At 30.5% G+C, this 115,343-nt stretch carries 97 protein-coding genes, 4 tRNA genes, 3 rRNA genes and 1 pseudogene (1 of these 105 only partly in view); 67 read left to right on the top strand and 38 right to left on the bottom strand.

What is annotated here, in order from left to right; translation table 11 throughout:
• Nucleotides 1–165: 165 nt before the first annotated feature.
• Nucleotides 166–1,620, bottom strand: a complete 1,455-nt coding sequence (gene dnaA, locus bhYOR_RS02165) for a chromosomal replication initiator protein DnaA (protein WP_025399762.1) — start codon at nt 1,618–1,620, stop codon at nt 166–168.
• Nucleotides 1,621–1,868: 248 nt separating this feature from the next.
• On the opposite strand from dnaA, the gene gyrB reads away from it, so the two are divergent.
• The 3 genes from gyrB (at nt 1,869) to bhYOR_RS02150 (ending at nt 7,134) form a co-directional block, all read left to right on the top strand.
• Entirely contained in the window at nt 1,869–3,773 is a 1,905-nt protein-coding gene (gyrB, locus tag bhYOR_RS02160) for a DNA topoisomerase (ATP-hydrolyzing) subunit B (protein WP_025399761.1), read from the top strand.
• An 11-nt stretch (nt 3,774–3,784) separates the two neighbouring features.
• On the top strand, nt 3,785–6,217 hold the full coding sequence (gene gyrA / locus bhYOR_RS02155) for a DNA topoisomerase (ATP-hydrolyzing) subunit A (RefSeq protein ID WP_025399760.1): 2,433 nt from the start codon (nt 3,785–3,787) through the stop codon (nt 6,215–6,217).
• Between the two features lie 134 nt (nt 6,218–6,351).
• A complete protein-coding gene (locus tag bhYOR_RS02150; protein ID WP_025399759.1) occupies nt 6,352–7,134 on the top strand; it encodes a ParB/RepB/Spo0J family partition protein in 783 nt (260 codons plus the stop codon).
• Here bhYOR_RS02150 and bhYOR_RS02145 read toward each other — a convergent pair.
• The 3 genes from bhYOR_RS02145 to bhYOR_RS02135 form a co-directional block, all read right to left on the bottom strand.
• A complete protein-coding gene (locus tag bhYOR_RS02145; RefSeq protein WP_025399758.1) occupies nt 7,127–7,831 on the bottom strand; it encodes a hypothetical protein in 705 nt (234 codons plus the stop codon). The two genes, bhYOR_RS02150 and bhYOR_RS02145, sit on opposite strands and share 8 nt — an antisense overlap.
• 2 nt (nt 7,832–7,833) lie before the next feature.
• Nucleotides 7,834–8,586: a ParA family protein gene (locus bhYOR_RS02140; RefSeq protein WP_025399757.1), complete on the bottom strand. Its 753-nt coding sequence runs from the start codon at nt 8,584–8,586 to the stop codon at nt 7,834–7,836.
• A gap of 162 nt (nt 8,587–8,748) precedes the next feature.
• A complete protein-coding gene (locus tag bhYOR_RS02135; protein ID WP_247088171.1) occupies nt 8,749–9,327 on the bottom strand; it encodes a YigZ family protein in 579 nt (192 codons plus the stop codon).
• A gap of 112 nt (nt 9,328–9,439) precedes the next feature.
• Here bhYOR_RS02135 and bhYOR_RS02130 point away from each other — a divergent pair, with 112 nt between their 5' ends.
• The gene (locus tag bhYOR_RS02130; protein WP_012422194.1) at nt 9,440–9,829 is read left to right on the top strand and encodes a DUF1893 domain-containing protein; all 390 of its coding nucleotides are present in this window, start codon (nt 9,440–9,442) and stop codon (nt 9,827–9,829) included.
• A gap of 8 nt (nt 9,830–9,837) precedes the next feature.
• On the opposite strand, the gene bhYOR_RS02125 is transcribed toward bhYOR_RS02130, so the two are convergent.
• On the bottom strand, nt 9,838–10,158 hold the full coding sequence (locus bhYOR_RS02125) for a hypothetical protein (RefSeq protein WP_025399755.1): 321 nt from the start codon (nt 10,156–10,158) through the stop codon (nt 9,838–9,840).
• 267 nt (nt 10,159–10,425) lie between these two features.
• Here bhYOR_RS02125 and rsmI point away from each other — a divergent pair, with 267 nt between their 5' ends.
• The 5 genes from rsmI to bhYOR_RS02100 all read left to right on the top strand — a co-directional run bounded on the left by rsmI (nt 10,426) and on the right by bhYOR_RS02100 (nt 14,699).
• A complete protein-coding gene (rsmI, locus tag bhYOR_RS02120) occupies nt 10,426–11,100 on the top strand; it encodes a 16S rRNA (cytidine(1402)-2'-O)-methyltransferase (RefSeq protein ID WP_025399754.1) in 675 nt (224 codons plus the stop codon).
• Between the two features lie 160 nt (nt 11,101–11,260).
• A complete protein-coding gene (locus bhYOR_RS02115; RefSeq protein WP_025399753.1) occupies nt 11,261–11,452 on the top strand; it encodes a hypothetical protein in 192 nt (63 codons plus the stop codon).
• Between the two features lie 6 nt (nt 11,453–11,458).
• Nucleotides 11,459–12,859 carry a DNA repair protein RadA gene (gene radA / locus bhYOR_RS02110; RefSeq protein WP_025399752.1) on the top strand — a complete coding sequence of 467 codons (1,401 nt, stop codon included), beginning with the start codon at nt 11,459–11,461 and terminating at the stop codon, nt 12,857–12,859.
• Between the two features lie 150 nt (nt 12,860–13,009).
• Nucleotides 13,010–14,546: ribosomal RNA gene (locus bhYOR_RS02105) — 16S ribosomal RNA — on the top strand.
• 78 nt (nt 14,547–14,624) lie between these two features.
• Nucleotides 14,625–14,699, top strand: a tRNA-Ala gene (locus bhYOR_RS02100).
• Nucleotides 14,700–15,236: 537 nt separating this feature from the next.
• On the opposite strand, the gene bhYOR_RS02095 is transcribed toward bhYOR_RS02100, so the two are convergent.
• Nucleotides 15,237–15,310 (bottom strand) — tRNA-Ile (locus bhYOR_RS02095).
• A 180-nt stretch (nt 15,311–15,490) separates the two neighbouring features.
• On the opposite strand from bhYOR_RS02095, the gene bhYOR_RS02090 reads away from it, so the two are divergent.
• Nucleotides 15,491–16,045, top strand: coding sequence for a DNA-3-methyladenine glycosylase (locus bhYOR_RS02090; protein WP_025399751.1), 555 nt, complete (start codon nt 15,491–15,493; stop codon nt 16,043–16,045).
• A 6-nt stretch (nt 16,046–16,051) separates the two neighbouring features.
• Here the strand turns inward: bhYOR_RS02090 and bhYOR_RS02085 are convergent, their stop codons facing one another.
• From bhYOR_RS02085 to hpt, 3 genes are read right to left on the bottom strand one after another with little or no spacing between them, the layout of a single operon-like run.
• A complete protein-coding gene (locus bhYOR_RS02085; RefSeq protein WP_025434042.1) occupies nt 16,052–17,446 on the bottom strand; it encodes an adenylosuccinate lyase in 1,395 nt (464 codons plus the stop codon).
• Nucleotides 17,431–18,714 (bottom strand): adenylosuccinate synthase, encoded by a 1,284-nt coding sequence (locus bhYOR_RS02080; protein WP_025399749.1) that lies wholly within the window; start codon nt 18,712–18,714, stop codon nt 17,431–17,433. Before bhYOR_RS02080 ends, bhYOR_RS02085 begins: the two co-directional genes overlap by 16 nt.
• Nucleotides 18,715–18,723: 9 nt before the next feature.
• Entirely contained in the window at nt 18,724–19,248 is a 525-nt protein-coding gene (hpt, locus tag bhYOR_RS02075) for a hypoxanthine phosphoribosyltransferase (RefSeq protein WP_025399748.1), read from the bottom strand.
• Nucleotides 19,249–19,381: 133 nt separating this feature from the next.
• Between hpt and bhYOR_RS02070 the strand changes: the two genes are divergently transcribed.
• The 5 genes from bhYOR_RS02070 (at nt 19,382) to bhYOR_RS02050 (ending at nt 29,020) form a co-directional block, all read left to right on the top strand.
• The gene (locus bhYOR_RS02070; protein ID WP_025434041.1) at nt 19,382–20,224 is read left to right on the top strand and encodes a Cof-type HAD-IIB family hydrolase; all 843 of its coding nucleotides are present in this window, start codon (nt 19,382–19,384) and stop codon (nt 20,222–20,224) included.
• Nucleotides 20,225–20,513: 289 nt separating this feature from the next.
• Nucleotides 20,514–23,449, top strand: a 23S ribosomal RNA gene (locus bhYOR_RS02065).
• Between the two features lie 23 nt (nt 23,450–23,472).
• A 5S ribosomal RNA gene (rrf, locus tag bhYOR_RS02060) occupies nt 23,473–23,583 on the top strand.
• Between the two features lie 56 nt (nt 23,584–23,639).
• Nucleotides 23,640–28,091 (top strand): response regulator, encoded by a 4,452-nt coding sequence (locus bhYOR_RS02055; protein ID WP_038452354.1) that lies wholly within the window; start codon nt 23,640–23,642, stop codon nt 28,089–28,091.
• Nucleotides 28,091–29,020 (top strand): GGDEF domain-containing response regulator, encoded by a 930-nt coding sequence (locus bhYOR_RS02050; RefSeq protein ID WP_025399745.1) that lies wholly within the window; start codon nt 28,091–28,093, stop codon nt 29,018–29,020. The genes bhYOR_RS02055 and bhYOR_RS02050 overlap by 1 nt, the downstream gene beginning before the upstream one ends.
• A gap of 2 nt (nt 29,021–29,022) precedes the next feature.
• Here bhYOR_RS02050 and bhYOR_RS02045 read toward each other — a convergent pair whose 3' ends face one another.
• From bhYOR_RS02045 to bhYOR_RS02025, 5 genes are all read right to left on the bottom strand, one after another.
• A complete protein-coding gene (locus tag bhYOR_RS02045) occupies nt 29,023–30,072 on the bottom strand; it encodes a hypothetical protein (RefSeq protein WP_071190273.1) in 1,050 nt (349 codons plus the stop codon).
• A gap of 64 nt (nt 30,073–30,136) precedes the next feature.
• Complete coding sequence (locus bhYOR_RS02040) at nt 30,137–30,769, bottom strand: adenylate kinase (protein WP_025434038.1); 633 nt, start codon at nt 30,767–30,769, stop codon at nt 30,137–30,139.
• A gap of 39 nt (nt 30,770–30,808) precedes the next feature.
• Nucleotides 30,809–32,017, bottom strand: coding sequence for a TraB/GumN family protein (locus tag bhYOR_RS02035; RefSeq protein WP_025434037.1), 1,209 nt, complete (start codon nt 32,015–32,017; stop codon nt 30,809–30,811).
• A 23-nt stretch (nt 32,018–32,040) separates the two neighbouring features.
• Entirely contained in the window at nt 32,041–33,198 is a 1,158-nt protein-coding gene (cheB, locus tag bhYOR_RS02030; RefSeq protein WP_025434036.1) for a chemotaxis protein CheB, read from the bottom strand.
• 35 nt (nt 33,199–33,233) lie between these two features.
• The gene (locus bhYOR_RS02025) at nt 33,234–34,094 is read right to left on the bottom strand and encodes a CheR family methyltransferase (protein ID WP_025399740.1); all 861 of its coding nucleotides are present in this window, start codon (nt 34,092–34,094) and stop codon (nt 33,234–33,236) included.
• 145 nt (nt 34,095–34,239) lie between these two features.
• Here bhYOR_RS02025 and bhYOR_RS02020 point away from each other — a divergent pair, with 145 nt between their 5' ends.
• Both bhYOR_RS02020 and bhYOR_RS02015 read left to right on the top strand, forming a co-directional pair.
• Nucleotides 34,240–35,259: a peptidylprolyl isomerase gene (locus bhYOR_RS02020; protein WP_025399739.1), complete on the top strand. Its 1,020-nt coding sequence runs from the start codon at nt 34,240–34,242 to the stop codon at nt 35,257–35,259.
• The gene (locus bhYOR_RS02015; RefSeq protein WP_025399738.1) at nt 35,259–35,855 is read left to right on the top strand and encodes a diacylglycerol/polyprenol kinase family protein; all 597 of its coding nucleotides are present in this window, start codon (nt 35,259–35,261) and stop codon (nt 35,853–35,855) included. The genes bhYOR_RS02020 and bhYOR_RS02015 overlap by 1 nt, the downstream gene beginning before the upstream one ends.
• A gap of 3 nt (nt 35,856–35,858) precedes the next feature.
• Here the strand turns inward: bhYOR_RS02015 and bhYOR_RS08295 are convergent, their stop codons facing one another.
• From bhYOR_RS08295 to bhYOR_RS02005, 3 genes are read right to left on the bottom strand one after another with little or no spacing between them, the layout of a single operon-like run.
• A complete protein-coding gene (locus tag bhYOR_RS08295) occupies nt 35,859–36,623 on the bottom strand; it encodes a hypothetical protein (protein WP_086936077.1) in 765 nt (254 codons plus the stop codon).
• Complete coding sequence (locus bhYOR_RS02010; protein WP_025399737.1) at nt 36,620–37,501, bottom strand: DNA/RNA non-specific endonuclease; 882 nt, start codon at nt 37,499–37,501, stop codon at nt 36,620–36,622. Before bhYOR_RS02010 ends, bhYOR_RS08295 begins: the two co-directional genes overlap by 4 nt.
• Nucleotides 37,498–38,133: a hypothetical protein gene (locus bhYOR_RS02005; RefSeq protein WP_025399736.1), complete on the bottom strand. Its 636-nt coding sequence runs from the start codon at nt 38,131–38,133 to the stop codon at nt 37,498–37,500. The genes bhYOR_RS02010 and bhYOR_RS02005 overlap by 4 nt, the downstream gene beginning before the upstream one ends.
• Nucleotides 38,134–38,244: 111 nt before the next feature.
• Here bhYOR_RS02005 and bhYOR_RS02000 point away from each other — a divergent pair, with 111 nt between their 5' ends.
• Together bhYOR_RS02000 and manA are read left to right on the top strand one after the other, a co-directional pair.
• Nucleotides 38,245–40,113, top strand: a complete 1,869-nt coding sequence (locus tag bhYOR_RS02000) for a fructose-specific PTS transporter subunit EIIC (protein WP_025399735.1) — start codon at nt 38,245–38,247, stop codon at nt 40,111–40,113.
• Entirely contained in the window at nt 40,110–41,225 is a 1,116-nt protein-coding gene (gene manA / locus bhYOR_RS01995) for a mannose-6-phosphate isomerase, class I (RefSeq protein WP_025399734.1), read from the top strand. The genes bhYOR_RS02000 and manA overlap by 4 nt, the downstream gene beginning before the upstream one ends.
• 38 nt (nt 41,226–41,263) lie before the next feature.
• On the opposite strand, the gene bhYOR_RS08350 is transcribed toward manA, so the two are convergent.
• Nucleotides 41,264–42,025: a DUF3996 domain-containing protein gene (locus bhYOR_RS08350; protein ID WP_025434035.1), complete on the bottom strand. Its 762-nt coding sequence runs from the start codon at nt 42,023–42,025 to the stop codon at nt 41,264–41,266.
• Between the two features lie 10 nt (nt 42,026–42,035).
• Nucleotides 42,036–42,635 (bottom strand): DUF3996 domain-containing protein, encoded by a 600-nt coding sequence (locus bhYOR_RS01985; protein WP_025399732.1) that lies wholly within the window; start codon nt 42,633–42,635, stop codon nt 42,036–42,038.
• 799 nt (nt 42,636–43,434) lie between these two features.
• On the opposite strand from bhYOR_RS01985, the gene proS reads away from it, so the two are divergent.
• Entirely contained in the window at nt 43,435–44,901 is a 1,467-nt protein-coding gene (proS, locus tag bhYOR_RS01980) for a proline--tRNA ligase (protein ID WP_025434034.1), read from the top strand.
• Between the two features lie 23 nt (nt 44,902–44,924).
• Here proS and bhYOR_RS01975 read toward each other — a convergent pair whose 3' ends face one another.
• Entirely contained in the window at nt 44,925–46,115 is a 1,191-nt protein-coding gene (locus bhYOR_RS01975) for a cation:dicarboxylate symporter family transporter (RefSeq protein WP_025434033.1), read from the bottom strand.
• A gap of 138 nt (nt 46,116–46,253) precedes the next feature.
• Here bhYOR_RS01975 and bhYOR_RS01970 point away from each other — a divergent pair, with 138 nt between their 5' ends.
• A complete protein-coding gene (locus bhYOR_RS01970) occupies nt 46,254–47,780 on the top strand; it encodes a hypothetical protein (protein ID WP_025434032.1) in 1,527 nt (508 codons plus the stop codon).
• Nucleotides 47,781–47,785: 5 nt separating this feature from the next.
• On the opposite strand, the gene bhYOR_RS01965 is transcribed toward bhYOR_RS01970, so the two are convergent.
• Together bhYOR_RS01965 and bhYOR_RS01960 are read right to left on the bottom strand one after the other, a co-directional pair.
• Nucleotides 47,786–48,442 carry an ankyrin repeat domain-containing protein gene (locus bhYOR_RS01965; RefSeq protein ID WP_025434031.1) on the bottom strand — a complete coding sequence of 219 codons (657 nt, stop codon included), beginning with the start codon at nt 48,440–48,442 and terminating at the stop codon, nt 47,786–47,788.
• 12 nt (nt 48,443–48,454) lie between these two features.
• Entirely contained in the window at nt 48,455–49,762 is a 1,308-nt protein-coding gene (locus tag bhYOR_RS01960) for an SH3 domain-containing protein (protein ID WP_241763726.1), read from the bottom strand.
• Between the two features lie 75 nt (nt 49,763–49,837).
• On the opposite strand from bhYOR_RS01960, the gene bhYOR_RS01955 reads away from it, so the two are divergent.
• From bhYOR_RS01955 to bhYOR_RS01850, 22 genes are all read left to right on the top strand, one after another.
• Nucleotides 49,838–50,860, top strand: a complete 1,023-nt coding sequence (locus bhYOR_RS01955) for a tetratricopeptide repeat protein (RefSeq protein WP_038446283.1) — start codon at nt 49,838–49,840, stop codon at nt 50,858–50,860.
• 11 nt (nt 50,861–50,871) lie between these two features.
• On the top strand, nt 50,872–51,723 hold the full coding sequence (locus tag bhYOR_RS01950; RefSeq protein ID WP_025399724.1) for a hypothetical protein: 852 nt from the start codon (nt 50,872–50,874) through the stop codon (nt 51,721–51,723).
• Nucleotides 51,724–51,808: 85 nt separating this feature from the next.
• Nucleotides 51,809–51,881 (top strand) — tRNA-Thr (locus tag bhYOR_RS01945).
• A gap of 19 nt (nt 51,882–51,900) precedes the next feature.
• Nucleotides 51,901–52,080 (top strand): 50S ribosomal protein L33, encoded by a 180-nt coding sequence (gene rpmG, locus bhYOR_RS01940; protein ID WP_011772345.1) that lies wholly within the window; start codon nt 51,901–51,903, stop codon nt 52,078–52,080.
• A gap of 10 nt (nt 52,081–52,090) precedes the next feature.
• Nucleotides 52,091–52,162: transfer RNA gene (locus tag bhYOR_RS01935), tRNA-Trp, on the top strand.
• A gap of 30 nt (nt 52,163–52,192) precedes the next feature.
• A complete protein-coding gene (gene secE / locus bhYOR_RS01930; protein ID WP_025399723.1) occupies nt 52,193–52,363 on the top strand; it encodes a preprotein translocase subunit SecE in 171 nt (56 codons plus the stop codon).
• Nucleotides 52,364–52,372: 9 nt separating this feature from the next.
• On the top strand, nt 52,373–52,927 hold the full coding sequence (gene nusG / locus bhYOR_RS01925) for a transcription termination/antitermination protein NusG (RefSeq protein ID WP_025399722.1): 555 nt from the start codon (nt 52,373–52,375) through the stop codon (nt 52,925–52,927).
• A gap of 53 nt (nt 52,928–52,980) precedes the next feature.
• Complete coding sequence (rplK, locus tag bhYOR_RS01920) at nt 52,981–53,415, top strand: 50S ribosomal protein L11 (RefSeq protein ID WP_025399721.1); 435 nt, start codon at nt 52,981–52,983, stop codon at nt 53,413–53,415.
• A complete protein-coding gene (gene rplA, locus bhYOR_RS01915) occupies nt 53,415–54,089 on the top strand; it encodes a 50S ribosomal protein L1 (protein ID WP_012422158.1) in 675 nt (224 codons plus the stop codon). Before rplK ends, rplA begins: the two co-directional genes overlap by 1 nt.
• Nucleotides 54,090–54,099: 10 nt before the next feature.
• Nucleotides 54,100–54,594: a 50S ribosomal protein L10 gene (gene rplJ / locus bhYOR_RS01910; RefSeq protein WP_025399720.1), complete on the top strand. Its 495-nt coding sequence runs from the start codon at nt 54,100–54,102 to the stop codon at nt 54,592–54,594.
• 66 nt (nt 54,595–54,660) lie between these two features.
• Entirely contained in the window at nt 54,661–55,032 is a 372-nt protein-coding gene (gene rplL, locus bhYOR_RS01905; protein ID WP_025399719.1) for a 50S ribosomal protein L7/L12, read from the top strand.
• An 85-nt stretch (nt 55,033–55,117) separates the two neighbouring features.
• Nucleotides 55,118–58,585: a DNA-directed RNA polymerase subunit beta gene (gene rpoB, locus bhYOR_RS01900; RefSeq protein WP_025399718.1), complete on the top strand. Its 3,468-nt coding sequence runs from the start codon at nt 55,118–55,120 to the stop codon at nt 58,583–58,585.
• Nucleotides 58,586–58,599: 14 nt separating this feature from the next.
• Nucleotides 58,600–62,733, top strand: coding sequence for a DNA-directed RNA polymerase subunit beta' (gene rpoC / locus bhYOR_RS01895; RefSeq protein WP_025399717.1), 4,134 nt, complete (start codon nt 58,600–58,602; stop codon nt 62,731–62,733).
• Nucleotides 62,734–62,795: 62 nt separating this feature from the next.
• Complete coding sequence (gene rpsL, locus bhYOR_RS01890) at nt 62,796–63,170, top strand: 30S ribosomal protein S12 (RefSeq protein WP_011772336.1); 375 nt, start codon at nt 62,796–62,798, stop codon at nt 63,168–63,170.
• Nucleotides 63,171–63,184: 14 nt separating this feature from the next.
• Nucleotides 63,185–63,658, top strand: coding sequence for a 30S ribosomal protein S7 (rpsG, locus tag bhYOR_RS01885; protein WP_025399716.1), 474 nt, complete (start codon nt 63,185–63,187; stop codon nt 63,656–63,658).
• A gap of 83 nt (nt 63,659–63,741) precedes the next feature.
• Nucleotides 63,742–64,761: a BMP family lipoprotein gene (locus tag bhYOR_RS01880; protein ID WP_025399715.1), complete on the top strand. Its 1,020-nt coding sequence runs from the start codon at nt 63,742–63,744 to the stop codon at nt 64,759–64,761.
• A 23-nt stretch (nt 64,762–64,784) separates the two neighbouring features.
• Nucleotides 64,785–65,819 carry a BMP family lipoprotein gene (locus bhYOR_RS01875; protein ID WP_025399714.1) on the top strand — a complete coding sequence of 345 codons (1,035 nt, stop codon included), beginning with the start codon at nt 64,785–64,787 and terminating at the stop codon, nt 65,817–65,819.
• 166 nt (nt 65,820–65,985) lie between these two features.
• Nucleotides 65,986–67,056, top strand: a complete 1,071-nt coding sequence (locus bhYOR_RS01870) for a BMP family ABC transporter substrate-binding protein (RefSeq protein WP_025399713.1) — start codon at nt 65,986–65,988, stop codon at nt 67,054–67,056.
• Between the two features lie 34 nt (nt 67,057–67,090).
• The gene (locus tag bhYOR_RS01865; RefSeq protein ID WP_025399712.1) at nt 67,091–68,101 is read left to right on the top strand and encodes a BMP family ABC transporter substrate-binding protein; all 1,011 of its coding nucleotides are present in this window, start codon (nt 67,091–67,093) and stop codon (nt 68,099–68,101) included.
• 280 nt (nt 68,102–68,381) lie between these two features.
• Nucleotides 68,382–69,806, top strand: a complete 1,425-nt coding sequence (locus bhYOR_RS01860; protein WP_025399711.1) for an MGH1-like glycoside hydrolase domain-containing protein — start codon at nt 68,382–68,384, stop codon at nt 69,804–69,806.
• Nucleotides 69,807–69,860: 54 nt separating this feature from the next.
• Nucleotides 69,861–71,222 carry a magnesium transporter gene (gene mgtE / locus bhYOR_RS01855; protein WP_025399710.1) on the top strand — a complete coding sequence of 454 codons (1,362 nt, stop codon included), beginning with the start codon at nt 69,861–69,863 and terminating at the stop codon, nt 71,220–71,222.
• A gap of 60 nt (nt 71,223–71,282) precedes the next feature.
• Entirely contained in the window at nt 71,283–71,702 is a 420-nt protein-coding gene (locus bhYOR_RS01850; protein ID WP_025399709.1) for an HIT family protein, read from the top strand.
• A gap of 158 nt (nt 71,703–71,860) precedes the next feature.
• Here the strand turns inward: bhYOR_RS01850 and bhYOR_RS01845 are convergent, their stop codons facing one another.
• Genes bhYOR_RS01845 through bhYOR_RS01830 form a run of 4 tightly spaced genes read right to left on the bottom strand, consistent with a single transcriptional unit; the run spans nt 71,861 to nt 75,386 of the window.
• Nucleotides 71,861–72,334, bottom strand: coding sequence for an S-ribosylhomocysteine lyase (locus bhYOR_RS01845; protein ID WP_025399708.1), 474 nt, complete (start codon nt 72,332–72,334; stop codon nt 71,861–71,863).
• Nucleotides 72,331–73,500 carry a methionine adenosyltransferase gene (gene metK / locus bhYOR_RS01840; protein ID WP_025399707.1) on the bottom strand — a complete coding sequence of 390 codons (1,170 nt, stop codon included), beginning with the start codon at nt 73,498–73,500 and terminating at the stop codon, nt 72,331–72,333. The genes bhYOR_RS01845 and metK overlap by 4 nt, the downstream gene beginning before the upstream one ends.
• A gap of 20 nt (nt 73,501–73,520) precedes the next feature.
• A complete protein-coding gene (locus tag bhYOR_RS01835; RefSeq protein ID WP_025399706.1) occupies nt 73,521–74,234 on the bottom strand; it encodes a 5'-methylthioadenosine/adenosylhomocysteine nucleosidase in 714 nt (237 codons plus the stop codon).
• 12 nt (nt 74,235–74,246) lie between these two features.
• Nucleotides 74,247–75,386: an HD-GYP domain-containing protein gene (locus tag bhYOR_RS01830; RefSeq protein WP_025399705.1), complete on the bottom strand. Its 1,140-nt coding sequence runs from the start codon at nt 75,384–75,386 to the stop codon at nt 74,247–74,249.
• Between the two features lie 130 nt (nt 75,387–75,516).
• Between bhYOR_RS01830 and bhYOR_RS01825 the strand changes: the two genes are divergently transcribed.
• From bhYOR_RS01825 to bhYOR_RS01800, 6 genes are read left to right on the top strand one after another with little or no spacing between them, the layout of a single operon-like run.
• Nucleotides 75,517–76,296, top strand: a complete 780-nt coding sequence (locus tag bhYOR_RS01825) for a hypothetical protein (protein WP_025434029.1) — start codon at nt 75,517–75,519, stop codon at nt 76,294–76,296.
• Nucleotides 76,265–77,785 (top strand): glutamate--tRNA ligase, encoded by a 1,521-nt coding sequence (gene gltX, locus bhYOR_RS01820; protein WP_086936075.1) that lies wholly within the window; start codon nt 76,265–76,267, stop codon nt 77,783–77,785. The genes bhYOR_RS01825 and gltX overlap by 32 nt, the downstream gene beginning before the upstream one ends.
• 22 nt (nt 77,786–77,807) lie before the next feature.
• Nucleotides 77,808–79,145 carry a glycine--tRNA ligase gene (locus tag bhYOR_RS01815; protein WP_025399702.1) on the top strand — a complete coding sequence of 446 codons (1,338 nt, stop codon included), beginning with the start codon at nt 77,808–77,810 and terminating at the stop codon, nt 79,143–79,145.
• Nucleotides 79,142–80,362: a tyrosine--tRNA ligase gene (gene tyrS / locus bhYOR_RS01810; protein ID WP_025399701.1), complete on the top strand. Its 1,221-nt coding sequence runs from the start codon at nt 79,142–79,144 to the stop codon at nt 80,360–80,362. The genes bhYOR_RS01815 and tyrS overlap by 4 nt, the downstream gene beginning before the upstream one ends.
• Nucleotides 80,363–80,372: 10 nt before the next feature.
• Nucleotides 80,373–82,658, top strand: a complete 2,286-nt coding sequence (locus tag bhYOR_RS01805) for an AAA family ATPase (protein ID WP_025399700.1) — start codon at nt 80,373–80,375, stop codon at nt 82,656–82,658.
• Between the two features lie 26 nt (nt 82,659–82,684).
• Entirely contained in the window at nt 82,685–83,737 is a 1,053-nt protein-coding gene (locus tag bhYOR_RS01800; RefSeq protein WP_025434028.1) for an NAD(P)H-dependent glycerol-3-phosphate dehydrogenase, read from the top strand.
• A gap of 18 nt (nt 83,738–83,755) precedes the next feature.
• Here the strand turns inward: bhYOR_RS01800 and bhYOR_RS01795 are convergent, their stop codons facing one another.
• The 6 genes from bhYOR_RS01795 to bhYOR_RS01770 form a co-directional block, all read right to left on the bottom strand.
• Nucleotides 83,756–84,019: a PTS transporter subunit EIIB gene (locus bhYOR_RS01795; RefSeq protein ID WP_086936074.1), complete on the bottom strand. Its 264-nt coding sequence runs from the start codon at nt 84,017–84,019 to the stop codon at nt 83,756–83,758.
• Between the two features lie 5 nt (nt 84,020–84,024).
• Nucleotides 84,025–85,401, bottom strand: coding sequence for an aminopeptidase (locus tag bhYOR_RS01790; RefSeq protein ID WP_025399697.1), 1,377 nt, complete (start codon nt 85,399–85,401; stop codon nt 84,025–84,027).
• Nucleotides 85,402–85,562: 161 nt separating this feature from the next.
• Nucleotides 85,563–87,554: an EAL domain-containing protein gene (locus bhYOR_RS01785; protein WP_025399696.1), complete on the bottom strand. Its 1,992-nt coding sequence runs from the start codon at nt 87,552–87,554 to the stop codon at nt 85,563–85,565.
• Nucleotides 87,555–87,605: 51 nt separating this feature from the next.
• The gene (gene lgt / locus bhYOR_RS01780) at nt 87,606–88,565 is read right to left on the bottom strand and encodes a prolipoprotein diacylglyceryl transferase (protein WP_025399695.1); all 960 of its coding nucleotides are present in this window, start codon (nt 88,563–88,565) and stop codon (nt 87,606–87,608) included.
• A 10-nt stretch (nt 88,566–88,575) separates the two neighbouring features.
• The gene (locus tag bhYOR_RS01775) at nt 88,576–89,709 is read right to left on the bottom strand and encodes a MinD/ParA family protein (RefSeq protein ID WP_025434027.1); all 1,134 of its coding nucleotides are present in this window, start codon (nt 89,707–89,709) and stop codon (nt 88,576–88,578) included.
• 4 nt (nt 89,710–89,713) lie between these two features.
• Entirely contained in the window at nt 89,714–90,145 is a 432-nt protein-coding gene (locus bhYOR_RS01770; protein ID WP_080684270.1) for a hypothetical protein, read from the bottom strand.
• A 60-nt stretch (nt 90,146–90,205) separates the two neighbouring features.
• On the opposite strand from bhYOR_RS01770, the gene bhYOR_RS01765 reads away from it, so the two are divergent.
• From bhYOR_RS01765 to bhYOR_RS01740, 6 genes are read left to right on the top strand one after another with little or no spacing between them, the layout of a single operon-like run.
• On the top strand, nt 90,206–91,636 hold the full coding sequence (locus tag bhYOR_RS01765; protein ID WP_025399692.1) for a S41 family peptidase: 1,431 nt from the start codon (nt 90,206–90,208) through the stop codon (nt 91,634–91,636).
• A gap of 3 nt (nt 91,637–91,639) precedes the next feature.
• Nucleotides 91,640–92,368 (top strand): 16S rRNA (uracil(1498)-N(3))-methyltransferase, encoded by a 729-nt coding sequence (locus bhYOR_RS01760; protein ID WP_025434026.1) that lies wholly within the window; start codon nt 91,640–91,642, stop codon nt 92,366–92,368.
• Nucleotides 92,361–92,954, top strand: coding sequence for a hypothetical protein (locus tag bhYOR_RS01755; RefSeq protein ID WP_025434025.1), 594 nt, complete (start codon nt 92,361–92,363; stop codon nt 92,952–92,954). Before bhYOR_RS01760 ends, bhYOR_RS01755 begins: the two co-directional genes overlap by 8 nt.
• Before the next feature lie 46 nt (nt 92,955–93,000).
• Nucleotides 93,001–93,486, top strand: coding sequence for a CarD family transcriptional regulator (locus tag bhYOR_RS01750; RefSeq protein WP_025399689.1), 486 nt, complete (start codon nt 93,001–93,003; stop codon nt 93,484–93,486).
• 27 nt (nt 93,487–93,513) lie between these two features.
• A complete protein-coding gene (locus bhYOR_RS01745) occupies nt 93,514–94,455 on the top strand; it encodes a hypothetical protein (RefSeq protein WP_025399688.1) in 942 nt (313 codons plus the stop codon).
• Nucleotides 94,456–94,470: 15 nt separating this feature from the next.
• Nucleotides 94,471–96,264, top strand: a complete 1,794-nt coding sequence (locus tag bhYOR_RS01740; protein ID WP_247088168.1) for a hypothetical protein — start codon at nt 94,471–94,473, stop codon at nt 96,262–96,264.
• A 3-nt stretch (nt 96,265–96,267) separates the two neighbouring features.
• On the opposite strand, the gene bhYOR_RS01735 is transcribed toward bhYOR_RS01740, so the two are convergent.
• Entirely contained in the window at nt 96,268–97,383 is a 1,116-nt protein-coding gene (locus bhYOR_RS01735) for a hypothetical protein (protein ID WP_025399686.1), read from the bottom strand.
• Nucleotides 97,384–97,507: 124 nt separating this feature from the next.
• On the opposite strand from bhYOR_RS01735, the gene bhYOR_RS01730 reads away from it, so the two are divergent.
• Together bhYOR_RS01730 and rpmB are read left to right on the top strand one after the other, a co-directional pair.
• Nucleotides 97,508–99,067 carry a DUF5312 family protein gene (locus bhYOR_RS01730; protein WP_025434024.1) on the top strand — a complete coding sequence of 520 codons (1,560 nt, stop codon included), beginning with the start codon at nt 97,508–97,510 and terminating at the stop codon, nt 99,065–99,067.
• A gap of 10 nt (nt 99,068–99,077) precedes the next feature.
• A complete protein-coding gene (gene rpmB / locus bhYOR_RS01725; RefSeq protein WP_025434023.1) occupies nt 99,078–99,356 on the top strand; it encodes a 50S ribosomal protein L28 in 279 nt (92 codons plus the stop codon).
• Nucleotides 99,357–99,376: 20 nt separating this feature from the next.
• On the opposite strand, the gene amrB is transcribed toward rpmB, so the two are convergent.
• From amrB to bhYOR_RS01710, 3 genes are all read right to left on the bottom strand, one after another.
• Entirely contained in the window at nt 99,377–100,129 is a 753-nt protein-coding gene (gene amrB, locus bhYOR_RS01720) for an AmmeMemoRadiSam system protein B (protein WP_038452336.1), read from the bottom strand.
• Nucleotides 100,130–100,134: 5 nt separating this feature from the next.
• Nucleotides 100,135–101,568 carry a pyruvate kinase gene (gene pyk / locus bhYOR_RS01715; RefSeq protein ID WP_025399682.1) on the bottom strand — a complete coding sequence of 478 codons (1,434 nt, stop codon included), beginning with the start codon at nt 101,566–101,568 and terminating at the stop codon, nt 100,135–100,137.
• A 102-nt stretch (nt 101,569–101,670) separates the two neighbouring features.
• Nucleotides 101,671–103,086 (bottom strand): NFACT RNA binding domain-containing protein, encoded by a 1,416-nt coding sequence (locus bhYOR_RS01710; RefSeq protein ID WP_025399681.1) that lies wholly within the window; start codon nt 103,084–103,086, stop codon nt 101,671–101,673.
• A gap of 162 nt (nt 103,087–103,248) precedes the next feature.
• Between bhYOR_RS01710 and bhYOR_RS01705 the strand changes: the two genes are divergently transcribed.
• From bhYOR_RS01705 to rpsI, 9 genes and pseudogenes are all read left to right on the top strand, one after another.
• Nucleotides 103,249–103,908 (top strand): LolA family protein, encoded by a 660-nt coding sequence (locus tag bhYOR_RS01705; RefSeq protein ID WP_038446181.1) that lies wholly within the window; start codon nt 103,249–103,251, stop codon nt 103,906–103,908.
• An 11-nt stretch (nt 103,909–103,919) separates the two neighbouring features.
• On the top strand, nt 103,920–105,119 hold the full coding sequence (locus bhYOR_RS01700) for a helix-turn-helix domain-containing protein (protein ID WP_025399679.1): 1,200 nt from the start codon (nt 103,920–103,922) through the stop codon (nt 105,117–105,119).
• The gene (locus bhYOR_RS01695; RefSeq protein WP_025434021.1) at nt 105,119–107,212 is read left to right on the top strand and encodes an ATP-dependent helicase; all 2,094 of its coding nucleotides are present in this window, start codon (nt 105,119–105,121) and stop codon (nt 107,210–107,212) included. Before bhYOR_RS01700 ends, bhYOR_RS01695 begins: the two co-directional genes overlap by 1 nt.
• 9 nt (nt 107,213–107,221) lie before the next feature.
• The gene (gatC, locus tag bhYOR_RS01690; protein ID WP_025399677.1) at nt 107,222–107,497 is read left to right on the top strand and encodes an Asp-tRNA(Asn)/Glu-tRNA(Gln) amidotransferase subunit GatC; all 276 of its coding nucleotides are present in this window, start codon (nt 107,222–107,224) and stop codon (nt 107,495–107,497) included.
• Nucleotides 107,498–107,512: 15 nt separating this feature from the next.
• Nucleotides 107,513–108,957: pseudogene (gene gatA / locus bhYOR_RS01685) on the top strand (Asp-tRNA(Asn)/Glu-tRNA(Gln) amidotransferase subunit GatA).
• Nucleotides 108,947–110,404, top strand: coding sequence for an Asp-tRNA(Asn)/Glu-tRNA(Gln) amidotransferase subunit GatB (gene gatB, locus bhYOR_RS01680; protein WP_025434020.1), 1,458 nt, complete (start codon nt 108,947–108,949; stop codon nt 110,402–110,404). The pseudogene gatA and the gene gatB overlap by 11 nt, the downstream one beginning before the upstream one ends.
• Nucleotides 110,397–111,182, top strand: a complete 786-nt coding sequence (locus bhYOR_RS01675; protein WP_025434019.1) for a hypothetical protein — start codon at nt 110,397–110,399, stop codon at nt 111,180–111,182. Before gatB ends, bhYOR_RS01675 begins: the two co-directional genes overlap by 8 nt.
• 79 nt (nt 111,183–111,261) lie before the next feature.
• Nucleotides 111,262–111,711, top strand: coding sequence for a 50S ribosomal protein L13 (gene rplM, locus bhYOR_RS01670; protein WP_025399673.1), 450 nt, complete (start codon nt 111,262–111,264; stop codon nt 111,709–111,711).
• Between the two features lie 10 nt (nt 111,712–111,721).
• Entirely contained in the window at nt 111,722–112,132 is a 411-nt protein-coding gene (gene rpsI / locus bhYOR_RS01665; RefSeq protein WP_025434018.1) for a 30S ribosomal protein S9, read from the top strand.
• 63 nt (nt 112,133–112,195) lie between these two features.
• On the opposite strand, the gene eno is transcribed toward rpsI, so the two are convergent.
• Nucleotides 112,196–113,497: a phosphopyruvate hydratase gene (eno, locus tag bhYOR_RS01660; RefSeq protein ID WP_025399672.1), complete on the bottom strand. Its 1,302-nt coding sequence runs from the start codon at nt 113,495–113,497 to the stop codon at nt 112,196–112,198.
• Between the two features lie 119 nt (nt 113,498–113,616).
• Between eno and bhYOR_RS01655 the strand changes: the two genes are divergently transcribed.
• Nucleotides 113,617–114,372, top strand: a complete 756-nt coding sequence (locus tag bhYOR_RS01655; RefSeq protein ID WP_038446178.1) for a hypothetical protein — start codon at nt 113,617–113,619, stop codon at nt 114,370–114,372.
• A 165-nt stretch (nt 114,373–114,537) separates the two neighbouring features.
• Here the strand turns inward: bhYOR_RS01655 and bhYOR_RS01650 are convergent, their stop codons facing one another.
• Nucleotides 114,538–115,343: the 3' portion of an ABC transporter ATP-binding protein gene (locus tag bhYOR_RS01650; RefSeq protein ID WP_025399670.1), read on the bottom strand. Its footprint extends 184 nt past the window's final position; only the last 806 of its 990 coding nucleotides appear in the window; its start codon lies off the right edge, out of view — the gene reads right to left on this strand; it ends in the stop codon at nt 114,538–114,540.

Raw genomic sequence — 115,343 nt, 5'->3', positions numbered from 1 at the left:
GTTTTTTTCTTATATTTATATAGTTGTATTAGTAGAGGGCTGTCTAATTGTCTAATTCTATATATCTCCTTATCCTGTAAGGAATAATATATGTCTAATTGTTTGCGTTTTTTGACGAATTATTTGTTTGATTTGTTCAAAAGTATTTTGAATTTTATGAATTTTTTAGTTTTTGTTTATTTTGTTCATAAGTTCTATGATTAAATTGTTAATTTCTAGGTCATTGTTTCGCTCTTTATCTATCTTATTTATTGAATAAAGCACCGTTGAATGGGTTTTTCCCCCAATGATTTTCCCTATTTCAATTGTTGAAAGCTCTGTAAAATTCCTCAAAAGATAAGCATAAATATGTCTTGCTTTTGTGATTTCAGGTTTTTTGCTGTTGCCTTCAATGTCCTTATTTGTAAGTTTTAATTCCCTTAAGATAACTTTTTTTATGCTTTCAATGTTTATTTTATTATGTATATTTGTGTTATCGTTCTCATAAACTATTATCTCTTTAATTATTTTGTCTACTGTGCTAGTGTCAATTTCTATATCTTCAAGGTCTATGTGAGCTTTTAATTTGGTTACAGCAGCTTCAAGGTCTCTTATGTTTGTTGTAACTTTCTTAGCAACTAAGTTGAGAATGCTTTTTGGAACTTTAATCCCATCTTCTTCTGCTTTTTTTTCTATAATTGCTACTCTTAATTCAAAGTTTGGTTTTGATATGTCGACATTTAATCCTCTTGTAAATCTGCTTTTAAGTCTATCTGTAAAATTTATGAGTTCTGAGGGTTGTCTATCGCATGTAAATACCATTTGTTTATTATCTTCATAAAGAGCATTGAAAGTGTGAAAAAGCTCTTCTTGTATGCCTTCTTTTTTCTGTAAATCATGAATATCATCTAGTAGTAGCATATCTAGATATCTGTATTTCTTCTTAAATCTTTTTGTTTCATTTGTTTTTATGCTTTCTACAAATTCATTTAAAAAATTTTCAGCAGTTACGTAAAGTATTTTAAATTCTTTATGTATTTCTTCTGTTTTATTACCTATACTTTGAAGTAAATGTGTTTTGCCAAGACCAACCCCACCATAAATTAGGCATGGATTATATTTTTTACCAGGATTTTTTGCTATTGATAAGCTTGCATTATATGCAAGCTTATTATTTGGGCCTGTAATGAAGTTTTCAAATGTGTATTTCTTTTTAAGAAAAGGATTTCTATATTTCATGTGAATTTCTTCTTTCGTAGTGTATTGTTTTGTACTCTCTATTATATTTTTGGTGTGAATTTTAAAGGCCGTTCTTTTTTCCGGCGAATCTTGTTGCATAGAAATGTCTTTTAATGAGATATTTTTTGATTCCATGTTATGAGTCTTAGATTCATTTGGTGGATTTATAAATTCAACATTAATTGTATTATGGCCTTTTTCAATGAGAATTTCTTTTATTCTTTTTGAAAATCTTTTTTCTACTTGATTTTTATGAAAAGAATTTGGAGCAGATATTTTTATACTCTCATCAGTTGCATCTATGAAATATAAATTTTCAAACCATATGTAAAATTCTTCCTCAGAAAGCTCTTTTCTTATTGCTGCTAAAATTAAGCTCCATATGTTTTTTCCCTCTTGCATATATTATCCTCGTTGATTTTGGCTTTTTATTATTATATCTTTTTTGATTATTAGTATATATGTATGTATAAGTATATAGTATAATAATGAACTGGAACATTATCTTAGCTATTTATGGATCTTGAAATTTTATTAGTTTTAAGTCAAGTTGAATATATCTTATAATTTGTGCTATTTAATGGATATTATATTGTTTTTAATGTAAAATTTGCTTATATCTATATTATGATTAATTGTGTGGAAGGTTTATGAGTTATGTTGCTAGTAATATTCAAGTGCTAAAGGGCCTTGAAGCTGTTAGGAAAAGGCCTGGTATGTATATTGGATCCGTTTCAATTAATGGATTGCATCACTTGGTTTATGAAGTGGTTGACAATAGCATTGACGAGGCTTTGGCAGGGTTTTGTGATAAAATAGAGGTTGTTATAAATTCAGATAATTCTATAACGGTCAATGATAATGGTAGAGGTATTCCTATAGATATTCATGAAGAGGAAGGAATTAGTGCGCTTGAACTTGTTTTAACTAAGCTACATTCTGGAGGAAAATTTAATAAAGGTACTTATAAGGTTTCTGGTGGACTTCATGGAGTTGGGATTTCGGTTGTTAATGCTTTATCATCTTTTTTGGCAGTTATTGTTAGTAGGGATGGAAAGCTTTTTAAACAGACTTATTCAAGGGGTATTCCAACATCTGAGGTTGATATTATTGGGGTAAGTTCTGCTAGGGGTACTAAAGTTACTTTTTTAGCTGATACTGAGATTTTTGAAACTTTAGAATATGATTTTGAAACTTTATCAAAGAGACTTAGGGAGCTTGCATTTTTAAATGATAAGATACGAATTTCAATTGAAGATAAGAGATCGGGAAAAGAGAAATTTTTGGAATTTTATTTTGAGGGTGGAATAAAAGCTTTTGTAGATTATATAACAAATAATAGCAAAAATATTCAAAATGAGCCTTATTTTATTGAAGGCTCTTGTGATGATGTTATTGTTAGTGTTGGGCTTAAGTGGACTGAAGGATATTCTGATCATATTTTATCATTTGTAAATAATATTAATACTAGAGAGGGCGGAACTCATGTTGCTGGTTTTAAGAGTGGGTTTTTAAAGGCAATGAGTGAAGCTTTTAGAGATTCAAAAATAAGCAAGAAAGATGTTCCAAGTCTTACATTAGATGATTTTAAAGAAGGTTTAACAGCGGTAATTTCTATTAAGATTCCAGAACCTCAATTTGAAGGTCAAACTAAAGGAAAATTGGGAAATTCTTATGTAAAAAAAATCGTTGAAACTATTGTGCATGATGGGCTTTTGAGAGTTGTTGATGATAATCTTTTAGAAGTAGATACTATTCTTAATAAGGCAATAAGAGCTGCTCGTGCTCGTGAAGCTGCAAGAAAAGCAAGGGAGTCTGAGAGGAAAAAAAGTGCATTTGAAAGCTTGGCATTGCCTGGCAAATTGGCAGATTGTGCGTCTAAAAACCCGGCTGAGAGGGAGATTTATATTGTAGAGGGTGATTCTGCAGGAGGAAGTGCTAAAATGGGAAGAGATAGGTTTTCTCAAGCCATCTTGCCATTGTGGGGCAAAATGCTTAATGTTGAAAAGACACGGGAAGATAAGGTTATTACAAATGACAAGCTTATTCCAATAATTGCATCTCTTGGTGCTGGTGTTGGGAAGACTTTTTATATTGAAAAACTTCGTTATCATAAGATTATTATTATGGCTGATGCTGATGTTGATGGATCTCATATTCGAACATTACTTCTTACTTTTTTCTTTCGTTACATGAGAGAGTTAATTGAGAATGGACATGTATACATAGCTATGCCACCTCTTTATAAAGTTAAATATGAAAATAGGGAGCATTATTTTTATGATGATTTGGAAAAGGAAGCTTTTTTAGGATCAATTGAGACTGGCAAGAGAGATAAAGTTAGTCTTCAAAGGTATAAGGGTCTTGGAGAAATGAATCCTACACAACTTTGGGAAACTACTATGAATCCTGCTACTAGGAAGATGAAATTAATAAAAATAAATGATGCTATACAGGCTGAGAAAATTTTTGTTACTCTTATGGGAGATGATGTTGAACCTAGAAGAGAATTTATTGAGCATAATGCGCTTGATGTAGTAAATCTGGATGTATGATTGGAGCATGAATGGTAACTGAAGAAAATAAAGAGAAAATATTAAACATAAAAATAGAGGATGAGGTTAAGACTTCATATCTAAATTATGCGATGTCTGTTATTGTTTCAAGAGCCCTTCCTGATGTGAGAGATGGTCTTAAACCCGTGCACAGAAGAATCCTTTATTCAATGCATGAAATGGGACTTAGGTCTGATAAGGCATTTAAGAAGGCTGGACGAATCGTTGGAGATGTTCTTGGTAAATATCATCCCCATGGTGATCAGTCGATTTATGAAGCACTTGTAAGGCTTGCACAGGATTTTTCTTTAAGATACCCTATAGTAATCGGACAGGGAAATTTTGGTTCTATTGATGGCGACCCTCCTGCTGCTATGAGATATACTGAAGCTCGAATGGCAAAAATAGCTGAAGAGCTTGTTAGAGATATAGATAAGCAAACAGTTGATTTTAGAGCCAATTATGATGATTCTTTGTTTGAGCCTGAAGTTTTACCAGCTGCTTTTCCATTTCTCTTAGTCAATGGTTCTAGTGGAATTGCTGTTGGAATGGCAACGAATATGGCCCCACATAATTTGAAGGAAATTTGTGATGCCATAATTTATATGTTAGATCATGATAGTGTTTCTGTTTATGATTTAATTGAGATAGTTAAAGGTCCAGATTTCCCTACTTGTGCTGAAATTATTTATAACGAAAGTTTAATTAAGGCTTATACGACTGGGAAGGGTAGTGTTGTTATTCGAGCTCGGTATCATATTGAAGAAAAGTTTGAAGATCATATTGCTATTATAATTACACAAATACCTTATGCTGTTAATAAATCTTCTTTGCTTATGAAAATTGCATTCTTAATAAAAGAAGAAAAGCTGGAAGGTGTATCTGATATAAGGGATGAGTCGGACCGTGAAGGTATTAGAATTGTCCTTGAAATTAAAAAAGGCTTTGACCCTCATGTTGTTATGAATTTGCTTTATGAATATACTGAACTGAGGAAAAATTTTAGCATAAATAACTTGGCTCTTGTTAATGGAATTCCAAAACAATTAAATTTAAAAGAACTTATATCTGCTTTTATTGAGCATAGAAAGGAGATTGTTAGAAGGCGGGTAGAGTTTGACTTAAAAAAGGCAAGAGAAAAGGCCCATGTTCTTGAAGGATTAAATATTGCCTTAAGAAATATTGATAGAGTGATAGAAATAATAAAATTTGCTAGGCTTGTAAAGGATGCTAAGGAATGTATTATTAAAGAATTTAATTTATCAGAAATTCAAGCTAATTCTATACTGGATATGAAGTTACAGAAATTGACATCTATTGAAATAGAGAAACTTGAAGAAGAGTTTAAAGTTTTCTTGGCTTTAATAAAAGATTATGAAGATATTTTGATCAGTCCAGAAAGGATTATTAATATTGTAAGGGAAGAGATTATTAATTTAAGTTTAAAATTTGGCGATGAGCGCCGAACAAAAATAATTTATGATGAGGAGGTTTTAAAAACTAGTATGTCAGATTTAATGCAGAGGGAAAATGTTATTGTTATTCTTACAAAGCAAGGTTTCATTAAAAGAATCTTACAAGATGAGTATAAACTTCAAGGTATAGGTGGTAAGGGCCTTGGTTCTTTTGACTTACAAGATAGAGATCAAGTTAATATTGCTTTATGTGTAAATACTCATGACTTTTTATTTATGATTTCAAATGAAGGGAAGCTTTATGTAATTAATGCTTATGGAATTAAGGATTCTTCTAGAACTTCAAAGGGACAAAATATTCGTGAGCTTATTAATTTGGGAGAAACAGAAGAAATATTGGCTATTAAAAATTGTAATGAGTTATCTGTGGATAATTACTTATTAATAACAACTGCAAACGGAAAAATAGCTCGTATTGAAACGGAAGGCTTTAAAACAGTTAAAGCAAGAGGCGTTATTGTTATTAAACTTGATGATAATGATTTTGTTACAAGTGCTGAAGTTGTTTCTAAGAATGAAAAAATTATTTGTATTTCTAAAAAAGGTAATGCTTTTGCATTTAATTCAGATAATATTAGACTTACACATAGAGGGACTCAAGGTGTGTCTGGTATGAAAGTAAGAGAGGGTGATGTGTTGATTAAGGCATTAGCAGTAAGACAAGGATCCCATCTTTTAGTTGTTTCTGAGAATGGATATGGAAAGAGATTAGAAATATCTAAAGTGACTGAGCTTAAAAGAGGAGCTACTGGTTATACTTGCTATAAGAAATCCGATGAGAAGGCAGGTGAAGTTGTTGATGCTATTACAATTGCACAGGATGATGAAATATTACTTGTAAGTAGGGGTGCAAAAGTTTTACGAACATTGGTTGATAAAATATCTGAACAGGGTAAAGATGCTAGAGGAATGCAGGTATTATCTCTTGATGAGGATAAGTTGATATCAGTTTCAAAATTTATTAAATAATAAATTAGTGTTAATTATATTGTTGGAATGTTCCACGTGGAACATTCTTTTTTTTTGGGGTTATTTCTTTAGTTAAAATTGACATAGAACAACTTTATAAAATCTTGTATTATTACAAGGAGGGTTTTGATAAAATGAACGAGACTTTTAAAATGGTAGATATCAATCTTTTAGATGTGGATAAATCGCAGCCTAGAAAGTCTATTAATCTTGCTGAGCTTGAAGAATTAAGTATCTCTATAAAAGAGAATGGAATATTGCAACCTATTGTTGTTTTTCATGATAATGGTAGATATCACATAGTAATAGGTGAGCGAAGATTTAGAGCCGCTAAACTAGCTGGTATGAATCAAATTCCTGTTATAGAGATAGATACTACTAGAGAAAATAAAGATTATATGTCTTTAATTGAAAATATTCAGAGAGAAAATTTAACCCCTGTTGAAGAAGCATATGCTTATAAAAATCTTATGGATAAGCATTCTTTGACTCAAAAAGCTTTATCTGAGAAGATCGGTAAAAATAGGTCTCACGTTGCTAATTTAGTTCGAATTTTAGAGCTTGAGCAAGAAATATTAAATTCCTTACATAAAAAGGAAATATCATTAGGTCATGCTAAAGTTTTATTGTCATTAAAGGATAATCAGGATAGATATGGACTTTATCTTTTAATTATTAAAAAGAAGTTGTCCGTTAGGGATGCAGAAAATTATGTTAAAAATTTTTATAAACCTATTAATGATAAATCAGAAATCTTAAGAGATCCTTTTTTAAATAGTGTTAAAGAATTTTTAATAAGTAGAATACAAACTAAAATAAGCATTAAGGGAAGTAAAGAAAAAGGAAAGATCGAGATAAGTTATTTCACATCTTCTGATTTAAAAAGAATTATTTCTATCTTTGAGAGTATTAAGTAATTTTTTTTATGTGATTTATTTTTTGTCGTATTTCTTTTAAAATAATCAAAAGTTCTGTCTTATTTTTTATCTTGTCTAAGTTAATGTTTTTAATATTTTCTAATTCTTGCAAGAGTAGTTCTATTAGTTTGATAGTCTCTTCTCTTTTAAGTTGTGTTTTATTAAAGTTTGTTTTAAGATTTTTTTTGTTGCAAGCATTTTTTTGATAACGCGATCTAAATTCTTTTAAAGATTTTATTTTTCCATTAAGGACTTCCATTTTTAAATGAATGGGACAGGATTTTTTAGAAATTTCATATGAGAGCGATAGCGGTAAGTTTTTTATTATGAGTTGCTTATCGGAATTTTCGACAAGCAACTCATATCTTGATATTAATGAGTAAACTTTATCCTTTTTAAATCCCATACTAGTAAACCATTTGTAAAAAAGACCGTCATGTTGGTTGCTTCCACGTAGTTTTTCTTGTGCTTCTTTTAATATTCTTCCAATTTCTGTGTATGCGTTGTTGAATATGTTAAGAATTTCATATTGCTTTATTTTTAAAAAATCAGCTATTTCTTTATCCAGTTTTTCATATTTAAAACTTTTGTTTTGGATAACAATTAATTCTTGTTTTGTCAAAGTATTGTCGTCTGTTTCATTTTTTTTTAACTTTTGACCCATTAAGGCCATTAGAGTGTCTAGATTATCTGACATTTTTATCCTTTAATTTTTGCCATTATTTCTTTTGTAAGCTCTAAAAAGTCCTTTGCTGCATTACTTTCTTTGTTGTACATGTGTACTGGTATGTTTTTTTCTTGAGATTTAGAAATACTTATATTTTTTCTTATTCTGGTATTTAGAAATTTGTCTTTGAATACTTTTTTTAGATAATCAATATATTTTTCTTTGCTTTTATTTCTGATATCATATTTATTTATAAATACACCAGCGATCTCTAGAGCTTTATTTATCCGCTTGACGACAGTTATTGTGTCTAATAATTGATTGATTCCTTCAAATGCAAAAAATTCTGTTTCTATTGGTATTAGAAGATATTTGCTTGCAACAAGTGCATTTATTGTAAGTATTGATAGGGTGGGAGGGCAATCAAGGATGATGAAATCATACCCATCTTGTTTATATTGCTCTAAAGCGTTTTTTAAAAAATTTTCCCTTGCAATTTCATGTATTAATTCTTTCTCAAGTAGTGCTAATTTGAGACTTGAAGGGATTATATCTAAGTTAAAATTTTTAATAGGTTTAATTTTTTGCTTTTTATAGATAAGTTCATAACTTGAATTTGTATCTTCTTTTTTTGAAATGTTAACACCACTACTGGTATTTCCTTGAGAGTCAATGTCTATTAGGAGAGCTTTTTTATTAAGTAATGTGATTGAATAGGCAATATTTATAGCACTAGTTGTTTTGCCAACGCCGCCCTTTTGGTTAATAATGGATATTATTTTCATAAAAGCCTTCCCTTGTTGTGCATATTGCTAATATTCTATTGTAGAACATAAATAAAAAAATGATAATAATATATGTAAATTATTTTTTAAGTGGCTAGCTAATATATGTACATAGACATTCAATTAGATCAAATGTCTGTATGCATATGGAATTTAATTTAATTAGATTAGGGAGTTTTCTTGTAAAAATGCCGTGATATTTTTTTTGTTTTTTGTATTAAATTTTATTGTAGTATTTATTTTATCTAGGAAATTAGCGTCTATAATTTTAATCCCCATCTTATTTTTTATTCGTATGAGTAAATTATATTGGTTGTAGTTTAAATTAAGGCATAATGTTTCCATTTCTTCTTTTTCTATTAGATTTGATTTATTAATTACTTCTTGTGCTGCTTTGGAATATGCTTTAGTTAACCCTTGTTTGCCAAGCAGAGTTCCTCCAAAATAACGTACTGTAATAATTAGGGTATCTGTTAAATTTTTGTTTAATATGGCCTCTAGCGTAGGTTTTCCAGCTGTTGAGCGTGGTTCTTTGTCATCGTTCATTCCATTGATAAATGAATTTGAATTGCCAATTCTAAATCCGTAGACAACATGAGTTGCATTTTTAAATTTTAATTTATATTCTTTTAATATTTTACTTATTTCTTCTTTTCCCTCTACATGGAAAATGTATGATAAGAAAATTGATTTTTTTACTTCAATTTTTGAATAAGTATTTTCTTTAGGAATTAGTGTCATTCAATTTAATAATATATCATTTTTTTATGTTGAAGTATTTTTAATTTATGTATATCATTAATAATGATTGTTTTTTTAAATTCTGAGTGCAAGTGTTTAAGAGGGGTTGGAAATGATATCAGGATTAAATCCTACATTAAGATTGTTTAAGGAACATAGAATACTTTACTCTAATATGGAAAGAGGTTTAAAACCCCTTTTAGAGGTTGATAATTTTATTAATAAATACATTCAAAATAAAGAAGGTTTGGAAATTTATGATAAGGTTGTAGGCAAAGCTGCTGCTGTTATCATTTACAATATTGGGCTTCAAAATGTTCAGGCAGGCGTTATTTCACAGCCAGCAAAGGACTTTTTGGAAAGTAGAGGGATAAGAGTGAGTTTTAAAAGATTGGTAGAGAAGATAAATGATAAAACTGAGAATTTGATTGAGAGTTTAGAAAATCCAGGTGAGGTTTATAAGTACATGATTAAGAGAGGGATTATTGTAAGTAATTATTAAATTTGGATTTATTTGTTTTTTGCTTTGGAATATACAGAAAGGATTAGTCCTATGTTATATGTTAATATTGCTAGGCTTCCCCAGCTTAAGTAGAAATTGTCTTTTTCATGATCAAAAAACCATATTCCGGAATAAATTCCCAAAAAGCCTCCAACTGCCGAGGTAAGCATCATTAGATTTGGATCGATTGTATGTTTAATAATTTGGCTTTTACCGTTTTGGGTAGTTTGTCTTTCAGAAAATTTACTGTCAATGAAAACCATAACAAGCCCAGTAAGTGTGATGCATAAAAAATAGATTGTAAATATTTTTTTAATGAGCTTAAACATAAAACTTTACCACCTTTTAGTTTTCAGTTGTTAAAATTAAATAACAATATAAATATAACATAAAAATAAATATTTTCTTATATGGATATATAAAAACTAAGTATTTTTATTATAAGTATAAAATTCTTCAAGGATAATTAATTTATGTGAAATTTTTTCTTGTGAATTAAATTCACGAGAATTGGATTGTTAAATAAATATTATTTTTATGCGATAGTAAGTTTAATGTAGTTTAGGTGAGCTGTATTAAACTTTTAAGGAGATTATGTGTTATACATTGTGGGAACACCCATAGGCAATTTAGGTGATATTACATATCGTGCAATTGATATTTTAAAGTCAGTTGATGTTATATTTGCTGAGGATACAAGAGTTACTAAGAGGCTTTTATTTCATTATGGTATCGTTAAGAAATTAATTTCTTGTAATGCGGTAATAGAGCCTAAAAGAATTGGTTTGTTGTTAGAATACTTATCTAGTGGGAAAAACGTAGCTTTTGTTAGTGATGCTGGCACGCCTTGTCTTAGTGATCCTGGTGGTTTACTTGTTGATGCGGCATTTAAAAATGGATATAAAGTTTGCCCTATTCCAGGCATTAGTTCTTTTAATGCGGTTATTAGTGTGAGTCCTTTTAAAGATAAAGTTATAGTCTTTGAAGGGTTTTTGCCAAACAAAGGAATTAAAAGGATAAAAAGAATTGAGGAACTTTATAATAGAGGCGATGCATTTATTCTTCTTGAATCCAGTCATAGGATTTTGAAGTTATTATCTGAAATTTCTTTAGTCAATTTAGATGCTAATGTCCTAGTTGGTCGTGAGATGACTAAATTATATGAGGAATATAAAATTGGTAAGCCTTTAGAATTGAAAAAATATTTTGAGGAGAATAACAAAAATAAAGGAGAATTTACGGTTTTAGTTAGCAGGAAAGCTAAAAGTTAAAATTGTTTTAAAAATTAAAGATATATTGATTGTTTGCAAATTATGTTAGTTGAAACAGCTTGTAAGAGAGGTTTTGCTTTTACAAAAAATTTTAAGCATAGATCTTTTAAAGACAAACAAAGGTTTGATTTGTATAATTAATGTATGCTGATGCTATGCGTTGTGCAAATTTAATGAGCTTGAAGAAGGTGTTTTGACCTTTAATGAATTTAGACTTGAGAATTTTAGCTTGAATTTTGGAATGATAATGAAAATTTTAAAGATTTTTTTGGCTATTAAAGGTACAAGTTGTATGGTAAGTGTGAAAGATAGTTTTATCACTTGTCCAAATGAAAAAAAGTTTACCTATTGAGGTTTTATGGCAAAAAAGAAAGATAAGGAAATTTATAAATGTTTAAATTGTGGATATAAATCTTTAAAATGGCTAGGGAAGTGTCCTGAGTGTTTTAGTTGGGAAAGTTTAGAGCATTATGTTGAACCTAAATCTGGTTATGGGACAAACTTAAGTAAGTCAAAAAGTGAGATTTTTTCTTTAAAAGATTTTAAGCAAGTTGATAATGTTAGGTATTTAACAGGCATTGAAGAGTTTGATAGAGTTCTTGGTGCTGGGATTGTAATTGGTAGTGCAATTTTGATATCAGGAGAGCCTGGCATTGGAAAATCAACTTTTTTACTTCAGATTTCTAGTATTCTCTCACTTGATGGCAAGAATGTGCTTTATCTTGCGGGTGAGGAATCAATTCCACAAATTAAGTTGAGAGCAAATAGGCTTAAAATTTCTTCTGATATATTGATAACTAATGAGGTAGATGTTGATGCTTTAATAGAAATGCTTGCAAATATTGAGCTTGACTTTATAGTTGTTGATTCTATTCAAACTTTGAATTCAAGAGAAGTGCAAGGTAGTCTTGGCGGGGTTGCTCAGTTAAAACATTGTGTTTACAAGCTTGTAGAGTGGGCAAAGGGAAAGAATATAACTTTATGTTTAGTGGGACATGTTACAAAGGATGGTATTTTAGCGGGACCAAAAATAATAGAGCATATGGTAGATTCTGTTTTTTATTTTGAAGAGGCAAAAAAATCTTTGCGTATGCTTAGAGCTACTAAGAATAGGTTTGGTACTGTTAATGAGATAGGTATTTTTGAAATGACGAGTTTGGGACTTGTTGAGATTAAAGATCCATCTTCTATCTTTTTGGAGAGGAAAGAAGAGATATCCTCAGGTATTGCTATTGGAATTATTAATGAGGGGAGTAGAGTCTTATTTGTTGAGATACAGGCTTTAATTACAAGGACAGGCATGAATATTTCTAGAATTTTTTCAGAGAAAATAGATTCTAAAAAAATATCAAGAATTTTAGCTGTTATTAGTAAGTATTTAAATCTTAATTTTAATAATGATGATATCTATGTTAATGTTTCTGGGGGGCTTAGGATTGATGATGTAGAGATTGAACTTGCCGTTTTAGTTGCATTATTTTCTGCTAAGACTAATGTTATTATCAGTCAAGAGTTAATCTTTACAGGTGAGATTTCTCTCTCAGGAGAAATTAAAGTATCCTCTAATATTGAGAGTAAGGTTATTGCAGCTTTGAAAGCTGGATTTAAAAGTGTCTTTGGTGCTAATTTAAGAGGCAATCATTATAATGGATATGAGGGTATAGGCAGTGTTTTAGGTGTTGTTAGGCGATTAGTGCAAGATAGCAGAATAAAAGATCATGAAAACAATCTGTTAAAAAATAGTAATATAAAAAAATAAATGTTTAAGTATTGACAAAGCTTAACGTATGTTATAAAGTAGTAAGAGTTGATATTGAGAATTGGAAGAGAAGAGAAGGGAAGAGTTAAGTAAGGTTTAATAAGCCAAATAAAATGAATAACCTGTTAATTTTAAAAGAAGAAAATAAAAATAACGAAGAGTTTGATCCTGGCTTAGAACTAACGCTGGCAGTGCGTCTTAAGCATGCAAGTCAGACGGAATGTAGCAATACATTCAGTGGCGAACGGGTGAGTAACGCGTGGATAATCTACCTATGAGATGGGGATAACTATTAGAAATAGTAGCTAATACCGAATAAGGTCAATTAAGATGTTAATTGATGAAAGGAAGCCTTTAAAGCTTCGCTTGTAGATGAGTCTGCGTCTTATTAGCTAGTTGGTGGGGTAAAGGCCTACCAAGGCTGTGATAAGTAACCGGCCTGAGAGGGTGAACGGTCACACTGGAACTGAGATACGGTCCAGACTCCTACGGGAGGCAGCAGCTAAGAATCTTCCGCAATGGGCGAAAGCCTGACGGAGCGACACTGCGTGAACGAAGAAGGTCGAAAGATTGTAAAGTTCTTTTATAAATGAGGAATAAGCTTTGTAGGAAATGACAAAGTGATGACGTTAATTTATGAATAAGCCCCGGCTAATTACGTGCCAGCAGCCGCGGTAATACGTAAGGGGCGAGCGTTGTTCGGGATTATTGGGCGTAAAGGGTGAGTAGGCGGATATGCAAGTCTATGCGTAAAATACCACAGCTCAACTGTGGGAATATGCTGGAAACTGCATGACTAGAGTCTGATAGGGGAAGTTAGAATTCCTGGTGTAAGGGTGGAATCTGTTGATATCAGGAAGAATACCAGAGGCGAAGGCGAACTTCTGGGTCAAGACTGACGCTGAGTCACGAAAGCGTAGGGAGCAAACAGGATTAGATACCCTGGTAGTCTACGCTGTAAACGATGCACACTTGGTGTTAATCGAAAGGTTAGTACCGAAGCTAACGTGTTAAGTGTGCCGCCTGGGGAGTATGCTCGCAAGAGTGAAACTCAAAGGAATTGACGGGGGCCCGCACAAGCGGTGGAGCATGTGGTTTAATTCGATGATACGCGAGGAACCTTACCAGGGCTTGACATATACAGGATGTAGTTAGAGATAACTATTCCCCGTTTGGGGTCTGTATACAGGTGCTGCATGGTTGTCGTCAGCTCGTGCTGTGAGGTGTTGGGTTAAGTCCCGCAACGAGCGCAACCCTTATTGTCTGTTACCAGCATGTAAAGATGGGGACTCAGACGAGACTGCCGGTGATAAGCCGGAGGAAGGTGAGGATGACGTCAAATCATCATGGCCCTTATGTCCTGGGCTACACACGTGCTACAATGGCCTGTACAAAGCGACGCGAAACAGTGATGTGAAGCAAAACGCATAAAGCAGGTCTCAGTCCAGATTGAAGTCTGAAACTCGACTTCATGAAGTTGGAATCGCTAGTAATCGTATATCAGAATGATACGGTGAATACGTTCTCGGGCCTTGTACACACCGCCCGTCACACCACCCGAGTTGAGGATACCCGAAGCTATTATTCTAACCCGCAAGGGAGGAAGGTATCTAAGGTATGTTTAGTGAGGGGGGTGAAGTCGTAACAAGGTAGCCGTACTGGAAAGTGTGGCTGGATCACCTCCTTTCTAAGAGAAAGAAATGATTTAATTATTTAAGGTAAAGCATTATTTTAACTCTTCCTTTGTCTTTTCAAAGATTTTTTTGGGGGTTTAGCTCAGTTGGTTTAGAGCATCGGCTTTGCAAGCCGGGGGTCAAGGGTTCGAGTCCCTTAACCTCCATTTGTTTATTGCAAAAATGAATGGAGGTTGTATCTTTTAAATATCAGCCTGTGATTTATCAATTAAAATTGTCTTTAATGATTAAAAATAATCTAATTAAAATTTAGATGTCCAAATAAAACATTTCTTTTTTAAAATTTTTGCTTAAGTTTAAGAATTTATTAGGTCAATAGATTGCATCTATAGGATAGATAATAAAAAATAACGATATGTTATTCATGTTATTTTTAAGTTATCTTATTTAGATTAATTTAAGTTTTTGTAGTTTGTAGGAAATAATATTACTTCATGTAAAGTTTAATATGGTTGATGTTTGTGTTTATCTTGAGTGAATCAATATAATATATGAATATAATACATGGTTTAATATTTAAGCTTGTGGTTTTAATTATTATATTACCCATTCTTTGTGGTTTAGTGATAAATTTTTATTGCAGATGTGAAGCTTGACTAAAACTTAAGAACAAACTTTCAAAAATACGTTTTGAACTATTTTACCTAGCTCATTAGATCTTTAAAAGGATTTGAGTGTAAAATTGGGACCAGGAGGAGTTGAACCTCCGACCTCAGGTTTATCAGACCTGCGCTCTAACCACCTGAGCTATGATCCCTAAAATATTCTTACCCTTTAAGATTCTATTTAACTTTATTGCGTTTGTCAATATACGCTTTATTTTTCCATGATAATTGTCTGTTATTTTTAATTGTTATTTAACACTTGTGCCAATTGCAATAAGTTTTGAAACAATAAGTTTTGAATTTGATTTTTGTTTTAGTTTAGAATTGTACTAATGAATAGAGAGTTTTTTATGCAGGATGCTATTGTTGTGGCTGAGTCTTTGCTTGGGCACTTGCTGATTAGAAAAATAGATGGCAAAGAAATTATTTCAAGAATTGTCGAGACGGAAGCTTATATGGGTGTAGTAGATAAAGCCTGCCATGCTTATGGGGGAAGAAGAACAAATCGTACCATTGCCATGTATAATATTGGGGGATATGTTTATGTTTATATGATTTATGGTATGTATTACATGTTAAACGTTGTGGCATCTAATGAACATAATCCCCATGCTGTTTTAATAAGAGCTATTGAGCCTATTTCTCCAAAAGTTGATGGATTGTTAACTAATGGGCCTGGTAAGCTTACTAAGTTTTTAAATATAGATTTAAAGTTTAATAATAGAGATCTTCTTAATAATTGTGAACTTTTCTTAAGAAAAGATTTATCTTTTGATTTTGAAGTGGCATGCTCAAAGAGAATAAATGTTGATTATGCAGGTGAGGAGTATGCGAATAAGCTTTGGCGATTTTACATAAGGGATAATAGATTTGTTTCTAAATATTAGTATTCCTTATTTATTTTCAAGAATAGGATCAATTATTTCTTTAATGAAATCTTCAACTTGGTATGAGGCAAAACCTATATTTTCATTTGGATTTAAGATTTCATCTATGTCTTTAGATGTTAATCTAAAACTTTTATCGTTAAGGATTAGTTTAATTAAGCCGTTCTCAGTTGCCCCTGAATAAAGATTTTCTCTTACTTGCATTGAATAAATTCTTATCTTTTCATGTAATATTTGTCTATCTCCACCGTTTTTTGTTGCTTTCATTAATATGTCTTCTGTTAATATAAATGGTATTTCTGTTTTAACATGGTTTTCAATTATTTTTTTGTTTACCCTGATATTGTTAAATATTTTATCTAGTAATATCAGGGTAGCATCAGTAGCTAAGAATGCCTGAGGAATGTTTAGTCTTTTGCAAGCTGAATCATCTAGAGTTCTCTCAAGCCATTGAGTTGCAGCTATAAATCCGCCACTTGATTGTAAGCTCATTGTAAACTTAGCAAGGGAAGCTACTCTTTCACTGTAAATAGGGTTTTTTTTGTAAGGCATTGCTGATGAACCTATTTGGTGCTCTGCAAAATGTTCTTCAAGTTCTTTAAGATGTTGCATGAACCTGATATCATTAGTAATCTTATGTGCACTTTGAGCTAAATTGCTTAAAAAATTTAATATTGATGAATCAAATTTGCGATCATAAGTTTGGCTAGTCATTTTATAAACTTTGTCAAACCCCATTTTTTTTGCAAGATTGATGTCTAAGGCTTTTGCCTTTTCAAAGTTAGATGCAAACAGTTCTTTAAAGCTATTTTGATTTCCAATAGTTCCCTTTACTCCTCTAAAGCACATGTTAGACATAATGAACTTAAGTTCTTGGAAGTCAAAAATTAAACTTTGAAGCCATAAGCTACTTCTTTTTCCAAGAGTTGTTAATTGTGCTTTTTGTAGATGTGTGTATGCAAGTGTTGCCAAATCTTTATGTTTTATTGAAAATTCTCTTAAAGTTTTGATAAGTTTTATCAGTTGACTTTCAAGAAGTAATAGAGCCTCTTTGATTTGGATTAAGTCTGTGTTATCCATTAAATATGCACTTGTAACACCAAGGTGTAGAATTTTTCTAGCATCATCACCAGCTAAGTCGGCATAAGCATAAAGATGTGCCATGACTTCATGTTTAAATTTTGCCTCATATTTTTCTACAAGTTCGAAATCAATATCTTTAATGTGTTTGGATAAATTATTGAGTTGATTATTGCTAATATCTATTCCCAATTCTTTTTGCACTAAAGCTAAGTTGTACCATAGCTTTCTCCATGTGGTGTACTTAAATTTCGGTGAAAAAATGTAAAGCATTTCTTTACTTGCATATCTTGATTTTAAAGGGTTTATATATTGATCCATTCTTTATCCCTAAAAATAGTTTTTTCTCTCTCTGCTCCAAGAGATAGAATTGAAATTTGAACCCCCACTTCTCTTTCTATAAATTCAATGTATTCTCTAGCTTCAATAGGCAAATCGTCATAATAGCTAATGTTTCTAATATCTTGTTTAAATCCCTTAAAGACTTTGTATATAGGTTTAGCTTTTTCAAGTATTTCACAAGAAGCAGGTATATAGTCGTATATTTTTCCTTGAAATTCATAAGCTGTGCAAATCTTAAGTTCTTCAATGTCATTTAGTATGTCTAGTTTAGTTAAGGCTAAATGGTTTAGTTCGTTAAGATTTATCGATTTTTTTATTGTTAAGAGATCAAGCCAACCAATTCTTCTAGGTCTTTTTGTTGTTGAGCCATATTCCTGCCCTTTTTCCCTAATCTTATCCCCAATAGGTTCTAGAATTTCAGTTACAAAAGGTCCTGAACCAACTCTTGATGAGAATGCTTTTATTACACCAATCTTTTGCTTGATTTTTGAGATGGGAATACCACATCCTGTTGCTGCTGTAATTAATGTATTGCTTGATGTTACAAATGGAAATGTTCCATGTTCAATATCAAGCATTGTACCTTGAGCACCTTCTATTAAGATAGTTTTTCCTGAATTTATGGCATGATTTAATATTTCTTCTGTATTAGTGATAGCAGATTGGAGTATTGCTATATATTCTTTGTATTTACTTAAAATATCATCGTAATTGAAAGGTTTATCGTTATATATTTTTTCTATAATTTCATTTTTTTCATCTAAATTTATTTTTAGTTTTCTTTCAAAAGTTTCCATATTAAGTAAATCAGTAGCTCTTATGCCTGTTCTGTTGATTTTGTCAGCATAACAAGGTCCAATTCCTTGTTTTGTAGTTCCGATTTTGCAAATACCCTTTTTTTGTTCACTAAGCTCGTCGAGTTTAATGTGATAAGGCATTATTATATGTGCTTTATCACTTATGAATATTTCTGTCTTTATATTATTGTGCTTTAGTGTTTCAAGTTCTTTAATTAAAATTAATGGATCAATTACTATGCCAGGGCCAAGTATGCATTTTGCTCCTTGCAAAACACCTGATGGTAGTAGATTAAAAATGAATTTTTTATTATTAACGACGATTGTATGCCCAGCGTTATTTCCTCCGTTGAATCTTACAACATAATCTGCCTTTGATGAGAGAAAATCTATAATTTTTCCCTTACCTTCATCACCCCATTGAGTTCCAATAACTGCATAAATTGACATTCATCTCTCCTATTTGTTTATTTTTGCTACATCCTTTAAAGTTCTGTGTTTTTCATTAAAATCAATACCATATCCGACTATGAAATCATTTTCAATTTCAAAGCCTGCATAGTCTATTTTTAATTCTATCAGTCTTCTGGATGGTTTATTAAAAAGAGTACAAATCTTAATTTCTTTAGGATTCTTGGTTTTTAAGTAAGTGATTATTTTATCATATGTAAGTCCAGTATCTATGATGTCATCAAAGATTATTACGTAACTATCTTTTATATCAATATCAATATCTTTCTTGATTAGTACGTTTAGTGAGGAATGAGTTTTATTTTTATAACTTGATGCTTGCAGAAAATCGATTTTTACGTTTAATCCAATCTCTCTTGTAATATCTGCAAAAAACATAAAAGAGCCTTTAAGAAGTGATATAAAAACCACATTATTTTTATCTTTATAATAGTTTCTAATCTTTTGGGCTAGTTCTTTAATCTTGCTTTTTATTTTTTCTTCTGTGAATAAAGTTGAAATTTCATTATCCATTCATCGCTACATTTAACTCTTTATTTCCACCCTTTAATATCATTATTATATTTTTTTTATTGATTTAATTCAAGTCAGGATTACAAGTCATAAATTTAATGTGATATCATTTATTTAAAAAGAGGGTGTTATAATGAATGCCAATTATAAAAAATATAAGATGTTGGTTTTTGATCTTGATGGAACTTTGCTTAATCATAATCATGAAATTACGCCATTAACTCTTAAAGTTCTTTTAAAATTAAAGAATGATTTTCATATAATTATTGCTACTGGTAGGAGATTTGCTGAGATTACGGATATTCTAGTGCAGCTTAAAGAGGTGCAAATTGATGAGAGTTATATTGTAACGGCTAATGGAGCTGAGGTATTTTTTAAAAATAATCTGATTTTAAGATATAAGATTGATTATGATGTAGTAAAAGAAATTCTTAAGGTCAAGAGAGGAGATATTGATATTAATCTTTATACTTTTAATAATTGGTATTCTGATAGAGAGATTAGAAGTCCAATTATGAATTATTTTATTGAAAATTTAGGAATCAAACCTATTATTACTGATTTATCTGAGCTTGATATAGATTCTTGTTCTAAAATAGTTTATTATGCTCGAGATCTCTTTAAGCTTGAAGAGTTTGCAAATAAAATCAGAGAAAAAAATTTTAAAGACATAAGTGTATTTTATTCTGCTAATGATCTTTTGGAAATTACACATATTGATGCTAGTAAATATAATGCTATTAAAAGTATTGCTTTATTTGAATGTATTGCTATTGATGCTATTTTGGCATTTGGAGATAATGGCAATGATTATGAGATGTTAAAGAATGTTGGGAAGGGCATTGTTATGAAAAATGCAAATGAGTTTGTTAGGAATAATTTACCAAACAACGAGGTTACAAAATTCAATAATAATGAAAATGGGGTTGCAAAGTTTTTAATTGAGTTTTTCAATCTTGATATTGATGTTAAGTAATCTTTGCCGTATGTTTTATCTAAATCATTTAGGTTATAAATATTTGATTTACTGTATTTAAGATAAATATTTGACTTATACTTTCATAAATTATGTGTTTTTATGTTATTTTGTATAATAAATTGTAGAAGAATTTTTGTGGCATCAATTAGTTTTTGTGTATTTTAATATTTAAAAAAATTATTTTAATAAAAATTATGATAATGGTATTGACATAGCAAAATTAAAAGTATATATTATTTTATGTTGTATAAACGATTGGCAAATTAGAGATGGAAGATAAAAATATGGTCAAAGTAATAAAGAGTCTATGGTGAATGCCTAGGAGCTTTAAGGCGAAGAAGGTCGTGGTAAGCTGCGAAAAGCTTGGGGGAGAAGCAAACATTTTATGATCCCAAGATTACCGAATGGAGTAATCCAATTAGCTAAATGCTAATTATTTACTACTTATGTAGTAAAGGCTATACCAGGGGAAGTGAACCATCTAAGTACCCTGAGGAAAAGAAATCAAAGAGATTCCCTAAGTAGTGGCGAGCGAAAGGGGAGTAGCCTAAACTTTAAATGTGTCAAGCTGCAGAGCGTTGCATTTAGAGGGTTGTAGGACGCTTGAAGCTTAGTCTGTAATAAGCTGAGAAGTTACAAAATATTTATATAGAAGAATAACTTGGAAAAGTTAGCCAGAGAAGGTGATAGCCCTGTAATTTAAATGTAAATATCTTCTTAAAGATGTTCCTAAGTAGGACGGGACACGAGAAACCCTGTCTGAAGCTGGGGAGACCACTCTCCAAGGCTAAATACTATAAAGCTACCGATAGTGAAGAGTACCGTGAGGGAAAGGTGAAAAGAACCCCGGGAGGGGAGTGAAATAGAACTGAAACCGTAGACTTACAAGCAGTCAAAGCCATGATTTATTCATGGTGATGGCGTGCCTTTTGCATAATGAACCTGCGAGTTATCATGTCTAGCAAGGTTAAGGCATAGTAGTGCTGGAGCCTGAGCGAAAGCGAGTCTTAAACGGGCGATTTAGTTAGATGTGGTAGACCAGAAACCGAGTGATCTATTTATGGCCAGGCTGAAGCTTGGGTAAAACCAAGTGGAGGGCCGAACCCTAGTCTGTTTAAAAAGGCAGGGATGAGCTGTGAATAGGAGTGAAAGGCTAAACAAACTCGGAGATAGCTGGTTCTCCTCGAAATGGATTTAAGTTCAGCCTTATTTTAGTGCAATAGAGGTAGAGCACTAATTGAGCTAGGGCCTGTCAAAGGGTACCAAACTCAGTTAAACTCCGAATGCTATTGCATGATGAATAGGAGTGAGACTATGGGCGATAATGTCCATGGTCGAGAGGGAAACAACCCAGACCAACAGCTAAGGTCTCAAAAATGTGTTAAGTGGAAAAGGAGGTTTAGGTACGTAAACAGCCAGGAGGTTGGCTTAGAAGCAGCCATACCTTTAAAGAGTGCGTAATAGCTCACTGGTCGAGTACTTAAGCGCCGACAATGTAACGGGGCTAAACACATTACCGAAGCTTTGGATTCTAATTTCGGTTAGAATGGTAGAGGAGCGTTCTGTAAGCCTGAGAAGTTAAACTGAGAAGTTTGATGGAGGTATCAGAAGTGAGAATGCAGGTATGAGTAACGAAAAAATGGGTGAGATCCCCATTCGCCGAAAACCTAAGGTTTCCTGGGTGAAGGTCGTCTTCCCAGGGTTAGTCGGCCCCTAAGGCAAAGCTGAAAAGCGAAGTCGATGGGAAACGGGTTAATATTCCCGTACCTCTTATAGTTTCGATTGGAGTGACGCATGAGGTGAACTACTGCTAGGCGATGGTAGTCCTAGTTTAAGCATTAAGGTGTTGATTTTAGTAGGAAAATCCGCTAAAAGAGCTGAGATGTGATGATGAGTGTTGTTTAGGCAACATGAAATGTAGGTAATCAAGGTGCCAAGAAATAACTTCTAAGGTTAGGCTATAAGGGACCGTACCGCAAACCGACACAGGTAGGTAGGATGAAAATTCTAAGGCGCGCGAGAGAATCCACGTTAAGGAACTCTGCAAAATACATACGTAACTTCGGGATAAGTATGACCTAAGAGATTAGGTAGCATAAAAATGGTCCAAACGACTGTTTACCAAAAACACAGGTCTCTGCAAATCTGCAAAGAGAAGTATAGGGACTGACACCTGCCCGGTGCTGGAAGGTTAAGAGGAGATGTTAGTGTAAAAGCGAGGCATTAAATTCAAGCCCCAGTAAACGGCGGCCGTAACTATAACGGTCCTAAGGTAGCGAAATTCCTTGTCGGGTAAGTTCCGACCCGCACGAATGGTGTAACGATTTGGACGCTGTCTCAACGTGGAGCTCGGTGAAATTGAAGTATCGGTGAAGATGCCGATTACTTGTGGTTAGACGGAAAGACCCCGTGAACCTTTACTATAGCTTGGTATTGAAATTTGGTTAAATATGTGTAGGATAGGTGGGAGACTTTGAAGCTATCTCGTTAGGGATAGTGGAGTCGTACTTGAAATACCACCCTTGTTTAATTAAGTTTCTAACTCATAGTGATATGAGGAGAGTGCCAGGTGGGTAGTTTGACTGGGGCGGTCGCCTCCCAAAGAGTAACGGAGGTGCGCAAAGGTTACCTTAGAGTGGTTGGAAATCACTCTGTAAGTGTAAAGGCATAAGGTAGCTTAACTGTGAGACTGACAAGTCGAGCAGATACGAAAGTAGGTCTTAGTGATCTGGCGGTAGCGAGTGGAAGCGCCGTCACTTAACGAATAAAAGGTACTCCGGGGATAACAGGCTTATCCTTCCCAAGAGTTCACATCGACGGAAGGGTTTGGCACCTCGATGTCGGCTCATCGCATCCTAGGGCTGGAGCAGGTCCTAAGGGTATGGCTGTTCGCCATTTAAAGCGGTACGCGAGCTGGGTTCAGAACGTCGTGAGACAGTTTGGTCCCTATCTGCCACAAGCGTTAGATATTTGAGAGGATCTATCTCTAGTACGAGAGGACCGAGATGGACGAACCTCTAGTGTACCAGTTATCCTGCCAAGGGTAAGTGCTGGGTAGCTACGTTCGGAAGGGATAACCGCTGAAAGCATCTAAGTGGGAAGCCTTCCTCAAGATTAGATATCTTATTAGGGTTCTGGGAGAATACCAGGTTGATAGGTTAGAAGTGTAAGTATAGTAATATATTAAGCTGACTAATACTAATTACCCGAGGCTTTGACCATATTTTTGTCTTCCTTATAAATACCCTGGTGATTAAAGAAAAGAGGAAACACCTGTTATCATTCCGAACACAGAAGTTAAGCTCTTATTCGCTGATGGTACTGCGAGTTCGCGGGAGAGTAGGTTATTGCCAGGGTTTTTTGTTTTCATTTGAGTTATACATTGAATATGTATAAACATATAACATGGCTTATGCGCGGTTTGAGTGTTTTTTTATTTCTATTTTTTTTCTCTCATATCAGTTTGTCAGCTAAACAAATTCTTAAATTTAAACTTGTAGATCAATATTATCCTCTTTATTATAAAAATCAAGAAGGTAAGATGCGTGGCATGATTTTTTATCTTCTGGATAAATGGGCACAAGATCATGATTATGATATTAGTGTAGAAGCTATTGATTATCTTGATAAAGATAAAATTGAAGATGATGTAGTTTATTTGGGATTAACTTATAATTCAGACTTAAATGAATATTTTTATTTTAAAAATGAGATTGGCAGATGCGTAACTGCATTGATTTATAGTTCAGAAAAAGAGCAAAAACTTGCCAATTTATTCCTTTCAAACGAATTACGCGTAGGTGTTGTAGCGAATACAATATATGAAGATATTTTAAGATTTCATGGTTATGATGATAATATTTCTTTATTTACAGATACTGAAAAATTACTCTTAGCATTAAGAGATAATAAAATTGATTTAGTATATGGAAGTTATAAATCATTATCTTATGTATGGCATGGTTTGTTTTCTCCATCTTTGATGAAAATTTTTAATTCTGAATATTTTTATAGTTTTAGTGTAAGAGCTAGTATTAGTAAGAATGCTGTTAATCAATTAAAGGATTTAGATATTAATCTTTTAAGTTATATGCAATCTTTCTCTAAAGAGGAATTTGCTTCTTTTAAAGAGTTAGATTTTTTATTGAAACTTGATGTTGGAATATATAATGATTATCCTCCTTTGAGTTTTATTAATTCTAAAGGCCAATTCTCAGGAATTTTAGTTGACTTATGGAATACTCTTGCTAGAGAATATGGTTTTTCAGTTAAATTTATAGGATTTCCAAAGAAGAGCATTAAAAGAAGCTTGGATGATAAGGATGTATCTGTTTGGGGTGGAATTCTTGAAGATGGTAATATTTTAAATTCTAAAAAGTATAAAGCAATCTCTCCAATATGCTCACTTAATTTTAATTTGTATTTTACAAATGCTAAAAATAGTAATAAAGTCATAAATTCACAAGTTATTGATTTCAGTTTAAATGATATTCAATTAGATAAAAATACAGACATAGTAAGTAATTTTGAAGATATAGTTAATCATTCCTATGGATTTGTAGAAAATTCAATCACCACAAGCTATTTATTAAGGATGCACGGATATAATAATATTTTGAAATTCAAAAGTCCAAGTTTAAATAAAAGTAAGTTTTTGGTATTAGCTGTTAATAGTAAAAGATCGCAAGTGTTTGCGTATATGCTTGATGCGTTAACAGCAAACATTTTATTTGATACTTTGTTACAGATAGAGAAGAATTGGATTGGGCAAGATGAGGTTGAAGATTATCAAAATAATTATTATGGGAACATAAATAGAAGTAACTTTAATATTGAGGAAAAAATTTGGTTACAAAGCAATAGGAAATTAAATCTTGCTGTTAAAGATTGGTATCCTATTGATTATTTTGATTCTGGTAATTATAAAGGAGTAAATGAGTGGTTAATTAAGAGAATAAGAAGATTGACAAATTTGGATTTCAATATTGTAAACGTGCATGAGAGAGAGGTTGAAGAATTAATTAAATTAGGCAAAGTAGATATATTATCTACTAATTTGGATGATACAAATTCGGGTTCTGTTTTTAATATTAAAGCAGTTTCAGGAATTCCGCTACATCTTTTTTCAAATCAAACTAGATTATTTACTCCTAAATCATCTGATCGTATTGCGGTACTTAAGTTTTTGTATACTAAGAAATTGGAAACCCAAATAGGAACACAACTGGTGCAGGTGGATAGCTTTAAAGAGGCTTTAGACCTTCTCTATAGGGGCAAGGTTGATGGGATTATTAGCGATGAATATACAGCTACTATTAATTTTGAGGACTTAAATATTAGGGATATTAAGAAAGTTTTTACTGTTTTGGATCTAACATTTAATTTAAATATTGCAGTTCATAATCAAGATTATATTTTAAGGAGGATTATACAAAAGGTTTTATTCCGTATAAATGTTAATAATAAATCACATTTCGATGACTGGGTATTTAATGTTCATGAGAGTTCTAAAGACATGAGACTAAAAAAATCTGGTATAGCAGTATTAACCATTGGTATGTTTGTTTTTACTATTGGTATGTTTTTTTTACTTAATTTTTGGAAGGAGATAGGATTTAGGAAAAAGATGTATTCTTTTGCCGTTAGTGAGAAAAAAGTTATTGAGAATGCTATTGCTGCTAAAACTATTTTTTTAGCAAGTATGAGCCATGATATTCGTACTCCCATTAATGGCATAATAGCAGCTACTGAGCTTTTAGAGAATACTGATCTCTTAGACCTGCAAAAAGAGTATGTGCAAATGATAAATTATTCATCTATTTCATTACTTTCTTTAATTGATGAGATATTGTATATCTCCAAAATAGACATGAATGGGATATATATTGAAAATAATGAAATAGATCTGGAGCGTGAAATTGAAAGTGTTTTGAAGGGTTTTCAGTCTCAGAGCGCAAAACAGAATCTTGATTTAATTTTTTATTCAAAATCAGATTTAGATAGTTACTTAATAGGGGATAGAGCTAGACTTAAGAAGGTACTTATTAATTTAATCGGCAATGCTTTTAAATTTACTACAGATGGAATCATAGTTTTAAACTATGAAATGATATGCAGTACAGAAGATAATAATGGTAATAAAATAATTACTATTGAGTTTAAGGTGGCTGATACTGGTAAGGGAATTAAAGAGAGTAATATACCTGTAATATTCGAGTTATTTAAACAAGAAGATGATTCTGATTCAAAAAAGTATGAAGGAACTGGTCTTGGACTTGCAATATCTAGGAAACTTGTTAGTTTAATGGGTGGTCCTGGCATTACGGTTGAGAGTGAAGTAGGCAAGGGAACAACTTTTTCATTTATGTTGCCTTTTGTTTTAGGTAACAAGATTAAAGATAAAGAATTAAATAAATTGGAATTGATAAAGGATAAAAAGATTTTAAACTTATTTTCAAGTGAAAAGACCGTTGAGGTATTAAGTAAAATAAGTGAAATATTTGATTATAAGGATAATATACATCATTTTTATTCTTATGAGGATGCTTATAAGACTTTTTATAGGTACCCTTATTATGATTTTATTTTTATAAATGTTGATGATTTTGGTTTACAAGAAGGTATTAAGTTTGCTGATCGGATTGATAATTTAAATTCTAATGTAAGAATAGTATTTGTATTTTATTATTTAAAGAGTGATGAGAGCATTGATTTCAAATATGAATATATGCAAAAACCTTTTAAAAGGTGGGATTTTTATTCTGATTGGATTAGAAATGGTCCAGTTGTAGATATTCCAATAATAAGTGAATCTAGTACTCTTAAGCTTAAAAATAATGTTAGTATCTTAATAGCTGATGATAATGAAATTAATCGGAAGGTTTTAAAAAATATTCTGATTGTTATAGGTGTCAAAGAAGATTCTATTGATATTGTGGACGATGGTGTTAAGGCTATTGAGTTTTTAAAAACTAATAGGTATGATATTGCTTTTATTGATATAAGAATGCCAAGCTGCGATGGATTTACGGTTTCTAGAGAAATACGTGAATTTGAAAGCCAGAATAACTTAAATCCATGTGTGTTAATAGCTGTTACTGCACATGCGTTAAGAGAATATAAAGATAAATGTTTAGAAAATGGAATGAATGATTATCTTGCAAAACCAATACATATTAGCTCAATTAGATGTATATTAAAAAAATATTTACATATTGAGGTTGAAGATAGTAGCATTATAGTAGATAAGAAGTTAGATGGATTTTCTGATTTACCCAATTTAGATGTGAATAATGCTTTAAGAGATTTAAATATTTCATATGAGATGTATGTTGATTTGTGCAGGGGATTTGTTGATATGAGCGATAATCTGATACGTGATTTGGATAAGGCTTTTAATTTAAATAATGTGGAATTAGTAAAAGGATTGGCACATTCAATTGCTGGAGCTCTTGGTAATATGCGTAGTAACTTATTTGAACATTTTAGACAGATTGAGATAAATACAGGTTCAATACATGAATTGAAAATGATTTATTCTAAAGCACGTAAAGATTTGATTGTACTTGTTAGAAACATGAGGGAGAGGATTTTATATGTTACTAAGGCTGAGTATCAAGAGAAATTAAAATTTAAAAGCAATGATGAATTTTTAAGTCTTATGCAAAAGCTTTTAAGTGGTATAGAGAGTCGCAATCCAAAAGAATATAAGGAAGTGATTGAGGTTCTTAAAGGGTATAATTTGGATAATGATAATACTGCATTATTTGATTCTCTTGTTAAATCTTTAAGGGTATATAACTTTAAAGAGAGTGCTAATATTGTTAAACGTATGATGAATGCTAGTAATATAGAGAAGTCATGATGAAAGGTGTGATTTTGGATAATTTTGAGGAGATTTCAGTTGAATCTCAAAAATTGCTACTTGTGGATGATACGCCTACGAATTTAGATTTATTAATAGATATATTGCAATACAATTACGAGATTAGAGTTGCGATCAATGGATTTGATGCTTTAAAACAAGTTGAGATTGCTAATCCTGATTTAATCCTTCTTGACGTATTGCTTCCAGATATTAGCGGTTATGAGGTTTGCAAAAGACTTAAAAATGATCCTGAGACTAGGGATATTCCTGTAATCTTTATTAGTTCAAGAGATTCTACTGATGCTCAACTTGAAGGGTTTAATGTTGGTGGAGTGGATTATATTCTAAAGCCTTTTAATGGCAGGATCATTGATGCAAGAATTAAAACTCATCTTGAACTTAAAAGACTTAGGGATTATTTTAAGAATCTTGCAAGAATTGATGGTCTAACCCAAATTCCTAATAGAAGATTTTTTACAGATAAATTTGCTAAGTCTTGGATGCAGGCCTTGGAGCATAAAAGGAACGTCATTGTGGGAATGTTAGATATTGATTATTTTAAAAAATATAATGATAATTATGGACATACCAATGGTGATGAATGTCTTAAGTTGATTGCAAGGAGTTTAAATAAAATTGCCATTAAATATAATATAGATATTGCTCGTTATGGTGGTGAGGAGTTTATTTTATTTTCTGTCAATAAAAGTTTGGAAGAAATGATTGATATTGTTAGTATTTTGATTGAAGATATTAGAAATTTGGAGCTAATTCATGAGCATAGTAGTGTTTCTAACTTTGTGACAGTTTCAGTTGGTCTTGCTGATCAAATTCCTCATGATTCCAATTTTACTAATATTATTAAACTTGCTGATGATAAATTATATGAAGCTAAGATTTCTGGTCGAAATCAGTTTAAATATTAAAGTTAAATCTTATAAGTTAAAGAAAACCCAATAGAATCGTAGTAAATATAGGAATTGTTTGTACTTATTCTTTTTGAAATGTCAGCCATTCCCATTGTGTTTGCTGTATAAATAGGTGCTGTTGAGAATTTAAATTGCATGTCTAGTGTTAGATTTTCTATAATTTCAACTTTTGAGATAAGGGAGAAATTATGATAAAAGAAATCACTTCCCCATCCTTTATTTTGTGCTGTACTTACGTTTCTTGCATGTCCAACGTATGTTTGGCCTTCATATAAAAATCCAATTACATTAAGAGGTATTGGCATTTTATAAGCTAAGAGTGCATAAGGATTTATTGTAAATCCATTTATATTTTTACCTTCATCAGATTTATATTTCCAAAGCTGATTATCATTAGCATGCGGATTGTTTATATGCAGAATATTATTTCCAACTACTGTAATAACATGCGTCCAGTCCCCATCAATCAAAGCATTTAGATCAAATTGTAGTCTGCCTCCCATTGTTATCTCAGAATAGAATTCAGTTTTACTTGAATATTGCCCATTTCCAATATGTACTCCAATGCCCTTAAAGCCAAATCCTTGCCAACCTATTCCAAGTTCAATTCCTGTATATAAATTGATAAATGCAACGGGAGTGAAACTGATTTTTCCTTTAAGTAGTGCAACAACAGGTGAGAGTCCAATGTTTAAGTCAACATCTATTCCATTATTTTGAAGTAAAGGTGAATCAGGATTATCTAGGAGTTTAAAGAACTTATAGTAACCCAGATATGATATTAGTTTAATGCTTCCCCAAGAACTAGGTGAAATCTGTTTTTCTGGTGCTACTGATTTGAATTGAGGGGTTATGAAACTTGGCGAAAACTTGCTTTCCAGAGTTCCAAGTGCATGTGGTGGATAGTAAGCCGTTTGAAAGTTGACATAAAAATATTCCATCTTATCTTGATTTTCTTTTGAATAGATTAAAACAGCCTGTAAAAATATCAGTACCATAAATAATCTTCTTATTATATAAATTCTTGCTGTAATAAAATTTTCTTTCATATCTTTTGTATTTTACCTTTTTTTTTAAAAAAAATAAATTATTTGGCATTATTTTAAATTAATATTAACTTTTTGATATTAATTCCATTAAGCTTTTTTCCACTTCATCAATATCCTTTGATGCATTAATATTATTAAGCCTGTTGCTTTTTGAGTAAAAATCTATTAGTGGTTTTGTCTGTAAGTGATATTCTTGAAGTCTAACTTTCAAAGAGTCCTCTGTATCATCTTTTCGTTGGTAAAGGATACCTTTACAAAGATCACAAATTGCCGTTTCTTTTGTAGGAAGTGTGTATATGTTAAATATTCCTCCGCAGGACTTGCATATTCTTCTACCAGAAAGCCTTTTTATTAGCATCTCTTCATCAAGTAAAAAATTTATTATTTGAATGTTTTGCAAGAACTTATCTAGAGCTTTGGCTTGATTAATGTTTCTGGGAAATCCATCAAGAATAAAATTATCTTTATTTTTGAGGGTATTGATTTTATCGTTAACAATTTTAATTGTGATTGAGTCGGGGACTAATTGCCCATGCTCAACTATTTGTTTGATTTCTTTACCAAGAGGTGTAGCATTTGATATATTTTCTCTAAATAAATCCCCTGTTGAGATATGATAGTAATTTAATTTATTTGAGAGGATCTTGGCAATTGTACCTTTTCCAGAACCCGGAGGCCCTAAAAAAACAAGCTTCATAATGTGACTCCTGTATATTTTTATTTTTCTTTTTGGTATTTAGCTAAAAATATTTAACAAGAATTGAAATCCAACAATTGTTCCAATTGCAGACCCAATGTTTACGAAAAATACTATTAATAAAATTTTTGTAACTTTGTTCTTAAAATATCCTTTTATGTTATCCAAATCTTCTTGTAGATTTTCAAAATCTTTTATTTTTGGTTTATTTATATAGGCTTCAACAAGACCTGCAACCATACCTGTTCCAATAAATGGAATTAAGGAAAATATTGGAGCTCCAATTGATGCTGTTAGTATCGTTATAATATTGGCTCTTAGTAAAAGAGCAGCAAGACCTGCAAATAAAGAATTACATATTATCCAAAACTTTAAATTTTTATAAGCGAAATCAAAGCCTTTAAAGTAGAATGAACTTGCCATCAGTATAACAATTGAGATTGCTATAAAGTAAGATATTAATTTACTTATGGAGAAAGTATTCTTAGGTATGGTATTGAGTTCATTGATATTGACAATTTTTTTATTTTCTTTAATTTCTTTTAAATTTGATATTATTCCCTTTACATGACCAGCACCAACAACGGCAAGAATTGTTCCTGAGCCTTCAAGTATCTTACTTGCTATAAATTCATCTCTCTCATCAATTAAAACTTTTTTTACAGTAGGAATTTCTTTTGCAAGTTCCCCCATCATATTTGATAGAACATCTTGTTCTTTGAGTTTTTCTATTTCATCTTGTGTGACTTTTACGTTTGAGAATGAAAACAGACTTGATATTATTTTGACTTTTTCAAAAATTGGAACACAATTCCAGGCTCTCTTTAAGGTTGTCTCAACTTTTCTGTCTACAAGTATTAATGGTATGTTATGTTCTTTAGCTTTTAAAATGGCCGTTTTCATCTCTTCGCCAGGATTAATTCCTTGTTCTTTTGCTAATTTTTTTTGAAAATTACTTAAAATGATTTGGACTATTAGTAAAAATGCTTTTCCTTGTTTTATTGCTTTATATATGTCTAAATTGCGCCATTTTTCATTTTCATTTGTTTTTAGAATTGCGTGGTAACGAGCCTCATCAAGTTCAACGGCAATAAAATCTGGCTTTAATGTCTCAATTAAAGTAGCTGTATCTTGTGAACTCTTTTTTGATACATGCGCTGTTCCCAGTATGTATATTTTGTAATGGTCTATGTCAAGAGTGCTGACATGTGAAAAGTAATCCTCAGTATTCTCTTTTGTGATGTTCAAAGGTTATCCTTGTTTTTAAAAATTTAACCATCAAGAAGGATGGCTTTTAATAATTTTACCACATGACTTATTGAAACTATATAGTCTACATTATTTTCTTCTATTGCTATTTTGGGCATTCCAAAAACCACTGAACTTTGCTCATCTTGTGCAATAGTCAGTCCGCCAGCTTTTTTAATGCCTCCAATTTCTCTAGAACCATCACTTCCCATTCCAGTCATTATTAAAGCTATTGCTTTTTCTTTTACATTTTCTGATATTGATTTAAATAGTACGCCTATAGAGGGTTTGTGTCCGTTTACATTAGGACCATCAAAGACTTCTATTTGATAGTTTTCGTTTATTTTATTAATTCTTGTATGGTATCCCCCAGAACTTATGTATATGAATCCTTTTTGAAGTATTTCTTTATTGCTTGTTTCTTTGACTGCTAAGTTGCAAATATTGTTAAGATTTCTTGCAAATTCTGCGGTAAATCCTTTTGGCATATGTTGAACAATTATTATTGGTACAGGAAAGTTTTTAGGAATCTCTGGTAGTATCTCCTTTAGTGCTGCAGGGCCTCCTGTGGATATCCCAATAACAACTATTTCAAATTTTCTGTTTTTAAGTTTTTTTAAAGCTTTTTCATCTATTATTTCTTCGTTAAGGTTATTAGTCTCATTTTTATTTTTTGTAATTATTAAATTGTTATCTGTTGCTTCTGTTGTATTTGAATTGTCTTCTTTGATGCTACCATTTATCAAAGGGTTATTTGTTTTAAATGTGAAGTTAATGTTAGTTATAATTTTGTTTTTTATAGTTTTGTTGCCGTAAATTGAGAGTAAATCAATAATTTTATCTTTTATGCTCTCTAATTTATCATTGGTTTTTATTATGAAGTCGTCAGCACCTTTTAAGATAGCATTTTTTGCTATATCTTTATTTGATGAGAGGATAATGACAGGGATTTTGTTATTGATATTTTGCTTTTTTTTTATGAAAGCGATTTCTTGAATCGTTTCTGTTTCTAAGCTGAGTAGTATTACATCTGGGTGTTTTTTAAGTTTTTTAAGAGCAAAGTCTGTATTAGCTGCAGTTGCAATAACTTCAAGTTTTAAAGATGAGTTTATGATGTCTGATATAACTTTTCTATTGACAGAAGAAGCTTCAATAACGAGCACATAAATTTTTTTTTGCATTTTTGTTTTGCTCCTATGGGTCTGTTTGTATCAAATTATAATTTGTATTTACTTTTGAACTGAAACTTTCTTTCTGGGATGCCTTTATCATCCTTTTCATATATTACGGCCCAAGGTGTTCTTAAAAATTTGAAAGGAAGATTGAGCCCAAAGAGTGATTCCGAATGACCAATAAATAAATAACTTTTCATAGCCATAGAGGAGTAAAACTTTTTTAAGACCTTTATTTTAGACTTTTCATCGAAATATATGAGTACATTTCGGCAAAAAATAACATCCATATTTGAAAAGCCATTTTCAAAATTTAAGTTATGATAATCAAATCGTATGTGTTTCTTAATATCTTCTATTACCTTATAACCACCTATGTGAGATTTAATGTATTGTTTATATTGTATTGGAATATGTTCACATTTTTGTACGGAATAATATCCTTCTTTTGCTATCATTAGAGATTTTAAACTTAAATCAGAGGCGATAATAATAAAGTCAAAATTTTTTGGGAGATGATATTTAAGAACAAATGCCAGTGAATACGGTTCTTCTCCCGTTGAGCATCCAGCAGACCATATAACAATTCTGTTCTTGCCTTCTTGATTTTTAATGTTTATTAAGTTTGGAATTATAAATTTTTCAAAGGTTGAGAAATGAGCCTCATTTCTAAAGAATCGTGTTAGATTAGTAGTAACTAGATCTAAGAAGTATTCTTTTTTAAGTTTGTCAGAACTTATTAAGTCATATAATTGTTTTGGAGTATTGATATTTTCAAGTTCATGTATAGCATCATTAATCCGGCCTTTTAATACAACTTTATTATTCTCATCAAATCGAATTCCGCTGTTTTCATATATAAAATTACAGAATTTCAGAAGGAGTTCATTACTAATATTCAACATTTATAAAGTCCAAACTTTATGAATTTCCTTAATAAATAATATTACTTAATCATGATAAATTGCTAGTTAATTGTACAATTTTTGTAAAAAATTGTACAATTAGGGCCGGCAACTTAATTTAAATGTTAATTTAAGGGGTACACTTGTGAGTAGATGTTTATTATATTTTTTATTGATTTTAATGCTAGTAGCTTGTGGTAGCAAAAGGACAGGTTTAATGGAAAGAGATGGAATATTTGCATCAATTGAGACAAATAAAGGTACTATAGGAGTTGAACTTTACTATAAAATTGCACCTTTAACGGTCATGAATTTTATTGGTCTTAGTGAAGGTACTATTCAAAATTCTGTTACAAATAAACCTTATTTTGAAAATATTGTTTTTCATAGGGTTATTGATGACTTTGTTATTCAAACAGGAGATCCGACAGGAACTGGTACTGGAGGTCCTGGTTATGTTTTCCCCGATGAATTCAATAAAGATTTGAGTCATAATGAGCCAGGAATTGTTTCGATGGCTAATGCTGGCCCTGATACTAATGGGAGTCAGTTTTTTATTACTCTTAAAGATAATCTTACTTATCTTGATTTTAAGCATTCAATTTTTGGTAAGGTGATTTCGGGAATGGATACGGTTCGCAATATAAGTCAAGGAGATAAAATAGAGAGAGTTGAGATTATTCGTGTTGGTGAGGATGCAAAAACTTTTAAAGTTGATAATGAAGAATTTTTAGAATTGAAAAAGAGTTATGAGGCAAAGAAAATTGAAGAGGCTGAAAAATATATGACTTCTCAGCTTGCAATAATTGACCAAGATTACAAAGATTTTCAAAAAGATAAAAGTGGTATCTTATACAAGATAAATAAAAAAGGAAATGGTAAGCGTGTTAAGAGTGGCAATGTTTTAAAAGTAGACTATGAGGGATTTTTACTAAGTGGAGTAAAGTTTGACAGTTCAATTGATAGGGGTGAACCAATAGAGCTTGTGGTTGGTAGTGGTCAAGTGATTGAAGGTTGGGACATAATGTTGTCGGATATGTGTGAGGGGGAGGAGAGGGTTATAATAATTCCACCAAGTCTTGCTTATGGGAAAAGAAGCATTAATGAGATTATAAAGGCAAATTCTTTTTTAAAGTTTAATATCATTTTAAGGAAAATTAATTAATGTTTAATCGAGTTTTTTGTAACGAAAATATTAAATATGAGATTTATAGGAAATTCTTTCATATTTCTACTTTAATATTTTTATTGTTTTATAAAATAAGTTTTTGGATGGGTCTTATATCTAGCCTATTTTTTTTGTTTGCATATTTAATGTTGGAAATATTTAGAATCATGGAAATAAATTTATTTTTTCTTAAAGGTATATCAGAAATAATAGTAAAGTCTAGAGAAGTGTCTTCGTGCAGAATATCTCTCTCCCCAATATTTTTGGTAGTGAGTATGTTTTGTACGTATTTTCTTATAGCTGAGCCTTTTAGTTATATTGGGATATTTTCCGCATGTCTTGGAGATGGCCTTGCAAGTCTTTTTGGCAAACTCATTCCATCTTTTAAACTTGTAAATAATAAAACATTCTCAGGCAGTGTTGTTGTCTTTTTGGTTGCTTTTATTGTTTGTTATTACTTTTTCCCAAATTTTATACTAGCATCAGTTATTGGGATGGGAGCGGTGCTTGTGGAACTTTTTGATTTTGAGAAATACGATAATTTGTTTTTGCCTGTAGGTGTATCGACTTTATCTTTTGTGTTGATTTCTTAAGGTTTATAGCCAATAGAAGAAAAGTTTGCCTGCTTCTTTTAAGTACATTGGTACTCCTATTAAGATTGGGATGAATGCATAAGGTATTTCTATGGAATTGAGATAAATTCCTGATATTATTAGTAATATTGATACAAAGAGTAAAAGATAGCTTAGATTTTTTTTCTTTAAGCATGCTACTAAAAAGTTTATTGGTATTAATAATAAGAATAAATAAACATAAAATTTATTGTTTTTTGTTGAAGAAAGGAAATCATATGTGTGGTCATAAGCATTAATAGGGACTAAAGAACTATAGATCATTGAAAAAGTGAAAATTAAGTAAATAGTGTAGGTTATTGATTTTATTTGAAAATCACATATATATAGGCTTAGAAAAAATAAATTTAGCAATGAAAATACGGTTATTAAATGATAAAATTTCATGAAATGATAAAATTCTAAGCTTAATATATTACTTAGAAGATAATATTTGAAAATAGAAATAGGTTCAAGTATATAATAACAAATGAAACAATAAAAAAATACAAATTGTATGTTGTTTGTTCTTTTATAATTGATGTATGTCCAAGTGGAGCCTATGATTCCAATGCTGAAGATAAAAAATGTATTGATCAAAATCAATAAGTTTTTATTATAGATTTTAATAAGATAGGTATTAAAATCTATATTAAAGTTTATATGATACATGAATATTGATATGACAATGATTCCTAAGGTAAAGGTTATTAAGAGGAAAATGTTTAATTTTGCAAAGATTGTTTTCATTTAAATTCCCAAGAATATATGTCTTTTTTCATTTTAATTACTTTTTTTATTCCAGCATCAAGTTTTGCAAAGAAATCTATTTTAGTTTTGTCTTCGATTAAATTAACATTTACAACATAATTTTTAAGTTCTGAGTCTTGGGCCTTTTCATTTGGAATAATGAAAGCCAATATATCATAAGCATTGTTATTGTTTAATGATAGCACTATTTTATAAAAATTTTTTGGGATTAGAATTTTATTCTTTCCAATAAATCCTTTATTTTCTGTTAAAATTCCTGCACTAACAATATAAATCTTTTCTTTTAAGATAGCCCATTTTCTAACTAGTTGTTCAAGTTTAAGCCAGATTCCTGAATTGAATTCTCTTTGTTGAGGCGATATGTTTGAGAGAAAATAAGTATCTAGCATTGCGTCTTTGGAAAAAGACATGTCAGCAGAACTGACGATGTGTCCTCTGTCATATCCGCTCTTTAGGTAATCGCTTAGCTTAGGAGAGATTCCTTTAATATCTTTATCTTCAAAAAATTTCTTGCTTCTCGTTATTTTTTTTTCTTTAAGTAAGGTTAAAGCTAGTTCAACCATTTCTCTTTTTAATTGGTAAGCTACCCATTCTGATTGTCTTGCACTCTCAGCATATCCTAAAGAGTAGTATTTTTTATGTAGCACTTGGGTAGTAAGATATCCTTTTGGTAGGAGATATTCTTCTTTTAGTTCTGTTGGGATTTCAGGTCCGTAAATTTTATCTTTGAGTTTTTCTAAATAATTGGAAGCTATTTTTTTTATGTTATTTAAGATTTTGGGATTTTGATATAAGAATAAAAATCCTAATAAGATTAATATGTAAAAACATAATAAAATTTTTAGCTTTTTCTTCATGAGTTTGCCCCTTTGCTATTTTTAAGATTATATCTAATACCAAAATCAAAAGAAATATTAAATGTATCAATAAATAAACATTCAATTTTTGAGTAGATGTTTAAGTAAGGTATAGCTTTTTTTGTAGAGAATTCAAAGAATATGTATGGTTCTATTACGTAAGGTAATTTGCTATAAAATTTAAGATCTCCTATTAAGTTTGTTGAAAGGTAAAATCGTCCCCCAATACCCATGGTAGAAGATAAATATTTTATTTTTTTAGATAAATTTATAGTATGCCAGTTTATTCCTATGCCAATGTAAGAGTTTGAATATTGAACTTTTTTGGATATGTTATAATCTTCAATCATTAGAATCATGCAAGTAGCTAAGAAATCAATATTGTTAATGGCAAATATGTAATAAGGTCTAAATAGTATGTGATTTATTTTTGAATTTAGAAAAAATCCTGTTCCAAGCCCTGCTCCTGTTGAATATATAAATCCTCTCTCTACTGAGAAAAAATTATTTCCAAGATTAGTTGATTGTAGACTTTCTTTATTATTTGTTTCGTCTATCTTTTGTACTTCATTATTTGAAGAATATAAACTGGTACATAGCAGTAAAAAATAAAATTCTATTATTTTTTTCATAATTAAATCAATTTAAATAATATAAAATAATTTGAAAATAAAGAAGAGGGGGGAATCTAGGTTGTTTGTACTATGGTAGAATTGAATTAAGTACTTAGGAGGTTAAAGGTTATGTTTTTAAATTATTTAAAGAAGGAACTTATTTTTGTATCTACTGAAATAAGTTCCAAGGCCGGGGCAATTAATTTTTTAGTTGATCAAGTAAGTAAAAGAGGCTATACACATGATAGAGCTAGATTTCTTCAGGGCTTGCTTGATAGAGAAAATATTGGTGATACATCTTGGGAAAATGGAGTTGCTATTCCGCATTTTATAGGAGATGTTGTAAGTTCAAGTTTTATTTCATTGCTTTATATAAAAGGTGATGGAATAAAATGGTCTGATGATAATCCTCCTGTTAATTTAATATTTTTAATTTGTATGTCAAAAAGCCAGCAAGGTGGTGACCATATTAAGTCAATAGCTTTCATAGCCAAATTATTCGAAGACGATGATTTTAAAAATGTGTTAAAAGTTATAAATAGTCCTGATGAAATTTATTCTTATATAGAAAATGTCGAGAAAACTTTTACAGATGACACTGCAAATGCTTCTAAGTTAGAAAAAATAGTGGCTGTGTGTGCTTGTCCTGTGGGCATTGCTCATACATATATTGCTGCTAAGAAGCTTGAAGTTGAGGTTAAAAGGCAAGGGTACAGCATTAAAGTTGAGACTCAGGGTTCTATTGGCATTGATAATCCTTTAACAGAGACGGATATTAAAGATGCTGATGTTGTAATACTTGCTGTGGACAAGGATATTGATGAAGAGAGATTTGATGGGAAGAGAGTTTATAAGGTTTCAACTGCAAAGACCATCAATAATGTAGAAAATGTTATTAAAGGAGCCTTTAGTGCACCAGTATTGCATTATAAAAATATTCATACTCTTAAAGATAAGTCTGGTAAAGGCAAGTCTGGTTTTTATAAGTATTTAATGAGTGGTGTCTCTCCTATGGTTCCAATTGTAGCAAGTGGTGGTATTTTAATAGCTCTTGGGATATCCTTTGCGGGAATTGGTTCTGATGGTCCAAATTTTGATGAGTATCCTTTTTATAAGACAATCACAGATATTGGTGCTGTGGCTTTTGGTATGATGTTGCCAGTACTTTCAGGGTTTATTGCTATGGCAATTGCCGATAAGCCGGGTCTTGCACCAGGTCTTGTGGGGGGTGTTCTTGCCAGAGATGTTAAGGCAGGATTTTTAGGGGCAATACTTGTAGGGTTTATGGCGGGTTTTGTTGCTAGATGGATAGCAAGAAGAAAGATTCCTGAATGGCTTAGACCTGTTATGCCTATATTTGTAATTCCGTTAATCAGTACTGTTATTATTGGGTTTTTCATGATTTATGGGGGTGTTTATATTGGCCAATTTATGGAATTGCTTGAGAATGGTCTTAAATCGCTCCAGAATAATTCAGAAACTTATGGTATTGTAGGGAAGTTATTTCTTGGATTAGTACTTGGTGCTATGGTGTCAATTGATATGGGAGGGCCTTTTAATAAAGTTGCATTCCTTTTTGGTGTTGGTATGATTCCTCAAGTGCCACAAATAATGGGTATGGTTGCATCAGCTATTCCTGTTCCCCCTATGGCTATGGGACTTGCTACTCTGCTTATGCCTAAATTATTTGAAGAGGAAGAGAGAGAGTCTGGAAAAATATCGTTCCTTATTTCTTTTATTGGTATTAGTGAAGGTGCTATTCCTTTTGCTGCTAGTGACCCTGCAAGGGTATTGCCTTCAATAGTGCTTGGAGGTGCTGTTGCAAGTATCATTGCGGCATTTTTAGGCGTTGCAGACCATGCTCCGCATGGAGGACCAATAGTTCTTCCTGTGGTTGATAACAAAGTGGGATTTATTATTGCAATAGCTGTTGGTGTTGCTGTTGCAACAAGTTTGGTTATCTTTCTAAAATCTTTAAAAGTCAAGGCATCTAAATGAGCGTTGATAATATATTTTTGATGAGAAATGAAATTAAGAAATATGATTGGGGTGGAATTAGTTTCATCCCCTCTCTTTTGGGACAAAGAGAAGACGGTTTGCCTAAAGCCGAGATGTGGCTTGGAGCACATAAGACATTTTCTAGTAAGATATTAGTTGATGGTCAGTACGTTTCTCTTTGTGATTTTTTAGAAAGTCATAAAGATCTTTTGGGATGTGAAAGTGAATTATCATTTTTATTTAAGGTTCTCTCAGCCCGAAGGCCTTTATCAATTCAAATACATCCTTCAAAAAATATTGCTTTAAAGGGCTTTAAACTTGAGAATGATAGAGGAATAGATATTAATGATTTTAAGAGAATTTATAAGGATGAAAATCCAAAGATAGAACTTGTTTATGCATTAAGTGATTTTTATGCTCTTAAGGGATTTTTGCCTTTCCTTGAAATTGAGAGTATATACAAAAAATTGAAATTAGATTTTCATTTTACAACGCATAAAGAATTTATAAAAACTATATTTAGTTTGCAAAAGTTTGATATTGAGGATGCTATTAATAAAGTGAAAGAAAATTTAGGTTCCATAGATGATTTTAGGGCTTATTGGTTTAATGAGATTTATAAGATTTATGGGGCAGATATTGGTCTTTTGGTATTTTTAGGAATGCATATTTTTAAATTAAATCCAGGTGAGGTGATTTATACAGAGAGTCAAGAAGTTCATGCTTATCTTAAGGGTGAGTGTCTTGAACTTATGACTAATTCTGACAATGTGATTAGGGCAGGTCTTACTACTAAGTATATTGACAAGGATGAAATGCTTAAGGTTGGTAAGTTTAAAGAGGGAATGTTTTCATTATTAAGGGGCGAGAATATTAATGATTTTAATGTATTTAAGCTTCCAGGTACTAATTTAAGTTTATTTCAAAGAGATATAAATGGAAAGATTTGCTTTAAAAGAGATGGTGTAATGATATTATTAGTCTTGAATGGGGAAATTCAGATTAATAATAAGTTTTTCCTTAAGAGGGGGGAAAGCGTATTTATAGGGAACTGCGGTAAAGAATTATTAATTTGCGGAAATGGAGTAATTTTTATTGCACTCTCTTTATAGTAAAATATTGGTATTTTGACTTTAGTAAAGTTTATTGTTTATATTAAAACTTTGATAAACCCAATTGAGAAAAATTTGAATCTCATTCCTTCAAACACTATTTTTGGCTTTGTGAGAAATATTGTTGGACCGAGTGTAGGATAAATTTTAAATCCTAATGATAAATTTTTTATAATTTTATATTCTATTGATAAAGGTAGCCTGGTTACTATTGCTATTCTGTCATAAGGAGCAGGTTGTTTACTTCCAGGGGAAGTTAGATTTGCTTGGGACCAGTCTGCTCCAATTCCAAAGCCCCCTCCAACTATGAAAGATCCTCCTATTTGTTGTCTGAAAATTAGATCAATGGCAATTAAATTGTAAGGTTTAAAATTTGTAGAGTTGAAGTATAAGAAACTACCATATCCAAGATCTATGTCTACATATGGAACCGAGATTAAAAGATTGATAAGAGGATTTCCAAGTCCTGTTCCTGCTGCAAATGAATAAGGATATTTTTTGATTTTCATTGCATGGGGATTTGTAATAATGTTTGGTTGGGATTTTGGTGGGGCGGGTTGAGGATGAGGTTTTGGGGGAGTGGGTTGAGGCTGGGGCTTTGGGGGATCGAGTTGAGGCTGAGGTTTTGGAGGGGCGGGTTGAGGCTTTGGGGGGATAGGTTTATCATTTGTGGTGCAGGTGATCCCATCAGTTTCTTGTTGGCATTTAATGGAATAAGATTCATCAGATTGAGAGAACGCAAAATGGTATAAGCCAAATATTAATAATAATATAAATATTTTTTGAGCGTTTTTTTCCATTAATTTTCCTTTATATGTATATTTTTATGAATCCAAAACCAAAAAATACAAATCTTATTCCTTCCGTTGATGTGGGGTTGAATATCATTGTTCCACCAATTGTTGTTACAGCCTTAAAGCCTATTACAATATTGTTAAAGAAACTGTATTCCAATATAATAGGAAGCCTAAGCGCAATGCCTAATCTGTTGTTAGATGAGGTTATTGAAAATTCCTCTTGTTTAGGTGTATTACTTTCCCCGGTTATATTTGAGGCATCTTGTTCATTTGGTTTTATTTGAGATAGATCAACCCCTATACCAATACCACCGGCGATCATTGTATTCTTGTAAATTTCTTCTTTAAATAGGATATCAGTTCCAAAAATAATATAAGGTATGAAATTGTTAGGATGTAATCCATTAAAGCCCCCATATCCAAGATTCATGTCTACATATGGGAAATTAATTATGATATTGACTATGGGATTGCCAATTCCAAACCCTATGCCGAATATTCTTTGTTGTGTTTGTTGCTTGTTTAATATTCTATTAAGTTCTGCTGGATCAAGTGTTGTTGCAACAGATAAACTTGTTAAAAAAATCATAATCAGTTTTAATAATGTTTTCATAAATCCTCCTCCAACTTATGTCTTCTGATTAGGTGTGCATAATTCTTAAAATTATATTTCATAAAAAGTAAGATATTAAGGGATTCTCTAGTAGTTGATATTTTTATGATTTTTTTTATTTTGTATATTTTGAGTGTTGAAATTTTTTTCATATCAACATGTTTCTGCCAATTTTGAGTCATGAAAATTAGATTTATTTGCTTGTATTTTATTAGGTGATATTAACTTTTGGTTAAGTTTTAAAATGTAATAACTTAGGAAGTTATTAATATTAATAAAATTCAATCTTGGTTTTTTGGAACTGGTGAGTAGAGGGTTATTTGTGGTATTCTTGAGGTTATTTTTTAGTTTAAATTTTTGGCATGGTATTATAGTTAAGCTTATAAGTATTGTTTTACATATTTTTTTCCAATATCTATTGTAAAATACAAACATATTTTTGCAACTTATAAAATAAATATTAGAGCAAAGATTTATATTAAAAATATGTTTGACATATTTTTAATATAAATATAAATTTAAGTATAGATTTGACTTACAAGTTGGTAAGGCTATTTTTTTATTCTTTCACATGCTTTTTAAAGATGTATTTTTAATGTATGATTTTTATTTAGTGTTTTTACTATTTTCTTATTGGTTAAATTACGGTGTTTAGATTAGAGATCTAAATAGCAGATCTGGATGATTATAGACAAAATGTCATTAATTGTAAAACAAAAGAAATTTTTTGCTTTGCAATGCAAATTATGTTGTTTCTTATAATTAGGATTTCTAAAATTTTTCAAAGAAGGTGAAGTTTATGGGTGATTTTATTTCTTCAAAGGAAGAAGAGTTTTCTAAGTGGTATTTAGATATAGTGCAAAAGGCAAAACTTGTTGATTATAGTCCTGTTAAAGGTTGTATGGTTATTATGCCTTATGGATATGCTATTTGGGAGAGAATTAAGAGCATACTTGACGGTAAGTTTAAAGAGACAGGGCATGAGAATGCATATTTCCCATTGCTTATTCCTTATGAATTTCTGGAGAGAGAAAAAGAACATGTTAAGGGATTCTCACCTGAACTTGCCGTTATAACAACTGCGGGTGGTGAAGAATTAGCAGAACCTTTGGTTTTAAGGCCTACTTCTGAGACAATTATTTGGAATATGTATAGCAAATGGATAAAATCTTATAGGGATTTGCCTGTTAAAATAAATCAATGGGCAAATATTATTCGTTGGGAGAAAAGAACAAGACCATTTCTTCGTACTACTGAGTTTTTATGGCAAGAAGGGCATACTGCACATGAGACTGCTAAGGAAGCTTTAGAGGAAACTTTATTTATTTTAAACCTTTATAAAAGGTTTGTTGAGGATTACTTAGCTATTCCTGTATTTTGTGGGCAGAAGACGGAAAGGGAAAAATTTGCAGGCGCTGTTTCTACTTACACAATTGAAGCATTAATGCAAGATAAGAAAGCTTTACAAGCAGGTACATCTCATTATTTGGGATTGAATTTTGCCAAGGCTTTTGATGTTAAGTTTCAGAATAAGAAAGGTGAGATGGATTATGTTTTTGCCACTAGTTGGGGAGTTTCAACTAGGTTAATTGGAGCATTAATTATGGTTCATTCTGATAACAAAGGTTTAATATTGCCACCAAAAATAGCACCAATTGAAATTATTGTTGTTCCTATTTTTAAAAGAGATGCTGATGCTAATCAAAAGATCCTTGAATATTCGATTATTATTTTTAATCTTTTAAAAGAAGCAAAGTTTAGAGTTGAGCTTGATAGAGATGTCAAAAATTCGCCAGGCTTTAGATTTGCTGCTGCGGAACTTAAAGGAATTCCAATACGAATAGAGATAGGTTTTAATGATATTCTTATGAACTGTGTTACTGTTGCAAGAAGGGATAAAGATAAAAACTCTAAGTATCAAGTATCAGTTGAAGAGTTGTCATCTAAAATGCGCTATGAGCTTGATACTATGCAATGTGAATTATTTAATAGAGCATTAGAGTTTAGAAATTTGCATACAAAAGAAATTATTGGATTTAAAGAGAATGACTATGATACTTTTAAGACTTATATTAATGAACATTTAGGATTTATACTCTCTTCATGGTGTGGGAGTGAAGTTTGTGAAGAGAGCATTAAAAATGATACAAAAGCTACAATACGATGCATTCCTGAAGATTTTCAAAATAGACCTTTAAATGGTTTGACTTGTATTTATTGCAATGCAGCAGCCAAGCATCTTGTCTTATTTGCAAGATCTTACTAATTGAGTACATTTAGAGATTAATTTTAAGTATCTTTTAATTCATTAAAATCTATTATTTGCATTATTGCAATATTGGAGGTGAAGTCGATCATTAGAGCTAGAGATGTTAAGATTGGAAGTATTGGAATTATATTAGAGTAGCTAAGTTCAATTCCTTTTGTATAAGTTGAGCATAGCATTGTAATTATATAAATTAAACTGTTTGGTATGTGTGGAAATGCGAAAATAAAGAGAAATGCCAATATGCTCATATAGCTTATTTCGTAGATTGATATGGGCAAGCTAGAGTAAGATTTTAAAATAATAAAAAATGAAATTGTTGAGATAAAAATTGTTCCAAATTTAGAAATAAAGTTGATTATTGGTATATTTATGATTATTGATTTTTTTATGTTTATTCTTTCATTTTTAATATCTTCTATTAAGACAGAATAGGGGACATAAGTATCCATTGTTAAGCCAGCAAATATTATATTTTGGATGGATATTAATATGTTCTTATATGATAATTTGAAATTTTTAGTTAATCGATAGCTAATCATTGGAATTATTATTAAAATAATTATTATTGTCCATAATGATAAAAAGATTATGCTATCTATGTAGTATTGATAATTTTTAAAATTTTTTAAGTTTGTAGTATATGCTGCTGTGATAAAAATAATTCCAAAGTGTAAGATTTCGACAACTATTCCGTTTGCATTATAAAAAAGGTTTGATATACTTAGAATAAGTTCTCTGGCAATTCTTCCCTTTTGTTTTGCATAATAAAAACTAGCGCCAATAATAATTGAGATAATATAAATACTTAAGAGATTTGGGTTGTTATTTGTGAGTATTGTAAAAATATTTTTTGGGAAAAATGTTTCAAGAAGTTCTGTTTTATCAAACATATATAGATTTTGAATATTTTTGTCTAATATTGGAATTCTTTGTGGTAGATATATTGTTGCAACTGCAATGGATATTATTACCCCTATAATGTTAATTAATATTCCATAATAGATTGTTTTTCCAAATAATTTTTTGAATTTTTTATTTTCAATAATGTTTTCTATGCCAAGTGGAATTGAAAATATTAGAAAAGGAATTAAGGAGAGATAGGCCAATCTTATGAAAATATGTGATAGTGTATTGTAAACTTCGGAGGGAAGAAATAATCCAAGCAGTATTCCAGTAAATATTGTTAGAGAGAATTTTATTTTTGTATTCATAAGTTTTTCCTTTGCGAGTTTGAAAAATAGTATTATTAGCATAATAAATTTTACTAAATTTTTTGGTAAATATAAACTTTGGTAATATTATTTATTATTAAAACATGTAAGTAAGTCCGATTTTGGAGAGAAAAGTTTTTGTATAAGTATCCTGACTTGGTCAATACAGATTTAAATTTAAAGTTGCCTGAAATTAATGTACTAGAAGAACATGATAAAAATTTTTTTACCGATGATTATTATAAAAATCTTATCTTAAGTGATAAGGATATTGGCATTAGGCTTCATAAAGCATTGTTAGATTATTTAAGTCCACAATCGGTACAAGAAGGTGAGAGAGTTGCTAATTATAGGCAAATAATTAATATTTATTGGGGATTTTTGAAATCAATAGCCAAAAATGTTTTGAATTTAACAATTGAACAAAAAGTTTTATTGAGATTTGCTGCTCTTCTTCCAAATGCTCTTAGTAGTGAACTTAAATCTTTAATTTCCAGGACCATTTGGGATAATAATTATAATGAACCATTTATCTATTTCGATGAATGGATTTATGGCGTTAATGAATTGAAGTTAAGAAAGCTTGCAATCGATGAGCCGGTGGCAAATATTAAAGATGATGATGTTAAGAAGATATTGTTTAATAAGCAAGAAAAGCTTTTAGCTAATATTGATTTTGCAAAGAGTAGTCTTAAGAAAAGTGATAAGGTAAGGATTGAAGCTATTACTAATCTGAAAAGTATGTTCAAATTTTTATTCGTTGAGACGTCATCTAATCATGAGATGCTTACAGATGAATTTGAAGTGGGAACAATTTATTCTGATGATATTTTAAAACCTTTAAATTTCGCGTCTCATTGCATTGATAGCTTGGTAAAGACTAATAGGGAAATTGTGTCTTTAATTTCTCAGATTAAGGGGGCAAATAAGGAGCTTCTTGAGATTAAAGATAGAATTCAAGAGATCGATATGCCTAGTTCTTCTACTATTGCAGTTGAAGAAGTTGGATCTTTAATGGAGGCTAATAAGCTTACTATTGGGCCTAGAGGCAATCATTTTCCAATATTACTTAAAAGTAATGTGGTTGCAGATCCCCAGTTTTTTGGTAGTAGGGAGAGAGTCATTCAGCTTGTCAGAGAAATTGAAAGTATTCAGCCTAGAATTTTTTATAAAAATTATAGAGGAGATTTATTAAGGATTGTTCCTTATTTTATATTAATACCATCTTATGGTGAGAGAGGAATTTGTTGGGAGCCTGTTGATATTAAAAACCGAGCTAATGGACGAGGTAAAATCTTAATACCTATGTATTCTAAGGATTTAAGAAAAGCTATCATTTTGGGTATTGGGGATTTTCTTTGGGAGCTTGCAAAAGATCAAGCATCGTTTAGATGGATGGAAACAGGAATAACCGGTCAGTATTATGAATACTATTCTAAATTTATTAAGAAAGGCAATATTAAAAATTTCTTTTTAGATGACTATTTCCTTTGGTTAGATAAGGAAAGCAAGGGAATTCAAAAGATTGAGAGGATGGTTCGCGGAATAATGTGGCGCAATACTCCTTTTCCTAAAGATTTAAAGGAAGAGCTTAGTAAAAAATCTTTTGTATATAAGACCCTTTTTGAAAAGGATAAAAATATTGAAATGTCAGATAGTTATTAGTTGCTTTATATTATTTTATACTTTTTGAAAATATTTCTTATATTTTTATTTTTTAAGTTCTTAATTTCTTTTTTATACTCATCTTTAATATAAGCATTTTTTTTAAGTAATAGCTCAATTAAATCAGTATTTTCAATTTCTATTGCAGCTTGCATAGGTGTTTTTCCATTCTTAAGAGTAAGGCTTAAATCAGCACCTTTTTCTTTTAAAAGATTGAACATTGTTTCATTGTTTAAGTATATTGCCCAAAATATTGATGGATATTCTGTTTCGTCTATTATGTTGATTTTAATTCCATAGTCTATTAATGTTTTAGTAGTGTTAAAATCGTTATTGATTATCGAAATTGATAGTGGAGATATTTTATGTTGAAAATTTATTTCTGCTGAAAGATTTAGAGCTATTAAAGTACCCTTTATATTTTGGAAATATACGGATGTGATTAGAAAGTCATTTTTGATTTTTTGTAACTCTTTTAAGATATTGTTGTTATTTAGATCTATTGATTCTATAAAACTATTTAGCTTTTTTTTATTTGTTTCATATTCTTTATTGCTAGGATTATAAATTGTTTTTGATAATTCTTTTATTAATTTTATGTTTTCATTTGCATTTAAGAGTGTAATCAGTTGTGTTAATAATAGTATGCGCATTATTTTCATTGATTCTAACCTTTAAGTAGTTTTTTGGGATTGTTTTGTAAGTATATCTTGACTAGGCTGAGCATTATTAAACAGTATGACTGCGATTTTATCCTTGTCATTAATTATTATTAAATCATCTTCAACATTTTTAGGGGATATGAATATGAGTTGTAAGGCACTGTTTGTATAGTCTAGCAGACAAAAATATTCTTTTCCTTCCGTGCTCATTAATTTAATGGCGTTTTTATATGAAATTTGTAAATTTGGACTAAGTCCTATTATTTCAAATGTTCCAGAACTTGGGAGATTGTAAATTTTTTTATCTGTTTCCCAAACAAAAGTTTTATCGCGCTTAAATTCAATATTCCCATATTGTGTATTTATTAAGGTTCCATAAGATATTAATCTATTTATTAGATTTTGATTTTGCTTTTCTGCTTCAAGAATAATTTTTTCGATATTTTGTTCAATGATAACGAATTTAGATTCAAAGTTGCGTTCTTTAACTTTTACGATTGATTTATAGTAGTTTTGAGTGTCTCTTTCTAAGATAATAAAATCTTCATCTGAAGTTTTAGATCTAAATAGAAATCCATTAGGTTTGACTTCCTCAACAATATTGAATTTGAAATGTAAGTTTAATTCGGGCATATTAATTTTTATTTCATTTTTGGGAGTAAAAAATAGACCATAGTCTTCTCTTAGGAGATTGGTGTTATAAGTATTATTGGCGATCATTTTTTCGTAGTAGAGTGGTCTTAAGTATTTAATATTTTTAAATGTATCAATTACATCATTTTGCAAGACCTGATCTAGTGGACTTGTGAGTATTGTTCCTGGAATATTATCAAAAACTTCAAGTGAGTAATTGAAAACATAACCTTTATATCCATCTTTTGTTAATGCGTGTAGCCATCTCCCTTTAAGTGAGCCTGCTTCTGTTTCTTCCCCAATGTGTATTATTTTTAAAATAGCTTCTTTTGGAATTCTATATATTATGTTTTCTCTATAGTTGTCTGGAGATGTTCTTAAGGGCAAGAGATCTTTTTTACTTATAGCATATTTGTTTACGTATGGTTGAATACTTAGTTTAAATTTTTCTGCTTCTTCTTTTGTTTGAAACTCTTCTATTGTAAATTTATGTACGATAAATTTTGTTCCATTATAGTTTATTGTTATTATTTGTTTTTCTTGGTCGGTATTTTCTATTTTAACAAGTGATCCGTTTGGTAGTTTTTCTTTGTTGTTTGAATCTAGAACAATACCGTATTTATTGTTATGATTAAGGCAAGATAGAAATAATATTAGCAATAAGATGTAAATTAATTTTTTATTCATGTTTAAATCCTGATAGTTTTTATTGATCTTAAGATGTGTTTTGTTATACATGACCTTTATTATATAATAAAAGTAATGAAGTTATTAATTCAAGCGTTTGGACTAATGCTGGTTTTTAGCTGTTGTAAGATTAAACAAGGTGAAATTCAAAGTCTTGTAGATCTCTTAGAAGAGTCAAGTAAAAAGGGTTTAGATAGATTTCTTATTGTTGATAGAATAGTCAACATTCATATGCGCAATAAAGATTATAAAGATGCTTTAAGAGCTGTAAATCAAGGAATTGTTAATGATGAGAGCGGAGAATATTATCCTTTGTATTTTTATTTGATGGGCAATATATATTCTTCCATCAAAGAAGATTTAGTGGCTTTTACCTATTATAGATATGTTGTTGATAGTTTTGATGATTACATTTATGAAAATAGTTCTGTAAAATTAGATATTGCAAAAAGGGTGATCAATTTAGATATTGAAGCTGGAGATAAAGTACGTTATTATAAACTATTGCTTAATGATAATGCTGAGAGTCTTACGAATGCAGATAGGGGCAATTATTATTATAATCTTGCTTTAAGTTTAGAGAGTATTCAAGATTATGATGATGCGTATTTCTATTATAAAAAATTGCTTTCAATACCAAGGTCGGATTTAAGAATAGATTCAATAGATTATTCGGGTGTTATTACTAAGATTAATTATTATAATAATCCAGACTTTGTGATTTATAGAAATTTGAATGATTTGATTCAAGATGTTAAGAGATATATTTTTTCTGGAAATACTGCAAAATTATTGAGCATAAGGGATAAACATAATTTTTTTATTCAAAGTTGGGATCAAAGGGGTGGAAAAAGCAATTCAATTAATACAAACAGTTTTTTGACAACGATGATTAAGCTTGGAAGTAGGCGAAAAAATGGAATACAGTTTGCAAGTAGTTTTGAAGCTGATTCTAGTGATGATATATCTTATCTTGGATCTAGTGGTTGGGAGCACATTTGGGAATGGTATTTTGTCTTTAAAAAGATTTCTTATCCAAAAGATCCAGAAATTAATAATGGTTGGGCTTGGATAGGCGTTTATTTGGGAAAAAAATAGGGAGATTTGATGTGAATTTACTAAGTAGTCTTTTGAGTTTTTTATTTTTATTTTATTCTAATGTCTCTATTATAAATGATTCTTTATCTAAGTCTAGCATAAAGAGAACAATTGATTGGGATACAAAAGTCGTTTATTTTGATATTATTAAGCCAGTAGATGAGGATAGATTTGGTAGAGTTGGACTTGATTCTACGTCTAGATTAGTGTTTAGCGTTAATGATTTGAAGGATACTTTAATAAGGCAGTCTCTTTTTGAAATGACAATTGATACTGATAATACTTTTAAGGATTATTTTGACTCTGATCCCCATTTAATACTTTATTTTTCAGGACTTGATAGTATTTTAAAAAGGGGATACACTAAGTATTCAGAGGATTTAAAAAACATAACTGTTAGGTATGAGCTTTCTCTTTTTCCTGATTTTATGAACTTGTTTTTATCTCATAGTAAGCCTTATAGAGCTTTTTATCCATTAACAAGTACAGGTGCTGATCAGTTTGTTTATACTGGAATTATTATTTATGCGGGTGATGATTATGAATCTTCCTCAGGTGGTGTTGTGAAATTAACGGATGCTTTCTTTATTAAGATTTATGATGAGAATATTAAGCTTTATTTTGATAAAAGAATGGTTGCGCCAGATACACTTAGGAAGTGGGGAATGCTTGAATATACAAATGACGTCTCTTATAAGAATAAGAATAGAGTTGGGGATTATCCTTTAAAGTTGATTGCTAAAGGAGTTTATGGTAAAAATCATTCAGATATCATACTTGATGAGTATTCTATTAATAAGATATTTTCAAATAAGAATAATGTTAATCTTTTAAGAGAAGGTAAGCTTGTTATTATTAAATAGGAGTCTGGAAATATAATTTTGGGACTTGTCTTTTTTCAGATAATAAATTAACATGATATAAGGGTTTATTATAAAGGGAAGAAATGCCCTTGTAGCTCAGGTGGTAGAGCACCACCATGGTAAGGTGGCGGTCGTCGGTTCAAATCCGATTGAGGGCTTTTAGTCAGGAGTGTTATTATGGGCAAGAAAAAAGGTAAAGGTGCTGTTGAGCTTATAGCTTTAGTATGTGAGGAAACAGGAATTAGAAATTATACGACTACTAAGAATAGGCGTAATAAACAAGAAAAATTGGAATTAATGAAGTATTGTCCAATTCTTAGGAAACATACTCTTCATAAAGAAGGTAAAATAAAATAACTAAAGTGATAGGTCAGTAGTTCAAGGGTGGAACGGCGGTCTCCAAAACCGCATGTTGGGGGTTCGAGTCCCTCCTGACCTGTTGTCTGTATTGTTAAAGAGGGGCTTTTAAATGTTTAAATTTGTTAAAGAAAGTGTTTTAGAACTTAAGAAAATAACATGGCCTAAGTATAGTGAAGTAATAGGCAGCGGGAAGCAAGTTTTTTGGTTGGTTGTTTTTATTTCTATTTTTTTAGGTATAGTGGATTATATCATGTATCTTGCTATAGCTTATGTATTTTAAGGAAAGATTATGTCCAGGGCCTGGTATGTATTACAGACTTTTTCTCAGTATGAGAAAAAGATAGAACAAGAGATAAAACTCTTGATCAGTGAAGGTATTTTTGGTAGTAATGTTTTAGATGTTAAGGCCCCTATTGAAAGGGTAGAGGAGATAAAAAACGGGAAAAAGCGGATACGAGAGAGAAAGATTTGGCCGGGATATATTCTAATTGAGTTAGATCTCCCTGAACAGGACTGGAAAAGCACTGTAGCTAATATTATTAAACTTCCGGGTGTTGTAAATTTTGTTGGCACTAATAAAGAGCAAAAACCACTTCCAATCAGTGATGAAGAAGTTAAGAGTGTCTTTATGCTTGCTGGAGAGATTAAGGCAGATAAGTCTATTTTTATACTTTATGATTTTGAAGAAGGCGAGCGAGTTAGAATTAAAGGAGGGCCTTTTGATTCTTTTGAAGGGATTATTGGGTCTATCGATTATGAGAAAAAGAAATTGAAAGTTGCAGTTCAAATTTTTGGGAGATCAACTCCTGTTGAGGTTGATTTCCAACATATAGAGAAAATTTAATAATTAGTATATTAATGGGAGCTTAAAGGCGTTATTACCATAAGGAGTTATTTATGTCTAAAAAAAAAAGAGAGGTTGCTTGGATCAAGCTTCAAGTTCCAGCTGCTCAAGCTGCTCCAGGAGCTAAAATAGGTCAGGCCCTTGGACCCCATGGTGTTAGTGGTCCTCAGTTTGTTAAAGAATTTAATGAGAGAACAGCTAAAATGGAGCCAGGGATTGTCGTTCCTGTCATTATTACTGTTTACAGTGATAAAAGTTTTTCATTTATTGTAAAAACTCCACCGGCTTCGATTTTAATTAAGAAGGCTGTTGGAATAGAGACAGGTTCTAAGAAATCAAATACAGAAAAGGTTGGAACTATATCAAAAGAAAAAGTAATGGAAATTGCAAGAGTTAAAATGCCAGATTTGAATGCAAAAACCGAACTGGCAGCATTTAATATCATTGCAGGAAGTGCTCGTTCTATGGGTGTTGAGGTAGAAAAATAATGGCTAAGAGTGGGAAAAAATATATGCAAGCTATCTCTAAGATAGATAAGCTTAAATCTTACAGCATAGATGATGCAATCTCTTTATTAAAAGAGATCAAATTTGTTAAATTCGATGAGACTATAGATGTATCTATTAATCTCAATTTGAAGAAGAATCATACAGTTAGAGATACAGTTGTTTTGCCAAATCAGTTTATGAAGGAAAAGAGAATACTTGTTTTTGCAAAAGGTGATAGAGCCCAAGAGGCAAAGGAAGCTGGTGCTGCTTATGTTGGGGATGATGATCTGATTAACAAGGTTAAAGGCGGTTTTAGTGATTTTGATATTGTTGTTGCAACACCTGATATGATGAAAGATGTAGGGAAGCTTGGTCCTATTTTGGGTAAGAGAGGATTGATGCCAAATCCTAAGACACAAACGATTACAAATGATTTAAAGGGAACAATAGCTGGTCTTAAGAAGGGTCGTACAGAGTTTAGGGCAAATAAAAATGGTGTGCTTAATTTTTCTGTTGGTAAGTCTTCTATGGATAACAAGAAGATAAAGGAAAATTATGATGAATTTATTAAAGAATTACTTAAAAGACGACCAAGTGATTTAAAGGGGACTTTTGTGGATAGTGTTTATATTTCATCTACCATGGGGCCTTCTGTAAAGATTGATTTTGTTTAGGAGTTGAATTATGCATGCAAAGATAAATCCTAAAAAGGTTGAAATGTTTAATTCGTTGAAAGAGTTTTTAGATGGTAAGGATAATATTTTTTTCCTAGATTATAGGGGATTAACAGTAGCAAAGCTTACTGAGTTGAGAAATAGAGTTGAAAATGAGAAAGGTGAATTAAAGGTTGTCAAAAATAATATAATGAAGAGAGTTTTGAAAGATAAGCATATGGAAGGTTTTGATTCTTATCTTTTAGGGCCAACAGCTGTTGTTACCGCTGTTGATGAAGCTAATGTGGTTGCAAAAATTTTTTATGAGTTTGTTAAAACTAGCACTTTAAAAGTTAAGGGAGGTTTTGTTCTGGGAGAAGTTTATGATGAGGCTAAACTTAATGCATATAGTAAACTTCCTACTAAGAAAGAAGCTATTTCTTTATTTATGAGTGTTCTTAAGGCTCCAATGTCAAAACTTGCAAGAACTTTAAAGGCTTTGTCTGATGTTAAAGTTGAATCATAACAGTGTTAGTCTTAATACGGTGCATGCTATCACTGTTTGAAATAATATAAAAGGAGTTAAGTTAATATGGCACTAAGTAAAGAAGATATTTTAACATGGCTTGAGGGAGCTAAAACAGCTGAAGTTGTTGAGCTTATAACAGCTATTGAGGAAAAATTTGGAGTTACTGCTGCTGCAGTTGCTGTTGCTGCTGCTGGACCTGGTCCTGCTGCTGGTGCTGAGGAACAGACAGAATTTGATGTAATGCTTGTATCTTTCGGAGATAGTAAAATAAATGTTATTAAAGAAGTAAGGGCTATTACTGGACTTGGACTTGGGGAAGCTAAAGCCTTAGTTGAAGCTGTTCCTAAGGCAGTTAAGGAAGGTGTTTCAAAAGCAGATGCTGAGGAAATAAAGAAGAAACTAGAAGCAGTTGGTGCAAAAGTTGAAATTAAGTAAAACATTAAAAATATGCCAGATTTGTTATTCCACATGTCGTTTTAATGGCATGTGGTTTATTGTGTCTTAAAAAAGGAGTCTTTTAATGATAAAAAGGGTTCATCTAGGACAAGGAAAAGCCGAAGAAATCTTAGACTTACCTAACCTAATAGAAATACAATTGAATTCTTATGAGAAATTTTTGCAGCTTGAGAGATTGAAATCAAATAGACCTTTGCTTAATGAAGGCCTTGAATCTGTTTTTAGGGATGTTTTTCCTATGAAAAGTAGCAATGGTGAGGTTGCACTTGAATATGAGAAATACTATATTGAATATGATTCTCTTAGTTTTACTGAAAAAGAATGCAAAAGAAAGGGCCAAAGTTATGAGGCTGTTTTAAAAATAAGATTAAATTTGCAGTTTCTAACAACAGGGGAGATAAGACAAAAGGATGTCTATATGGGGACTATTCCTTTAATGACCGATAGAGGGACTTTTATTGTTAATGGTGCTGAGAGAGTAATTGTATCGCAGATTCATAGATCCCCTGGGGTTGTTTTTTACAAGGAAAAAGACTTGTATTATGCTCGTATTATTCCTTATCGTGGTTCTTGGTTGGAATTTGAGATAGACTCAAAAAAAGATTACCTTTATGTTAAGATAGACAGAAAAAAAAGAATACTTGTTACTCTTTTCTTAAGGGCTTTAGGTCTTAATACTAGAGAGAGAATAATTGAAACTTTTTATAAGATTAGAAAAATTGAGGTCAATGAAGATACTAAAAGAGAAATCACAGGGCAATATTTAGCAACAAATATTATTATAAAAGAAAATATGACTTATCGGGCAGGTGATAAGATAACTTTGCAAGATATTGAAGATTTCTTGCAAAATGGAGTAAAAGAGATAGACCTTATTGATTTTGATGGGTATGATAGTGTTCCTGGGAAACATTTTATTAGTTCCGATGTTATTTTAAATTGTTTCGAGAAAGAAGATGCTTATTTTTCTCTAAAAGATGGATTTAAAGAGCTTTCAAGAGAATCTGTAATGCTTGCGGTTTATAGTGTGCTTTTACCTGGCGAGCCAATATCCATTGATAATGCTGAGAGTGATTTAAGAAATGTGTTTTTTTCAGAGAAGAGATATGATCTAGGTCATGTGGGTCGATACAAGCTTTCTAAAAAGTTTGGTCTTGATGACTTAACGACCTCAGTTCTTACTATGACAGATATAGTAAATACAATATCCCATCTTTTAAGAATATATGATGGTCATGATGTTCTTGATGATATTGATCATCTTGGAAATAGAAGAGTTCGTTCTGTTGGTGAGTTGCTTACAAATATATATAAAGGTGCAATGTCAAGAGTAGAGAAAATTGCAAAAGATAGAATGTCTAATAAAGAGGTGTTTAATCTTAAGCCCCAAGAATTAATAAGTGTTAAACCTATTGTTTCTGCTGTTAAAGAATTTTTTGCAACTAGTCAGCTTTCACAATTTATGGATCAGGTTAATCCTTTAGCTGAATTGACTCATAAGAGGCGTCTTAATGCTTTGGGCCCTGGAGGACTCTCAAGAGATCGTGCAGGTTTTGAAGTAAGAGATGTGCATTATACCCATTATGGTAGAATGTGTCCTATTGAGACCCCTGAGGGACCAAATATTGGTCTTATTGTGTCTTTAGCTACTTATGCAAAGGTAAATGATTATGGTTTCTTAGAGACCCCTTATAGAAAGGTGGTTGATGGCAAGGTCACTGATGAGATCGAGTATTTGTCTGCAATTGATGAGGAAAAAAAATGTATTGCTCAGGCAAATGCTGCTATTAATGCTGATGGTAATTATATTGATGATTTAATTTCTGTTAGAGTTTCTGGTGATTATACGACAATGATTCCTAAGAATATCGATTATATGGATGTCTCACCTAGACAGTTAATTTCTGTTTCCTCAGCATTAATACCTTTTCTTGAGCATAATGATGCAAACCGTGCTCTTATGGGTTCAAATATGCAACGTCAGGCAGTTCCTTTATTATTTCCACAACCACCTATTGTTGGTACTGGTATGGAGAGAATAGTTGCAAAGGATTCTGGTGTTGTTGTTAAGGCAAAAAGGTCAGGTATAGTCGTGTTGGCAACGAGCAAGAAAATAGTTATAAGACCTGAGGATGCAGCTGATGATCATGATTTAGATGAATATGAACTTGCTAAATATGAGAGGACAAATCAGGATACTTCTTTTAATCATTCAGTTTTAGTTAAAGAGGGTCAAGTAGTTAATAAGGGAGAGATAATAGCTGATGGCCCTGCTACTAAATATGGAGAAGTGGCACTTGGTAATAATCTGCTTGTTGGTTTTATTCCTTGGAATGGATTTAATTATGAAGATGCTATATTAATCTCTGAGAGGATTATAAAGGAAGATCTTTATACTTCAATTCATATTAAAGAATTTAGTATTGAGGTAAGGGAAACTAAGCTTGGGCCTGAGAAAGTTACAGCTGATATTCCCAATGTTAGTGGGAAGATATTAAATAAGCTTGATGAGAATGGAATTGTACGAATAGGAACTTATGTAAAGCCGGGTGATATTTTAATTGGTAAGGTTACACCAAAATCGGAGGGAGACATTACTCCTGAATTTAAGCTTTTAACGTCTATTTTTGGTGAGAAGGCAAAAGATGTTAAGAATAATTCACTTAAAGTACCACATGGTACTGAAGGTACTGTAATTGATGTTCAAAGAATTACTAAGGATGATGTTAACAATCTTCCACCCGGTGTTGATGAGATATTGAAGGTTTATATTGCCAAGAAAAGAAAACTTAAAGAGGGTGATAAAATGGCAGGGAGACATGGAAATAAGGGTGTAGTTGCAAAGATTCTTCCCGTTGAAGATATGCCATATCTTGCAGATGGAACTCCTCTTGATATATGTTTAAATCCCTTAGGAGTGCCGTCCCGTATGAATATTGGGCAATTAATGGAGTCTCAGCTTGGTCTTGCTGGTAAATATCTTGGTGAATATTATGATGTTCCTGTGTTTGAATCTGCTACAAATGAATGCATTCAAGAGAAGTTAAAGAAAGCTGGATTTAATGAAACATCAAAAGCAGTTTTATATGATGGATATACAGGAGAACCATTTGAGAATGAGGTAATGGTTGGAATTATATACATGCTTAAGTTGCATCACCTTGTTGATGATAAGATGCATGCAAGGTCTACAGGGCCTTATTCACTTGTATCTCAGCAACCTCTTGGAGGAAAGGCACAATTTGGTGGTCAAAGACTTGGAGAGATGGAAGTCTGGGCACTTGAGGCTTATGGAGCTGCTCATACCCTTCAAGAACTCTTAACAGTAAAATCAGATGATATGTCAGGTAGAGTTAAGATATATGAGAATATAGTTAAAGGTATTCCTACTAATGTATCTGGAATTCCTGAATCTTTCAATGTTTTGATGCAGGAGCTAAGAGGTCTTGGTTTTGATTTATCAATTTATGATGATAAGGGTAATCAAATTCCTTTAACAGAAAAGGAAGAGGAATTAATTAATAAAACTTAGGTTTTGAGGGTTTTATGAAAGAGATAAAAGATTTTGAAAAGATAAGAATAAAAATAGCATCTCGTGATCAGATTAGGAGTTGGTCTTATGGAGAGGTTAAAAAATCTGAAACTATTAACTATAGAACTTTAAGGCCTGAGAAAGATGGTCTTTTTTGCGAGAGAATTTTTGGAACAACTAAAGAATGGGAATGTTATTGTGGGAAGTTTAAGTCAATAAGATATAAAGGCATTATTTGTGATCGTTGTAATGTTGAGGTAACGCATTTTAAAGTTAGGCGTGAGAGAATGGGACATATTGAACTCTCAGCTCCTGTTGCTCATATATGGTATTATAAATATATTCCTTCTAGAATTGGTCTTTTACTTGATATTACAGCTTCTAATTTAAACTCTATTCTTTATTATGAGAAATATATAGTAATTGAACCAGGTGATACTGATCTTAAAAAGATGCAACTTTTAAATGAAGATGAATACTCTGAAGCAAAAGAGAGATATGGAATGTCTTTTAGTGCTTCAATGGGTGCTGAGGCAATTAAAACTTTACTTGAAAATCTTGATCTTGATGAACTTTCATCTAAGCTTAGACTTCAAATGATCGATAAAGATGATAAAACTGATAAAAAACTATTAAGGCGTCTTGAGATTATTGAAAATTTTAAAGTTTCTGGAAATAAGCCAGAATGGATGATTATGGATGTTCTTCCTGTTATCCCGCCAGAAATTAGACCAATGGTTCAGCTTGATGGTGGAAGATTTGCAACTTCTGACCTTAATGATCTCTATAGAAGAGTAATAAATAGGAATAATAGGTTAAGAAAACTTTTACTTCTTAATGCACCTGAGATCATTGTTAGAAATGAAAAAAGAATGTTACAAGAATCAGTTGATTCTCTTTTTGATAATTCGCATAAGAGAAAAGTTGTTAAGGGTACATCCAATAGACCGCTTAAATCCCTCTCTGATGCATTAAAGGGAAAACAAGGTAGATTTAGGCAAAACCTTCTTGGGAAAAGAGTTGATTATTCAGGTCGTTCTGTAATTGTTGTTGGACCTGAACTTAAGCTGCATCAGTGTGGTATTCCTGCAAAGATGGCGCTTGAGCTTTTTAAACCATTTGTAATTAGAAAATTAATTGAGAGTGAATCTGTATTTAACATAAAGAGAGCAAAAAGTCTAATTGAACAAGAAGTGGATGAAGTATGGCAGATTTTAGATAATGTTATTAAAGAGCATCCTGTGCTCTTAAACCGAGCTCCAACACTTCACAGATTGGGAATACAAGCTTTTGAACCAGTTTTGGTTGAAGGAAAGGCCATTAAATTGCATCCTCTTGTTTGTCATGCATATAATGCTGACTTTGATGGTGATCAGATGGCTGTACATGTTCCTTTAACACCTGCGGCACAGGCTGAGAGTTGGGCTTTAATGTTGTCAACTAATAATTTGTTAAATCCTGCAAACGGACATCCTATTGTATTTCCATCTCAAGACATTGTATTAGGTCTTTATTACTTAACTATGGAGAAGAAAAATGTAGTTGGTGAGGGACGTAAATTTGCTAATTTCAGTCATGTTCTTCTTGCAATTAATAATAAAAGTTTAGACTATAATGCACAAGTTTATGTAAAGATTGATGGTGAGTATGTAAAAACCACAGCAGGACGTGTTGTATTTAATGAAGCTTTACCAGGGAAGATTGCATTTGTAAATAAAACCCTTAGTGATTATGAGTTACAAAGTTTAATTTCTGAAGTTTATGTTATTTATGGCTCTTCTATTGTAATTGAGATGTTAGATATTATTAAGGAACTTGGGTTTAAATATGCTACTAAATTTGGATGTACAATAAGTATGAGCGATATTATTGTGCCTGAAGAGAAGAAAGTATATGTGGATAAGGCTAATAGAGAGATTGCAAAGATTCAGAATGATTATACTAAAGGTGTTATTACTGGAGAAGAGAGATACAATAATGTTGTTTCTGTTTGGTCAAAGACAAATGAAGAGCTTACCAATAAGATGATGGAAATTCTTAAAAGAGATAGAGATGGATTTAATGTAATTTATATGATGGCTGATTCTGGTGCTCGTGGAAGTAGAAATCAGATAAGACAGCTTGCAGGAATGAGAGGATTAATGGCTAAAACCTCTGGAGATATTATTGAACTTCCAATTATTTCTAATTTTAAGGAAGGGCTCTCTGTTATAGAGTTTTTTATCTCTACAAATGGTGCAAGGAAGGGGCTTGCAGATACAGCTCTTAAGACAGCAGATGCTGGATATTTAACACGAAGATTGGTAGATATTGCTCAAGATGTTGTTGTTAGAATAGAAGATTGTGGGACTATTAATGGCATAAAAGTTGAGGCTTTAAAGAATGGTGAGGAAATAGTTGAGCCTTTAAGAGAAAAAGCTGTTGGAAGTTATTCAATTGAGAGAATAAAAAGTCCTATTACAGGTGAAATTATTTTAGATGTAAATGAGGAGGTTACAGAGGATAAGATAAAATTATTAGAAACTGTTGGTATTGATAAACTTGTAATTAGATCTGTTTTAACTTGTGAAGCTGAGCATGGAGTTTGTCAAAAATGTTATGGACGAGATTTTTCAAATAATAAGCCTGTTAATATTGGAGAGGCTGTTGGAATAATAGCTGCTCAGTCGATAGGTCAGCCAGGAACACAGCTTACCATGAGAACTTTTCACATTGGGGGAGTTGCACAAGCTGGTAGTGAGGATGATAAGATTGCACTTAAGAACGCTTTCATTCTTAATGGATTAGAGGGATTTAATGTGCAGGTTGATGACGGGTTGCTTTTTACAAGAAAAGGAACTTTGAAAGTAATAAATGTTATTTATGAGGAAAATATTAAAGAAATTAAAGAACTTAAAGTCTTAGCTTCTCAAAAGGTAATTAAGGGAATGCCTTTATTTGTAAATAAGAATGGTATTGATGTATTATCATCTCATATTGGTTATGTTAAAATTAAAGACGACAAGCTAATGATTGTCTCTGAGGAGCAAGAAATATCTCTAAAGGCTGGTACTAGACTTGAGATAAATGTGGGTGATTATGTTGAGGCTGGGCGTGTAATTGGAACATTTGATCCATTTGCAGAACCAATTATTGCTGAATTTAAGGGAAAAGTTAAATTTAAAGATATTATATTAGGAACAACTCTTAAAGAAGAGATAAATCTTGAAACTGGAAATATTGAGAAGAGAATTACTGATCAAGTGTTTGAGTCCCTTGATCCTAGAATCTTAATTATTAATGATAGAGGGGTTGAGATTGCATCTTATGTTCTTCCTGGGGATGCTTATCTTCAAGTTGAAGATGGACAAGATATTAATATAGGGGATGTTATTGCTAAGCTTTCTAAAGGTTCTGAGAAAACCCAAGATATTACTGGTGGTCTTCCTAGGGTTAATGATTTATTTGAAACAAGAATTCCAAAGAATTTGACTGAAATGGCTAAGGTAAGTGGAGTTGTTCAGTTTAAGGCAATTCAGAAAGGTAAAAGACTTATTAATATTTTAGATGAGTATGGAGTTGAGCATAAGCATTATATTCCTGCTGGGAAACATCTCTTAGTTAGAGATGGAGATGTTGTTAAGGCTGGAGATATGCTTTGTGATGGAAGAATTAATCCTCATGATGTTCTTGAAATTCTTGGTGGAATTAGTTTGCAAGAGTTTTTATTAGCAGAAATTCAGGATGTTTATAGGAAGCAAGGTGTAAGTATTAATGATAAGCATATTGGTGTTATCATTAAACAGATGATGAAAAAAGTCAAGATTGTGTCTGTGGGTGATACTAATTTTGTTTATAATCAAAAGGTGGACAAACATGCTTTTTATGAGCAAAATAAAAGGGTAATTGAGCAAGGCGGTGAACCTGCAGTAGCTAGTCCAATCCTTATTGGAATAACAAAAGCATCTCTTAATATAGATTCATTTATTTCAGCTGCTTCTTTCCAAGAAACAACTAAAGTGTTAACAGATGCTTCAATTGCAGGTAGCGTTGATGATCTTAAAGGTCTTAAGGAAAATGTTGTGATTGGACATTTAATTCCTACAGGCACAGGTATGAATTTATATAAAAGAGTTAAGGTAAGGGAAAATTCAAGCTCTGAAGTGTAGCTTGAAAATAAATCATATATTTGATACCATTTATTGGTAAAATTAGGAAAAAGGGAGCATAGATGCCTACAATCAATCAACTAATTAGGAAGCCAAGAAAGAGTCAAAAAGAAAAGACAGCATCTCCTGCGCTTCAAAATTGTCCTCAAAGAAGAGGAATTTGTACTCGTGTAATGACAGTTACACCTAAGAAACCTAATTCAGCTTTAAGAAAAGTTGCTCGTGTTAGGCTTTCAAATGGATTTGAGGTAACAGCTTACATTCCAGGGATTGGTCATAATTTGCAAGAGCACTCAGTTGTTTTAATTAGGGGTGGACGGGTTAAAGATTTGCCAGGTGTTAGGTACCATATTATCAGGGGAGCTAAGGATACTCTTGGTGTTAATAATCGGAAGCAAGGTCGTTCTAAGTATGGGACTAAGAAACCAAAAGCTTAAGAGGTGTAAATTGTATGTCAAGAAAGAGTAAAAAAATTAAGAAAAAAGTCTTTAAAGATTCTAAGTATAATTCTCAAGTGATAGCTAAATTTGTGAATAGAATGATGTTTGATGGAAAAAAATCCATCAGTGAAGCTATAGTTTATAATTCAATTGATATGCTTGCAGAAAAGATTGAAGAAGTTGATAAGATTGCTGCTTTCAATAAGGCCTTAGATAATGTTAAACCATTAGTGGAGGTTAGAAGTAGAAGGGTTGGTGGTGCTACTTATCAAGTACCAGTTGAAGTTAGAGAGGAAAGACGTGAAGCTTTAGCAATGAAGTGGATTATTTCAGCTGCTAGAAAGGCTAGTGGGAAGTCGATGCAAGAAAAGTTAGCAAATGAATTTGTTAATTCTTACAATTCAACAGGTGCTGCTTTTAAAAAGAGAGAAGATACTCATAGAATGGCAGAGGCAAATAGAGCTTTCACGCATTACAGATGGTAATAACAGATAACTTTTTGATACTTCAATCTTTTATATTGCGAGTTTGATTGATTTTATATAAAATTGATCAGAGGTTCGCGTATATGTTAAAAAAGATTATTTTATTTTTTTTGATCGTGGGTTGTTCAGGCCCACAAAATAAGACCGCATTATCTAATACTATTGCTGTTATTGTCGATGGAACTTTTGATGATAGAGGTTTTAATGAAAATTCTTCCAAGGCAATGACTCAACTTAAAGAAGAATCTAGAGTTAATGTAATTCAAAAAGCATCAAAGGCTTCCGGTTATTTAGCAGATATTGGAGGACTGGAAGAGAGTGGATCTAGTTTAATTTGGGGAGTTGGTTTTAAGTTTACAGATACTTTCTTGCAAAAATCACTCGAGAATTCTGATGTGAATTATGGAATTATTGAAGGTTCTTATGGAGAAGGTGTTGAGTTGCCCAAAAACTTAGTAAATGTAAATTTTAGATCTGAGGAAGGAGCGTTTTTAGTTGGATATCTAGCAGCTAAGATATCTAAGACGGGTAGGATTGGATTTTTAGGTGGAATAGAAGGTGTAGTTCTAAGTGCATTCAGATATGGATATGAAGCTGGTGCTAAATATGCAAATAAAGATATTGAATTGAATTCTCAATATATAGGCTCATTTTCTGATCTCTCGCTTGGACGTTCAATGGCAAGTAAGATGTATGCTTCTGGGATTGATATTATATTTGCAGCAGCAGGGCTTGCAGGTCTTGGTGCTATTGAGGTTGCAAAAGAGCTTGGGGCTGGATATTATATTGTTGGGGTTGATCAGGATCAATCATATCTTGCACCTGATAACGTACTTGTATCATATGTTAAGAGGATTGATATAGTTATGTTAGATTTGACAAGATCTTATTTAGAGATTGGCAAGTGGACTGGTGGGCATAACTTAGAATTTGGACTTCAAGATGGAGCACTTGATTTAATTTTTAATAAGTCAATAAGTTTAATAAAGGATTATGATTTCCTTTCAGTAATTAAAGATAAGATAATCAATAATGAGATTAAGGTTCCCAAAGATGGAAAATCTTATGACAACTTTGTTGTTAATCTGTTACATAAGAGCTAATATGACTATGGAGGGGGTGTTATATGAAGAAATTCCTAGTGTTTATTTTTGTTGTATTAGCTTTTTTAGGGTGTAATAAGAAGTCATTCACTTCTGAGTCTTCTAAGAAGCCCGTAATTTCTCTTATAGTTGATGGAACTTTTGATGATAAGTCATTTGGTGAGGATGCTTGGAAGGGTGTTCAAATATTAGAGAAAGATTTTGGAGTTGAGATTGTTGGAAAAGCTTCAACAAGTTCTGCTTATACTAGTGATTTAGAGAGTCTTAAAGATAAAGGTTCTAGCATTATCTGGGGAGTTGGTTTTAGACTTCAAGAAGCTACTGAGCAGGCTGCTGTTCTTAATAGAGATATTAATTATGGCGCTATTGATGTTACTTATGAAGATAATGTAAGTCTTCCTGATAATTTGCTTGGCCTCTCATTTAAAGTTGAAGAGGCTTCATTTTTAGCTGGATATCTAGCTGCTAAGACATCTAAGACAGGTAAGATTGGATTTATAGGTGGAATGGATAGCGTAGTTATTAATTCATTTAAATATGGATATGAAGCTGGTGCTAAATATGCAAATAAAAACATTGAGTTAAATTCTCAGTATGTGGGTTCATTTTTAGATTCCTCCTTGGCTAGGACTATTGCTTTGAAGATGTATAAAGGTAATACTGATGTCATATTTGTAGCAGCAGGGTTTGCAGGTCTTGGAGTGATTGAAGTTTCAAAGGAGCTTGGTGCTGGATATTATATCATTGGAGTTGATCAGAATCAGTCATATCTTGCATCTGATAATGTTTTAACGTCAGTTGTTAAAAATGTTGGGAATTCTCTTTATGAGATAACAAAGAATTATTTAAATACAAATGATTTTGATGGTGGGAAAATATTAAAATTTGGACTTAAAGATAGTGCTGTAGGTATTGTTAAGCATAATTCTAAAATTAAAGATGACATTAAAGTTGAGATTGAGATTATAGAAGATAAAATAGTTCGTGGTGATATCTTGGTTCCAAGCAATCTTGATGAATATAATAAGTTTTTAGATATGCATAATCTATTGAATTAATTCCTTGATTGGGGAGGCAATTTCATTAATATTTATTTTTTAAGTGTACTTTTTATATAATGTAAGTTTTGATATTTAGAATTTAGTGTGATTTTTATTGATAGTTTGCATAGATTTTATTTAAAATTGAGAAATGTTTAAATTTGTTTTATGGAGAGGATAGTTTGTGTCAAAAAATTTATGTTTTATAATTTTATTTATTTTATTATTTGTGTCTTGTTTTTCTTCAAAAGAATCTTCTTCTGTTGCTGTGAGTAGTAACGTTGTTATGGGAATTGTGTTTCCAGGTAATTTTGATGATAAGGGTTATTTTCAAAATGCTCTTGATGGTGCTATTAGCATAAGAGATGAGTTTGGAATCAAGCTTATTTCAAAGGTTTTAACACCTTATCCTGCTGAAGGTAAGATATTGATGACAGCTGATGAAGTGTTAGCAGAAGATGTTTATGCTTTACAAAAGGATGGGGTCAATTTTACTTGGTTTATTAGTGCTCATTTTTCAGATTCTGCATTAAGATTTTCCCATGAAAATCCAAATGTTTTTTATGGAATTGTAGATCCTATTAATTATGATAATGTTATAATTCCTAAAAATTTTTTAGCTATTAATTTTAGGTCTGAGGAAGGAGCATTTTTAGCTGGGTATCTAGCTGCTAAGATGAGTAAGAGCAATAGGGTTGGGTTTTTGACTGGTGTTAATGTTGGGCATATTGAGAGGTTTTTAGTTGGATTTAGAGCAGGGGCTTTTTATGCAAATCCTAAGACAAGAGTGATTTTTAAGAGAATTTTAGATGACTTTAGCGAAGTTAGTGGTAAATTTGTTGCCGAGCACATGTACGTTGAAGATGGTATTGATGTCATTTTTCCTGTAATGGGTTCTGCTTCATTAGGTGTGTTTGCTGCTGCAAAGGAGCTTGGGGCTGGTCATTATGTAATTGGGGCTAATAAAGATCAGGCATACCTTGCACCTGGGCATGTTATTACTTCTGTAATTAAGGATGTTGGGAAGGCCATATACAATTTTTCATTAGATGTTGTTAAAAATAATAGATTTAATGGTGGTAGGATGATTGAAAGGGGAATGAAGGAAGGCGTTATAGATATTGTAAAAGATCCTAATATTATTGGTAATAATTTGTTTAATACCCTTATAAAAATTCAGAATGCGATAGTTAATGGGGATCTTATTATACCTTCTACTGAACATGAGTTTGATTTATTTAAGGCAAGGTTATAAACTTTTAGTTAGATTGGTTTAAAGGGAGATATATATGAAAAATTTATTCTTAATTTTGTGTTTTTTATGTTTTTCATGTTCTGGTTCTAAGGCTGATGGTGGACTTACTAAGATTGCTGTCTTAGTTGATGGAACTTTTGATGATGAATCTTTTAATGGGAGTGCTTGGAAGGGTGCTAAGAAGGTAGAAAAAGAATTCGGATTAGAAATAATGATGAAGGAGTCTAATGCAAATTCTTATTTAGCTGATCTTGAGTCATTAAAGGATAATGGTTTAAATTTTATCTGGTTAGTTGGGCATAAGTTTAGTGATTTTGCTGTTATTGCTGCTTTAGAAAATCCAGAGAGCAAATATGTAATTATTGATCCGGTTTATGCGAGTGATTTGGTCATTCCTGAGAACTTGTCAGCCATAACTTTTAGAACTGAGGAAGGAGCATTTCTGGTAGGTTATATTGCAGCTAAGATGTCTAAGACGGGTAGAATTGGATTTCTAGGTGGAGTTGATGATATAGTTGTTAATACATTTAGGTATGGGTATGAATCTGGTGCTATTTATGCGAATAAGAATATTAATATTGAGAATAAGTATATTGGCAATTTTGTTAATACTGATACTGGAAAGAGCATGGCAAATGCGATGTATGCGGAAGGTATAGACATTATTTATCATGTTGCAGGTTTAGCTGGGATTGGAGTTATTGAATCTGCTCGTGATCTTGGAGATGGGCATTATGTTATTGGAGTTGATCAGGATCAGTCACACCTTGCACCTGATAATGTTATTACGTCTTCAATTAAAGATATTGGACGAGTTTTAAATATTATGATTTCTAATTACTTAAAGACAAATGCCTTTGAGGGGGGGCAAGTATTAAGTTATGGATTAAAAGAAGGATTTTTAGATTTTGTTAAAAATCCTAAGATGATTTCTTTCGAGCTTGAAAAGGAATTAGATGATCTCTCTGAGAGAATAATTAATGGAAAGATTATTGTTCCAAATAATGAGAGGACTTATAATCAATTTATGAGGAAGATTCTTTAATTAATGTGAATTTTAAGTAATTATTGAGATAATATATTGCATATTTTTTTAATATGAGGTAAGCTTGGTACTTATAGTTTGTGCTCAAGCTTTTTTAATTTTTAAGATATCAATCTGTTTTTGCGATTTATAGTTTTAACTAATTTGTTTTGATTAGATGTTGCTTAACTTTAAGATTGTGTTTAATATTAAAATTTTTGGTTTTCAGTCTCATTTTGTTATTATTATAATGTATAATAAATAGGAGTCGATTGATATTTGTTTTTCAGAGGTTTGAGCATTGAATAAGAATGTGTTTCCCAAAATTTACTATTACGATCAGGATTTTATTGATATTTATAATAAGAGTCTTTCTTGGATTCGAGACAAAATTGTTTTCTCGCAGGCTTTGGAGAAAGGTAGAAAGGATAAGAATTATTATTCTGAAAATCTTGAGTTTATAGATCAACTTCAAGCTTGTCTTTCAAGCTTTTTTCTTGTTTACAGTAATGGGGAATATTCCCCCACATCTACTATTGATAAGTTTTATGAACTTCAAGAGGCATCTGGTGCAATTAGGGCTCGTTATGACCATAATAATAATGTTGTTCATATGGAAGGAAATGAGGATGGTATTGGATTGCCAATTTTTGCTTGGGTTGAATATAATTTATATCATAAAACAGGCAATAAGAGACGTATTTGTGATGTTTTGCCAGTTCTGAGTAAGTATTATAAATGGATAGAGAAAAAGTTTTTAAAATCAAATGGTCTTTATTCAATTGATATGAATAAAATTTTTTATAAAAATTCTCCCAGAAAGGATGCTTATTACCCTATAGATTTTAATTCATTTCAGGTACATAGTGCATATTGTATTGCAAAGTTGGCAGACATATTAAATGATAAAAATTTATCCCTTGAGTATAAGAAAAGATATTTTTCTCTTAAAGCTAAAATTAATTCATTGATGTGGGATGAGAAAGATGGCTTTTATTATGATCTTGATATTAAAGAGAATATTGTTAGATGTAAGACAATAGTAGGCTTCTTACCCCTTCTCTCTGAGATTCCAAGTGAGGATAGAATAGAGAGAATGATTTTTTATTTAAAAAGTCATGAACACTTTGGCACTCCAAATCCTTTTCCTACTCTTTCAGCTAATGATCCTGGCTTTAATTCGGATGGGAATGGGTATTATGGTTCTGTTTATACTTATATGAATTTTTTTGTTATTAAAGGACTTGAATATTGTGGACGTGCAAATATTGCAAGGGAATTTACTATAAGACATTTATATTATATATTAGATACTCTATTGCCTGATAGCAAAGTTAAGGGACATATTTGGGAAGCTTATAAGCCAATGAAAGAAGGACCTGCATATTTGGATGTTGAGCAAAAGCTCCTTCCAGAAAAAGATGTTATTTGTTATCTTGCGCTTTTTAGTATTAGCCTTATGATAGAAAATATTATTGGACTTACAATTAGTTTGCCTGATAAAACAGTCTATTGGAATATTCCTGCTCTTGAAGTTATGGGTATAGAGAGTTTATCACTTAAGAAGAATCGAACCACAATTATATGCAATAAGGGTAAGAGGGGCTGGGAGATCAAAATGGAATCAGAAAAACTTTACTACTTTACAATAAATATATTAAATAAAAAAGAAAAGACTCTCCCTATACCGTCAGGTAGATGTTCAATGCTTTTAGATAAGCTTTAATTAATAGGTTAGTTATAAACATTTATTCGAAATTAAAATCTTGGAGATATTGATATGATAGATGTTGTATTTTTAAAAACCTTGCTTGAAGAGAAAAAATATTCTGATATAAAGGAAGAGCTTTTAAGGTACGATGCTTTTGATATTAGTGAAGCTTTAAAGAAACTTAATGGTTCTGATTTGATTTTGCTTTATAGGTTCTTACCCAAGAAGGTTGCTGTTGAAGCTTTTTCTAATTTTGATCAAGTCACAAAAAATAAATTAGCTAATTCTTTTACAAATAGAGAAATAAGAGAGATGATAGATGAACTTAATCTTGATGATGTTATTGATCTCTTAGAAGAAGTTCCAGCAAATGTTGTGCAAAGGTTTTTAGCAAGTTCTACTGAGGAAAATAGAGAAATTATTAATAAATTTTTATCTTACAGTGATGATTCTGCTGGTTCAATTGTGACTATAGAATATATTGAGCTTAAAGATTATTTTCGTGTTGGAGAAGCTCTTGATTATATTAGAAAGGTTGCAAAAACCAAAGAAGACATTTATACCTATTATATTACAGATGAAGAAAAACGGTTAAAAGGCGTTGTTAAGATTGAAGATTTAATGTTATCTAGTGATGATGTTATCATTTCTGCAATAATGAAAAACAGTGGATTTTATATTGTAAAAGTTAGTGATGAGAAGGAAGATGTTGCTCTGCTTTTTCAAAATCATGATATTTCGAGTGTTCCTGTTGTTGATAATGAGGGACGAATGATAGGAGTCATTATTATTGATGATATTCTTGAAGTTATTCAGAATTTAAATACCGAAGATTTTCAGATAATGGCAGCAGTTACTCCTTTAGGTAAGTCTTATCTTGATACTTCTATTTTTGACATGACAAAAAATAGAATAATTTGGCTTTTGGTACTTATGATATCTTCTACTTTGACTGCCACTATAATTACTAATTATCAGAATTTAGTTTTATCTTTGGTTATCTTAACTAGTTTTATTCCACTTTTAATGGATACGTCAGGAAATGCTGGTTCGCAAGCATCTGCTTTAATCATTCGTGAACTTGCTCTTGGGACTTTGAAGGTGGGGGATTTTTTTAAGGTGCTACTTAAGGAAGTATGTGTCAGTGTTTTAGTTGGTTCAATTCTTGCTAGTATTAATTTTTTAAGAATTATATTTTTTGTAATTCCTGAACATAATGAAAAGTTTAGAATAGCTTTTGTTGTTTCTGCATGTTTGATGATAGGGTTGATGGTAGCAAAAATATTGGGCGGTCTTTTACCCATTTTAGCTAAGTTTATAAGAATAGATCCAGCTTTAATGGCTGGGCCTTTAATTACTACTATTGCTGATGTTATTACCTTAATTGCTTATTTTAATATAGCAAAATTAGTATTAGCCAATTATTTTTAAGTGTGCTCTATTTCTAGTGGGAGTAAATGGAACTAAAATAGAATTAAATTGGAGAAAATTTTGAGTGATTGTATTTTTTGTAAAATAGTAAAAAATGAAATGACCTGTTATAAGGTTTATGAGGATGAGTTAGTGCTTGCTTTTCTTGATATTAATCCTTTAAATATTGGACATACTCTTGTTATTCCAAAACAACATAGCAATGATGCTTTGGATATGAGTGATGAACTTAATGGACAAATATTAAAAGTTTGTAAGAGAATAGCTCTTTCTTTGAAAAAATTGGATTTAAATATTTGTAAGGGAGTTAATATTTATAGTGCAATTGGTTCTGATGCGGGCCAAGTTATTTTTCATACTCATTTTCATGTGATTCCGAGGTTTCGGGGGGATAATCTTGGTTTTAAAAGAGGTAGTAGTATTGAACTCTCAGGAGATGAATTTTTAGATTTGTCTGAGAAGATAAGTCAAAATATTTAAGATTTTTTATTAAAAATAGAGATTTTGTTTTTATAGAAATTTGTACTAAGATTAAGTTAGTCTGTATGTTGAATTAAATTCCATGACGTATTGAAAAATATCTTACTTATATTTTTCAAATAACATAGTGTTTTTCTGTAAATGAATCCCTACTATTATTAAGGATATGTTAAGTTTTCCTCTTTTATATTTGTTAGTGTTGTTAAATACCGATTAGATTCATATTTTGCCATGTTTAGATTGTGATCTTGGTAATTACCACATTCCTTTTCAGTTGCTCCTGTGACATTTCCTTGAAAATTTGTAATCTCATAAAAAAGCCAAGATATTAAATCGATAAGATCCTTGCTTTCATAGTTTCCTAAAAGGATTAGGTAAAATCCAGTTCTACAGCCCATTGGCCCAAAATATAATATTTTATCGCCCCAGACTTTATTATTTCTCAGCAGTGTTGCTCCTATATGCTCAATTGTATGTAATTCCGCGTTATTAATTACAGGTTCCCTATTGGGAGCTTTCATCCTAATATCTACAGTAGTGCATGTTAAATTTTCAAATATATCTTTTCTTGAGATATATATACCAGGTTTTAGTTTTGTGTGATCAATTGTAAAGCTCGATATTTTATTCATATTTTAAACTCCTTTTTTATTGTATCTACGAAATCTAATTTTTCCCATTCTAGTTCATTTTTTCCAAAATGTCCGTATATGCATGTCTTAGAGTAAATGGGTTCTCTTAATTTTAATTTTTTAATTATACCGTTGGGAGTTAGGTCAAAATTATTTATGATAAAACTTAATATTTTTTTTTCATATTCATGATCATTTATGCCCGTAGTTATTTTAATAGATACTGGATTGGGAATTCCAATGGCATAAGCAAGTTGCATTTCAAATTCTTTAGAAATACCCGCAGCTACCATGTTCTTAGCAATGTATCTTGATATGTAAGCAGCTGATCGGTCAACCTTAGTAGCATCTTTGCCACTGTAAGCGCCACCACCATGCCTTGCAAATCCACCATAACTATCAGCAATAATTTTTCTTCCTGTAAGACCTGTATCTCCAGTAGGTCCTCCGATGACAAAATTGCCTGAGGGGTTAATATAATATTTGATATTCTCATCAAGCATTGATTTGCTTTGAAGGGTAGGTTTTATAATCTTTTCAATAATTGTTTGTCTTAGGAAATCTTGAGGAATATCAGGGTCATGTTGATGAGATACAACAATATTATTGATTCTAATAGGATTTTTATTAGAATCATATTCAATGGTAACTTGGGATTTTGCGTCAGGACGTAGCCATTTAATTTCACCTGATTTTCTAAGTTCGCTGGCTTTTTGCAAGATTAAGTTAGATAATTCATATGCTATTGGTAAAAAATTTTCAGTCTCATTGCATGCATAACCAAATATTATTCCCTGATCACCTGCTCCTATATCTTTTGTATCTTTTTTATCAACCGCATTTGTAATGTCAATTGACTGGGAGCCAATAGCATCAATTATTGTGGCAGATTTATAGTCAAGTCCATATTCTATATTTGTGTATCCAATATTTTTTATTGTTTGTTTTGCAATTTCTTTTATATCTATATCTTTTTTTGCTTTGCTGTTTATCTCTCCTGCTATTACTACTAAGTTCTGTGAAACTAAAGTTTCACATGCGACTTTTGCCATTTTATCTCTTTTAAGTATTTCATCAAGTATAGCGTCAGAAATTTGATCTGCAATCTTATCTGGGTGTCCTTCAGATACAGCTTCAGATGTTGATGTTAGATTATTATTTAGCATATTATCACCTTTGTATATAATTATATGAGTTTAATGAGTTCTCTTACCATCTTGGCTGAGTTTATTGATGCATTTTGTAAGAACTTATTGAAATCTATGTGATTATCTTTGATGTTTGGTAAATCAGATACAGAACGAGTGATAATAAAAGGTATTTTGAATGTATGTGCTACTTGGGCAACCGCAGCACTTTCCATCTCTACAGCTAAAGCATCTGCAAAGTTATTTTTAATTCCTTCTAATTGTTTTTCGTCTCCAATAAATTGATCGCCTGTAAGTATTAGACCAATATGAACATTAATATTTTTAAATTTATCTTGGGTAATATTAATAATTTTGCTTAATAAATTTTCATCTGCTTTAAATTTTTGTGGAAATCCGGGTACTTGTCCTATTTTATGTCCAAATTTAGTTAAATTAAAATCATGAAATGCCGTCTCTGATGATACTATAATGTCTGCTATTTTAAGATTTGCAGATTCTTTAAGTCCACCGGCAGTTCCTGAATTAATTATATGAGTGATTTTATATTTTGATATAATATAGCTATTCCACATAGCGGCATTTACTTTTCCAATACCAGTAGTTAAAGAGATTACCTTGTGACCTGCAATTTCTCCCTTATAAATTTTTTTTTCACCTGAATACTCATCTAATATAATTTCTTCTTTGTTCTCGATAATCTTATTTATCTCTGTCGATTCTTCATCCATTGCAGATGTTATTAAAATCATACTTTACTCCTTTTACATTTCCTTTAAGCCATATTTTTTTAAAATAAATTCTATTTCATCTTGTCTTAGTATTTTTTTTATTCCCGTTTCTGTTTTAGGTATGGATTTGACGTAATTGTGATTTTCGCTAGGGGGTACAATTTTGCCATCCTTTATTATGTATTTTATATATGGGACATTAACATTAATTTCATTGATTTTTATTATTTTAGCAATTGAATTGTCATTAAGTTCAACAATAAAGTCTAGAGGACATTGAGAGAGCACCTTAATTATTAATTTTAAAACTCTTTTATCAAATTTCCTATCAGCATCTTGTATTAGTTCAATAAGAGATGCGCCAGAGTTTAAAGCCCCTTTATATGTTTTCTCTAGAAGGATTGCACTGTATGCACTAGCAGCACCTATTATATTAGACTCAATATTTATCTTTTCGCTTTTAAGTTTGTTAGGGTATCCTGAACCATCTAAGTTTTCTTTATGAGTTAGTATTGCTAGGCAGATAGATTGTGAGAAATTAGTAGTTGAGAGTATTTTATAACCAAGTATGGGATATTTTCTGATTACTTGAAATTCTTCATCGCTTAATTTTTCTTTTTTTTCACTTATTCTCGGAGGGATAAATAGGAAACCTATTTTATGCAGAAGAGCTATTGTACAAAGTTCAACTGTCTTATGATTGTTTAAATTCATCTCGTTTCCAAGTGCTACGGTTAGTATTGCGGTGTTTATTGAGTGAACAACATGGTAGTCGGACAAGAGTTTAGGTACTTTCATATATTTGATGAATGTTTGTTGATTTTTTTTATAAAATTCCATTACCTTTTTGATGGTTGGAAGAACGTCTTGATAGTAGATTTTTTTGTTTTTCTTGCAAGTTTCATATACTTCTTCTAAATTACTTATTAGTATATGATAATTGGCAATGGATTCTTCATCATATTCTATATTAATAAGTTTTTTTGTTTCTCGTATTAATGTTTCATCAAAGAACGTTCTTTGCAGCTTGAGAGCACTTTTTAACCCCCATTTTTCAATAAGTTCAGTGTTAATAGGGTTTAAAAGCGAGTTTTTAGGCCAGACTAGGAAGTCTTTATCTATTGTATACGAAAAATTTTTTATATCTTTTGATAGGTTATCAAAGCTTTGCATTTTGCTCCTTAGGCTTCAAACTTAGTAATAAGCATGTGTAGCATATTATTTATTAATTGTCTATCTATTTAGTATAATACTACATGTGTACATTAATTTTAAAATTGAATTTTATTATAAGAGATTTTTAATGGTTGAGAGAATACTTTTTATTTTTAATATCATGTTTTTTGCTGTTTTCCTATATTTTGTTTATTTATTAGAAATTTTAAAATTTTCGAATTTTTTAGACTTTATTGTTTTGTATGCTCATGTTCTTTTAATTTTTATTTTAATTATATTTATTTTTAATATTGTTTATTCTAAATTTCTATATTCAAGATTATATTTTATATTGAATGGTGTAGAGCATACTTATACTTTTTTAAAGCTTAAGATGATTCGCAAGAGACTTAAGAGTGTATTTGATATTTCTCTTCTTTTAAAAATAATTTTAATTAAACAAGATAAAAAGAGTCTTGATGAGATTTATTTTTATTTGAAAGATACTAAAATGAGCATTAAGACGATAATAGAACTTTATTCCATATGTATTAGTTTCAGGGAGAGAGGGAAAGCTTCTAGTTTGATTGTAAATCATGCAGGCAGTGAGAATAAATGGATAAGGTATTGTGTGGCACTTAATGCTATTGCCGATAAAGAATATGGTAAATTGATTGAGGAGATCAACTTTTTAAAGAAGTATTTTTTAAGAGGGGATCCTATTTTTACACTTTATTTTTATTATGTTTTGAGAAAATCAAATTTGGAATACCAATTGATTGAAAAAAATAGACTTGAGATTAGAGATAAATATTTTAAATATAAAGATCGATTGAATGTTAAGCATACAAAGTTGCTTAATTCAAACTTATTTTTTATAGTGTTTTACTACATTTATGATATTTCAAAAAAGGATATTTTTTATTAAAAGAGGTTATGTTTTGAATATTAGAGTTAGATATGCGCCTTCTCCTACTGGGTTGCAGCACATTGGGGGAATTAGAACAGCTTTATTTAATTATTTTTTTGCTCGGTCATGTGGCGGGCAATTTTTGCTTAGAATAGAGGATACGGACCAGAGTAGATATTTTCAAGAAGCAGAAGAGGATTTGTATCAAAGTTTAAAGTGGCTTGGCATTGATTTTGATGAGGGACCTACTTGTGGAGGTCCTTATGAACCTTATGTTCAGTCAAAGAGAACAGCAATATATCAAAAATATGCTAAACAATTGATTGAACTTGGAAATGCTTATTATTGTTATTGCAAGCCTGAGAGACTTGAGAGAATTAGAAAGATTCAAACTGTAAATAAGATGGCACCAGGTTATGATAGACATTGCAGAAATTTAAGTGAGAGTGAAATAAAAGATGTTTTAAGTTTAGGAATCACTCCTGTTATTAGATTTAAGATTCCTCTTGACGGGGAGACTTGTTTTAATGACATTTTGCTTGACAAGGTTACGTGGGCAAATAAGGATATTAGTCCTGATCCTGTGATTCTTAAATCCGATGGACTTCCAACTTATCATCTTGCAAATGTTGTTGATGATCATTTAATGGAAATCTCGCATGTATTAAGAGCTCAAGAATGGGTGTCCTCAGGGCCTTTGCATGTGCTTCTTTATAATGCTTTTGGATGGAAGCCCCCCATTTATTGCCATCTTCCAATGGTAATGGGAAGCGATGGGCAGAAATTAAGCAAGAGGCATGGTGCTACAGCTTTAAGACAATTTATTGATGATGGATATCTTCCAGAAGCTATTATTAATTACATTACCTTGCTTGGTTGGTCTTATGATGATAAGAGTGAATTTTTCACGAAAAATGAACTTCAAAGACTATTTTCTATTGAGCGAGTCAATAAATCCCCTGCTGTTTTTGATTATAATAAATTAGATTTTTTTAATAGTCATTATATTAAAGAGAAAGGAGATGATGAGTTAGCCAAGCTTTTAATTCCATTCTTGCAAAAAGCAGGCTATATTAAAGAAGATATTAATTCTTGTGATGAGCAAAAATTAATGCTTTTAATTCCTCTAATAAAGCCAAGAATTAGAAAACTTAGTGAAGCTGTAACTATGCTTAAGTTTTTCTATGAAGATATTAAAACGTGGAATTTAGATGAGTTTTTAGGTAAGAAAAAAACAGCAAGTGATATTTATTTGCTTTTGGAAAAGATTAAGCCAGTATTAGAAGGTTTTGAAACAAGGATGTTGCTTGATAACGAAAAAATTTTTTATAATTTTGCTAAGGAGAATAATCTAAAAATAGGAGAAGTGCTTCTTCCAATTAGGATTGCAGTTCTTGGAAGCAAGGTATCACCGCCTCTTTTTGATTCTTTGCAATTACTTGGCAAAGTTAAGGTTTTTGATAGAATAAATCAAGCACAACAATTTTTAAAAAGGCATGAATTATAAATAAGTTTTAGGATGTTTAAGTATGATTAGAATAGAAGATGTTATTTCACTTGCTAAGAGAAAAGGTTTTGTATTTCAGTCCTCAGAAGTTTATGGGGGTCTCTCAGGTGTATGGGATTATGGTCCTTTGGGTATTGAGCTTAAGCAAAACATACAAAAAGAGTGGTGGAAAAACATGGTTTACTCACATGAAAATGTGGTAGGGTTAGATAGTTCCATTTTAATGAGACCTGAGGTTTGGACAGCATCAGGACATGTTGAGAGTTTCGCAGAGCTACTAGTTGACTGTAAAAATTGTAAAAATAGATTCAAAATAGATTCTATTGATTTGTCTAAGGGTTGTCCTAATTGTAATTCTATAGGTACGTTTACAGATCCACGAAGTTTTGATCTAATGTTTAAGACTAATATTGGAGCTGTTGAAGATAGTTCTAATGAAATTTATTTAAGACCAGAGACTGCTCAGGGTATTTTTGTTAATTTTCGTAATGTGCTAGATTCTACAAGGCTTAAGGTTCCTTTTGGAATAGCCCAGGTTGGGAAGGCATTTAGAAATGAGATAGTAGCTAAAAATTTTATATTTAGGACTTGTGAATTTGAACAGATGGAAATGCAATTTTTTGTACATCCTAATCAAATGGATGATTGGTATTATTATTGGCAACAGAAAAGACGGAATTTCTTTATTGAAATGCTTGGAATAAAATCTGATAATCTTAGGTTTAAAGAGCATAGAGGAGATGAACTTGCTCATTATGCTAAGGCTGCAATTGATATTGAATATAAATTTCCATTTGGTTTTCAAGAAATTGAGGGAATTCATAATAGAGGTGATTACGATTTATCACAGCATGCTAAGTTTTGTGGTAAGCCTAAATTATTTGAATATCATGATTTAATAAGCGGTGATAGATATATTCCTTATGTTATTGAGACGTCTCTTGGACTTACAAGAAGTGTTTTAATGACCCTTTGTGATTCTTATGCTCATGAAGAACTTGAGGGAGGGGATAAACGAATAGTTCTGCGCTTGCATCCTAGAATTGCGCCTTATAAAGTTGCAATACTTCCTCTTGTAAAGAGAGATGGACTTCCTGAGCTTGCTCGAAAGGTGTTTATGCAGTTTAGTGATGATTTTTACATGTTTTATGATGATAATGGTACAATAGGCAAGCGTTACAGACGTCAAGATGAAATTGGCACACCTTATTGTGTAACAGTAGATTATGATAGTATTGAAAATAAAACTATTACTTTAAGACATAGAGATACTATGACGCAAGTTAGAATTCCTATTGATGACTTATATTCATATGTTAAAACTGAAATTTTAAATTATAAGAGAGTTTCAGATAGATGAATATTGCCTTAGGGATTTTGGAAAAAAGAGGATTCTTAAAACAGTGTACTAATTTGGAAGTTTTAAGTGCATTAATGGATAGGGAGAAAATGGTTTTTTATGTTGGGGTTGATGCTACTTCTACTTCTTTGCATATTGGACATTTAATTCCTTTTATGGCAATGGCACACCTTCAAAGGCAAGGTCATATTCCTATTGCTTTAGTTGGTGGTGGGACTACAAAAATAGGAGATCCTTCAGGTAAGGATGTAATGCGAAAGATTTTACCTAAAGAGGATATAGAAGAAAATGTTAAGGCAATAAAAGAACAATTGCTTAGAATAATAGATTTCAGTCACGGATATATCCTTGATAATGCAGAATGGCTTGATAATATTAATTATATTGAATTTTTAAGAGATATTGGAGTTTATTTTTCTGTTAATCGTATGCTAGGATTTGAGACTTATAAGAGAAGATTGAAGGACGGTCTTTCATTTATTGAATTTAATTATCAACTTTTGCAATCATATGATTTTTATATGTTAAATAAACTTAAAAATTGTAAACTTCAAATTGGGGGAGATGATCAATGGGGAAATATTGTCTCAGGAGTTGATTTAGTTAAGAGAAAGTTGGGAACAGAGGTTTTTGGACTTACATTGCCGCTTATCACAAGAAGTGATGGCAAAAAGATGGGTAAATCAGAAAAGGGAGCAGTTTATCTTGATTCAAAGCTTTACAGTGTTTATGATTTTTATCAATATTTTAGAAATGTTCCAGACTTGGATGTTAAGAAGTTTTTATATTTATTTACTTTTTTGGAAGATGATGAGATTGAGCATATTTCAAGCTTTCAAGGGTATTTGTTAAATAAGGCAAAAGAAACCTTAGCTTTTGAAATAACAAAGATTGTTCATGGAGAATCTGCGGCCTTAAAGGCATCCTCAGCAGCTACTGCAGCATTTAAAGGAGGTAAGGGAGATAAATCTGATATTCCTTTTTTTAAATTGGCATTAACTGGTTTGGAAGGAACTATTTTATTAGTTGATTTAATGGTTAGCTCAAAAATTGTACCCAGTAAGTCAGAGGCTAGGAGATTGATTAGTTCTGGTGGAGTTTATGTAGATAAAGTAAGAATAGGAGATCAAAATTATTGCCTTAATAAGGATAATTTTACTAATGATGAGATTGAACTTAGAATTGGTAAGAAAAAGATTTTGAGAATTATTTTGTAGTTGGTGTTTCATGTATAACAGAAGAGTTTTAAATAGTTTATTTTTTAAATCATTTTTGTTTTTTATGGAACGTAAGCATCTTGTTTTTACTGAAGAGCATATTTTTTACAGTTTAATTAGTAGTGAAAAAATTAAAGAGTTGCTTAGTTTATGTACACTTGATTTTTATAATTTTAATAAAATTTTGGAAGAGTTTTTCAAGCAGCTTCCTTTAAGAGAGTCTGATATTTCAGATTATATTTTTAAAATGAATGATTTATATCAAGAAATAATCGATGCAATTTTCTATTATAAAAAACCTTATAGATTACAAGAGAAAGATTTGTTATGGGTATTAGTTAGGAAAAGAAAAAATACAATTTTAGATGCTTTATTAAAGTCGGGTTTTAATTTAACTATCTTTGACAAGATAATTGAAGTTTATGATTACTTAGGTTCGGACTTAGATTTAAGCTCTCTTGAAAATGAAAAAAAGGTTGCAAGCGATCTTTTTAATAAAGAGATAGATAGGGATGGAGGTTTGAATATTTTTGAAGAAGATTATTTTAAATTAGAACAAAGTGATGATTCACTTGATGATAACAATGTTGAAGATTTTTTAGTTAATGTTATTGATAGTTTAGATCCAAGTTTAGAGAAAAACCCCTTAATTGGTCGAAAAAAAGAGTTATGTAAGTTAATTCAAGTCATGCTGCGCAAACATAAAAGTAATCCAATTGTATTTGGGGAGCCTGGAGTCGGAAAGACAATATTACTTCAAGGACTTGCTTATATGGTAAAGGCAGGTCAAGTGCCCCAGGAGTTGGCAGGTTATGAGGTTTATTCCCTTGATATTGGAAGACTTATATCTGGGACTCGGTATAGGGGAGATCTGGAAGATAGAGTAAATAAACTTTTAGATTTCTTATATTTTAAAAAAAAAGTAATTCTTTTTATTGATGAAATTCATATGATAGTTGGAGCTGGTGCTACGTCTTTTAGCAACATAGATGTTTCAAATTTATTAAAGCCTATATTAACTTTAGGTGAAGTAAAGTTAATTGGTGCTACTACTAAGTATGAATACCAAAAATTTTTTTTGAAAGATAAGGCTTTAATAAGAAGATTTCATAGCATAGAACTTAGAGAACCAAGTTTTGAAGATACTTATCTTATTCTAAAAGGGGCTAAGGAACAATATGAAAAACATCATAATGTAGAGTACACAGATGAAGCTATATGGGCTTCAATTACTATGTCTAAATATATGAAAGACCGATTTCTTCCCGATAAAGCTTTTGACCTATTAGATGGTCTTGGGGCTAAATTTAAGCTTGAGGGTAACAGGAAAATTATAACAGTCGATGATGTGAGAGATTTTGTTAAATCTATGATTGGAACTAATATTTTTAATTTTGATGCTTATGATCAAGACTTAATGATTAATTTAGAGCATAAAATAAGAGAAAGCATGATAATTGATGAGGAGATTTTATCTGATTTGATATTACACATTAAACTTTTAAGGATTAAATTTCTCTTTAAAAATAACACTCTTGGTATTTTTATTTTGATGGGTTCTTCTGATGTGGATAAGAATAAGCTTGCAGGTATTTTGTCGGAAGAACTTAAGATACCTAAATTGACTTTGGGAGTGAGTGAGTATGGTGATTTTGATGGCATTAATCGATTAATAGGACCTGTATATGGATCTGAATCTTATGATGAATTTACTAAATTTTTTAAATTTTTAAGTAAATCTTCAAGTTCAATTATTTTTTTATCCGATTTTGATAAATCTTCCAAGAGGATTATAGATTTTTTTTTTGAAGGATTTAATACAGGCAGACTTTTTGATAGTCTTGGTAGGAGTGTAAGTTTATCAGATAGTATAATACTAATAGATATTAATATAGAATATAGAGAACTTGCTAGTATTGGATTTAAAAATGAAACAGTAAATGGCAGAAGTTTGCTAGAAAAACGTTTTTCCAGTCAGTTTTTGGATCTTGTGGATCATATTTTTTTCTTTAGACCTGTAGGTGAGAGTGATTTTGAAAAAGTTATTATTGAAGAGATGAATAATTTTGTTAAGATACTAAAAACTGAAAAAGTTGATGTTTTTTTTGAAGAGAATATTGTTGATTATTTTCAAAATAAGACTTATGGAAGTGGGCTTGGTATTAAGAGTGTGCGTAAGATCGTAGTCAAGGAAATTGGAAGTTTATTAATCAATGACATGATTTCAAAAAAATTTAAAGAGAGTGATAAGATCAGAGTTTATCTAGACGAGACAATGAAATATGAGCTATTATAAATATGAATTTTTATAAGGAGAAATGTATGAAAATATCTATAGTGGGAGCAGGAGCTTGGGGAACAGCTATTGCTAAGGTTTTGGCAGATAAATTTAGGGATAATGTTTTTATATGGTCTTTTGAAGAAGATGTTAGAGATAGCATTAATAATGATCATGAAAATGTTAAGTATTTAAAGGATATTAAGTTGCCAGATAATTTGATTGCGAGTTCTGATTTTCTTGATGTCGTAAGTCAGTCCGATTATGTTTTTGTTGCAACACCTTCCCTTTATACTTTAAGTGTTTTTAATAAATTGAAAAGTATGTATGCTACTAAAAAGTTTAATTTGGCAATACTTACAAAAGGGTTTATAACAATTGATGGAAAACCTTGTCCTATTGTAGAGGTAGCAGAAAGTGTTTTAAGTGAATATAAAGATGAAATTACTTATATTGCAGGGCCAAGTCATGCTGAAGAAGTTGGGCTTGGGGTTATTACAGGCCTTGTGGCTGCCAGTAAAAACAGAGCAAATGCTTTTGAATTTATTAATTTATTTAGTGATACTTCTATTTCTATGTTTTATAGCGATGATGTTTTGGGTGTTCAGATAGCATCGGCTTTGAAAAATATATTTGCAATTGCATTTGGAATTTTAGATGAAATAAAAATTAAAGATCCAAATTTGATTGGAAATAATACGGAGTCTTTTTTATTTTCAGTTTCATTAAATGACATGCGAAATATTGCGTTTAAGCTTGGTGCTTGCAATGAGGGAACATTTTTATTTTTAGCTGGTTCTGGAGATTTAGATGTTACTTGTAGAAGTATTTTTGGAAGAAATAGGCGATTTGGTCGTGAAATTATTAGTAAAAATATCTTAGAAGGTTTAACAGATATAGATGATTTGATAAATAATATTCATAAAATTGGTTATTTGCCAGAGGGTATAGTTGCTGCTAAGGAAATTTCTGTGCTTTTTAAATATTTAGGCAATAATTCAAATGAACATAGTCTAGTTAATATAGTGTATAAAATCTTAAATAAAGAATTAAAGCCTGAAGCTGTTGTTAATTATATAAGAAATTTTAAATTTTAGGACCCAAACGGGTCCTACTTATGTTTGTTTACTCATCATATATACGATATTGTTATAAACATCGTCAATTATTTCAAAATTCATTACAATTTCTGTAAATTCATTTGATTTAATTGCTCCTATTATATTTCGATCGTCTGTTAGATTTTCTCTTTTAACTAAAGAGTTGCTGTCAACTAATATTTTTATTCTAGTTAAATCTTTGTTTACTTGTTTAATGTTTGCAATGCCCCCAAAGCATTCTAAGATATGTTCTGATGTTTTTATTGTTTCTTTATTCATATTAGTTATCCTTTAAAGAACGCTTTATAAGCCATATAAGAAGTATATATGTCAAATTTAGAAGTGATTTCAAATGGTGAGTGCATACTAATAACACCAGGCCCCATGTCTATTGTTCTTATTCCATAGTGTGCTAAGAATTTTGCAACAGTTCCGCCACCACCTTCGTCTACTTTTCCAAGTGTGGCTACTTGCCAAGCTATGTTATTTTTATTTAGTAAATTCCTAATATAAGAGACAAGCTCAGCATCAGCATCACTAGCCATGATTTTGCCTCCGTGACCTGTGTATTTTATTATAGGTATTCCATATCCCAATTTAGGTGCGTTTTGTTCATCATGAACCGATTTAAATAAGGGATTTATTGCGCCGCAAACATCAGCAGATATGCTTTTTGAGTTCCATAATACTTTTTGAACAAGGAGATTATTATATTTATCTTCTTTAAGTTTAAATATTATGTCTGATACGAAGTACTCAAGATATCTTGAATTTAGTCCAGTTGAGCCAGTTGATCCAATCTCTTCTTTGTCAACTAAAAAACATACAGCGGTTTTGTTTGGTGTTTCTTCTAGATTCAGGATAGCTTTTAGTGAAGTGTAAACACAAACCCTGTCATCTTGACCATAAGCACCAATTAGTGCTCTGTCAAATCCTACATCTTTTGCTTCTCCTGCTGGTACTATTTCTATTTCCGCTGAAACGAAATCCTCTTCTTCTATTTTATATTTTTCTTTTATGAACTTAAGAGTAGCAAATTTTACTTTTTCTTTTTCTTTAGTGTCAATAGGTAGGCTTCCAATTATGATTTTTAAATTTTCACCTTCTATGATGTCATCAGCTTTTTTGTCTCTTTGTACTTTTCTGTCAAGATGTGGCAAGATGTCGGGAATTACAAATACGGGATCATTTTTATCATCACCGATATTAATTTCTACTTTTTCTCCATTTTGCAAAAATATTACCCCTCGTATTGATAGAGGAAGGGATAACCATTGATATTTTTTGATGCCTCCGTAATAATTTGTCTTCATCATTGTCAATTCATTCTCTTCAGTAATTGGTGATGGTTTGGCATCAAGTCTTGGTGAATCTGTGTGTGATACAATGAAATTCATTCCATTCTCAATAGGTTCTCTTCCAATAAATATAAGAGCAATGTTTTTATTGCGACATGTGTAAAAGATTTTATCCCCAGCTTTGAGTTCTTGTTTTTCGCAAGCGCTAATGAAACCTTTTCCCTTTGCCTTTTGTATAGCATAGTTGGTAGCTTCTCGTTCAGTTTTAACTGTGCTTAAAAATTTTTTATATTTTTTAGCAAATTCTAAAATCTTATCTCTCTCTTTTTCGTTTAAAGAAACCCAAGGATTTTGTTTTGTCATTAAAATTTCTCCTCCTGATTACACTTATTATAACATTCTATTCTTTTTAAAATGCAGTTTAACAATAATGAAAAACAGATGCAATAGATTAATTTTGTAGTGTCTTTTATTTGGCCCAATCTATACTAGAGCTACACTAGTATTAAAATATTTGTGTATTTTTAAATAGGTTCTGGTTTATGCCATAGGAATCCTTGTCCATAATCTATTCCGATCTCGTTTATTTTCTTAAGTATTTCTTCATTTGATACAAATTCAGCTATAATTTTTATTTTTTTTGTATCAGCAATGTCTTTTATTGATTTTATTATTACAAGGTCTATTTGACTAGAATTTATTACTTGAATAAAAGAACCATCTATTTTGATAATATCTATTGGCAAAATTTTAATATATGAGAGTGATGTGTATCCACTACCAAAATCGTCAAGTGCAAGTTTAACCCCGAAAGTTTTAAGTTCATTGAAATATGTTTTGATTAATTCAAAATTTTCTAAAATCCCAGTTTCTGTTATTTCTAAGCATATGTTTTGAAGTGGAACATGACTTTTAAGTAGTGTTTCTTTTAGAAACATTCTAAAGTTTTTGGACTTAAGTGAGTATGGTGAAATATTGATTGAAAAGATATGAACACCATTTTTTGCCACAAAATTTGTATATTCTCTTAAGGTTTTAGTAACTACCAATTTATCCACTTCAACAGTTAGATTATACTTATCTATTAAGCTAAAGACATTGTCGTTTGGGATGGGAGTTCCTGTATAGTCAAAAAGTCTTGTTAATATTTCAATTTTGGGTTTTAGATCTTTTTTAAGAGGAGTAATTTTTTGATAGTAGAGACTAAAAAAATCATTCTTTATTGCTTTTACTATATATTCAAATATTTTATTTTGATTTTTAATAAGTATTGTTTCTGGTAATTCATCTTTGTATAAAATAGGTGTAGAATCTTTATATTCATCAGATATTTTAGTTGCTATTTTTAATTTTGAAATCTTTGTTTCAATATCTTCTTTTAAATTTACTTCTATTATTCCTATGTTGAGTTTGAATATTATGATGCCTTCTTTGCTAAGTTCTCTGGAGATGGTTTTTTTGATTTCTTCTGCAATTGAAATTATTCTCTGCTCCCCTCCACTTGTGGATATAATGACTATTAAATTGTTGTCTTTGAGTCTAAATATGTATTCTGAATAGAATGACATTATTCTAGAAGTAATTTTCTTAAGTATCTTTGAATCTAAGTTGTCTCTATTGCCTTTATATTCATATTCTGTATTTATGTGTAAATCTAAATCAAATAAATATATCTTTTTATGAGAGGATTCAATTTGGTTGATTAATAGTTTTTCAAGTCCTTTAATGTTATATAGATCTGTTTGTTGATCGATGATTTCAAGATCCTGAATATTGTTTTTAGATTTTAAGTCTGATATGTCTTTTATTGTAATTAATTTATCAATGTTGTTTTGAGCAATTGTACTGATGAATAAATCGACGATTAATTTCTTGTTATTTTTAACCTTTAAAAGGCAGTCGGTTATCAGTATATTCCTGAATTCAGGAATGTTATTTATGTTGTAACTTAAATCTATTTTAGTTTCTTTTTCTAAATCAATGATATTGATATCACTTATTTTATTTGTTTTTCCTCTGATTTTTATTGGGAGTTCAAGTTCTTTGCTGCCTTTTTCATTAATATAGATTATATCATTGTCAGTATTTGTAATGATCACGATTTCTTGAATAAGCTCAGATAGGTTTAAGAAAAAATCAAGATTAGCATTATTATTGTCATAATAAAGTTTTTTCTGTTGTATTAATTTGTGTTTAGCGTTTAATTCGCTGATATTGTTTAATATCTCTATGTAATTTGGTCTATACATTGCTTTGTCTATAAATTTATTGTCTATAATGATAGAATGAATGTTATTAATGCTTTTTAAGTCATTTGCCATATTGATTGAAAAATCTATCGGTCTTTTATGGTTGTAAATAATGGCAAACTTAATATTACTTTGTTTAATATATTCCTTAGAGATATTTTTTCTAGATTTTATTATTTGTAATATTTTAAAAATAGATTTGATCTTTGTAATATCATCATTACTAATGACCCCTTCAGATATTACAATTGCATTTGGATTTTCCATCTTATTTAAATAAATTTATATTAATTTTGATATAAATCTATATTTTGATATTTATTTCTTTAGTTTTTCTGGTCTCGTTCTAGCCCATGCTAGCCATATTATTCCAGATAATATTAGAATTAATGAGAATATTTGTCCCATTGATATGTTTAAAAATGAGAAATCCAATATGCTCTCAGGTTTTTTGTAAGTTATAACAAATCCTATTTCCTTGTCTGGCTCTCTTAAGTATTCGATAAGGAATCTGAATAATCCATAAAGAATTATGTATACTCCAAAGAGAAAACCATCATATTTTTTTATTTTTCTAAAAATAAACCATAGTAATAAAAAGGTTACAGTTCCTTCAAATAATCCTTCAATCAGTTGTGATGGAATCCTTGGTAAATTAACAAATAAGTCGTGAGGTGCTATTTCCAGTCCAACTGATTCTGCAAATTCTTTTACTCCGTTTTGACTTACTTTAAAAGGTTCTGCATTGGGAAATATGATTCCGCCTTTCATTGGTCTTCCATAAAGTTCTGCATTTGCAAAGTTAGCAAATCTTCCAAGTATATATCCTGAAGAGAAAGCTAGTGAGCCGTAATCAGTTATCTTTCTGAAGTATTTCTTTATATTTGTGTTTTTAAGTTTGGTATTTGTCATTATGAATGGTGCAATAATTACTCCGAAAAATCCTCCGTGTATTGCCATTCCTCTAAATCCTGTGAAATTCCAATTTCGGTCAAATGGCAGAAAAATTAGCCATGGGTGCGTATAATAAATTCCACTCCTATCATAAATTAAGGTAGATGTTAATCTTGCGCCAATTATTGCTCCCATAACAATTGAAAACATTAATTTCTCATAATCACTTTTTTCTATGTCAAGTTTATCGGTTTTTATTTGATACCAAATAAATTTATAACAAATTATGATTACGATAATGTAGGATAGACTATACCATGTAATTGGAATTCCTTTAATTATTTCAGGATGTAACCAGCTAGGATAATTTATATAATTAGGCATTTTTTTCTCCTTAGTCTTTTTTTAATTGTGCAAATAACTTTTTTTTAAACATCATGTTTTGTTTCCTTAATGTTGCAATTTCTTTTTGTTGAGATTTTATTATATCAATAATTGCATTATCATCTATTGTTTTGTTCATTAGTAATGATTCAAGATATGCATACTTTTCTAGGTATTCATCTTGTGCTTCTTTAATTACAAAATGATAGCTTTCGTTTAGATCGTCTTCACTTAATAGTTCTACATCATTTATTACAGATTCAAGTTCAATTAATTTTTTTGCTATTTTTTTAATACTTTTGGAAGCTAAGCTTGTTGGTTTATAAACAGTTATTGGTATTTTATGATTTAATGCTTTATCAATAAGCTCGTCTTTGTAAATTGAACCTATGCTTTGTAAATTTATATTTAAATAGTTTTTTGCAGATTTGAGTATTCTTTCAGTTTTTTCAATATCATCAGGTTTATTTAGCATGTTAAATATTATGAAAGGACTAAACTGTGAGAATATCTTCATAAATTTTTCATAATTTTCAGGATCATAAGTTTCTATTTTAAGTAATAAATTAGGTATATATATTTTTTGTAAATCGCTAGAGTCTTTTTTGATGTCAGATATTAGTTTGTATGCTTTTGTTTCTTTTGTGAATACTTTTGACATAAGCCTAAAGATTGCGTTCTTTAAGAATAAATAGGCATTCATTGTTGCTGTTACTGTTGGGATTGTTACTATTACTCCTCGATTTGACATTAGAAAGAAGTCTATTGTATTAAATGTTGTACCAGCACCAAGGTCAATTATTAGGTAATCATAGTTTAAGTGTTTTAGGTTATTTATTATTTTTTTCTTTTGAAATATGGCTATATTTGCAAGTTCAGGAATATCTGAATCCCCTGCAATAAAGCTTAAATTTTTTATTCCTGATTCTATTGTTATATCTTTAAAGGAGATTTTTGTTTTAAGGAAAGTTCCAATGCTCTTCTTAGGTATGATATTAAGCATAGAATGTAAATTTGAACCACCAAGGTCAAGATCGACAAGTAATACTTTTTTTCCTTCATTTGCAAGACAAATTGCAATATTTGTTGAAAAAAGAGATTTTCCAACACCTCCCTTTCCACTAGCTACAGGAATGATAATCAAATCTTTACCCCGTTATTTTATCCTTTGCTCTAATTAAAATTAGAATCACAGCGTTAAATATAGTATAAGTTATTATTATTGTGCCTAAGAGAATAAGTAACCATGGTTGATAGACATATAATAAATCAAGGCCTAATCCCAATATAATGAGCAAAATACTCATTGCTATTTGAAAGGTTTTTGTTATGGTTATTAAGTTGTGAAGGATTTTAAATTGGTCATACAGCATATAGTGCGTTGTTAATATTAATACACATAATTCTGGGGAAAATATGATGAATGCTATCATGAATTTGATAGAAGAGTTATTTACAATCATTGTATTCTCAGCAAGTCCATATAATGCTGACAATATTAATGTGCTTGCTATTGTTTGTAAAATGAGAACGAGACCTATAATTATTCTTTTTGTTTTTGGGTTATTTGTCTTTAACATAATCTTAAAATATTATATTATGAAGATAAAATCAAGTTTTATTTATGTAGGAATTATTCAATGAGAAAGAAATTTTTAGTATTTGTATATTTTGTATTTGCTTTAAGTATCAGTTCTTCAGTTATTGTAGAATCTATCTTTGCGCAGTCAAATTCTTCTAAGGGCAAAATGTCTGCGTCAAGTTATGGTCAGATGATGATGGAAGCCTTTAATTTTATTAAGAGAAATTATGTTGAACCTGTTGATGATGAGGCTATTTTTGAAGGGGCCTTAAAAGGTATGTTTAAGGCATTAAATGATCCTTATTCGCAATATTTGACAAAAGACGATTTAGTAGAGATTTCAAAGACTACGGAAGGAAATTATGTTGGGATTGGGGTTTCTATCGTTAAGAAAAATGTTCCTGTCAAATCTGACAATTCTATCCCCGATGCTTCTTATGTAATGATTGTTACTGCTTTTGAAGAGGGGCCTGCTTATAAGGCTGGGGTTAAATCTGGCGATTACATTACGGCTATTGATGGCAAGAGTACTACTTTAATGACAATAGAGCAGGTTGGTGATCTCTTAAGGGGAAAAGCGGGTACGAAAGTTAAAATTTCTGTTTTAAGAGACAAAGATTTAAAGCTTGAATTTGAGCTTGTTAGAGAAAAAGTAGATATACAGACTGTTAAGCATGATGTTATTAACAGAGATGTCGGGTATATTAAGATATTAAGTTTTAATCCAAATACTAATCTATTTTTTAAAAAAGCTTTTGAAAAATTGCAATCTCAGAACATCAAATCTTTGATCTTAGATCTAAGATTTAATACCGGAGGGTATCTTCAAGATGCAATAGAGATAGCTGATGATATTTTGGCTGAAGGAATTATTGTCTCAACAAGAGCAAGGGATTCTAAGTTTCCTATGGAATATAAGGCTAGTTCTTCACATATAGTGCCTTTAGACATGCCAATTGTTGTTTTAATTGATAAACATTCAGCATCAGCATCGGAAGTTTTAGTTGGAGCTTTAAAGGATAATGAGAGAGTTTATGTTATTGGGGAGAAATCTTATGGTAAAGGAGTAATTCAACGTATATTGCCTTTTTATACTGGAGGATTTAAGATTACAAATTCAAAATACTATACTCCCTCTGGTCACAGTATTCATAATATTGGCATTAAACCTGATTTAGAAATTGGGGAGAGAGAGTTTTCTGAGACTGAGGTCTTAGCATACAGGCAGATTTTTGATAAAAAATTGGTAGAAAACTTTTTAAATAGCAGAAAGAATAAAAAATCGATTACTGAGAAAGAAATAGATGCTTTTGTGGATAAAGTTATTAAAGAACATTCAATTCAGGATATAGATAAAGACATTTTAGGGCATCATATATTTTTGCAATTTTATCAAGACACACATAGTGAAATGCCAATTTATAATCTACATTATGATAAACCTTTAAGAGCTGCTTATGAATATCTTGTAAAGGGGACTAAAAATTAATCCGTGAAACAAATAGTCTTAGATGATAGTTGTCTATTTGATAATGATATCATTATTGATGATGTTAAGATTTATCACTATCTTGTTGATGTAAGAAGAGTTAAGTTAGGGGATACGTTAAATGTTCTCTTAAAGGGAAGAGAGGTAAGGTTTGTTGAGATTATTAGTATAAATAATAATTTAATTAGGCTTTCTACTCTTAAGATTGAGAAGCTTAAGAAGCGTGATTTTGAAATAAGTATGTTTATATCTACCCTTAAGGGTAGAAAGTTAGATTTGAGTTTAAGACAAATTGTTGAAATTGGCGTAGATCAAATCAATATTGTTAATGCTGATAATTCTGTTGCTAGAATAGAGATGGATGATTTAAACTTTAAAAGTTCAAGATTTTTAAAATTGATTGATGAGGCTTTAAAGCAAAGTGGCAATACTCAAGTGCCTAGTATTAATTTTTACAGAAATTTTTTTAGCATTCCTTATTCCTCATCTGTAAGTTATTATGTTGCTCATAAGGATGGTGTTTTGTTAAGTTGTGGTGAGGATCTTGGTGCTTCTGGCAAGATTGGAATTTTAATAGGTCCTGAGGGTTGTTTTTCAAAATCAGAAATTGATTTCTTTAAAAAACTAAATTTTCAATTTGTAAGATTTAATACTCCAATTTTAAGAGCAGATACAGCTGTTGTTTATTCACTTGCTCATTTTAAATTATTATTAGAGGGTAATAATGGCTAATTTAAAAGATATATATTCAAAGCCAGATAGGATTTATTTTTTGGGGGTACCAATAGATGTATTTAAGAGCAGTGATAAATTGATTAGTCGATTTGAATATCTTGTATCCCATCCATATCATTCGATGGTTATTTTTATTGATTGTAAGTCTTTGCTAAAATTTTTAATTTTTAAAAGGTTTAGGAATCTTGTTAAGAGTTCTTCACTTGTTTTTTCAAATTCTAAATTGTTAAGATCTCTTTGTAAATTTTTTAAAAGGGTCGATATTGGTTGCTATGATTCAAATTCAATTTTGCTTGTTTCAATGAGTGTACTGGAAAATACATATAAAACGTGTTATATTATTGATAAAGATAAAATAATTTCTAAGAGAAATTTTTTAAGATTGAAAGAGTCACATAAAGAGATTAACTTTATTGGTTACTATGATTTGAAAGCTGTTAAGAGAAACAAAGAGATGTTTTTTGCCAATATTAATAAACTTACTCCTAGTATGATAATAAGTTTTTGTAGTAATAATTATCTTGAGAATTTGTTTTATGTAAATAAATTTGGCATTAGAACTAATTTAAGTGTGTTTTTGTGATTTCTTTTGGTTTTAGGTATTGGTAAAATTTATATGAGGTAAAGAAATGACATTTGTATTAGATCAAGCTGTAGTTTATCCAATGCAGGGAGTGGGAAAAATAAAAAACATCCAAAATAAGGAATTTAATGGTGAGTTTATTGATTATTATGAAATATATTTTCCATTCAATGAGATGACTTTTATGGTCCCAGTTTCTAGAGCAAATGATCTTGGAATTAGGGCCTTAGTTAGCAAAGAAAAAGTAGAAGAAGTTTTTGATATCATGAAATACTTTGAAGGTCAAATAGATCAAAAAAAGATCAAAGATGGTAGCCATGATTTTTATAAACAAAGTGATATATTAAGTACCGCTAAATTATATAAATTTTTGTATACAAAATCTATGCAAAAAGAATTGCCTTTCTATGAGAAAAGAATTTTAAATGATTTTGAATTAATTTTGCAGCATGAAATTAGTTTAGCCTTGCAAATCAGTTTTGAAGAAGCTAAGCAAAAGATTAAGGAAGTTCTGTCTACGGGGAAGTCTTAGATTGTTTATAACTTGTAGGAACTTATTATGTTAAGTGTTTTGAGATTTATTTTCTTAATATCTTGTAGATTTATTTCTATGTTTTTTATCTTTTCCTTAATTTTTATTTGTACATTTTACTTGAAATATAAGTTCTTACATGCGAATTTTTCTATTTTGAGTTTTGAACTTTATTATGATGCTTATCTTTATGCCTTTCCTTTATCTTTAGTTGCTACCTTTATGAGGATTGCCTATCCTTTTAATGTAAAGACGTTTCGCATTAAAAGGACTTTGTATGGTGTTGTTTTTATTTTTATATTATTGTTGTCTTATTTTGGATTCTTAGCATCTGCTAATTTTAATTTTGTTTTTTTGGATTTTCATAGCAGAAATGAAAAAATGATTAAAGATGGAGTAGTACATTTTTTTGATGATAAGATAGTTTTTTATGGTAATGATGTTAAATCGTTCGGGTTTAAAGGTGTTTTAAAAGTTGAGGATAATGGGTTTAATGACGGAGATTTTAAAACTTTTTCATACGATTTAGATTTTTCTAAATCTGATATCATGAATTTTAATACAAATGCGTTTTTTATTCAAAAGTTATATAATACTCTAATTAGTAATGTTTTTAATGATTTAGATACTTTAAATAATTTTTTGCTTTCTTTAGAATCTTTTAGTTTGATTTTAAACATATTTGGGTTTACTTTACTTTTATTTTCATTTTCTTATGTTTTTAATCTTATATTTTCAAGTGGCCTCTCTTTATTTCTTTATCCTGTTTTCATTATACTATTTTTTAAAATTCATAATATTTATGCGATTAAATTTCCTGAGAGTTTGGATTTAATTATGGGAGAAAATGTAGTTTCTAATTATGTTCCTTTTATTTTTTGTGTACTTACTTTCTTTTCTACTTATTTTATTAGCTTTATTTCTGAGTATATTAGGATTAGTAAAGGATTTGATAATAGTTTGCATTAGATCAATTTGTTAGATATGAAAAGAGAATTGTATACATTTTTAAGTAATTTTTTTATTTTTTTATTTTTATTTATTGGTCTTATTTTTTGTTATACATATTTCTTTGGGGCAAATTATTTAGAAAAACATACATTAATAGCCACATTTTTTGATACTGTTTTAAGCGTTTACCATTATTTTAATGGATTTTTTATTTTTTTTGTTTTAGTTTATTTTATTTTTTTAGCTAAACATGAAACACGGCTTTATCTAAGGGAATATAAAGGATATTTATTTAAAAAACTCTATCCATTCATGTTTCTGTTTTTTGTAATAGGCCTTATTTTTATGTTTATTTTTAACTCTATTATGTCTTATATTATTGCTCAAAGAAGTGAATATAATTACAACTATGAGAGGTATAATCTTCTTGCAGGTCAGACAAATACGATAGTTAATGAGCTTAAAAGCATAGATATGAATTTATTTTCAAATAAGACCTTAGATGTAAATGAATTAATAGAGGTTTTAAATCAGAAAAAAAAATACCTTGAAGAGTTGCTTAGAATGTATAAAAAGATGAGACTTATTTCTGATAACGATGAACTTTCAATTAATTATTATTTGGCTCGGTCTGAATATGATAGAATGCCTATCTATGATGTTGATTTGGAAAAGGTTAGAAAGGCTGTTAAAATGTATCTGGTTAAAAATCTGACTAAGAAAGATTTTCAAGATATTGTTAATGGATTCATTGATAAAGGTGATTATTCTACGGCTAATTATTTTGCTTACGTGGGATTTGCTTCTACTAAAGATGATGAATTCTCGGCACTCTTAGACTTAACTTTTAAAGCCATTAATGAATATAAAAATATCGAGAGCGAAAAGAAGTCTTCAGTTTTTGAAGAAAAACAAAAAAATTTTTTATATCTCAATACAGAAAAATTTAAACCTGCTTATTATGGTTTTTTAAAGCTTCATAATTTATTTCCAAATGATAATGAGATCTTAAGTTATAAGAATAAATCTTTAGAAAAGCTTAAGGATGAGTATTTCTTTTTTGATGAGATTGAAAAGTATTATGAACATTATGGCATAAATGATGTATTTTTATTTCAACCCAATCCTAGTAATGAAACATATGATTATATTTATATGCAAAAGGTTGTAAATACTGTTTCTTCTTATGTAAAAATGATTAAAAATTTTGAACTTATTAGATTTAATGGCTCAGGTAATGTTATTTTGCATATTAAAGTACCATTTGCTACTCTTAAGGGTAATCGAGTTTATCAAAATGTTTTAGATAAGAAAAATGAAAATAGTGACATTACTGCTACTAAAATTATTGTATCGCTTACAGATTTTGACTTAAGTAATACAAATATCATTGATATTAATAATAATGTTAATAATTTACGTTTATTTGCAAATTCTGGTAGGGGTAGTGTTTTTCTGCCCATTCAAGTTCTTCTAAGTGCTTTTAATCAAATTGAAATGTTAAACTTAAGACTAATAAGTGTATTCTCTTCAAGTCTTTTTTTAATGATGAGTCCTATTTTATTAGTTTTTTTTGGTGTTTTATTTATTGCTGTAGCTTCTAAGGTAGATTTTGAATTTGATTCAAAATCTGTGGTATTTCTTATATCTTTAATAATAGCTATTTTTTCAGGCATCTCTTCGCTTTTTATAAATTATTTGTTGTTAATTTTAATAGCACTCTTTATTCAATTATTCGTTAACATATATGTATCTTTTATTCTGATTTTTTCTATCTTATTTTTTATTGTATTACATGTAATGCGAGTTACTTATAAAGAAGTATAATCTTTACTTAGGATCTGTGTTATTTATATGAGACAAAAATAATTCATTGATCATGTAATTTTCTTTTTCTATTTGTTTTTTATTGAGTATATACGAATCTTTGTTTATGTAATTTTCGTCTATGATAAATGAAGGTATTTCTTTTATTATGTGTTTTAATTTTAAGTTTAAACTTTTATATGGTGTAAATCCATTTGCGAATCCAAAATGTTCATTGAATTTTGCTTTATCTTTAAATTTAATTAGAGACTTTTGTATTTCTTGGTTTAGTATCCATTGAATAAATTTCTCTATAGGTTTTGATATTTCTTTAACCCCCATAAAGTTTATGTTGCATATCGATGTTTTTTTTTCCTTATTTGTTAGATATGAAAAGTTGATTTTGTCTCTGGTATCTTTATTTAAGCTATTGTAATATGTTAAGTTAGTTAATCCTGCAATTAAAATGGTTTTTTTTTGAAGTAATATTTTTTCTAAGTTTAAATATTTATATTTTTCTGTAAAGTTTTTGTGTAATGCAAGCTCATTTGTATCTATAAAAGATTTAAAATGATTTATTATATCTGACATTTTTGTATCATCATATTCTGGTTTGTTGTTTCCAAAGTAAAAATTTATGCCATTAATTTCAGATAGTGTGTAAAATAGATTTTCAGAGATATATGGAGAGATAAAAATTTTTTTTTCTTTTTGAAAGCTTTTGTGTATTTTTTTAATATTTTGTATATCAATATATTTTTGTATGTTATATTCATTTTTATATATTAAGATTGGAACATCAAAGCTTAAGGGAATAATTTTGTGTGCGAACTTTTCAGATATGTTATTTAATATTGAATAGTCTGAGTAATAGTATTTTTGAATATTTTTAAAATTTTTAGTTATATTTATATTATCTATATTTTTTGAGATAATTACTTGTGCATTCTCTTCATTAGCCGTTTGTATGTTGATATGTTCTTTGTATTTAATGATAAAACTTGCTTTATTTTGGATATTGAATTGATTTATGTAAAATGGAATGATTTTGTTGTCAGTTAATATAGTTATGGTATCATCTTTTGAGCAACTAAAAATTAAAGTAAAAACTATGATTAAGATTGGTTTCTTTAAGCACATAAAAATTATTTATTCTATTTCCTTTCATTTTACAATAAATTATGTATAATTTTTATAGTTATTTTGTAATTTTATATGTTTCTTTGAGAACTTGAGATTTTATTCTAAAAGGAGAGTAGCTAGTTTGGGTTTAGTTGATTTTTTGGTTTCTATCTTTAGTAGAGAGCTTACCCCTGAACAAGTGAAGCAAAGAAGGCTTAGGGAAGTCAAAAGTAGTCTAAGTAAGGTAAGCAGTTTTTTTAATGCTTCAAAAATTCAGGCTTTACCTCAGTTCGCTAAGTTTATTTATAATCTTTATAAAGTTTTTATTCCTTTCAAGTTTTTTGTACAAAGATATCGATCTTCAAATAAAATAATTCACTTTGTTGTTGAAAAGTATTTAAGTGATAGTCAAAGACAAGCTTTGGAATATATTTATTCTTTCTCAGCTAATGATGTGGTCAATTTTACACCTGATATACCTAAGAATTTAGAGAATAATTTGAATTATTTGTTGAAAAACATAACCCAAGAACAAATCAGGATGATAGATGAAACTTGCGGAGCTTTGGATATCTTTTTTGATTTGGTTTCGTTTCAGTATTATTCAATCATTAAAAATTTTGATAATTTATTTCCAGAAGGTGATTTTGTATATAAGCCAAGATTTAATACTGTTAGTTGTGGTGTAATTCTTGATGATATTAAAGATTTTTTGGAATGTATCTATTCTGTTAGAGATATTTCTATTTGGAGAAATCTCTACGATATTCTTTTAGAAGTATATGGAGATAGGGATAATTTTCCTCTTAAACCAAATGTTTGGCTTAAGACACTAACTTCTATAATTGAGATAAATAAAACTAAAGAAATTTTATATCTTATAAGATATGTTAGCGGTGATCCTGATTATTTACCTATATCTGGTATCAAAAAGTCAAAAATAAAGGCAAAAGTGTTTTTTAATGATCTCTCTAAACATGTTTCAAATGAGATAGCAAAAATCGAGCTTTTCCAAAAGAATAGCAAATCTAAGCTTTTAGCAGAGAAATTATTTCATGGAATTACTCTTGTAAGTTTAGATAATTATAATGAATGTATGAATGCTAAGATCACATCTAAAATTGTAAATACTACTGGATATGTTTACTCTGATCTTTTAGGTTATTTAAAAACCCATGCAGTTAATTTTGTGAAAAAAGATCTAAGTGATATTATTAATATCCTTATTATTAAGGGACAGTGGAAGGATATGGAGGTTTCTAGGGATATTTCTAATGATATTCATTCTTTAGTTAGTATTTATTCCAATCTTATTGATTTTGATAATAATCTTGGCGAACAGGGTACTTATGGTAATAGAGTAAATGCACTTTTGCACAGAGCTTCTGTTGGGGATAAATCATCGGAAAAATTACTTTTAAGTATAATATCAGATATTAATAAAAAGGCTTCAGTCATATTGAATGAGTATTATGCAAAAGTTAGTTCTTTGGGACTACGTTTGAATGATTGTTTAGAAGATTATGTGAAACCTTCTTCAGAAAAGGAACTTGTTTATAATTGGAAAGAGCTTGATATTGATCTTGTCAAAAGTTATGGCAATAATGTAAACTTTGGTAATATAATTAAAAATGTAGTTGATAATTTAAATTTGTTTTTGAAGTTGATGGATTTATATCTGGAGAAGAAAAGTACAGTTTAGGAGATTTTAGATGGGAAGAGAATGTGAAATAACAGGTAAAAGAACAATGTTTGGAAATAATGTTCCAAGAAAGGTACTTGCTAAAAAAAAGGGTGGAGCAGGACAACACATTGGCGTTAAGACCAAGAGAACTTTTAAAGTAAATTTAATAAATAAGAAATTTTTTATTCCTGAGCTTGGGAAAAGTGTTAATATTAAGATTTCTGCAAGTGCTCTAAGAAGTATTTCAAAGGTAGGTCTTAGCGTTTTTTTGAAAAAAAATTCTAAAAAGATAGAGGATTTTATTTAAAAATTGTGTTTTTGTCAATTTTAGTTTATTAATATGTTTTCTATTATTGAATATTCATTGTTGTTGTTGGTAATCTTGTGATTTGTAAATTCAAATTTTTGGAAAAGATTGCAAATTAGCATGATTGCATTTATATTTTCAGGTAATATTTTGCTTGCATTATGATATTCTAGTAGAGTTGATGGATTTAAATTAGGTCTATTTAAGAGTTCCTTTAATGTTGTTGCCAGTTGAATGGCTTTGTTTAAGTTTGTAGAGTGTGAGATAAAGTGAGAGAGGAATATAAAAGAATTTTCTTCCTTTGTTGTAAATGGTTTTAAAAATGTACTAAATTCTCTTAGAGTTTGATTTTTAAGCTTACCTAAAATAATGGGAATAATTTTTATATCTTGTGTTATATCTTTAATGAAATTTAATACAATTTCAATCTTATGGTCATTTTCTATTAGTTTATTTTCTATACTTGTAAATTTAAAGTTTTTTATCAGATTTATTATATCTGAATTGACATCAATTATTTTATTAAAAAATTTCCAAGCTTTATGATCTGAAATATTAATCTGTGAATTTTCTTTTGTTTGTGAGAATATAAACACATTTTTTGTATTATGTGCTATGACCTTTTGAAATAAATTAATATTGCTTAAGAAAAACTCATAGGCACCATAGCTAGTTAGAAGTGCTTTATGAGTTTTTATTTTATTTAGAGTAAATAATTCTAGGTTGCAAGTATTAGTTGAATAAAATATATTATCAACTAAACTGTTTCTTATTTTCTTTATAGGTTGCGTTCCTTAATTGCGTCTTCTACTGTATTTATTTCCATAAATTCTGTACCTTTGTTAGTAGCTCTGTTTGGGTTTCCAGAGATAATTACTACAATATCTGAATCTTTAACTATGCCTTGTGTTTTAAGCATTTTAAGAGAAGTTACTACGAATTCAGTTGTTCCCTTGAAGTTATGATCAACAAGATTAGAATAAACACCGTAAGAGAGTGATAATTCCCTTGCTATCCTTTCATTATTTGTTGTAATAAATAGAGGTACACTTGCTCTGTATGTTGCCATTATTCTTGCGGTTCTTCCCTTAAGTGAATCAACAATAATAGCTTTAACAGGCATTATCTTGGTTGCATCAATTGCACATTTAATAATATAGTTTCTTATGATCTTTTTGCTGCAGAAAATTTCATCTTTAAATAGTGTTTTTTCTCTATATTTTTCAACCTCTATAGCAATTTTAGTCATCATCTTAACAGCTTCGAGTGGGTATTTGCCATAAGCTGTCTCACCAGATAACATTATGGCATCTGTGCCATTTAGAATTGCATTAGCAACATCGGAAACCTCTGCTCTTGTAGGTCTTGGATTTTCAATCATTGTGTGCAGCATTTGTGTTGCGGTAATTACGGGTATTCCATATTTAATGCAGGTTTTTGTTATTTTAATTTGTGCTAAAGGAACATCTTCAGCAGGTATTTCAACTCCCATATCGCCCCTTGCGACCATAATCCCATAAGAAGCCTTTGCAATTTCTTCAATATTATCAATTCCTTCTTGATTTTCAACCTTGGCAATAATTTTGACATCTGGATTTCCAGCAGTATTTAATATATCTTTAACGTCTTGAATATCTTTTGCATGTCTTACAAATGAGTGGGCAATAAAATCAATATTTTGTTTTGCGGCAAGTTCAATAAATCCCCTATCCTTTTCAGTGACAGATTGTAGTTTAAGTGGAATTCCTGGTGTATTGATTGATTTTTTGTTTTTGATATGACCATCGTTTTTAACTTCACAGATTAATCTGTCTGCAAGTTTTTCGATAACAATCATTTCAAGTTCGCCATCATCAATAAGGATTTTTGATCCATTTGGAACTTCATTTACAAAGCCATCATAGTTGGTTTGCAATGAATTAGATTCATTGATAGGTGATGTTGAGATTATTATTTTGTCTCCTATCTTAACGGTAATGGGATTTTCAATATTAGCTGTTCTAACTTCTGGTCCTTTTGTATCAATCATTAATGCTATTTTATTTGAAACTTGCCTAACATTGTTTATTACTTTTATTGCATCGTCATGAGATTGATGAGCAGTGTTAAGTCTTATTACATTTACCCCTGCTTCATATAACTCTTTTATATGTTCTGGATCACACCTGAGATCAGATATTGTTGCTACTATTTTTGTTAATTTTTGTATCATTTATTTTTCTCCTACAGTATTTAAATTTTATGCTTTTTAATCACCAATAACAATATTTTTTTAAGAACTTGTCATTTCATTTTAAGATTAAATTATCATATATCATGAACTTAAATTTTGTTTTAGTTTGTTTAATATTTTGGGATCTAGTTTAATATTTAAGTTTTTTTCCCTATTAGGTATTACAAGTCCTTTTTTGCCTCCTTTAACTCTTCTTAAATGTTTGACATTAGTATAGTAAAGATCAGCTTCACCTGATTGTCTTGCAGGTTTTGTATAAAACACACATAAGTTACCAGCATCTATCAGGACTTCAAGAGGAGGTGTTTTGTCTTTTTTATTCCTAATAAATACGTAAGCACCAGGATAGTCTCTTGTATGTAACCAGTAATCATTTCCCTTTGCCCAGCTTCTTAAAAGTTCATCGTTTTCTTTTGCATTTCTGCCTACAACAATTTCAAATCCATAAGATATGAAATTAAGACCAATAGATGATTTTTTTATAATTTTTTGTTTTTTGATTCTTTCATTTGCCAGCGTAATACAGTCTTGAGAGTCTATGCAGGTTGTCTTTAATATTAATGCATCGTATTGTGTTCTTGCATGTTCTAATTGTTCTTGTATAACTTTTAAAGCATTTTTATTCTTTTTGTATTCTTTAAAGTATTTTAAAGCATTATCTTGAGGGAGTAATGCTTTATCTAGCATTATTTTAATTTGTTCTCCATTGTGATTTTTTAAAATGATCGTGTCCATTCCTTTTTTTATTTTGTTAATGTTTAATAAGATCAGCTCACCCTTCTCTCTTTGCGCCCCGATTGTTTCAATTGAGTTTATTTGTTTTTCTAGAAAGCTTATTTTTTTTTCTAAATTTATTTTTTCTTTTTCATATTTTTTCTTAAGTAGCTCTATGTTTTGTGCTTGAGTCTCTTTTATTTCTGAATCATCATAGTAATTTTCAATAAATTCGGAGTAAGATAGTTCATTGTTGTATCCATCTTTGAGATTAACTTCCTTTTTATCAGTTATATCATTATTTTCAATAATTTCTTTGATTTTTGTGAATATTTCACCTGTAATTTCTTTTGAGCTTGGTCTTCTATAATATGCATCAAGGATTTTAAAATTTGCGTCTGTTACAATTATGTTAGGAGATGATGGCCATAATTTTATGAAGATAAAGATTGTTATTTGCTCTTTAAGCACTTTAATTAAAATTATTCTTTCATTTTTTATTTGACATACTTCAGATATTTTACCATTTTGCACTTTGGATTTTAAAAATTCAAAAAATCTTAAAGAGGGTTTAATATTTTCAAATTTCTTGTTTGTTTTGTGAATTCTCGTTTTTTTTGGGTCTAGTGCGATTAATACATTAAAATTTTTTTCATTTATTTCTTTATTATAAAGTTCCATAACCAAAGTTTTATGGTTAGGTTGTTTGATTTTTCTTAAAAATGAATTTTTAAACGGCAATTCTTGAAGTAAAATGTTTATTTCTTTGTAGTTTAATGACATTTTGTCCCCTTTGATCTTTTGCTAAATATGTTTATTATTAGTTTGCAAAATGGTATATTATAAATAATAGCTTATTATAACAAGTTGTACTATTGATATTAGGCGTAGATCGTGCAATGTATTTGCTATTAAATTTAGCTTAGTAAGATATGAGTTTTTATAATGAAGAGAATAATATTAATTTTGTTTCCTTGTTTGATTTTCGCTCAAGTATCTGCCAATCAGTATTTTGAGAATGTTTATTTGAAATACCAAAATGTAGAAGATATTCAGGCTAAGATTAGTCTTAATATAAAAGGGTTGAAGCAAAAGGGTACTTTGTTATATAAATTTCCCGATAAATTTATTGTTAATTTAGATTCAAATAATCAGGTTTTTGTAAGTGATGGCGAGGTTTTAACTGTTTATGTCCCATCTCTTGGTACTTCTTTTAGACAACAGTTGACTATGGGAAAGGCAGGAAGTGGTTTTATGAATATTTTAAGTACTGAGTATAGTGTATCTTATACTAATTCTCCCAATTTAGAACCCCTTGACGAATCTGGGGGAGGGGGGGGGAGTACGGAGAATTTTATAAAATTGACTTTTTCAAGGCGGCTTTATAGGGGTGCTGCTACGATTGATTCTTTTATGATTGCTTTTACACAAAATGGTGCAATTAGGAGAGTTGTTGCTTATCCAACAGGTGGTGGTCGAGAAATAATTATTGATCTTTTATCTGTAAAATTTAATGTTGGGATTCCTGATAGTAGGTTTAAGTATGATCTGCCAAAAACTTCAAATAAGGTGGATAATTTTTTATATGATGTTAAAAAAACTTGAGGTGTTAAGAGATGGAAAGAAATAATTTCATTAGATTTGGAGATTTTTTAAAGAAGACTCGGATTGATAAGGGTTTAACTCTTGAGATGATATCTGATGATATTAGGATTTCTGTTAAATATCTTAAAGCACTTGAAGATTCTAATATTGAATCATTTCCAAATGAGGTTTTAGCTGTAGGATTCTTAAGAACTTACAGTGAGTATTTAGGAGTTGATATTTGGTATGTCTCATCTCTTTTTAAGGAACATAAGAGAAGACTTAATAGTAGTTATATTGGAATTAAGACTGATGATCAAAATGGCAATTCAAATTTTGTGAATGAAGGTAGGCTTGGGGGTAAGTATTTCGATATTTTTAAGCTAGATTTTTCTAGGGTGATTAAAATATTGGTAGGAGTAATGAGTGCTATATTACTAATACTTTTAATTTCAAATTTCAGTGGACTTAAACAATCCTTAGGAAAAATTTTTAAAGTAAATCATGCTACAAGGCGATCCCCAGAAATACATGAAGTTTTTTTTGATAAGGAAAGTTTTTGGAACGTTGCACTTGGAGATGGTGATTTTTTATCTTTAGTTCATGGCAATTCTATTGCAAAGTATAAAGTTTCTTTTATGAAAGATGATTTAGTTATTACAAATGATTTTCAAAATGGACGATATGTTTTTAGCTTAGGCAAATCTCGCGAAATAGATTTGAATGATAATATCAAAGTTAAGATTGTGTATGATAATTGTTCTCAAGGTAAGGTCCGAAAAGCCCATGTAAGCTTGGAATCTTTTATGCTTAATGTTGAATATGTGCTTGAAACTAATCTTTCTAGTAGATTTAATGTTTTAAATTGGGGATTTGAAGTTAATGGTCCTAAGAGTAGAGTTATTAATGAGTATCCTACTGTATATTCTTCTCAAGATATTTCCAATATTGATTTAGTTATTAGGGTTTTAAATGATACGTTTTTAAGATATGCTTATGATGATAATCTTTATGGTAAATCTTTGCTTGTATCTAAGGGTGTTCCTCTTAGTTTAAATTTCAAAAAATCTTTAATCCTGTTTTTGTCGAGACTTTCTGATGTTAATATTGTTCTTCAAGGTAAGGATATTACTTCTATTTTAAAGAATTATAGAAGAGAAATAATGGCAATTCAATTTTTTTGGTTAAAAACCCCTGGGGGTTTTGATCTTAAAGTTTCTGAAGTTTATTAATGGACAGAATAGAAAAATTTCTCTTTAGTTTAAATTCTGCTCAGAAGCAAATTGTATTAGATGATACTAAAAATCCCATTCTTGTTTTGGCAGGTCCAGGTAGTGGTAAAACAAGGGTTATAACAGCTAAAATCACGCACTTAATAAAGGAAATGAAGTTAAGACCAGAAGAGATTCTTGCTTTAACATTTACAAATAAAGCAGCAAATGAGATGAATTTGAGACTAAATTATCTTTTTAATTTGAATAAGGCTTTACATATCCAAACTTTCCATTCTTTTGGTGCTTGGCTTTTAAGACTTTATTTTAAAGAATTTGATAAAAATTATGATTCAAATTTTACAATTTGGGATACTAATGATGTTGTTAGGTTTGTTAAGCAAATTGGACTTGCGTCAACCATTGAACTTGCAAAGCATGTTGCATCTTCCATATTTAAGTATAAAGAAAATTGCTTTTTAAATAATTATTGTGATCTTGATGAGAAAAGTTGCGCTGATATTGAGTTTTATGAACAAGAAAAATCTAGAAATAATGCTTTGGATTTTGCTGATCTTATTCTTAAGGCCGTTTTGATGTTAAGAAATTGTGAAGATATAAAGATGAGAGTGCAGAGAAAATTTAAAGCTATTTTTGTAGATGAATATCAAGATACTAATCATGCACAGTTTTTGTTTTTAAAAGAACTTTATTGTGAAAATATGCATTTTATGGTGGTGGGAGATGAGGATCAGTCTATCTATTCTTTTAGAGGTGCTAGAGTTGAAAATATTCTTGAATTTGAAAAAGTATTTAATAATGTGTCTAAATATTACTTGGTACAAAATTATCGTTCCAGTTTAAGTATTGTTAATGTTTCAAATGATGTTATTTCAAAGAATAGAAATCGATATGAAAAAGTAATATTTACAGAAAATAAGATGGGCAAGAAGATAAAATTTTTTGTCTTTCGAAATCCTGCAGAGGAGGCTGAATATTTTTCTAATTTCCTTCTTGAAGACGAACTTGAAACAGCAGTTCTTTATAGATTTAATTACCAATCCTTGCAGTTTGAGAAGGCTTTTTTAAAACATAATATTCCACACAAAATATTAGGTTCAATTAGATTTTATGAGAGAGGGGAAATTAAAGATGTAATTTCTCTTTTAAGGCTTTTTGTAAATAAAAAAGATAAAATTTCTTTCTTAAGAGTAATAAATAAACCTGCTAGGGGAATTGGTAAGACTACTACGGATAAAATAATTGCAATGCTAAATGATCGTGATGTTAATTTTGATTTAATTCTTGCAAGTAGAAGAGCTGTTGAGAATCTGAAGGGAAAAGCAAGAGATTCTCTTGTTGCTTTTTTAAGTTTGTATGATGATCTAGAGAAAAATATACGAAGAGATGTTTATATAAATTTATCTGAATTTATTAAAGATGTTGTAATTAGAGCTGGATTTTGGGATTATTATCAAAAATTTGATAAGGACGACAAATTTAAAAATATTGATGAACTTATTAGTAGTGGAGTTGAATACTCAGGCAGTTTTGAGGGACTTGTAATATTTCTGGAAAATTCATCCCTGTCACCTTTAATTCATGGAGATTCTAAGTCTAGTGTATTACTCTCTTCAATTCATGGGGTTAAGGGACTTGAGTTTGATAGAGTTATAATATCTGGTCTTGAGAAGGGATTGTTGCCTGCTGAGATTGAGGAATTGACTGAGGATCGGATAGAGGAGGAGAGAAGGCTTTTTTATGTTGCTATTACTAGAGCTAAATTTGAACTTATTGTTACAATTAATTTGCAGAGATTTTTTGGAGGCATGCTAAGAAATACAGCTATGTCGGTCTTTTTTCAAGATCTTAACAAAGATAATTATGATATTGTTTTTGTTCCAGAATATTTAAAAGATAATTTCAAATATTTTTTTTTAAAAAGTGGGAATAAAAGCTTTAATATTGGAGATTATATAACTTATAATGGTGAGCATGGAATAATTGTTGATAAGTGGTATCAAAACGGTGAGTCATTTATTAAAATTAATTTAAGGAATGGTAAGAAAGCGATTTTAAGTCCAATTCATATTAAGGGACTTTCTAAGATTTAGAGGTGAAATTTGAGAGACATTCATTTAGAAGATAGTTTGAAGTTGAGTTTATTAAAATTCAGTAAGAGTGAAGAATTGGAATTTGCCATAAAATTTGAAAAAATTGTTGGCATGTTAAATAAAATTTCTGAATTTGAGATAAAAGATGGAATTCAAAAAAAAACATGCAACTTTTCTGATTTAAGGAACGATGAGATTTTACCTTCTTTGACGATTGAATCTATTAAAAATTTTAGCAATGTATTTGTGGATGGTTACTTTTCATCACCCAAGATATTTGAATAGGGAGGGAGTATTGAGTTGGATTTAAGGGGTTTAAGTTTAATAAAGATTAGAGAATTAATATTAACTCGGAAGTGTAAGATTTATGATATTGTGCTCTTTTATAAAGAGCTTTATGAAGCAAATAAAGATATTAATGGATATATTGAGTTTTTTGATGATGCATTAGAATTGGCAAAAGAATATGATAAACTTTTAAGTAGAGGCGAAGGACAAGATTTGCCTTTAATTGGTATGCCTATTGCTGTTAAGGATAATATTTCAGTTAAAAATAAGAGATTAACTTGTGCATCTGAACTTTTGCAAGGATATGTTTCTCCTTATGATGCGACTGTTATTAAGAGATTAAAAGATAACGGTGCAATTTTAATTGGTAGAACTAATATGGATGAGTTTGCAATGGGATCATCTTGTGAATTTTCTTATTATGGTGTTACGCTTAATCCTTTAAATAAAGAATATGTTGTGGGTGGTAGTTCTGGCGGTTCTGGCGCCGTTGTTGCTGATAATCAAGCTCCTTTTGCACTTGGTAGCGATACTGGAGGGTCTGTTAGGCTTCCTGCTTCTTTTTCAGGTTTAATTGGGTTTAAGCCTTCTTATGGAGGTTTGTCTCGTTATGGACTTGCATCATATGCGTCATCTCTTGATCAAATAGGATTTTTTGCTAATTTTGTTGATGATGTGGCTTTGATATTAAAATATACTTGTGGAATTGATAAGATGGATGCTACTAGCATAGATATTATTCAAGACCCTTATCCATTGTTGAGTAATCCTTTAGCAGGCACCAAATTGGCTGTAATTAAAGAACTCAGTGAGGATTTGATGGAACCAGAGATTGCCCGTGAGTTTTCTAAATTTAAATCTAGACTTTTAAACAGAGGAGTTGAAATACATGAGGTTTCAATAGAGGCAGTTAACTGCGTACTATCTCTTTATTATTCAGTATCTCCAGTTGAAGCTGCATCTAATCTTGCTCGTTATACTTGTCTTCATTATGGCAAAAGATTAAATGATGAATTAAGTCTTAATGATTTTTATTATAAGCATAGGAGTTTATTTTTAAAAGAAGAAGTTAAAAGGCGCATTGTGCTTGGTAATTACTTGTTATCAGAAGGTTATGATTTGCAATATTATGCAAAAGCTTGCAAAATTATTGAAAATGTATTGGTTCCAAAATTCAATGAAATTTTTAATAATTGTTCATATATTATTACGCCTACAAGTTTTGTAAAACCTTTTAAAATCGGTGAAAATTTTGATGATCCTATGAAAATGTATTATTCTGATTTGTGTACTGTAATTGCCAATCTTATTGGATCTCCTGCACTCTCTATTCCCTTTGCTCAAGATGATAGGGGATTACCTATTGGTATGCAAATAATTGGTCAAGTTAAGAGAGATTTTGAGCTTTTAAATTTTGCAAAAAATGTAATAGAGGAATTAGATTAAATGGAATATAGATTACTTGTTGGTTTAGAAGTTCATGTACAATTAGGATTAAAAACCAAAGCTTTTTGTGGGTGTAAGAATGATTTTGGGGGAATTCCAAATTCTCGTACTTGTCCGACATGTCTTGGACTTCCTGGAGCGTTACCTAGCGTAAATAAGGAACTTATTAATAGTGCAATTTTGGCTGGGCATGCTACTAATTCTAAAATTAGAAATATTATTAAGTTTGATAGAAAGCATTATGTTTATCCCGATTTACCTAAGGGATATCAAATATCTCAAAATGATGCACCAATTTGTAATAATGGATTTATTTTTATTGAAACTCCCTCAGGTTTAAAAAAGATTAATATTGTTAGGATACATATGGAAGAAGATTCAGGCAAGAGCTTGCATTTGCTTGAAAGTGAAAATCGAAGTTATATTGATTTTAATCGTGCAGGTGCGCCATTGTTAGAAATTGTCTCAGAACCAGATATTAATAGTGGAGAAGAAGCTGTATCTTATTTGAGTGCTTTAAGAGAAATTTTTAGATATCTTGATTTATCTGATTGTAGCATGGAAAACGGGTCATTCCGTTGCGATGTTAATGTTAATTTACTTATCAATGAGAATGATATTGAGTATAAAACCCCCATTTCTGAGATAAAGAATTTAAATTCTTTTAAATTAATAAAGTTGGCAATTGATTATGAAGAATCAAGACAAAAAGAAGAATGGATTTTACATAGAAAAACTTTTGAAAGTATAGGTAAGCATACAATGGGTTTTGATGATAAAAGGGGCATTACAGTATTTCAAAGGAGCAAAGAAACTGTGGCTGATTATCGTTATATAAAGGATCCTGATTTGCCTTTAATCAAACTTGATGATGTTTATATTGAAAGCATAAAATCTAATAAAATGGTGGAGTTGCCTTTGGATACAAGAATTAGATTAAAAGATCAATATGGTCTTAGTAATTTTGATATTGTGACTTTAACTTCTGATAAAAACTTGGTTAAATATTTTGAAGAGGCAGCAATGACTTCAAGTGATCCCAAGAGAGTTTCAAATTGGATATTATCTGAAGTATTAAGTGTACTAAATGATAGAGAAATAAGCATACTTGATTTTAATTTACCACCATCATATATTAGTGAACTTGTTGAATTCATTGTTAGTGGCAAGGTAAGTGGTAAGATCGCAAAAGAAATATTTTTAGAAATGCTTAATAGAAACGTTTCCCCTGCTATCATTATTAATGAAAAAAATCTAGAACAGATAAGTGATAAATCTTTTATTGAATCAGTTGTGCTTGAAGTTTTAAATGAAAATCCTAAATCAATTGAACTTTATAAGAAAGGTAAGAGTCATGCAATTAAGTTTATGATGGGTCAAATTATGCTTAAAACTTCTGGCAGGGTTAATCCTGCGTTTGCAAATGAAATTTTAATGAATAAATTAAGGGATGTGTAGTAAGTCTTTGCTTAGTTGTTTTCCAATAATTAAAAGGGCAAGATTCTTTTACCTTTATGATATTAAGGGTAAAAGGTATTTAGATTTATACTTGAATGGAGGGCTAAATTTTTTAGGATATAGGGTTCAAGGTTTAAATCTTATTCTTAAGCAAACTTTTTCAAGAGGTCTGACGGCTTCTTATCCTTCAGTATTTAGGAAACAATTTGAAAATATTCTTTTTTCTTTTTTTAAAGAAGCAGGATCTGTGTTTATTTTTAAGTTTGAAAGGGATGCTAGAGAGTTTTTATTATCTTTAACAGGCCAGAATTGTTTTAGTAAGCCTTGGGAAGAACAGCGAGGCATATATGAGTTTAGGGCTGGATTTAATAATTTTAGATATCCTATGCTTGTCAATATTCCAATGCCTGGATGCATGTCTATTAGCATTGCTATAGTAGATAATTTATCTAGAAAAATAGAATTTAGAGATCCTCTTGATGCTTTAACTTTAGCTGTTGCTAGGCATATGCTCGCTAAGATTTTGTCTTATGAAAAGAGTTCAAAAATTAATTTTAATGTTTTTGCTATGCCTATGTTTAAGCTAATTAGTAGATATATGTTTCCTCTTTATAAATCTGAGCATCATAATGAAGTTTTTAATGAGTATTTAAAAAATGGTTATTTAATTAGTCCTAGTTTTGATATTCCTTCGCTTGTTCCTTTAAAATTTTCTAAAGGAGATTTAGATGGATTTCGAAAGGTTGCTCTTAGACTACAGGATAAATTTGGCTGTTAGTATTGACAGGTTAACTTACAAATAATACAATGAAAAAGTATAACTTTGTAGAATATCTAAGTGAGGACTGTGTATTATTATGAATAGGATAACGAATAATAAGACAATATGGATTAAGCCTAAGTATGTAGAGAAAAAATGGTATGTGATTGATGCGTCAGATAAAGTTCTTGGTAGAATTGCTACAGAAGCTGTTAAAATTTTGAGAGGTAAGCATAAGCCCTATTATACTCCTCACCAAGATTTAGGTGATAATGTTATAATTGTTAATGCTTCAAAGATTAGGCTTACTGGCAAGAAATATTCTCAGAAGATCTATTATAGACATTCAAGATATCCTGGAGGTCTTTATTCTGATACTTTTAGAACATTATCTGAGAGAAAGCCAACAGCTCCTCTTGAAATAGCTATTAAGGGTATGTTACCAAAGGGATCTTTGGGGCGTGAGCTTTTTAGGAATCTTAAAGTTTTTGCTGATTCTAATCATACGCTTAAATCCCAAAATCTTTATAAATTAGAAGCAAATTAAGAGAGGAAAAATGGCAAAGTCAGATGTTAAGGGTATTAATTTAGGAATGGGTACGGGAAGGAGAAAATCTTCTGTTGCTAGGGTTTACATTAGGGAAGGTAAAGGTGATATTAAGATTAATAGTAGGGATTTTGATTCTTATGTGCAACTTGAAAAGTTAAAAACAATTGCTCTATCTCCATTAGTTTTAACAAATACTCTTGGAAAATATGACCTTTACATTAATATTTATGGCGGGGGCATTTCGGGCCAGGCTGGTGCTATTAGGCATGGTATTGCAAGAGCTCTTTTTAATCTTGATGAAGAGCATAAGATGATTCTTAAATCCAATGGGTTTTTAACAAGAGATCCACGAAAAGTTGAACGTAAAAAGTTCGGGAAGAAAAAAGCTAGGAAGAGTTTTCAATTTTCTAAAAGATAAGTACTTGTTTTTTTTATTTTGTTTGTATAAATTAAAGCCCTCTTATGAGGGCTTTAATTTATATTATTGTTTTTTAATGGAATAAAAGACATCCCTTCCATGGTATTCAGCAATACTGCCTAGTTCTTCTTCTATTCTTAAGAGTTGATTATACTTAGCTATTCTGTCTGTTCTTGATAAGGAACCTGTTTTGATTTGTCCTGTTCCAAGTGCAACAACAAGATCGGCAATTGTTGTATCTTCTGTTTCTCCTGAGCGATGTGAAACTATCGCAGTATATCCTGCTTTTTTGGCCATCTCTACAGCTTCAAAAGTTTCGGTTAATGTTCCAATTTGATTTACTTTAATGAGAATTGCATTTGCAACTTTCATTTCAATTCCTTTTTTAAGGAATGATGTGTTTGTTACAAATAAATCATCACCAACAAGTTGAACTTTATCCCCAATCTTATCTGTAAGCTTTTTCCATCCGTCCCAGTCTTCTTCAGCCATGCCATCTTCAATTGATATAATAGGATATTTTTCTACCCATTTTGCCCAATATTCAACCATTTCTTCGGATGTGAGTTCTTCTTTTGTTGACCATCTGAGTACATATTTTTTTGTTTTTGGATCATATAATTCAGATGTTGCTGGATCAAGGGCGATTGCGATATCTGTTCCAGGTGTATATCCTGCACTTTTGATGGCTTCCATAATAACTTCACAAGCTTCTTCGTTTGACTTTAGATTTGGTGCAAATCCACCTTCATCCCCAACAGATGTTGCGTAGCCCCTTTTGCTTAAAATACCTTTGAGTGTGTGAAAAACCTCAGCAGACATTCTTATTGCGTCACTAAAAGTTTTAGCTCCAATTGGCATTATCATAAATTCTTGAAAATCAACACAGTTATCAGAGTGGGCGCCGCCATTTATAATGTTACACATAGGTGTAGGCAAAATGTTGGCTTTGTAGGCACCAAGATATTGGTAAACTTTAATCCCAAGATATTCAGCTGCTGCTCTAGCTGTAGCCATTGAAACTGCAAGAATAGCATTAGCCCCAAGTTTTGATTTGTTAGGAGTGCCGTCAAGTTCAAGCATTTTTCTGTCTATTTCGACTTGGTTTAAAGCACTCATTCCTTCAAGTTCTGGAGATATAATATTTATTATATTTTCAACTGCTTTAAGTACTCCTTTTCCCATGTAAACAGATTTATCACCATCTCTCAGTTCAACAGCTTCATTTATCCCTGTTGATGCTCCTGATGGAACAGCTGCTCTACCTAGAGAACCATCTTCAAGTATTACATCTGCTTCGACAGTTGGATTTCCTCTAGAATCAATTATTTGCCTAGCTTTTATTTCATAAATATGAAAGCCCATTTTCCGCTCCTTATAGGTTAATATATTTACTTTAGTATATATTTTCAGTATAATAACAAACAAGACAAATGTGTAGTATTTTGCTAAAAGAATTGTTTATTGGATTTTATAATTAAATCATGGAAAGAACTTTGAAATGGTTATTTTATTTTATATTCTTTTTCTTTAATATTGCTAATGTTTGCTCACAAGGTTACATAATTGAAAATTTTGATTTATCTTTAAATGAATTTTTAGAAGTTTCAACAAGAAAAGATAATTTATTACCAATTGTCGACTCTAAGAGAGTCATCATGTTCTATCCCCCAAGTAAGGGTATTAGAAAAGTTTTTGCTGCTTTTGATTTTGATAGTTATGCAAAAAAGTATTTATTTAAAAAAAATAAGTATGGTCTTTTTTTTGTCAAAATTAATCTCCCTCATGGAGTTGGTAGGATTAAATATAGGCTTGTTGTGGATGGTATTTGGACTAATGATGAATATAATAAAAATGTGGTCTTTAACAAAGACTTAATACCATTCTCTATAATTGACATAGGTGTAGATCATAGTTATGTGTCTTTACGAAATCCAATCGATTCTTCTGATGGTCGAGAAGTTGAAATTTTTTATATAGGTCGTCCTGGGCAGATTATTACAATAGCTGGCAATTTTAATAATTTTAATCCATTTTTAAATAGATTGGTTGAACAGGAACCTCATAAGGGTGTATATACTATTAAGCTTAAAGATCTTCCGAAGGGTAGGATTTATTATTATTTTGTCGATTCTGGAAATAAAGTTATAGATAAGAATAATGTTAATAGAATTAATTTGTATTCAGTTGAAGGTATTGACAATAAGATTGATTTTGAAGTCTCTTATTTTGATAATTAATCGTTTGAGGGGAAAAGCCTTAATTCTTATTAGCAATTCTTAAATACAATTGACTTGCGGAAATATAGAATTAAGCTGAACTTAAGCAAAGAGCTTACATGATCTTATAAAGCTTAAATAGAAAAATATGGATTAATACAAATAAAAGTCTGACTTTTATTTGTATTAAGTATCATTTTTATTTAGCAGTCGATTCATTTCATCAAAGAGGTACTTAGATACGAAATGATCCTTTTCTACTTCCTCAAGAGATGCTTTTTCTGGTGTTAAAGATGTGTTTCGCATATTTGTTAAAGATGGTTCATCAAGCTTAATAGTTTTATTTTTAGTTTTGTCAGGATTAATATCAGGAATAGATGCTATTAATGTTTTTGTATATGGGTGCTTAGGGTTTGAGAATAAAATATCTCTAGGAGCAATTTCTAGGATGACTCCTAGATACATTACGGCAATTTTATCACTCATGTATTTTACTACTGCCAAGTCATGTGAGATGAACAGATAAGATAAACTTAATTCTTTTTGTAAATCTTTAAGCAAATTTAAAATTTGTGCTCTGATTGATACGTCTAGTGCAGAGACAGCTTCGTCTAGCAATAAGAGTTTGGGATTTAGTGCAAGTGCTCTTGCTATGCCTATTCTTTGTCTTTGTCCCCCTGAAAATTCGTGCGGATATCTAGATAGCATGCTTTTTGCAAGTCCAGTAATATCCATTAATTCATTTACTCTTTTTTCAATATCTTTTTTGGTTCTTGGGAAAATCTTATTTTCGTTGTATATAACTAATGGTTCTGCTATGATTTCTTTTATTGTCATTCTTGGATTGAGGGATGTATGAGGGTCTTGAAATACCATTTGCATGTCTTTTTTTGTCTTTAAAAGTTCTCTTTTTGACAGTTTAGTAATATCTTTTCCATTGAAATATATGCTACCAGACGTTGGTGTATAGAGTTGCATTATTGTTCTTAAAG

Origin of the sequence: Borrelia nietonii YOR (assembly GCF_023035795.1) — a bacterium.
In the GTDB taxonomy this organism is placed as follows: Bacteria; Spirochaetota; Spirochaetia; order Borreliales; family Borreliaceae; genus Borrelia; species Borrelia hermsii.
The sequence above is the reverse complement of the archived record's forward strand: the minus strand, read 5'-3'. Positions and strand labels throughout refer to the sequence as shown.

Excerpts from the sequence above, each read along its gene's own strand:
- bhYOR_RS01975 (WP_025434033.1), bottom strand. The coding sequence starts at position 46,115 with ATGAATACAAAAATAAAATTCTCTCTAACAATATTTACTGGAATACTG.
- bhYOR_RS01960 (WP_241763726.1), bottom strand. The coding sequence starts at position 49,762 with ATGAATAAAAAATTAATTTACATCTTATTGCTAATATTATTTCTATCT.
- bhYOR_RS01835 (WP_025399706.1), bottom strand. The coding sequence starts at position 74,234 with ATGATTTTAATAACATCTGCAATGGATGAAGAATCGACAGAGATAAAT.
- rplA (WP_012422158.1), top strand. The coding sequence starts at position 53,415 with ATGGCTAAGAGTGGGAAAAAATATATGCAAGCTATCTCTAAGATAGAT.
- bhYOR_RS01745 (WP_025399688.1), top strand. The coding sequence starts at position 93,514 with ATGTTAAGTGTTTTGAGATTTATTTTCTTAATATCTTGTAGATTTATT.
- bhYOR_RS01865 (WP_025399712.1), top strand. The coding sequence starts at position 67,091 with ATGAAAAATTTATTCTTAATTTTGTGTTTTTTATGTTTTTCATGTTCT.
- bhYOR_RS01765 (WP_025399692.1), top strand. The coding sequence starts at position 90,206 with ATGAGAAAGAAATTTTTAGTATTTGTATATTTTGTATTTGCTTTAAGT.
- bhYOR_RS02150 (WP_025399759.1), top strand. The coding sequence starts at position 6,352 with ATGAACGAGACTTTTAAAATGGTAGATATCAATCTTTTAGATGTGGAT.
- bhYOR_RS02045 (WP_071190273.1), bottom strand. The coding sequence starts at position 30,072 with ATGAAAGAAAATTTTATTACAGCAAGAATTTATATAATAAGAAGATTA.
- metK (WP_025399707.1), bottom strand. The coding sequence starts at position 73,500 with ATGCTAAATAATAATCTAACATCAACATCTGAAGCTGTATCTGAAGGA.
- bhYOR_RS01845 (WP_025399708.1), bottom strand. The coding sequence starts at position 72,334 with ATGAATAAAATATCGAGCTTTACAATTGATCACACAAAACTAAAACCT.
- bhYOR_RS02145 (WP_025399758.1), bottom strand. The coding sequence starts at position 7,831 with ATGTCAGATAATCTAGACACTCTAATGGCCTTAATGGGTCAAAAGTTA.
- bhYOR_RS02025 (WP_025399740.1), bottom strand. The coding sequence starts at position 34,094 with ATGTTGAATATTAGTAATGAACTCCTTCTGAAATTCTGTAATTTTATA.
- bhYOR_RS01755 (WP_025434025.1), top strand. The coding sequence starts at position 92,361 with ATGGCTAATTTAAAAGATATATATTCAAAGCCAGATAGGATTTATTTT.
- hpt (WP_025399748.1), bottom strand. The coding sequence starts at position 19,248 with ATGGATAATGAAATTTCAACTTTATTCACAGAAGAAAAAATAAAAAGC.
- bhYOR_RS01800 (WP_025434028.1), top strand. The coding sequence starts at position 82,685 with ATGAAAATATCTATAGTGGGAGCAGGAGCTTGGGGAACAGCTATTGCT.
- proS (WP_025434034.1), top strand. The coding sequence starts at position 43,435 with ATGGGTGATTTTATTTCTTCAAAGGAAGAAGAGTTTTCTAAGTGGTAT.
- bhYOR_RS01790 (WP_025399697.1), bottom strand. The coding sequence starts at position 85,401 with ATGACAAAACAAAATCCTTGGGTTTCTTTAAACGAAAAAGAGAGAGAT.
- rplJ (WP_025399720.1), top strand. The coding sequence starts at position 54,100 with ATGCATGCAAAGATAAATCCTAAAAAGGTTGAAATGTTTAATTCGTTG.
- bhYOR_RS01830 (WP_025399705.1), bottom strand. The coding sequence starts at position 75,386 with ATGCAAAGCTTTGATAACCTATCAAAAGATATAAAAAATTTTTCGTAT.
- bhYOR_RS01735 (WP_025399686.1), bottom strand. The coding sequence starts at position 97,383 with ATGTGCTTAAAGAAACCAATCTTAATCATAGTTTTTACTTTAATTTTT.
- gltX (WP_086936075.1), top strand. The coding sequence starts at position 76,265 with ATGATATTTCAAAAAAGGATATTTTTTATTAAAAGAGGTTATGTTTTG.
- rpsG (WP_025399716.1), top strand. The coding sequence starts at position 63,185 with ATGTCAAGAAAGAGTAAAAAAATTAAGAAAAAAGTCTTTAAAGATTCT.
- bhYOR_RS01750 (WP_025399689.1), top strand. The coding sequence starts at position 93,001 with ATGACATTTGTATTAGATCAAGCTGTAGTTTATCCAATGCAGGGAGTG.
- bhYOR_RS01815 (WP_025399702.1), top strand. The coding sequence starts at position 77,808 with ATGATTAGAATAGAAGATGTTATTTCACTTGCTAAGAGAAAAGGTTTT.
- bhYOR_RS02055 (WP_038452354.1), top strand. The coding sequence starts at position 23,640 with ATGCGCGGTTTGAGTGTTTTTTTATTTCTATTTTTTTTCTCTCATATC.
- bhYOR_RS02085 (WP_025434042.1), bottom strand. The coding sequence starts at position 17,446 with ATGGATCAATATATAAACCCTTTAAAATCAAGATATGCAAGTAAAGAA.
- rpmB (WP_025434023.1), top strand. The coding sequence starts at position 99,078 with ATGGGAAGAGAATGTGAAATAACAGGTAAAAGAACAATGTTTGGAAAT.
- bhYOR_RS01705 (WP_038446181.1), top strand. The coding sequence starts at position 103,249 with ATGAAGAGAATAATATTAATTTTGTTTCCTTGTTTGATTTTCGCTCAA.
- bhYOR_RS02090 (WP_025399751.1), top strand. The coding sequence starts at position 15,491 with ATGAATAGAGAGTTTTTTATGCAGGATGCTATTGTTGTGGCTGAGTCT.
- bhYOR_RS02070 (WP_025434041.1), top strand. The coding sequence starts at position 19,382 with ATGAATGCCAATTATAAAAAATATAAGATGTTGGTTTTTGATCTTGAT.
- gyrB (WP_025399761.1), top strand. The coding sequence starts at position 1,869 with ATGAGTTATGTTGCTAGTAATATTCAAGTGCTAAAGGGCCTTGAAGCT.
- mgtE (WP_025399710.1), top strand. The coding sequence starts at position 69,861 with ATGATAGATGTTGTATTTTTAAAAACCTTGCTTGAAGAGAAAAAATAT.
- bhYOR_RS01965 (WP_025434031.1), bottom strand. The coding sequence starts at position 48,442 with ATGAAAATAATGCGCATACTATTATTAACACAACTGATTACACTCTTA.
- rplL (WP_025399719.1), top strand. The coding sequence starts at position 54,661 with ATGGCACTAAGTAAAGAAGATATTTTAACATGGCTTGAGGGAGCTAAA.
- lgt (WP_025399695.1), bottom strand. The coding sequence starts at position 88,565 with ATGCCTAATTATATAAATTATCCTAGCTGGTTACATCCTGAAATAATT.
- dnaA (WP_025399762.1), bottom strand. The coding sequence starts at position 1,620 with ATGCAAGAGGGAAAAAACATATGGAGCTTAATTTTAGCAGCAATAAGA.
- bhYOR_RS01985 (WP_025399732.1), bottom strand. The coding sequence starts at position 42,635 with ATGAAAACATTATTAAAACTGATTATGATTTTTTTAACAAGTTTATCT.
- bhYOR_RS02130 (WP_012422194.1), top strand. The coding sequence starts at position 9,440 with ATGATATCAGGATTAAATCCTACATTAAGATTGTTTAAGGAACATAGA.
- bhYOR_RS01770 (WP_080684270.1), bottom strand. The coding sequence starts at position 90,145 with ATGTTAAAGACAAATAACCCAAAAACAAAAAGAATAATTATAGGTCTC.
- bhYOR_RS02080 (WP_025399749.1), bottom strand. The coding sequence starts at position 18,714 with ATGTCAATTTATGCAGTTATTGGAACTCAATGGGGTGATGAAGGTAAG.
- bhYOR_RS01805 (WP_025399700.1), top strand. The coding sequence starts at position 80,373 with ATGTATAACAGAAGAGTTTTAAATAGTTTATTTTTTAAATCATTTTTG.
- bhYOR_RS02015 (WP_025399738.1), top strand. The coding sequence starts at position 35,259 with ATGTTTAATCGAGTTTTTTGTAACGAAAATATTAAATATGAGATTTAT.
- rplK (WP_025399721.1), top strand. The coding sequence starts at position 52,981 with ATGTCTAAAAAAAAAAGAGAGGTTGCTTGGATCAAGCTTCAAGTTCCA.
- bhYOR_RS01955 (WP_038446283.1), top strand. The coding sequence starts at position 49,838 with ATGAAGTTATTAATTCAAGCGTTTGGACTAATGCTGGTTTTTAGCTGT.
- bhYOR_RS02140 (WP_025399757.1), bottom strand. The coding sequence starts at position 8,586 with ATGAAAATAATATCCATTATTAACCAAAAGGGCGGCGTTGGCAAAACA.
- bhYOR_RS08295 (WP_086936077.1), bottom strand. The coding sequence starts at position 36,623 with ATGAAAACAATCTTTGCAAAATTAAACATTTTCCTCTTAATAACCTTT.
- bhYOR_RS01675 (WP_025434019.1), top strand. The coding sequence starts at position 110,397 with ATGTGTAGTAAGTCTTTGCTTAGTTGTTTTCCAATAATTAAAAGGGCA.
- bhYOR_RS01880 (WP_025399715.1), top strand. The coding sequence starts at position 63,742 with ATGTTAAAAAAGATTATTTTATTTTTTTTGATCGTGGGTTGTTCAGGC.
- bhYOR_RS02010 (WP_025399737.1), bottom strand. The coding sequence starts at position 37,501 with ATGAAGAAAAAGCTAAAAATTTTATTATGTTTTTACATATTAATCTTA.
- rpoB (WP_025399718.1), top strand. The coding sequence starts at position 55,118 with ATGATAAAAAGGGTTCATCTAGGACAAGGAAAAGCCGAAGAAATCTTA.
- bhYOR_RS01795 (WP_086936074.1), bottom strand. The coding sequence starts at position 84,019 with ATGAATAAAGAAACAATAAAAACATCAGAACATATCTTAGAATGCTTT.
- bhYOR_RS02135 (WP_247088171.1), bottom strand. The coding sequence starts at position 9,327 with ATGACACTAATTCCTAAAGAAAATACTTATTCAAAAATTGAAGTAAAA.
- bhYOR_RS01655 (WP_038446178.1), top strand. The coding sequence starts at position 113,617 with ATGGAAAGAACTTTGAAATGGTTATTTTATTTTATATTCTTTTTCTTT.
- bhYOR_RS01825 (WP_025434029.1), top strand. The coding sequence starts at position 75,517 with ATGGTTGAGAGAATACTTTTTATTTTTAATATCATGTTTTTTGCTGTT.
- radA (WP_025399752.1), top strand. The coding sequence starts at position 11,459 with ATGGCAAAAAAGAAAGATAAGGAAATTTATAAATGTTTAAATTGTGGA.
- bhYOR_RS01700 (WP_025399679.1), top strand. The coding sequence starts at position 103,920 with ATGGAAAGAAATAATTTCATTAGATTTGGAGATTTTTTAAAGAAGACT.
- gyrA (WP_025399760.1), top strand. The coding sequence starts at position 3,785 with ATGGTAACTGAAGAAAATAAAGAGAAAATATTAAACATAAAAATAGAG.
- secE (WP_025399723.1), top strand. The coding sequence starts at position 52,193 with ATGTTTAAATTTGTTAAAGAAAGTGTTTTAGAACTTAAGAAAATAACA.
- cheB (WP_025434036.1), bottom strand. The coding sequence starts at position 33,198 with ATGCAAAAAAAAATTTATGTGCTCGTTATTGAAGCTTCTTCTGTCAAT.
- bhYOR_RS02005 (WP_025399736.1), bottom strand. The coding sequence starts at position 38,133 with ATGAAAAAAATAATAGAATTTTATTTTTTACTGCTATGTACCAGTTTA.
- bhYOR_RS01695 (WP_025434021.1), top strand. The coding sequence starts at position 105,119 with ATGGACAGAATAGAAAAATTTCTCTTTAGTTTAAATTCTGCTCAGAAG.
- manA (WP_025399734.1), top strand. The coding sequence starts at position 40,110 with ATGAGCGTTGATAATATATTTTTGATGAGAAATGAAATTAAGAAATAT.
- eno (WP_025399672.1), bottom strand. The coding sequence starts at position 113,497 with ATGGGCTTTCATATTTATGAAATAAAAGCTAGGCAAATAATTGATTCT.
- bhYOR_RS02040 (WP_025434038.1), bottom strand. The coding sequence starts at position 30,769 with ATGAAGCTTGTTTTTTTAGGGCCTCCGGGTTCTGGAAAAGGTACAATT.
- bhYOR_RS01710 (WP_025399681.1), bottom strand. The coding sequence starts at position 103,086 with ATGTCATTAAACTACAAAGAAATAAACATTTTACTTCAAGAATTGCCG.
- bhYOR_RS02050 (WP_025399745.1), top strand. The coding sequence starts at position 28,091 with ATGAAAGGTGTGATTTTGGATAATTTTGAGGAGATTTCAGTTGAATCT.
- rpsL (WP_011772336.1), top strand. The coding sequence starts at position 62,796 with ATGCCTACAATCAATCAACTAATTAGGAAGCCAAGAAAGAGTCAAAAA.
- gatB (WP_025434020.1), top strand. The coding sequence starts at position 108,947 with ATGGAATATAGATTACTTGTTGGTTTAGAAGTTCATGTACAATTAGGA.
- pyk (WP_025399682.1), bottom strand. The coding sequence starts at position 101,568 with ATGATACAAAAATTAACAAAAATAGTAGCAACAATATCTGATCTCAGG.
- rplM (WP_025399673.1), top strand. The coding sequence starts at position 111,262 with ATGAATAGGATAACGAATAATAAGACAATATGGATTAAGCCTAAGTAT.
- bhYOR_RS01740 (WP_247088168.1), top strand. The coding sequence starts at position 94,471 with ATGAAAAGAGAATTGTATACATTTTTAAGTAATTTTTTTATTTTTTTA.
- rpsI (WP_025434018.1), top strand. The coding sequence starts at position 111,722 with ATGGCAAAGTCAGATGTTAAGGGTATTAATTTAGGAATGGGTACGGGA.
- bhYOR_RS08350 (WP_025434035.1), bottom strand. The coding sequence starts at position 42,025 with ATGGAAAAAAACGCTCAAAAAATATTTATATTATTATTAATATTTGGC.
- bhYOR_RS02125 (WP_025399755.1), bottom strand. The coding sequence starts at position 10,158 with ATGTTTAAGCTCATTAAAAAAATATTTACAATCTATTTTTTATGCATC.
- rpmG (WP_011772345.1), top strand. The coding sequence starts at position 51,901 with ATGGGCAAGAAAAAAGGTAAAGGTGCTGTTGAGCTTATAGCTTTAGTA.
- nusG (WP_025399722.1), top strand. The coding sequence starts at position 52,373 with ATGTCCAGGGCCTGGTATGTATTACAGACTTTTTCTCAGTATGAGAAA.
- bhYOR_RS02000 (WP_025399735.1), top strand. The coding sequence starts at position 38,245 with ATGTTTTTAAATTATTTAAAGAAGGAACTTATTTTTGTATCTACTGAA.
- bhYOR_RS01785 (WP_025399696.1), bottom strand. The coding sequence starts at position 87,554 with ATGGAAAATCCAAATGCAATTGTAATATCTGAAGGGGTCATTAGTAAT.
- tyrS (WP_025399701.1), top strand. The coding sequence starts at position 79,142 with ATGAATATTGCCTTAGGGATTTTGGAAAAAAGAGGATTCTTAAAACAG.
- rpoC (WP_025399717.1), top strand. The coding sequence starts at position 58,600 with ATGAAAGAGATAAAAGATTTTGAAAAGATAAGAATAAAAATAGCATCT.
- bhYOR_RS01875 (WP_025399714.1), top strand. The coding sequence starts at position 64,785 with ATGAAGAAATTCCTAGTGTTTATTTTTGTTGTATTAGCTTTTTTAGGG.